Source organism: Terrabacter sp. Ter38 (genome assembly GCF_024519435.1).
Classification (GTDB): Bacteria; Actinomycetota; Actinomycetes; order Actinomycetales; family Dermatophilaceae; genus Terrabacter.
The window spans coordinates 1-112,213 of record NZ_JALJRZ010000010.1; the positions used below are offsets into that span (position 1 = coordinate 1).

Below are 112,213 nucleotides of genomic sequence, written 5' to 3' on the forward strand. Positions count from 1 at the left end.
TCTCAGGACATAGGAAACCCTCGAACCTACGGGTTCGGGGGTTTCCTGCTGTTCAGGGGCTGGTAGTGGCGTGTGGGATCGATGCTCAGCTCGGTCAGGAGCTCGCCGGTGGTGGCGTCGATGATGGTGACGTCCAGGTCGTGGACGAGGAGCTTGATGCGGGTTCGGGCGTGGGTTCGCCCGACGGCGATGTGGAACATGGTTCCGTTGACGCGGAGGGTGACCTTGCCGGCTTTGTCGACGCGGTCGGTGCGGACCCGGGTCTGAGCTGCGGTGTCGGTGCCGGTGGGGCCGGCCTTGGGGGTGGCGCGGTAGGCCGCGAGCGGGGTGCGGCGCTGCAGGGAGCGGTGTGGGCGCTGCACGTTGTACTCGGTGACGAACGCGTCGAGCAGCTGTTGTAGGTCGTTGAGGCTGACGGGTCGAGGGCGGGCTGCGAGCCATCGTTTGAGGGTCTGGTGGAGGCGCTCGACCTTGCCGCAGGTCGTGGGGTGGTTGGGTCGTGAGTTCTTCTGCTGCACGTTGAGCTGGCGCAGCTGGTGTTCGAAGGCGTTTCGACCGCCGCGGTGTCGGGCGGTGTACACCAGGCCGTTGTCGGTCAGCGTGGACTGTGGGATGCCGTGCTTGGCGCAGGCCGCCAGGAAGGTTGCGACGACATCGGTGACGGTGACGGTGCGGTGACAGGTCAGCGACAGCAGGTACCGGGAATGGTCATCGAGCCAGGCGAGGACCTCGACGTCCGCGCCTGCAGGGGTGTCGTTCTCGAGTCGTACGTGGGTGAAGTCGGACTGCCAGCACGCGTTGGGTTGGTCGGCCTGGAACCGGATGTAGGAGCTCTTCGGCCGCTTGCGTGGCGCGGGAGTCACGAGCCCCGCCCGGGTCAGGATCCGGGCGATGGTGGAGCGGGCCAGCCGGATCTGGTGTTCGCGGTGCAGGTGCCAGGCGATGGTCTCTGCGCCGGCGTCGAGCCCGGCCCCGACCAGACGCGCCCTGAGCCCGGTCACCAGGGCCACCGTCGAGTCCGGGACCGCGTTCGGGTGGGTGTGTGGGGCCCGGGATCGTGGTTCGAAGGCTGCTTCGCCCTCGGCGCGGTACCGCGTGACCAGTTTCGACACCCACCCCTTTGACACCCCGTAGCTGCGGGCTACCTCAGCCTGGGACCGGCCCTGCAGGACCACCGCGGTGATTACCAGACGCGCTTTCGACATGCACGCATCCGACAGGCTGACGGGTTTCCTATGTCCTGAGACATGCGTTTCCTATGTGCCTGACCAGAACACCACCGCCACCGCCACGACAACTCAGGACCCCGACATGCTTTTCGTCGGGGTCCTGAGTCATCGTGATAGGAAGCCACGGGATGTGGGAGGAGCGAGCGAGGCGCCGAGGGTTGAGGCGCCTGCCCTCAGCTCGGGTCCGCCGTGTCGGCCTCCGCCTCGGCGATGAGCGCCTGGATCTCCGCTTCCGCCACGGCAACCGCGAAGCCGAGCGCCCGGGTGATGCCCGCTGCGCCGGCCAGCACCCGGGGCGTCCCGACGATGGGGGCGACCGCCACCAGGACTCCTTGCACGTCCTCCACGGTGATGCCGACCTCGGCAGCCGCGGCGGCGTTCATCAGGTAGGACGCGTCTGGGGCACCGACCGAGACGAGGGCCGCAAGCCGGGCGAGCATGTGTTCGCGCGCGCCGAGTCCGCCCTCCACGAGAGAGACCGCGGTCATGTCGGCCAGGCAGTCAAGGACGGGTGTGTTCTCGGACATGTGTGTCTCCTGTACGGATGGCTATGGTGCGGCGGGGTGCCACGGGTGCCACTCTCGTCGTGGCCACCGCAGGCCGCATCACCCGGAACAGGTGAGGAACCCGTCGAATGCGAGGGGTGGCGGACCGGTTGCGGCAACCCGATCTGACTCTGCGCCACCGCCGGGCCGCGGCCGAGGCGGGCCACTGGCAGGATGAGCGCCATGACCACGGACGTCCCGCTCAGCGTGCGCACCCCCTCCCCCCTGGGCGAGTTCCTTCGCGCGCGCCGGCACGAGCTGGCCCCGGAGGAGGTCGGCATCAAGCGGGCCAAGGGTCGTCGCCGGGTGGGTCTGAGCCGGACCGAGGTGGCCGAGCTCGCGAACATCTCCGTCGCGTACTACGACATCATCGAGCGCGGGCGCGATCTGCGCCCGAGCAAGAGCGTCATCGACGGTCTCGCCCGCGCGCTCAAGCTCAACGCCGACGGTCGGTCGCACCTGCACGCGCTCGCAACGGGCACGCCGTCGCGCCGGCCGCAGGCGCCGGAGGAGCTGAGCGAGGAGCTCGAGGAGCTGCTCGACTCGATCGACCCGAACCCGGCCTACGTCGTGGGCGCCCGCTGGGACGTCCTGGGCGCCAACCACACCGCCTGCCAGCTCTTCACCGACTGGGAGAGCAAGCGGAGCAAGCGCGAGCGCAACCTGCTGTGGTTCTACTGCTGCGACCCGGCGGCGCGGAGCCTCTTCGTCGACTGGGAGCAGGAGGCGGCCGACCAGCTCGCGCTCTTCCGTGAGGCGTACGCGCGGCACCCCGACGACCCGTCCTTCAAGCGGATCCTCGACGAGATCTTCAAGACGAACCCGGACACCGTCGAGTGGTGGGAGCGCCACGACAGCGACCCGACCCGGGGACGCACCAAGCGGATCCGTCTCGACACCGGGCAGGTCATCCAGCTGCGCCAGCTCGTCCTGCAGGTGCTCGACGAGCCGGACATCCGCGTCATCAGCTACTTCGCCGACGTCGACGGCGACCTCGACGACATCGAGTTCGACGCCTAGGGCGGGTCGCCGTCGACCGGCGTGGGTCGGCAGGCGTGGTCGGCAGGCGTGGGTCGACCATCGCCTCAGAGTGGCTTCAGTGGACCCGGGAGTCCGGAGGGGCTCGTGACCTCGGGCAGCGCCGCCCACCGGGGAGGGATGAGCACCCGCAGACGAGGCTTCTCCTCGATGCTGCCGCTCAGCTGAGGCAGTGGTGCTCGACGTGCCTGCCACGTCGAGCCCTGGTCGAGGCTGACCACGAGCTGGGCCTGAGTGTCCGCGGTCGACTGGTAGTAGGCGACCTCGCACTCGGCGCCACCTTCTGCGAGCGACGTCGGCGACGAGTCGCCCGGGAGGTCGGCGGACGCGAAGGAGCCGTCGCGCTGCTGGATGACGAGGCGCAGGTCGCCGCCGGCACCGGTGAGGCCCCAGATGCCGCAGCCCTTCGAGGTCGGTGTGGCCCACCGCGTGCCGCTGCCGTCCACCGGCTCGGGCGCCGCCAGACGCTCCAGCGTCCGGGCGTTGACGTCGAGCGTGCACAGACCGACACCGTCCGCGCACTCGACCGTGGACGTCCCGAAGGGCGGGCGTACCGGGTGGTCCATGACGGTCAGGGCCAGCGGTTGACGCATCGTCGCCGAGAGCAGGTAGGGACCGGGTCCGCGGTGCGCCCAGTACCAGACACCCTCGCCGACCTCGCGGTACAGGCCCGGGCCGCCCATCGAGGGCTGCCCGCTCGACCCGGTGACGGCCCCTAGCACGAGGAGCCGGTCGTCGGTCCCGTCGACGACGGCGATGGCCTCCCGGCCGAGGCAGTCGTGGTCGGGGCGAGGGACGACGCAGCGCTTCCAGACCGTGAGCACGATCCGCCGGTCCGTGCGGGACTCGAGCTGGGCGGCGACGAAGGCGTCCGGGTGCCCTACGACCTCGTCGGCGGTCCAGTCGGGGACGCTCACCGACGTCTGGGTCGGAGCGGCCGGGAGGCGCTGAGCACCGAGGCGACCGAGCCCTGACACGGCGAACGCGAGCGCGAGGACGGCGGCGACGGCTGCGGCCGAGACCCACGCCACGCGACGGCGACGCGCCCGGCGCTGCCGCTCGAGCAGGGTGTCGAAGGGAGGCTGGGCCACGCGGCGTTCGGTGTCGCGGGCGAAGGTGGTCAGGTCAGACATGGTCCGCCTCCTCGCGGTCGATGAGGTGGTCGGCCATCTGGACCCGGGCTCGGGCGAGCCGCGCCTTGACCGTCCCTTCCGGCACCCCCAGCTCCGTCGCGACCTGCGCGACGCTGAGGTCGGCGATGTAGTGGAGCACGACGGTGATCCGCACCGGCAGGCTCAGCTGGCTCAACGCGAACACGATGGCGACGTGGTCCTCCGGGGTGCCGGGGCCGAGGTCGATGCTCAGCTCGGCGCGGAACTTCGGCAGGGCGCGGGCCGTGACCCGCGCGCGTCGCCACCGGTTCCGCAGCAGGTTGACGGCCACGGTGCGCAGCCACGCCTCCTTGTTGGAGACCTCGCCGAAGTCGCGCCGGTGCGTCATCGCCGTGACGAACGCCTCCTGCACGATGTCCTCGGCCTCGGGGAGGTTGCCGCACAGCGCCGCCAGCTGCGTCACGAGTCGCCGGTACGAACGGTCGTACACGACCCGGACCGGGTCACCGTCGCTGCTCTCGTCCATGAGCGTCCACCTGCCGTCCTCACGATGCTTCCACTTGGACGAGTCCCGGGTGGCCCGTTCGGTTGCATCGGACCGCTCGGCCGGCAGCTTTCTCATGGCCCGCGGCGGCACGCGAAGAGCGCCCCGACCCACGAACGGTCGAGGCGCTCCGGCTCGGAGACTGGGGATCAGCGTTTGCGGGTGCCGAAGATGCTGCGGGTGATCTCCCTGCCGAGGACCGTGCCGGCCGAGCGGAGCATCGACTTGAACGCCGTGCTGCCGGCGACCTGCGCGATGATGCTCGGCTCCTCCTTGGGGGCGCGCGTCGACGCGGGCGCAGGCGCAGGTCCCTGGGCGGCGGGTGCCGGAGCGGGGGCTGCCGGCGTCGCGGGAGCCGCAGCCTGCAACCGAGCGGTCAGCTTCTCGTAGGCCGACTCGCGGTCGACGACGTCGGCATACTTCGTCTTGAGCTGCGACGCTGCGATGACGGCGTCCATCGTCGCGGGCGACGAGGGGTCCATGAGGGAGTTCGGGGCCTTCATCCGGGTCCACGCGACGGGCGTCGGGACGCCCTTGTCCGACAGCACGGTGACGACGGCCTCGCCGATGCCGAGGCTCGTGAGGAGCTTCTCCATGTCGTAGGCCGTGTGCGGGTAGGTCGCGATCGCCTGCTTGAGCGCCTTGGCGTCGTCGGGGGTGAAGGCGCGCAGGGCGTGCTGGACGCGGTTGCCGAGCTGGGCGAGCACGCCCGACGGGACGTCCTTGGGCGACTGCGTCACGAAGAAGACGCCGATGCCCTTGGAGCGGATGAGCCGGACCGTCTGCTCGATGGCCTGCAGGAACGCCTTGCTCGCGTCGTTGAACAGCAGGTGAGCCTCGTCGAAGAAGAAGACGAGCTTCGGCTTGTCGACGTCGCCCTCCTCGGGCAGGTCGTGGAAGAGGTCGGCGAGCATCCACATGAGGAAGGTCGAGAAGAGCTGCGGTCGGTCCTGCACCTGGGGCAGCTCGAGGCAGGAGATGATCCCCTTGCCGTCGGGTGCGGTGCGCAGCAGGTCGCTCGTCTCGAACTCGGGCTCGCCGAAGAAGGCCCCGGCGCCCTGGTCCTCGAAGGTGATGAGGTTGCGCAGGATGACGCCCGCCGTCGCGCTCGAGAGCCCGCCGAGGTCCTTGAGGTCGGCCTTGCCCTCGTCGGACGTCAGGTGGCTGATGACCGCGCGGAGGTCCTTGAGGTCGAGGAGCGCGAGACCGTTCTTGTCGGCGTAGTGGAAGATCAGCCCGAGGCTGCTCTCCTGCGTGTCGTTGAGCCCGAGGACCTTGCTGAGCAGGGTCGGGCCGAAACCCGTGATCGTGGCGCGGATCGCGATGCCGTCACCCTTGCCGCCGAGCGAGTAGAACTCGGTGGGGTATGCCGTCGCCGTCCACGGCATCCCGACGTCGGCCGCGCGGCTGGTGATCTTGTCGCCGCCCTCGCCGGGTGTCGCGAGACCCGACAGGTCACCCTTCATGTCGGCGAGGAAGACCGGGACGCCCTGGTCGGCCAGCTGTTCGGCCATGAGCTGGAGCGTCTTCGTCTTGCCGGTGCCGGTCGCGCCCGCGACGAGGCCGTGGCGGTTGAGGACGCTGAGCGGGATCTGCACCGGGGCGTCAGCGTGGGCCTGGCCGTCGACGACCGCGGCGCCGAGCTTGAGCACCCCGCCCTCGAACGCGTAGCCGGCCCGGATCTCGTCGATCTGGCTGGTGTCTCCCGTGCCACCCGTCTGAGGGGCTCCTGAGCCTGCAGTCTCGGTCACGGTTCGAACTCTAGTGGCCGGTCGTCCACGTTCGACGCCTATGCTGACCCGGTGATTTTCAAGGCCGTCGGCGACTCGCGCCCGTACCCAGACCATGGACTCGAGACGACCAAGGACTGGTCGAACGTCCCGCCTCGGGTGGTGCAGCTCGGCGAGCTCATCACGACCAAGAGCACGCTCGACCTGCGCGGCCTGCTCGCCGACGACTCGACGTTCTACGGGGACCTCTTCCCGCACTGCGTCGAGTGGGAGGGCGAGCTCTACCTCGAGGACGGGCTGCACCGGGCACTGCGCGCCGCGCTGCAGCAACGTCCTGTCCTTCACGCCCGAGTCCTCGTACTCTCCTGACACGAGCCTGCCCGACCAGGGGCGACGACGGACGAAGGAGCGGTGATGTCGCAGGTCCTTGACAAGGACGACCGCACCTACCGGGTGCGGCGCCAGCGCCGGTCGACGATCGTGATCGCGGTCGTCCTGCTGAGCCTGGCGGGCGCGTTCTACTACGCCTCGACCTACTTCCGCGACACGACCCCCACACCGGGACCGTGCACGACGGAGGTGCCCGTCGCGCCGCTGCGTCCGGCCGACGTCAGCCTCAACGTCTACAACTCGACGACGCGCAAGGGGCTCGCTGCGGCGGTCGCCAAGGTCGCCGACACCCGTGGCTTCAAGGTCAAGGCCGTCGGCAACGACCCGAAGGACGCCGGCGTCAAGCAGGTCGCGCAGATCCGGTTCGGACCCGAGGGTGCGGCGTCGGCCCGTCTCGTGAAGACGCATGTGCCGCAGGCCGTCTACGTCAACGACAAGCGCAAGGGCGACACCGTCGACCTCGTCGTGGGCGCGGCCTGGAAGAACTTCGGGAAGGCGCCGGTCGTCGCGGTGCCCACCCAGACGCTGCGCCAGTGCCCGACGATCACCGTCCAGCCGTGACACGAGCGTGAGTATGCCGTCCGGCGCGGTGTGCGCCGGACGGCATACTCAGGGGCTCGGGGCTTGCCGGCCCCGCGCGGAGCGAGGGGTCAGCTGACCGGGGAGGCCGCCTCGACGAACTCGTTGGTGTAGGTCTTGGCCAGGTCGATGCTCTTGCCCTGGACCTTGGGGTTGAACTCGCCGAGCACGGCCAGACAGGTCTTGGGACCGTCCTGCGGCATGAGGCCGGTCGGGTTGAAGATCCCCTTCTCGCTGTCGAGCGCCTTGACGTAGGCGGCCTTGCCGACGCCCTTGTAGTAGGCGGCCGGCATCTTGTCGGCGATGGCCGCGCCGTCGTGCTGCTGGATCCAGGAGAGCGTCGAGACGTAGGCGTTGACGAGCTTCTGGACGGTCGCCTTGTTCTTGTCGACCCAGTCGGTCTGCATGTAGAGCGAGGTCGCCGGGTAGGTGCCCCCGAGTGCCGCCTTGGACCCGTCGGCCGTGCGCATGTCCATGAGAATGAACGCTGTGCCGTCCGAGACTGCCTGCGACACAGTCGGTTCCGTGGTCATTCCGCAGTCGATGGCCTTCTGCTTCATGGCCGCGATGAAAGTCTGGCCCGCGCCGACGCCACGGCGAGTCTCCTGGGCGGGGTCGACGCCGTTCTTCCTGCTGAGGTACTGCGTCAGGAAGTCGGTCGAGGAGCCGGTGTCGGTGATGCCGAGCGAACGGCCCTTGAAGTCCGCGGGACTCTTGACGACACCCTTGAGGTCACTGCGACACAGCTCGACCTCGCCCGGGATCTGGAGCATCGAGACGACCGCCTCGGACGACTTGCCCTGAGCCTGCAGCGCGATGTTGTGGTCGTAGAAGCCGCCGACGCCCTGGACCTGGCCGGCGAGCATGTTCTGCGTCGCATCGCCGCCCGCGGGCTCGTCGACGAGGTCGACGTTGACGCCGATCTTGTCGTAGTAGCCCAGCTGCTTGGCCAGCATGAAGGGCAGGTAGATCTGCTTGCTCATGCCCCCGACCATGATGGTCACGGTCGGGGCGCTGGCGTCGACGGTGCCGGCGCTCGTCGGCGCGCCGGAGGCGTTGTTGGCGCAGGCCGCCATGGTGGTCGCGGCGAGGATGGCGGCGCCGGCGGCACCGATGCGCTTGGTGTTCATGGAACTCTCCTTTGAGTCTGGGTGCTGCAAGGTCGCGGGATGCGGTGGTCGTGCGGACTACTCGACGGCGGCACCTCCGTGGGTCTGCGGGGGCCGCCAGCGCAGCAGGCGCCGCTCGAGCAGGGTGATGAGCGCCTCGGCCGCCAGGGCGATGACGGCGACGAGGACCATGCCGGCCAGCACGCCGTTCATGTCGAAGTTGTTCTGCGACGAGCGGATGAGCAGGCCGAGGCCCTGGTTGGCGCCGAGGATCTCGCCGACCAGCGCTCCGATGAGCGCGAATCCGAAGCTGATGTGCAGACTCGCGAGGATCCACGTGAACGCCGAGGGCAGCACGACGCCGCGGGTCACCTGCCACCGCGATGCCCCGAGCAGCCGGGCGTTGGCGATGAGGTTGCGGTCGACCTCACGGGCGCCCTGGAAGGCGTTGAAGAAGACGCCGAAGAAGACGAGCACGACCGCGAGGATCACCTTGGACTGGATCCCGAAGCCGAAGGCGACGGTGAAGATCGAGCCGAGGATGATGCGGGGGATCGAGTTCGCTGCCTTGAGGAACGGGGCGAAGAGCTCGGAGAGGAGCCGGACGCGGCCGAGGGCGATGCCGCAGACGACGCCGAGGATCGAGCCGATGATGAAGCCGAGCACGGCCTCCTCGAGCGTGACGAGGATCTGGGCGCCGAGCGAGCCCTGGCTCGTTCCGACGGTGAACCAGTCGCGCAGGTCGGCCCAGACGCCCTCCGGCTCCCCCCAGAAGAAGGGGTCGACGATCTTGGCGTTGACGCAGGCCTGCCAGGTGGCGAGCAGGACGACGACGATGGCGAGCCTGGCCCCGGCAAGCACCGTGCGACGCCGGCGCGCGCGTGTCCGGGCCGACGGGGCCGAGGGGGTGGAGGAGGTGGCGCCATCGACCGGGACGTCGGGACGCGGCGCCGCGACCGTCTGGGGCTGGGTGGGCGTGTCGATCATGACGCCACCTCCGTCGCCCCCGTCGTGCGGGCGTACGCCTCGGCGACCTCGGCGCGCAGCGCCTCCCAGATCTGCTCGTAGAGCTGGGTGAAGCGCGGGTCGAAGCGGATCTCCTGCACGATGCGGGGGCGTGGCAGGTCGATCTCGAACTCGGCCTTGACCGTGCCGGGACCGGCGGTGATGACGACGACCTTGTCGGCGAGGGCGATGGCCTCCTCGAGGTCGTGCGTGACGAAGACGACGGCCGGCTTGGTCTGGTCCCAGAGGTTGAGCAGCTCGGTCGACATGATCGCCCGGGTCTGCACGTCGAGCGCGCTGAACGGCTCGTCCATGAGCAGGACGCGGGGCTGGTTGATGAGCGACTGCGCGAGGGCGACCCGCTTGCGCATGCCTCCCGAGAGCTGGTGGGGGTAGCGGTCCTCGAAGCCGCTGAGGCCGACGCGCCGCAGCCAGTCCCGGGCCAGGGCCGTGGCCTCGGAGCGGCTCGCCCCGCGGTAGACGGGTCCCGCCGCGACGTTGTCGAGGACGGAGCGCCAGGGGAAGACGGCGTCCTGCTGGAAGACGAATCCGGTGCTCGTGTCGATCCCGCGGACCTGCTCGCCGTGGACGAGAGCCTCTCCGCGAGAGGGGCGCTCGAGCCCCGAGATCAAGGTGAGTGTCGTGGACTTGCCGCAGCCGGTGGGTCCGACGACGGCGCAGAACTGACCGTCCTCGACCGTCAGTGACAGGTCCTCGATGGCGGTGTAGGTGCCGCCGTCCGCCGTGGCGAACTTCTTGGTGACGTTGCGTAGCTCGATGGCAGTCATGTGGCCCCGCCCTTTCTCCTCGTTGAGTGGCGTCACCGTAGGAGCGGGGTGGGTCGCGCCGGAATGCTTGTGATCGTTGGTTCCGATAGCCGCGTTACCAGTGGTTTTGTGCAATCTGCTCAGCCATGCTGGGAAGGGCGCCGACGACGGCGTCGCCGGGCCGCCACCGGCCGTCGGGTGGGTGATGACCACGCAGAGCTGAGGAGTCGTATGCCGCCTCTGGGCAGGACGCTTGCCGCGCGGATCCTCCTCGCCGTGCTGGGGATCGTCGTGGTGACCCTCGCCGTGGGCTTCGCCCTCTTCGCCCGGCTGACGTCCCAGACGGCCGACACGCGCGCCATCGAGCAGGCGACCGGGATCGCGGTCACCCTCGGGCGGGTGCCCCAGATCGCAGAGGAGATCGTGAGGGGCGACCCGACCCACGTGCTTCCGGCCCTCGGGGCGCAGGTGAGGAGCGCGACGGGTGCCTCCTATGTCGTCATCATCGACCGCAGGGGCGTGCGCTACTCGCACCCCAACCCGGCGCTCATCGGACAGCGCATCGAGGAGCCCGTCGCCGCACTCGACGGCCAGGTGCACACCGGCATCGACGAGGGCAGCCTCGGGCGGTCGGCGAACGCCCGCGCCCCCATCGTCGACGCCTCGGGGCGGAGCGTCGGCGAGGTGTCGGTCGGCATCCTCGAGTCCGAGGTCGGGGTGCGGCTCAACGCCGAGGTGCTCGACATCGCGCTCTACGCCGGCGTCGCCCTCGCCCTCGGGGTCGCGGCCTCGCTGCTGCTCGCCCGGGCGATCAAACGAGTGACCTTCGGGGTCGAGCCGGCCGAGATCGTCGCGCTGATGCAGGAGCGCGAGGCGATGCTGCACGGCATCCGCGAAGGGGTGCTCGCGGTGGACGCCAAGGGAGTCGTCAACGTGCTCAACGACGAGGCGCGGCGACTGCTCCGGATCGCGGGGACGGGGCTCGGCAGGCGCGTCGAGGACGTCGTCCCGGCCGGGCGACTTCGTCGCATCATCACGGGCGAGCTCGAGGGCACCGACCTCGTCGCCGTCACGGACGACAACCTCCTCGTGCTCAACCGGATGCCCGTGCTCGTCGCGGGTCGCAACACCGGGTGGGTCGTCACGATCCGCGACCGCACCGAGCTCGAGGCGCTCGTGCGCCAGCTCGACTCGATGGAGAGCCTGTCGACCGCCCTTCGGGCGCAGGAGCACGAGTTCTCCAACCGGCTGCACGTGCTGTCGGTCCTGCTCGAGCTGGGCGAGGTGGAGGAGGCGACCCGCTACAGCCGCGAGCTGCAGGCAGAGACGGCCCTGGCCAGCGAGGAGATCCGGGCGCACGTCGGCTCACCGGTCATCGCCGCGCTGCTGCTCGCCAAGATGACCGTCGCGGCCGAGCGCGATGTCGTCGTGCGGCTCGACCCCACCAGCCGGCTCGCAGCCGGAGCCGACGGCGACCTGCCCGTCGTCACGGTCCTGGGCAACCTCATCGACAACGCCGTCGACGCGGTCGCCGACGACCCTGCCTCGGTCGGCCGTCACCCCCGCGGCGAGGTCGTCGTGCGGCTCGAGCGCACCGACGACGCCCTCCAGCTGACCGTCACCGACAGCGGGCCCGGCATCCCCGACGAACGCCTCGACGACGTCTTCCTCGACGGCTACTCGACCAAGGAACCGCGGGGCGCCATGCGCCGCGGAGTCGGGCTCGCTCTCGTGCACCGGCTCGTGACGCGCGCCGGTGGCACGATCGGGGCGAGCTCGCCGGGCGGCGCGAGGTTCGAGGTCCGTCTGCCGGTCCGGGTCCACGAAGGAGTCACATGATCCGCGTCCTCGTCGTCGACGACGACTACCACGTCGCGCACGCGCACGCGCTGAGCGTCGCGCGCGTGCCCGGCTTCGAGGTGGTGGGCGAGGCGCACACGGGGACCGAGGCGCGCTCGCTCGTCTCGTCGGTGGCGCCCGACCTGCTGCTCCTCGACATGTACCTGCCGGACTTCAGCGGGCTCGACCTCGTGCGCCAGGTCGCCGCGTCGGGCGAGCGGGTGCCGGACTTCCTGCTCGTCACCGCGGCGCGCGACATCGAGTCGGTGCGCACGGCCATGCAGCTCGGGGCGTTCTACTACCTCGTCAAGCCGTTCAGCTTCGCCGCCCTGCGCGAGCAGCTCGAGGGATACCGGGCGTGGGCCGAGCGCATCGACCGCGCCCCCGAGGCCGACCAGCACGTCGTCGACGCCCTCTACAGCCTGCGCGGCGCGCCACCGCGCCGGGCGGTCGCGACCCGGAGCCTGCAGCCGACGATGGCCCGCGTGCTCGAGATCGTCGTCGGCGCCCCAGCGCCGATCGGAGCAGCGGAGGTCGCCGAGATCCTCGGGGCCAGCCGCCCGACGGCGCAGCGCTACCTCGCCGGGCTGGTCGAGAAGCAGCTGCTCGAGCTGGATCTCACCTACGGCACCACCGGCCGGCCCGAACACCGCTACCTCCCGCGCCGCCGGTGAGCAGCGAACCAGGCGTGAGTATGCCGTCCGGCGCGGTGTGCGCCGGACGGCATACTCACGCTGTGCTGCCCGTCCGGACGGCTCAGGGGGTGTAGGGCACGCGCTGCCACGACAGCACGTGCTCGGCGCCGGGACGGTTCACGGTGACCTCGAGGAAGTCCGTGTTGTTGCTCGACCCGTCGACCGTGACCCGGGTGAGGTTGTCGGCCGACCCCCGTACGCCGTAGAAGTCGAGCCACCTCGATCCTGTCGCGAGCGGACGGTCGGAGTTGTAGACGTGGCTGTCGCCATTGAAGAGGTAGACCTCGCCGTCGAAGGTGTTCGACTGCTCGACGAGCTCGCGCACGAGGGGCTGGAAAGCAGAGTTGTCGGCCCACGTCACGGCATACGTGGGATCGAACATGTCGGCCTGGAGGAAGAGCGCGACGGCGCGGTCGTGGCGCTGCCGGGCTCCGGCGAAGGCCGAACGGACCTGTGCCACGGCGTTGTCCGTGCGAGCCTGCTCCTCGGCGACCTGCCGGGCCGTGGGTGAGGTGAAGCCCAGCTCGGGCCAGGGGAGCAGGCCGTTGTTGCTGCCGACGACGTGGAGGGTGGCGATGTCGACGCCCTGGCGTCGGAAGGAGACGTTCTCGGGGAAGCCGGCGGCCGCCTGCGACGCGACGGTCATGTCGGCCCCGAGTGTGTGGCCGGCTCGCGGGAAGAAGGTCGACCGGACAGCGGCGAGGCGCTCGAGCGGGTCGTAGGTGCCGTTGTTGGTGCGGTGGCAGTCGGTCCACTCGTTGTCGCCGGGCGTGTAGACGAGCGGCGTCGTGAAGCGGTCGAACTGCGTGCGGATCATGGAGAAGTACTCGTTCGTGCACGTCGACGAGCCGTTCTTGATGTCGCCGACGTGGATGGTGAAGGAGAGGTCGGGGGTCGCGTTGATCTGGCCGACCCACCTCGGGAAGGCCGCGACCTGCGCGTCTCCGTACGGCACGTCGCCGATGACGGCGAAGTGGTAGTGGCCGTCCTTGTCCTGGCCGGGGACATCGGCGGCGGAGGCCGCCGTGGCAGCAGGCAGGACGACGAGTGCGGCTGCGACGGCCGCCAGGGCTGGGGTGCGAGAGAGGTGCATGACTGCAGTTCTCCCGCACCGCCGTCGAACGGCGCCACCACCAGAACGTGAACGTCAGGCGTCGCGAGGCTGGGAGGTCGCTGGGACCCCGCCGTCAGAGCTGGACGAGCGTGGCCACCATGAGCGCCTTGATGGTGTGCATCCGGTTCTCGGCCTGGTCGAAGACGACCGAAGCCTCGGACTCGAAGACGTCGTCGGTGACCTCGAGCTCCTTGAGGCCGAACTGCTCGTGCACGTCCGTGCCGACCTGCGTCTCGAGGTCGTGGAAGGCCGGGAGGCAGTGCATGAACTTGACCCGCGGATTGCCCGTCAGCGCAAGGAGGTCCGCATTGACCTGGTAGGGGCCGAGGAGCTCGATGCGCTCGGCCCACACCTCCTTGGGCTCGCCCATCGACACCCAGACGTCGGTGTGGACGAAGTCGACGCCGCGCACGCCCTCGGCCACGTCCTCGGTCAGCGTGACGCGCGCCCCGGTCTCGGCGGCATACCTCCTCGCGACGGCGACGACGGCGTCAGACGGCCACAGGGAGCGGGGCGCGACGATGCGCACGTCCATCCCGAGCAGGGCGCCCGTGACGAGCAGCGAGTTGCCCATGTTGAAACGGGCGTCACCGACGTAGGCGTAGGCGATCTCGTCGTCGGGCTTGTCCGCGTGCTCGCGCATCGTCAGCGCGTCGCAGAGGGACTGGGTCGGGTGCCAGTCGTCGGTGAGGCCGTTCCACACCGGCACTCCCGCGAAGGCGCCGAGCGTCTCGATGACGTCGTGGCGGGCACCGCGGTACTCGATGCCGTCGTAGAAGCGTCCGAGCACGCGTGCCGTGTCCTTGGCCGACTCCTTGTGGCCCATCTGCGAGCCGACCGGGTCGAGGTAGGTCGTGCTCGCGCCCTGGTCGGCGGCGGCCACCTCGAAGGCGCAACGGGTGCGGGTCGAGGTCTTCGCGAAGAGCAGCGCGACGTTCTTGCCGGTGAGACGTCGCTGCTCGCGGCCCTCGCGCTTGGCGGCCTTGAGCTCGGCGGCGAGGTCGAGCAGCGCCCGGAACTCGTCGGGCGTCAGGTCGATCTCCTTGAGCAGGTTGCGGCGGTGGAGTGCGGCGAGCGACATGCACGTGATGGTTTCAGGCGCGGTCGCCGCGCGGCAATCCAGTCTCAGGGAGCCGGTCGGCGGCGCAGCATGCCGAGCCGCCAGCGGACCTGCTCGACGAGCGCGCGCAGCTGGAGCGGGACGAGGACGCGGGGGCCCTCGCCGACGCAGAAGACGACGTCGTCGAAGCGGTGGATGCCGGGACGGTGCGCGACGGCGCGGAAGGCGTCGCGGACGCCGTGCAGCTGGGCCACGGTCATGAACGGTGACGGCTCGTCCGGCTGGTAGCGCGAGCCGAGCGGGTAGTCACGACCGGGGCGCCGGGTCATCTCGACGTGGCAGCCGAGGACGTGTGAGACGGTGCGCTCGTCGGCGAAGGTGACGAGACGATCGAGGGTGTCGAGGAGGGCGTTCGGGTCGTTGACGTAGATGCGGCCGGGATAGACCGTGTCGCCCGTGTGGAGCAGGCCGGTCGTCCGGTCGTGGATCGCGATCGAGGCCGCGTGGTGACCCGGGATGCCGAAGACCTCGAGGGGGCGGCCACCGAGGTCGAGCGTCACGACCTCGGTCGGCCACTCGCTGATGCCGAAGAAGGCGCACACGCTCGCGACGCCGTGGCCCACGACGGTCGTGCGGGGCCGGTCGGCGAAGGCGGCGTCGCCGGCGACATGGTCGCCGTGGCCGTGCGTGTGGGCGACGACGAGCTCGTACACAGCGGGGTCGTACGCGTGCGGCGGCGTCTGCGCGTCCCGCGGGGTCTGCGTGGCGGGGGTGTGCGCTGCCGGCGTCTGCGCGGCCAGGTGGTCCGAGATGAGGCGGTCCACCGTCTGTCGCAGGGTGGCGCCGTCCACCGCCCCGCTGTCGAGGAGCAGGGCTCGACGCTCGCCGAGGAGCAGCAGGATGAACGGCGCCTCGTAGGTGAGGTCCTTGCTCTGCCGGATCAGGACGGTGCCGGGGGCGAGGCGGTGCACCTGGAGTGGCGGGTCGTGTCGTCGTCGCGGGGACGGTGCGCCGTGGATCCAGGTGACGTCGGTATCGAGGGCGACCGGCGTGGGAGGGGCCATGCGGTGATTGTCCACCGGGGTCGCGCGGGGTGCCCGGGGAGGCCGATTTCTTGTGCGGGGTCCGCCTCCGGTAACCTGCGCGACGGAGGATTCGCATAGTGGCCTAGTGCGCACGATTGGAAATCGTGTTGGGATAAAACCCTCGGGGGTTCAAATCCCCCATCCTCCGCCCTTGTCCTATCTCAGGACATAGGAAACCCTCGAACCTACGGGTTCGGGGGTTTCCTGCTGTTCAGGGGCTGGTAGCGGCGTGTGGGATCGATGCTCAGCTCGGTCAGGAGCTCGCCGGTGGTGGCGTCGATGATGGTGACGTCCAGGTCGCGGACGAGGAGCTTGATGCGGGTTCGGGCGTGGGTTCGCCCGACGGCGATGTGGAACCTGGTTCCGTTGACGCGAAGGGTGACCTTGCCGGCCTTGTCGACGCGGTCGGTGCGGACCCGGGTCCGAGCTGCGGTGTCGGTGCCGGTGGGCCGGCCCTGGGGGTGGCGCGGTAGGCCGCGAGCCGGGTGCGGCGCTGCAGGGAGCGGTGTGGGCGCTGCTCGATCTACTCGGTGACGAACGCGTCGAGCAGCTGTTGCAGGTCGGCGGGTGGTCCTGCTCGCCGTCATCTCGCTCGTCGCCGAGCGTCGGTTGTCCCCGCACGTCAACGGAGTCCGAGAGGTCGAGCACCGCCGACCGCCAGCCCGGCCGGGAGCCCGGCCACGGCTGGAGGGGCGATTTCCGGCTGACGTCGGGGGCGGCATACACTTGCCGTCGGCACCCCGCGTGGTGGTACCTCTCCGAACTCCCCCAGGGCAGGAATGCAGCAAGGGTAGGAGAGCTCTTCCAGGTACGCGGGGTGTCCCTTTTTCCTTCGCGCTCGGTGGCGGCCTCCGGTCAGGCCGGGGGAGCGGTGGTCGTGCCGACCCGCAGCTGCACCGGCTGGGTCACGCTCCGAGGCCGTGTGCCGTCGAGGCGCTTGCGCACGAGCGTGCCGAGGATCCGGCCCTTCTCGCGGCCCTGCTGGTCCATCGTCGTGATCCGGTGCGGCAGCCATGGGAGGTCGACGCCGTCGAAGCCGGTGACGCTGAGGTCGTCGGGCACGCGCAGGCCGAGCTCCTCGGCGGCGACGATGACCCCGGCCGCGATGACGTCTGACTGGGTGACGATGGCTGTCGGGCGCTCGCGCTCCGGGACGTCGAGCAGCGACCGGCCTGCGATCCGCCCGCCCTCGAACGACGACCCGTCCCCGGTCTGGACCGCGGCGGCATCCGCGCCGAAGACGTCACGGAAGCCCAGCAGACGGCCCACGCTCGGCACGTTGGCCTCGCCCGGCCGCACCTCCGCGTCCGGGACCGGACCGGCCGTGCTCGTCGGCAGCATCGGCATGGCCACGTGGGCGACCCGGCGGTGCCCGAGCGAGCGCACGTGCTCGGCGATGGCGATGCCTGCGGCGCGCTCGTCGATGCGCACCTGGGTGATGCGTCGATCGCCCGGCACTCCGGTGCTGAACATCGGGACACCGCGGGCCGCGAGGTGCTCGACGGCCGGGTTCTCACCGGGCCCGCAGAGCGAGAAGACGACCGCGTCCAGCGCGAGAGGTGCGAGCTGTGGGACGACGGATTCGCCTGATCCAGAAGGTTGCCCGATCAGCAGCATACCGGTGGGTACGGTCTCGAGCACCTCGGCGAGGCCGTCGAGGACGGCGATGGCGAAGGGGTCGCGGAAGGCCATCCGCAGACGTCCTTCGACGAGGACGCCGATGGCCCCCGAGCGGCCCTGGCGCAGGGACGACGCGAGCGGGTTGGGCCCGGTGAAGCCGAGCTCGGTCGCGGCGGCACGGACGCGGTCGCCCGTGGCCACCGCGACCGGACCCTTGCCGCTGAAGACGAGGGAGGCCGTCGACACCGAGACGCCCGCGCGCTCGGCGACGTCACGCAGCGTCGGACGGGCTTGACCTCGGGTGACCATGGGAGGCATGCTATCGAAACGTTTCGAGTCGAATCGATTCGAAACCCTCGAGGGCTCGGTCTCACCACCCGAGCCTCGTCCCGAAAACCATCGCAGACCGCCGTCGAGGCGGTCGGCCGCACGGACGGCCGGCCCGCTTCAGCCGCCCCGCGTCGGTCGTCCCCTGAGAGGCTTGCTCCATGTCCGCCGTCAGTGCCCCGCCGGCCGCCGTCGTCCGCACGGCCCGCACCGCCGTCTTCACGGCCTTCGCGATCAACGGAGCCGCCTTCGCGGCCTTCGCCTCCCGCGTGCCGGACATCAAGCACGAGCTCGGGCTCTCGGCGGGACAGCTGGGCCTCACCCTGCTCGCCGCCTCGCTCGGCTCGGTCATCGGCCTCCCGCTGTCGGGCTGGATCGTGCATCGCCTCGGCGCCGCCCGCACCCTCATGGGTGCCGCGGTCGTCCAGAGCGTCGGGTTGCTCGGCGTCGGCCTCGGTGTCGACGTCGCCCACAACCGGGCCGTCGTCATGGCGGGCCTCGTGCTCGTCGGTATCGGCACCGGGGTCTTCGACGTGGCGATGAACCTCGAGGGTGCCGAGGTCGAGCGCTTCCTCGGCCGCGCGATCATGCCGCACTTCCACGCGGCCTTCAGCGGTGGCACGGTCGTGAGCGCCCTCATCGGTGCGGGGCTGTCGTTCCTCCACGTCCCGGTCGCCGTGCACCTCGCCGGCGTCGTCGTGCTGCTGCTCGCCGTGACCCCGTGGTTCCTGCGTGCCTTCCTGCCCCGCTCGGTCGAGACGGACGAGACCGGAGCCGAGGTGCGCTCGGAGGCGGGGATCGGTGCGGCCTGGCGCGAGCCGCGCACCCTGCTCATCGGCGTCGTCGTCCTCGCCGCCGCGTTCACCGAGGGGACGGCCAACGACTGGGTCGCGGTGGCGCTCTCGGACGGCTACGGCCTCGAGCGCTGGGTGGGCGTCGTCGGCTTCGCGGTCTTCCTCACGGCGATGACCGCCGGCCGGCTGCTCGGCACGCGCGTGCTCGACGAGCGTGGCCGTGTGCCCGTGCTCCGCGTCCTCTTCGTGTCGGCCGTCGTCGGCTGCCTTCTCGTCGTCTACGGCGGTCCGGTGCTCGCCTTCGTCGGCGCCGCGATCTGGGGCGTCGGGGCCAGCCTCGGCTTCCCCGTCGGCATGAGCGCCGCGGCCGACGACCCCAGGCGTGCCGCCGCCCGGATGAGCGTCGTCTCGACGATCGGCTACACCGCGTTCCTCGCCGGACCGCCGCTCCTGGGCTTCCTCGGCGACCACGTCGGCGTGCTGCACTCGCTCCTCGTCGTCGGCGCCATGGCGGTCGTCGCCCTCGTGGCCATCCCCGCCGTCCGCGAGCCCGACCGTGCCACCACTACCACCGCGACCACCTCGGCGACCACATCGGCGACCACCGACTGACACCGGGTCTCGACCACCGACTCTCACCCGGCTTCCACGCTCGAGTGACCGCGTGGCCCGCAGACATCTCACCGTCCCGGTCCCGGGTACGACGGGGCCACTCGACCGGGAGGGCCGCTGTCAGAAGTACTCGGTGATGAAGGGCTGGCAGGCGAAGACGGCATCGAGGGCGGTGTCACCGTCGGGGGTGCCGCCGCTCGCGAGGGCGGCCTGGCGCAGGCGCGACACGGACCAGCCGCACCACAAGGCCGCCAGCCCGCGCGCCTCGACCCGCAGCGCGTTCGAGGTGATCGCGTCAGCCGCGTCGGTGCCGGCATCACCTCGAGCCGGGGCGTCGTCGGTGCGCGTCGCGGTGCCACGCCCGTTGCGGACCGACAGGCTCCACCGACCACTGTTGGCTGGGGCCTCGGCGTCGTCGACGACCAGGTCGGCGGCGACCGAGAGGTGCCCGCCGAAGCCTCGCCCGGCGAAGGCCGCCTCCAGGTCGATCACCCGGGCCATCCACGGGATCTGCTGGACCTCCACCGTCGGCAGCCCGCCCAGCGCTAGCGTCACCGGGTCGCGCGGGTCGAGGAAGGTGTGCACCGTCGGCGCGGCGGACGAGCCCGATCCGACGACGCCCCACAGCGTCACGGCTGCCTCGGGGGTCGTCGCGACGAGATCCTCGACCGTGACGGCCTGCCCGGACAGGTCGTAGACGACGAAGCCGCCGTCGACGACGTAGGCGATGAGCTCGTCGCGCTCGAGCATCCCGGTGAGTGCCGGCACCGACCGCACCATCGGTCCGCTGGCCCCGTGTCGGGCGCTCGAGGCGCGGGCGAGGTCGTGCATCTGTTGCGCGTCACCCGGCACCGCGGGGCGCAGGCCGGTCGACCCAGCCCGCCCGGCACGCGTGGCGCCGAGGTCGCGGAGGTGGTGGGCGGCATACGTCATCCGGGTCTGCACGCCCCCGATCTCGTAGCCGGAGCGGCGGTACAGGGTCGCCGTGGTCGGGAAGAGGCACGACACGACGTCGCCGAGCTCGCCCATCCTCGTGATGAGGGCGCGGGTCAGGGTCGTCGCGACACCCCGGCCGCGGGCGCTCGGCTCGACGTAGACGCCGGCGACGCCGCCCATCCGCAGGTGCTGTCCGCCCCACGCCTGCTCGTAGGGTCGGATGCGGCCGGCGCCGAGGACCTGGTCGGACTCGTCGACGACCGCGATCATCCGGCCACCGAGGGTCTCGGCCGAGACGCGCTGCCACCACACGTCGCCGCCGGTGCCGAGCGGACCGAACGACCGGTTGCGGATCGCCAGGACGGCGGGGAGGTCGGCGTCGACGACGTCACGCGTGCGTAGCTCGCTCATGGCCCCGAACCTAACGAGTGGTCACCGCCGACCGCGAACGGGTTGTCACTCAGGCGCGGTGCAGGTAGGTGAGCCGGCGCACCTTCGAGACCGCCCAGGCGAGCACGGCGTAGATGAGCCAGCTCACGACCGAGAGCCACGTGTAGTTCGAGGCCTTGGTCAGCACCGCGACGAGCGAGCCGAGCACGACGACCGTGAGGGCCGGCACGGCGTACCAGGCGACGACCATCTGGGGACGCAGCATGAAGGTGGGGGAGCCGCGGAAGGCCGCCAGCACGTTGCCGGCGACGACGAGCACGAGGATCAGCCACAGCGACAGGGGCGCACTGGCCGGCAGCGACCCGAAGGCGCCGGCGACGGCGACCCAGCCGCCGAGCACGAGCACCGTCAGCGCGGTCGGGACCGTCACGTGGGCGACGGCCTCGGTCAGCTCGCCGGTGCCGAGCAGGGAGGGAGTGCCGACGTTGTCGGCCTGCAGGCGCAGGCCCTCCGCCCACGCGCCGAAACCGAGGTACAGCGGCAGCAGGCCGATCGTCGCTGCGATGCTCGGCGCCGCCGGCTGCGTGAACGCCCACGTGACGATCGCGCCGCCCAGGACCGTGAGGCCGAGGCCCGAGAGGAACGCGCCCGGTGTGCGCCGCAGGCCGATGACGTCGCGGCGGACGAGCACGCCGAAGGGGCGGCCGGGGCGAAGGCGGGCGGAGCGTCCGTGCCGGACGGGACGGGTCAGGGCGAGCCGCGCCGTGCGGAGGTTGCCCGTGAGGGCGGACCCGGCCATGGTCGAGGTGTTGGCGGAGTGGGCCCGCAGCGACTCGGCGTGCAGCTCCCGCAGGGCGTCGGGGACGCGCCAGAGCAGGCTGAGGCCGCGGTCGGGCCCGGGCCAGGACCGCACCTGCGACCAGAGCCAGAGGCGGGTCGCGAGGACCCCGAGCGCGGTGCCGACGAGCGTGGTGACGATGACCGTCATGACCCCGGCGAGGTGCGCGAAGGCGAGACCGCCGCCGACGGTGAGGCCGCTGAGCGCCCCGACGAAGATCCCGCCGACGGCGGCGTAGCGCCACCACCGGCGGAGTGCGAGAGCGCGGTCGAGCGGCACCGGGAGCACGAGGTCGATCCACGGCATGGGCGGCACGACCGGCCCGCGGAAGCGGCCGGCGAAGACGACGGCGCCGAGCAGAGCCGCCACCGACGCGACGAGCAGAGCGATCGCCTCCGGGGAGCTGAGCTGGTCACCCAGCGACGAGGCGTCGGACGTGCGGAACACCGCCTGGACGATCGGCAGGCCGTAGACGAGGGCACCGAGGAAGAGGACGTAGCCGGCATACAGCCCCTGCTGCCTCGCCTTGCGCGCGGGCTCGCCGCCGATGACCCAGTCGGCCTGGCCGAGGAGCTCGTGGTCGTCGTAGTCGACCTCGGTCGGTGCCGTGAGGTCGCGTGCCGAGCCGTCGTATGCCGTCTCGCCGGGCGTCCGGGTCGCCGGCGGCGCCGGCGTCGGCTCGGGGACCGTGGGCTCGGGGGCCGTGGGTTCGAGGGTCGTGGGTTCGGGGGTCGTCGGTGCGGGAGCGGCCTTTCTGCGGGCCGGCTGCTTGCGCTTGCTCATCGTCGGTGCGCGCTCAGCGCGCCGGGACGATGTCGACGACGCGGGTCGCGAGGGTGGCGGTCAGCTCGGGGTCGTGGCAGGCCATGACGACCGTGCCGCCGGACTCGGTGCGCTCGCGGATCAGCTCGGCGACGACCTGGCGCTTGCCGGTGTCGAGCCGCTGCTCGGGCTCGTCGAGGAGCACGACGCTGGCGGGGCGCGAGAAGGTCAGCGCGAGCCGGAAGAGCTGCTCCTGACCCGACGACAGCTCGTGTGGGAAACGGTCGTCGAGGTGGGCGATGCCGAGGCGGTCGAGGAGGGCGAGGCTCCGGTCGTCGGACGTGGCCGGGTCACCGCCCCACGTCGAGTCGATGAGGACGAGGTGGTCGACGAGAGTCAGGTCGCGGTAGGTCGTCGGCGCGCCGAGCAGGGCCGCAACGGCGGCGCGGACCGTCCGGTCGCGCTCGTCGGCCTCGCGACCTCCGATGGTCGCGGTCCCCGTACTGGGAACGAGCAGACCGCCGATGATCCGCAGCAGGGTCGTCTTGCCCGAGCCGTTGGGACCCCGGAGCACGATGCACTCGCCGGGATCGGCGCTGACGTCGGTCGGCAGCAGCAGGGTCGTCTCGTCGATCGTCTTGCCGACGCCCTCCGCACGGACCTCACCGGTCAGCACTGCGACCGCACCCATCTGCGTCCATCCCTTCGTCGACCCTGTCGAGCTGTCGGAAGCCACCGTATGCCGCCCGGCTCGGAATGCCCTGACCGGGAGGAGATGTCCACGGCCGTGAGGGAGCGACGTCGAGGCGTCGGGTCAGCCCTGGGTGCCGACGGGCGGGCCCAGGAGCAGGGCGACACCGGTCAGCGCGAGCACGGCGACGACGCCGACACCCACGGCGACGAGCGGGCGGGCGAGCAGCGCGGCGACGAGGCGTTCTGCCGGGGTGGACGGGGTGTCGCCGCCGCGGCCGAGGCGCCAGCCGCCGTCGAGGCGCCCGCGACGCTCGAGGCGTCGCTCCCACCACACGGTGAGGAACGGCGGCACCGCGCTGAGCAGGCCGAGCAGCCCCTCGCGGGCGGTCCAGCGCTGGTTGACCCAGAGCAGGAGCGTCACGAGGCAGAACGCGATGAACACGACGCCGTGCACGAGTCCGAAGACCCTGACCCCCACCTCGGTCGTGCGGGTCACGTACTTGAGGAACATCCCGAGCAGCAGCAGCGCCCACGTCACCACCTCCGCGAGGGCGATCCGGCGGTAGAGGGAACGAGGGGTCATGCGGAGATCTCCTACGTCGTGTCGTACTGGAGCGCCCAGTGTGCCAAACGGCCGGAAGGCAGCCGCAGGCACCCCGACGGGTGACCCCCACGCACGCCGGCACAGGGGTATGCCGTCGCGGCGGCGTGCGACGGCATACCTCGGGTGGCGCGTCGTCAGCGCCGCGCCACCTTCGCGGACCGGACGACGCGGACGCTCGTGCCGATGATCCACACGTCGATGAGGGTCTGTGCGGCGAAGAGGTTGGAGACCTGCGGGTTGCCCGTGACGGCCAGCAGCGGGGCGGCGACCGCGAAACCGAGGCCCCCGACGACAGCAAGGACGGCGAGGATCCGGGCGGGCCACGTCGGTGTCGCCCGTGCGACCGCGACGGCGAGCAGAGCCACAGACACGCCGACGAGCGGGGTCGTGAGAGGCGAGAGCGCCAGATGGGTGTCGACCATCGGGGTCGCGCCGCCGGCCTCCAGCGCGTCGTGCTCGCCGCCGGCGAGCAGGTGCGGCACGAACTCCGGTGTGGCGACGGCCCAGGCGACGATGGTCCCGGTGAGCCACGGCCGGACCCGGGCCGGGAAGGTGTCGTGGCGCCGGAGCAGGACGAGGCCGACCAGCGCCGTCAGCATGCCAGCGAGGAGCACGGCGTGCGCGGGCAGCCAGACCGGAGACCCGATGAGGGCGAGGAGGCTCTCGTGCATCGAACCCGACGTCTCGTGCGGGTGCATCGTCCCGCCGACGGCGAGCAGTGCCCCACCGACGCCGAAGACCACGGCGGCCCGACGGGCGAGGCGTGACGGGGCGGACGGGCGTGCCGACCCGGGCGCGGTGATGGTCCCGGCTGCGCGGCCCGCGAGCGCCTCGCCGACCGTCCCGCCCACGAGGGCGCTCATCGCGTGGCCTCGAGGGTGTTGTGGGTGACGGAGATCTGCCAGGTGTCGCCGACGCGGACGACGACCGAGGTCGAGGTGGCGGTGTGCAGGCCGGCCAACGGACCGCTCGGGACGTCCAGCGAGTTGCGCGACGTCGCGACGATGACGTCGTCGGCGAGGTGGCGTGCGTCCACGAGCTCCATCCGGTTCGTGCTGCCGGCGTAGATGGTCGCGAAGATCCCCGCGTGCCCGCCGGCGATGGCGTCGCGTCCTCGGTGGTGCTCGCCGCGGATGTCCACGAAGGTCGCGTCCGCGGCATAGGGCGCGCCGAAGCGCTGGCCGTCACCGGCGTTCCAGGCCGACTCGAGGCGCCGCAGGACGGCGGCGGCCGTGTCGCGTGCGGCCCCGTCCGTGGCGGCGGTGTGCGGCGCGGCTTCGGCGGCCGACGGGTCCAGCTGGGTCGTGCTCATGGTGCTCTCCTTTGAGTGAGTTGCTCATGATTGATTGAGCAATACTCAGTCAATATAGAACCACTCAGTCGACCTGTACAGTGGTTGTCGTGAAAAGCTCCGAGCCCGCCCCGCGCGCCTACCGCTCCGCCCTCCGCGAGGAGCAGGCCGAGCAGACGAAGGAACGCATCGCCCGGGCCGCCCGGCAGCGCTTCATCGAGTCGGGGTGGGCCGGCACGAGCGTGCGCTCGGTCGCGGCGGATGCCGGAGTCTCCGAGGCCACGGTCTACGCGGTCTACGGCACCAAGGCGGGGCTCGCGGCCTCCCTCGTCGAGAGCGGCGAGCTGGATGCCGGGGTCGAGCAGGTGGCCCGCGAGATCGAGGCGGCGCAGGGCGACCCCGCAGGGCAGCTCGCCGCGTTCATCCGGTTCGACCGGCGACTCTTCGAGCGGGGTGGTGACGGCCTCCGGCTCACGGTCGAAGGCGGGCGCAACGAACCCGCGCTCGCCGCGGCGTACGAGCATGGCCGGGCCCGCGGCGACGCGAACCGTCGCCGGATGTTCGCCTCGTGGCCGAGCGGGACGCTGCGCGACGGACTCGCGCTGGACCGGGCGCTGGATGTCTACGCGACGGTGTGCTCGATCCAGACCTTCGACATCGCGACGAGGGAGCGCGGCTGGTCCGTCGACGAGGTCGAGCAGTGGTGGGTCGAGACGCTCACCGAACTGCTGCTCGCATGACCCGCGCCGCTGTCGGGAGCGCCCCGGTCAGCCGTCCCGTCGGGCGAGGGTCAGGGCGAAGTCGCCGTCGTCGTCGGTCCAGGTGCGCTCGACCGTGAAGCCCGCCGCGCCCAGCTCGTCGCGCAGGCTCTCGCGGCGGAACTTCGTCGAGATCTCGACGCGGATCTCCTCGCCGTGCGCCAGCTCGAACGTCAGGTCGGCCCCGGGGATGACCACCCGCTGCGGCATGTCTGCGCGCAGCCGGAGGTCCATCCGCTCCTGACGCGGGTCCCAGAACGGGACGTACGAGAAGGCCTCGATGTCGAAGTCGGCGCCGAGCTCGCGGTTGAGCACGCGCAGGCAGTTCGTGACGAACCGCGCCGTGACTCCGCGGCTGTCGTCGTAGGCGGCGATGAGCCGGTCGGTGCTCTTGACGAGGTCGGTGCCGAGCAGGAACCAGTCACCCGGCTCGAGGCTGTCGTGCAGGGCCCCGAGGAAGGCGGCCCGCTCCTCGACGTAGAAGTTGCCGATGGTCCCGCCGAGGAAGGCGACGAGCCGCCTCCCGCCCCGCGGCAGGTGCCCGAGGTGCAGCGTGAAGTCACCGACGAGGGCCTCGACGCGCAGCGACGGGTAGCGCTCGGAGAGCATCGCCGCCGCGTCGCGCAGCGTCTGCTCGGACACGTCGACCGGGACGAAACGCTCGAGGCTCCCGCGCGCGGCGAACGCGTCGAGGAGGGTGCGGGTCTTGTCGCTCGTGCCGCTGCCGAGCTCGACGACGGTCGTCGCATCGCACGCCGCGACGATGTCGGCTGCATGGCCGCGCAGGATCGCCCGCTCGCACTCGGTCGGGTAGTACTCCGGGAGTCGCGTGATCTCGTCGAAGAGGTCGGAGCCGACGTCGTCGTAGAGCCACTTCGGCGGGAGCGTGCGCGGTTGCGACCCGAGCCCACGGCGTACGTCGTCGACGAGCGCTCCCGACGCCCAGGCGGGGTCGAGCGCGACGGTGACGACCGGCTCGCGGGCGCTCACCGGCGCTCACCCCCGTCGGCGAGGCGGACTCCGGACAGCGCCCAGCGTGAGGCCGCCGGGAAGAAGTTGCGGTAGGTCGCCCGGGCGTGACCGGGCGGGGTCAGGGCGCACCCGCCGCGCAGGACCATCTGGCCCGACATGAACTTGCCGTTGTACTCGCCGATGGCGCCGGCCGGCGGGTGGTATCCCGGGTAGGCGAGGTAGGCCGAGCTCGTCCACTCCCAGCAGTCGCCGTAGACCTGGCGCAGGTGGCCGGTGCTCGGGCCGGCCGGGCGCGGGTGGAACGTCTCGGTGTCGGCGAGGTTGGCGCCGGTGGCCGGCGGCTCGGACTGGCCGTCGGCGACGACGGCGTGCTCCCACTCGCCCTCGGTGGGGAGCCGCTTGCCCGCCCACGTGGCGTACGCGTCGGCCTCGTAGTGGCTGACGTGGCTCACCGGGAGCCCCGGGTCGACGGGGCGGGTGCCGCTCAGCGTGTGCTCGAACCACACCCCGTCGACCTCCGCCCAGTAGAAGGGCGCTCGCCACCCCTCGGCGCGCACCTTCCCCCAGCCGTCGGAGAGCCACAGCTCGTGGCGCTCGTAGCCGCGGTCGGCCATGAAGGCGAGCCACTCGCCATTGGTGACGAGGCGGTCGGCGAGGCGGTAGGGCTCGAGCCACTGCTGGTGCAGCGGCAGCTCGTTGTCGAAGCTGAACCCGCCACCACGGTGACCCACCTCGACGAGGCCGCCCTCGACGTCGACCCAGCCCAACGGGTCTGGAGCCGACGGCGCGAGGGGACTGCCGGCATACGTCGGCTGGAGGGGGTTGACCGACAGCACGTGCTTGATGTCCATGAGGAGCAGCTCCTGGTGCTGCTGCTCGTGGTGGAAGCCGAGCTCGATGGTGGACGTGAGCTTCTCGAGCGAACCGCCGTCGAGGGTCGTGACGAGGTCGCGCATCCGGGAGTCGACGTCGGCGCGGTAGAGGCCGACGTCGTGGGCGCCCGGGCGGGTGATGAACCCTCGCTCGGCGCGGGCATAGCGGGGCCCGACACCTTCGTAGTAGCTGTTGAAGAGGAACCAGTAGCGGTCCTGGTAGGGCTTGAACGACGGCTCGTGGTCGGCGAGCACGAAGGTCTCGAAGAACCACGTGACGTGCGCGCGGTGCCACTTCGTCGGCGACACGTCGGGCATCGTCTGGACGGTCTGGTCCTCGGGGGACAGCGGGGCGGCGAGCGTCTCGGTGTGGGCTCGCACCTCGTCGTAGCGGGCGACGAGCGTGCCGGCGTCCCAGGTCGGGTCGGGCATGGGTGACCTCCTCCGTCGGCCGCTGGTGCACCGTGCGCCGCGGACCGGTGCATCGACCCTAGGCACACCCGGTGACAGTCGCGCGTCCGACCGACGGTCCGTCAGGAGGTGTTCACCCTCTCGACGGCCCGGATCGGCCGGACGGTGCGCCGCCAACGGCTCCTCGGTCGGCGTTCCCGGCGTCGGTCGTGGCCGTTAGGGTTTCGGGCATGGCCACCGCCCTGTACCGCCGCTACCGGCCCGAGAGCTTCGCCGACGTCATCGGCCAGGAGCACGTGACGGAGCCGCTCATGCAGGCGCTGCGCACGGGTCGGGTCAACCACGCCTACCTCTTCAGCGGCCCGCGCGGCTGCGGCAAGACGACGAGCGCGCGCATCCTCGCGCGCTGCCTCAACTGCGAGCAGGGTCCGACGCCGATCCCGTGCGGCACGTGCGACTCGTGCGTGGCGCTCGCGCGCGGTGGCTCCGGCTCGGTCGACGTCATCGAGATCGACGCCGCGAGCCACGGTGGTGTCGACGACGCCCGCGACCTGCGCGAACGGGCCAGCTACGGCCCGGCGCAGAGCCGCTTCAAGATCTACATCATCGACGAGGCGCACATGGTGACGCCGCAGGGCTTCAACGCGCTGCTCAAGATCGTCGAGGAGCCGCCGGAGCACGTGAAGTTCGTCTTCGCGACGACCGAGCCCGAGAAGGTCATCGGCACGATCCGGTCGCGCACGCACCACTACCCCTTCCGCCTCGTCCCGCCGGCCAAGCTGTCGACCTACATGGAGCGGCTCCTCGAGTCCGAGCACGTCGCGGTCCAGCCGGGCGTGCTCAGCTTCGTGACGCGCGCCGGCGGCGGCTCGGTGCGTGACTCGCTGTCCGTCCTCGACCAGCTCATCGCCGGCTCGGGTCCGGAGGGGCTCACCTACGACGGCGCCGTGTCGCTGCTCGGCTTCACCGACGGCGAGCTGCTCGACAGCACCGTCGACGCGATGGCTGCCGGCGACGGTGCGGCGACCTTCCGCCAGATCGACCGGGTCATCGAGTCGGGCCACGACCCGCGACGGTTCGTCGAGGACCTCCTCGAGCGGCTGCGCGACCTCATCATCGTCGCGGCCATCCCCGAGGGCGTCTCGCAGGTGCTGCGCGGCGTCCCCGAGGACCAGCTCGAGCGCATGCGGGTGCAGCAGGCGGCGTTCGGCCCGGGCGCGCTGTCGCGCGCGGCCGACATCGTCAACACCGGCCTCACCGAGATGACCGGTGCCACTGCGCCTCGGCTCCAGCTCGAGCTCATCTGTGCCCGCATCCTCCTGCCGGCCGCCTCCGGGGAGCAGGGGTATGCCGCTCGCCTCGACCGTCTCGAGCGGCGCCTCGACGTGGGTGGGGTCCCGACCGCTGCCCGTGCCGACGTCCCGCCCGTGGGGGCGTCGATGAGCGCGCCGTCCGCGACACCGTCTGCCGCGTCCGCCTCCGCCCCGTCGGCCTCCGGGTCCTCGGCCGTGTCTGCCCCGCCGCGCACCGTCTCCGACTACACACCTCCGTCGAGCGGCGGTGGGTCAGGTCCCTCGCACGCCGCCGGTGGCATGGGTGGGGGCGGTCGCAGCGCCGGCGCCGACACCGGAACGGCTGCGGTCGCGTCAGCTGGTCCGTCGGGTCCGGGTGGTGCGGGCCGCGTCGACGCCGTGCGCGCCGAGGTCGGCTCCCCGCCGGTCATGACGCCGGACGAGTCCGTCGGCGGCCCGTCGTCCGTCGACGAGGCGCACACCGGCGGCCGGCACCTCGCCGGCGCCTCCGACGAGGTCACGACCGAGGTCGGGCCCCCGTCCGCGTCGGTCACGACGCCTGCGCCGGCGGCGCCCACCGACGACGCGGCCGCCGCTGCGCCGAGCGGCTCCGGCGGCGGCATGGACACCGACGCCATCCGGCGGGCCTGGCCCAACGTGCTCGGCCGCATCTTCACGATGCGGCGCATCACCTGGACCTTCGTGTCGCAGAACGCCCAGGTCACCGCCTTCGACGGCAAGAAGCTGACCCTCGGCATCGCGACGGCCGGCCTGACGCAGACCTTCCGCGCGGGCAACCACGCCGACATCGTCCGGCAGGCCCTCATCGACGAGCTCGGCGTCGACGCCATCGTCGACGGCGTCCACGTCGACGCGGTCTCGCAGCAGGCCCCCGTCGCACCGCCCCCCGGAGCGGTCCCTCCCGGCCTGCCGGACCCTCCCAGCAAGGGCGCGCCCGGCGGTCTGGACGCCGGTCAGCCCTCGGGCCAGGGTGATGGCGGCGGAGGCCGTCCGTCGTGGGGTGATGCCGGCGCGGGGCATGAGTCCGCCGGCTCCCGAGACAGCGCTCCGAGCGGGGCCGGCGGATTCGGAGGATCGTCCCCGTCCGGAGGCAGCGCCTCGTCGCCTGCGGGCGCGCGCGGCACGACGGCCCTCGCTGATGCCGGGCTGAGCCCGGTCTCCGGCCGCTCGCTCGAGGACAACGCCGGCTGGGGTTCGGCGACCGGGCCCGCCCCCGACTGGGCCACCGCCCCCGCCGGGGAGTCGCCGGCGTCCGGTGCATCGGGTGGGGCTGCTCAGACGGCAGCCCCCGCCGTCGGGGTCCCGGCAGCAGCGGGCGGGTCCGCCGGGGCAGAGGTGCCCACCGACTCCGCCGTGCGCGGGGCGAGTGCCGTCCGACAGTCGTTCGCCCAGGCCAGGTCGCGTGCCGGAGGCTCTCGCGTGACCGACGACGACCAGCCGCCGCAGCCGGTCACCGACGACTCGGCGGTCAGCGACGACGACGAGGACATCGAGCAGTCCGGGGACGTCGGACGCTCCGTCATCGAGAAGGTGCTCGGCGGTCGGGTCGTCCAGGAGCTCGAGAACTGACGTCGCGCGCTGTGTCGAGCCGCTCCGGTCCCGTCAGCGGCGCCCGGCGAGGCCGCGGGTGCCGACACGTGGGCGACGCCAGGGCGTGGCAGTCGTCGCGACCGGGAACGCCTGCGGCAGCTGCTGACCCACGGTTGGGAGAATGTTCATTCACGGGTGGGCGTACGCCTCTCGGGAGTAGCGTCACAAGGTGACCTTCGAGGTTGCGGCGGACGCCTACAACCGCTTCATGGGGCGTTACTCAGGGCCGCTCGCCACACGATTTGCCGACTGGTCCGGTGTTGCGGGACCGGGTCGGGCCATCGACGTGGGCTGCGGGACGGGCGCCCTGACCCGGGTGCTCATCGACCGGTTGGGGGTCGACGGAGTCTCGGCGGTCGACCCGTCGCAACAGCTGCTCGCGGCGCTGCGCCAGTCGTTCCCGACCTTGGACGTGCAGACGGGAACGGCCGAGGCGCTGCCCTTTCCCGACGACCTCTTCGACCACGCGCTCGCCCAGCTCGTCGTCAGCTTCATGGCCGACCCGGTGCTCGGCCTGCACGAGATGGCTCGGGTCACGCGGCCGGGCGGGACCGTCTCGGCGTGCGTGTGGGACCTCGCCGGTGGGGGAGCTCCGCTCACGGTCTTCTGGCAGGCGGTCCGCGACCTCGACCCAGGCGTCGACGACGAGTCGGGGATGAGCGGGGTCCGCGAGGGCGAGCTGGCGCACCTCGTCGACCGGGCCGGACTCAACCAGATCGAGGACACCGCCCTCACGGTGACGGTGCGGCACCCGACCTTCGAGGACTGGTGGGACCCCTACACCCTCGGAGTCGGCCCGGCGGGGGCACACGTGCAGAGCCTCGACGAGGTCGGACGCGTACGGCTGCGCGAGCACTGCCGCGAGCTGCTGCCCGAGCCGCCCTTCTACATCATGGCCACCGCCTGGGCCGTCCGCGCCCGCGCCTGACGCCTCGTCCACCCGCGTCTGGCGCCTCGTCCACCCGCGTCTGGCGCCTCCGCGCCCGCCGCGCTCCGGCCCGCCACCCGGCATACCAAGGCGTGAACACAGCGCCGCTGCGACGCACACCCCACACCGGACGGCGCGCCAACGGCCCTAGGCTGTGGCCCATGTTCTACAGCCTCGGGCGCAACCTCCTGTACCCGCTGTCCCATGCGCTGTACCGGCCCACCATCGAGGGCAAGGAGAACATCCCGCGCGAGGGTGGCGTGGTCGTGGCGAGCAACCACCGGTCGTTCATCGACTCCTTCGCGATCCCGCTCGCTTCGCCGCGGCAGGTGCGCTTCCTCGCCAAGGAGGAGTACTGGACGGGCACGGGCGTCGGCGGCTTCGTGCGCAAGGGCTTTTTCAGCGCCGTCGGGATGGTGCCGGTGAACCGGCACTCGCCGACCGCCGCGCAGGAGAGCCTCGACGCGGCACTGGAGGTGCTCAAGGCGGGCGACGCGTTCGGCATCTACCCGGAGGGCACCCGCTCGCGGGACGGCCGGCTCTACCGTGGGCGCACGGGCGTGGCGTGGCTCGCGCTCACCGCGCAGGTCCCCGTCGTGCCGGTCGGGCTCATCGGGACCGAGGACATCCAACCCGTCGGGGCGAGGTTCCCTCGGCTCGCCAAGGTCACGGTGCGCTTCGGTGAGCCGATCGGGATCGAGGAGTACGCCGGCATGCCGGCGGGCAAGGCACGGCGCCTGCTGACCGACCGGGTCATGGAGGCCATCGCCGAGCTGAGCGGCCAGGAGCGCGTCGACACCTACAACGAGGTGCCGGGCGGCGAGCCCGCGATCTGAGGCCCGGCGTTGCAGATGCGACCCAGTCGCATCTAGCGTGGAGCCGTGACCCTGACGTCCCCACGCCCGAGCTCGGGCCCCCGCTCGGCGGTGCGTCCGCGGCTCTCCCGGGACGAGCGACGCAGCCTCGTCGGGATGGCGGCGTTCGTGGCCGTGCTGCACGTCGTCGGCTGGGGACTGCTCCTCCTCGTCGTGGCACCGGCGGAGTACCGCGTCGGCGGCCAGGTCTTCGGTGTCGGGCTCGGCGTCACGGCCTACACCCTCGGGATGCGCCACGCCTTCGACGCCGACCACATCGCCGCCATCGACAACACGACCCGCAAGCTGCTCGCCGACGGCCGGCCGGCGATGAGCGTGGGCTTCTGGTTCAGCCTGGGGCACTCGTCGGTCGTCTTCGTCATGGTCATGCTCGTGGCCCTGGGCATCCGGGCCCTCGCCGGCGCCCTCGAGGACGACGGTTCGGCGCTGCAGCAGGCGACCGGCGTCTGGGGCACGACGGTCTCGGGCGTCTTCCTCGTGCTCATCGGCCTCATCAACCTCGCGGCGCTCGTCGGCATCCTCAAGGTCTTCCGCCGGATGCGCTCGGGGCACTACGACGAGGCCGAGCTCGAGCGGCAGCTCGACAAGCGCGGCTTCCTCAACCGCGTCCTCGGACGCGTCACGCGGGCCGTGCGCACGCCGTGGCACATGTACCCGGTGGGGCTGCTCTTCGGCCTCGGTTTCGACACGGTGACGGAGGTGGGCCTGCTCGTCATCGCCGGCGGCGCTGCCGCGGCCGCCCTGCCCTGGTATGCCGTCCTCACCCTCCCCGTGCTCTTCGCCGCAGGCATGTCCCTCCTGGACAGCCTCGACGGGTCGTTCATGAGCGTCGCCTACGGCTGGGCGTTCAACCGGCCGGTCCGCAAGATCTTCTACAACATCACCGTCACGTCGCTGTCGGTGGCCGTCGCCCTCCTCATCGGCGTCATCGAGCTCGTCGGGCTGCTCGCCGAAAAGCTCGACGTCACGACCGGTCCGGTCGCCTGGGTCGCCTCGATCGACCTCGCCGACGTCGGTTTCTGGATCGTCGGGCTCTTCGTCCTCACCTGGGTCGTGGCGCTCGCCGTGTGGCGGCTCGGGCGCATCGAGGAGCGGTGGTCGGCGACGCTCGCCGACTGATCGTGACGCGAGCCGCGCGCGCTGGTCAGGTGCGGACGGCCTCGAACGCGTCGCGGAAGTGCGGCAGGGCAGCCTCGACCGACTGAGCCGTCGCGGTCAGGCAGATCCGGAACCAGCCCGGCGTCTCGAAGAGGGTGCCGGGCATGACGAGGACGCCGCGCCTCGAGAGGTCGTCGACGAACGCCTCGTCGTCGGGGGCGGGCGAGCGCGGCCAGAGGTAGAACGTGCCGTCCGGGGACGTGACCTCGTAGCCGAATCCCCGCAGCGCGTCGACGAGGCGGTCGCGCTTCGTCTCGAGCCCCGTGACGTCGTGCGAGAGTTCCTCGAGCCGGGGCGTCGCGTGCTGCATGACGGCGTTCGGGAAGAGCCATCCGGCCGCGATCTGCATCATCTCGATGGCCTCGAGCAGTGACGAGCGGTCCTCGAGGGCCGGCGGCACGGCGAGGTAGCCGAGGCGCTGGCCGGGAGCGAGCAGCGTCTTGCCGTAGGAGTAACAGATCAGGGTGTGGGGGTAGAACTCGGCCGGGCTGTGGAACTCGCTGCGGGAGAAGACAATCCGGTTGTAGGGCTCGTCCGAGACGATCCAGATCCGTGAGCCGTGGCGCGCCGAGGCCTCGTCGAGCAGCTCGGCAAGGCGGCGCAGCAGGTCGGGTGGGTAGATCCGGCCCGACGGGTTGTTGGGGGTGTTGACGACGACGATGCGCGTGCGCGGCGTGATGGCCGCGGCGATGGCGTCGAGGTCCAGGTCGAAGGCCGGCTGGAGGGCCGGGACCTTGACGGGCACGAGCCCGGCCTCGAGGGCGAGCGGCTCGTAGAGGAACCACGGGGGCAGCGTGTAGACGACCTCCTCGCCGGGGTCGGCGAGGACCTTCATCGCCACGGTGATGGCTCCGAACCCACCGGTCGTCATGCGGACGTCGTCGACGCCCCAGCCGAGGGGCACGACCCGTTCGAGCGAGGCCGCGGCCGCTGCCTGTGCCGCGACCTCGCTCTGCTTGTAGGCGAACCACAGCTCGTCGCGGGGCAGCGCGGCCTCGCGGAGGGCGTCGACGTAGGCCGGCACCTGCAGCTCGTGGGGGTCGCCGAACGTGAAGTCGAGGACTCCCGGCTCGAGACGGCGCTCGGCGTAGCCGGAGTGCATCCGGAAGCCGAACATCGTCCGGAAGGGCACGGCGCCCAGGATGCGTTCGCTGCGCCGGGACACCGTCCGGTCGTCCATCTGGTCACCCACTCCCGACACCCCGCTCGACCCGTCGCCCCCTGACGTTGCTTCGTCACGCTAGTCCGGTGCGGCGGTGCGCAGCAGGTGATTGCGGGGCTTAGTGTTGCGGTGTGTACGAAGGCGCGGTGCAGGACCTGATCGACGAGCTCGGACGACTCCCCGGAGTCGGTCCCAAGAGCGCCCAGCGCATCGCCTTCCACCTGCTCCAGACCGACTCCGACGACGTGACCCGGCTCGTCACGGCGCTCACCGAGGTCAAGGCCCGGGTCCGCTTCTGCGAGCAGTGCGGCAACGTCGCCGAGGCCGAGCGGTGCCGCATCTGCGCCGACCCGCGTCGCGACCAGACGGCGATCTGCGTCGTCGAGGAGCCCAAGGACGTCGTCGCCATCGAGCGCACCCGCGAGTTCCGTGGCACCTACCACGTGCTCGGCGGTGCGATCAGCCCCATCGACGGCATCGGTCCCGACGACCTGCGGGTGCGTGAGCTCATGGTGCGCCTGGCCTCCGGCGAGGTGCAGGAGGTCATCATCGCGACCGACCCCAACCTCGAGGGCGAGGCCACGGCCACCTACCTCAGCCGGCTTCTGCGCGACGTCGGCCTCACCGTGACCCGCCTCGCGTCGGGCCTGCCCGTCGGCGGCGACCTCGAGTACGCCGACGAGGTGACCCTCGGGCGGGCCTTCGAGGGCCGCCGCCGCGTCGACGCCTGACCGACCCGGTCGAACGACCGGACGAGGACGTATGCCGTCCCGCTCACTCGAGTGGACGAGGGTGGGAGCTGGCGGCCCGGGGTCACCGGGGTCCACCGAGCGCGACCGGGGGACACGGCATACGGCATGCTGGGGACCATGACTGACGAGCCGCAGGACGAGGGCCGCCCGGATCAGGTCGACGACCTGTCGGGCCTGGCCGACCTGACCGCCGCGGAGGCGAGCGCCTTCCTCACCTCCGTCACGGAGGTCGCGTCAGGCAGCTCCCCCGAGACCGCGCTCCCGCTGATGACCCTCGCCCTGTCGCAGGTGCTCGTCGCCGGGGCGCGGCTCGGCGCCATCCAAGACGTCGTGCCCGAGGAGCGCTTCGAGCCGGATGCGGCCGACGACGACGCGGACCCGCTGCGCACGGGCCTCGCCAACGTCTTCGTCGGCATCGACGACTACGTCTACGTCATCGACCCGATCACCTCCTCCGACCGCGCCGACGGGTCGATCACCAACGACCTCGTCGACGTGGCGGTGTCGCTGAGCCATGGGCTCAAGCACTACGCCGCCGGTCGGAGGCTCGAGGCGCTGTGGTGGTGGCAGTTCGGCTACCTGTCCAACTGGGGCGACCGGGGGATGACGGCGCTCCGGTCACTCCACTCGATCCTCGCCCACCTGCGGCTCGACGCCGACGAGGAGGCCGTGGGCGAGGCGGAGTTCGACGCGCTGCACCCGTAGCCCGCGCAAGAACGTTCGGGGCACGGGACGAATCGGCGCACATCTCACCATCGCGACGGCCCGCTGGACGTCCTGCGAGCCCGCCTAGACTCGGAGCCGCCGCAGACCACCGAGGAGATCCGGAGCCAGTGTGAGCATCGTCGTCCAGAAGTACGGCGGGTCGTCCGTCGCCGATGCCGAGGCCATCAAGCGTGTGGCCCGGCGCATCGTCGAGACGCAGCGGGCGGGCCACTCCGTCTGCGTCGTCGTCTCCGCGATGGGTGACACGACCGACGAGCTGATGGATCTCGCCGAGCAGGTCACGCCGGCCCCGCCGGCGCGCGAGCTCGACATGCTCCTGACGTCGGGCGAGCGCATCTCGATGGCGCTCGTCGCGATGGCCATCGCCCAGCTCGGGGCCGAGGCGCGCTCCTTCACCGGCAGCCAGGCAGGCGTCATCACCGACGACGCCCACGGCGCCGCCCGGATCATCGACGTGACCCCCGGCCGCATCCAGAGCGCGCTCGACGCCGGTCACATCGCCATCGTCGCCGGCTTCCAGGGCGTCAGCCAGACGACGAAGGACATCACGACCCTGGGCCGCGGCGGCTCCGACACGACGGCCGTGGCGCTCGCCGCCGCCCTCGGGGCCGACGTCTGCGAGATCTACACCGACGTCGACGGCGTCTTCACCGCCGACCCGCGCGTGCTGCCCAACGCCCGCAAGCTCGACGTCCTGTCGATGGAGGAGATGCTCGACCTCGCCGCCAACGGCAGCAAGATCCTGCACCTGCGCTGCGTCGAGTACGCCCGCCGCTACGGCATCCCGATCCACGTCCGCTCGTCGTGGTCGCGGAAGCCCGGCACGTGGATCAAGGACAACCCCTACGAAGGAGAAGGCGCCGTGGAGGCACCGATCATCGCCGGCATCGCCCACGACCGCAGCGAGGCCAAGATCACGATCGTCGGCGTGCCCGACCGGGTCGGCATCGCCGCGAAGATCTTCGGGGCCATCGCCGAGGCCGGCCTCAACATCGACATGATCGTGCAGAACGTGTCGGCCGCCGAGACGGCCAAGACCGACATCTCCTTCACGCTGCCCAAGGCCGACGGGCCCAAGGCGATGTCGGTGCTCCAGTCGATCAAGCACGAGGTCGAGTACGCCGACCTCCGCTTCGACGACGGCGTCGGCAAGATCGCCCTCGTCGGCGCCGGCATGAAGAGCCACCCCGGTGTCTCGGCCCGCTTCTTCGGCGCCCTCGCCGAGGCCGGCATCAACATCGAGATGATCTCGACGTCCGAGATCCGCGTCTCGGCCGTGACCCGCGCCGAGGACCTCGACGACGCGGTCCGCGCCGTGCACACCGCCTTCGGTCTCGACTCGACCGAGGACGCCATCGTCTACGGCGGCACCGGCCGCTGAGCGCGCCGACGGGCCCGATCGCGGCTAGTTTCGGGAGGCATGAGACTCCCGACGCGATCCGTCCTGCTCGCAGCCGCCACCACCGCGCTCGTCGCCTCCGCGACCACTGCGTATGCCGTGTCGCCCGGTGCCGTGGGACGTGACGCTCCCACGAAGGCCGGGGCGACGGCATACGGCTGGACGGTCACGCCCACCGGAACGACCGAGCGCTTGCGCGGCCTGGCGCCCGTCTCACGCGACGTGGCGTGGGTGAGCGGCTCGAACGGCACCGTGCTGCGCACCACCGACGGCGGCAGGACGTGGACCGACGTCAGCCCGCAGGGACTGGGCACCGCGGTGCTGCAGTTCCGCGACATCGAGGCCTTCGACGCGCGGCACGCCGTCATCCTCTCGATCGGGGAGGGTGAGGACTCGCGCATCCTCGTCACCGACGACGGCGGCGCGACCTGGACCGAGAGCTTCCGCAACACCGACCCGGCCGCCTTCTACGACTGCATGGCGTTCAGCTCGCCGCGCCGCGGTCTCGCGATGAGCGACCCGGTCGACGGGAGGTTCCGGCTCGTCGAGACCTCCGACGGCGGCCGTTCGTGGACGCCCGTCGAGGCGGCCGGGATGCTGGCCGCGCAGACGGGCGAGTTCGCCTTCGCGGCGTCGGGGACCTGCCTCGCGGCGGGCGTCGGCGGTCGCACCTACCTCGTGAGCGGCGGGGTCCACCCGGCGCGCGTCTTCACCTCCGCAGACCACGGACACACGTGGACCGTCGCCGACAGCCCGGTGGCCGGTGGCGCGTCGGCCGGCATCTTCTCCGTGAGCTTCCGGGACGCCCGGCGCGGCGTCATCGTCGGCGGCGACTTCGCCGCCCCGACCGGCGCCGTCGACAACGCGGCGTGGACCTCCGACGGCGGCCGCACGTGGACGAAGTCGTCGACCAATCCGTCGGGCTACCGGTCAGGGTCGGCGTGGGTGCCGCACACGGCACGCACCGTGCTGGCGGTGGGCCCGTCGGGCTCCGACGTCTCGACCGACGGTGGCCGCACGTGGTCGACGTTCGACACCGGCAGCTTCGACTCCGTCGAGTGCACGCACGACGGCGCCTGCTGGGCGTCCGGCGAGCAGGGCCGGGTCGGCGTCCTCACCCGCTGACGCAGCGCGCGCCGGGCCATCGCGTGGGTCTGGTCGGTGGTCCGGCGGCCCGGGCGGCGCCGAAAGGCACAGGTTCGCGTCAGGGACCCGTGGGTATGGTCGAAGAGGTAGCGCGACAACCACCTACTCGGGGCGATAGGTAATGACTGACGTGACCCCTCACGAATCACATCTGCAGAGCGACGGCTCGGTCTTCCCGCCCGTCACGCCCGACCCCCCTCCGCCGCCCGGTCACGCGGAGATCAAGGTGCCCGACATCGTGCCGGTCGCCTCCCCGGACGGTCCCGACACCGAGGTGTCGAGCCGCGAGACGACGGACGCGACCTCCGAGGTCGCGGGCGTGCGGCCCGACCCCGCGGACTGAGCAGCACCCGTCCGCCCACCACGCCGAGCCGCGCAGCACTGCGGCGCGGCGTGGTGGGGGTGCGGTTGGGGCTCGACCCGGTGCGGGTATCTCCTCGGTGTGAGACTGCGCCGGAGCACCATGGACAAGCCCGGGATCCGTCGCGTGCGACGGGGCAAGGGCTTCAGCTACGTCGACGCCGACGGCAGGGCCGTCGACCCCGAGACGCGCGAACGGGTCACCGCACTCGTCATCCCACCTGCCTGGCAGGACGTCTGGATCAGCCCGCACCCGAACGGCCACATCCAGGCCGTCGGCACCGACGACGCGGGGCGGCGTCAGTACCTCTACCACGACGCCTGGCACGAGGCGCGCGGCCGCGAGAAGCACGACCGCGTCATCGTGCTCGCCCGCAAGCTGCCGGCAGCCCGCAAGCAGATCGCCGCCGACCTGCGCACCAACGGCCTGACGAGGAAGCGTGTCACCGCTGCCGGCCTGCGGATGCTCGACGCCGGGCTCTTCCGCAGCGGCGGAGAGGAGTACGAGGCCGAGCACGGCTCGCACGGCGTCGCGACGCTGCTCCGCTCCCATGTCACGGTGAGCGGTGAGGACGTCACCTTCGAGTTCCCGGCAAAGTCCGGCGTCACCCGCGAGGCCGTCATGACCGACCAGCTGTTGGCACGGATCGTGTTGTCCCTCAAGCGAAGTGGCTATCCGGGTGAGCGCCTGCTGGCCTACCGCGACACGAACGGCTGGCACGAGCTGCGCTCGAGCGACCTCAACGTCGCGTTCAAGGAGCTCGTCGGTGAGGAGTACACCGTCAAGGACCTCCGCACCTGGGCGGCCACGGTGACGGCCGCCGTCGCACTCGCACGGACCGGCCCCGTCGACTCCGAGCGCGAGCTCAAGCGCGCCGAGAAGGACGCGATGAAGGTCGTCTCCGAACACCTCGGCAACACACCCGCGGTCGCCCGCAGCTCGTATGTCGACCCCCGCGTCCTCGACGAGTACGCCGTCGGCCGCACCATCGCACGCAGCCTCTCGCGCCTGACCAAGGCCGACCGCACGCGCCTCGAGCGCGGCGAGCTCGTGCGGGTGCGCGACCGCGACGCGCTCGAGCGGGCCGTCATGCGGCTCGTCAAGGGCGCTGCCTGAGGCTGCTTGAGGCAGGTCCGAAAGCACGTATGCCGTCGGGTTCCCTTCAATGCGAAGGGAACCCGACGGCATACGACCGTCTCAGGCGGTCAGAGGTCGACGACCTCGTTGTCGCCCTCGATGCGCTCGCCGGTCACCTTCGCCTTGACGAAGTTGGCGATCTGCGTGACCTTGGCGCCGGGGGAGTCCCAGTACTCGGCCGAGTCCGCGCTCACCTTGATGATGATGTTGTTGGGGTTCTCCGGCCCGCCCTCGAGCCAGGCTCCCGTGAAGGAGTTCCACAGCTCGGCGAGCTTGGCGCTGTCGTCGACGATGGTCGCCGTGCCGGACAGCGACACCCACGAGCTGTTCGAGCTGTAGGCGACGTTGACGCGCGCCGGGGACTGCGTGGCGATGTCGCGCGCCTTGTGGCTGTCGCGCTCGGCGACGAAGAGCACGTCACCGTCGAACTCGACCTCCTGCGTCGCCATCGGGTGGCTCACGAGGACCCCGTTGGAGTCCGCGTGCGTCAGCATCGCGATCCGGATGTCCTTGATCAGGTCGGCGACCTTCCGGGTGCCGTCGTCGTGCTCGCTCATCGCGTTCTCCTCGTCGTCGGGGTCTGTGACGCTGTCCCTGGCGACGTACCCGATGCCCTCGAGCCCTACTCGTCCTGTCGAGGGTTGGCCGGACGGTGGCCAGGGCTCAGGCCGTGGAGGGCTCCGTCTGGGCGACGTCGGCGGACTCGGCGTCCGACGAGCCGCCGTGGGCGACGTCCTCGGCCCGTGTGTGGGGCATGAGCAGTCCGGCCGCGACGGTGACGAGAGCGACCACCACGACGGCGAGGAAGACGGCCGTCGAGCCGGCCTGCACCGCCTCGCTCGACGCCTCGCCACCATGGGAGGCGATGACGGCGTTCGCGATGGCGCCGAAGATCGCGACGCCCACGGCGCTGCCGACCGATCGCATGAACATGTTCGTCCCCGTGACGACGGCACGCTCGTTCCACGGCACCGAGGCCTGCGCCGCGATGAGCGTCGGCGTGGCGACGAGACCGAGGCCGAAGCCCACGACGAGGCACGAGGCGGCCGTGGCCCAGACGTTCGGGGTGGCCGAGGTGAGCCACAGGGCGAGGGCGCCCAGGGTCGCGATGACGAGGCCGATGAGGGCCGTCGGGCGGAAGCCGATGCGCATGTAGAGCCGACCCGACTGCGAGGCCGAGATCGGCCAGCCGATGGTGAGGGCGGCGACGGCGAGTCCGGCCACGATGGGGGTGGCCCCGGTCGAGCGCTCGAGGAAGGTCGGCACGTAGGAGGTCAGCCCGACGAGCACTGCGCCGACGCCGATGCCGATGAGGCACGTCGCGACGATGAGCCGACGGGTCAGCACCTCCAGCGGCAGGATCGGCTCCGCCGCCTGCCGCTCGATGAGACCGAAGACGAGGAGGAGCACCGCGCCGAGGGCGAAGGAGCCGACGCTCTGCCACGAGCTCCACGCCCAGGCTTGACCGCCCTCGAGGACGGCGAGGATGAGCAGGGTCAGGGCGACCGTGAGGACGGCGGCCCCGGCGTAGTCGATGCGGTGCCGGCGACGCTCGACGGACTCGTGGTAGGTGCGCCAGATCATGCCGGCGGCGAGCAGGCAGAACGGGATGTTGACGAAGAAGATCCAGCGCCACGAGGCGAACTGGGAGAAGACGCCACCGAGCGTCGGGCCGACGACGGACGACACGGCCCAGACGCTCGCGATGTAGCCCTGCGTCTTGGCCCGCTCGGCCACGGTGTAGATGTCAGCGGCGATCGTCGTCGTCATCGGCAGGACCGCTCCGGCGCCGAGCCCCTGCAGTGCTCGCATGACGATGAGTGAACCCATGTCCCAGGCGAACCCGCAGAGGATGCTGCCGATCAGGAAGAGACCGATGCCGACGAGGATGACCGGCTTGCGCCCGACCGTGTCGGCGAGCTTGGCGTACACCGGGACCGACACCGCCTGCGCCAGCAGGTAGACGGAGAACAGCCACGGGAACTGGGTCAGCCCGCCGAGGTCCGCGACGATGGAGGGGACCGCCGTGGCCAGGATCGTGGAGTCGAGCGCGATGAGCGACGTCGACAGCATGAGGGCGATGAGGACGGGCCCGCGTTCCGAGCGAAATCCGAGGGTGGACGAGGTCGACACGATGCTCCTGCCGGTTGGGGCGACAAAGATGGACAACGCACACGACCTCCGTTCATTCCCCGGGTCCGGCATCCGGGCCCCTCCGCGCGTGCGTCGGGCGACGCTCCGCCACACTGGTGACGCGGAGCAACGGGCGTATGCCGTCCGGTGCGGTCGGCGTCACCCGGCGTCATGAGCGGTTCCGGGCGACACGGCATACGTCCTCGGTCGGGCTTCGGAAGGAGTGCCACGGTGCGGACCCTCGGTGTCGAGGAGGAGATGCTGCTCGTCGACGTCCATGACGGTCGCCCCCGGTCGGTCTCGGGGCAGCTGCTCGTGCATGCCGCGAGACGGCATGCCGAGGAGGCGGTCGACGGTGTGCACGGTGCCGTCGAGGGGGAGTTCCAGCAGCAGCAGATCGAGACGCACACGCCACCCACCGCCGACCTCGACACGCTGCGCCGGGAGGTGCGGCACTGGCGTGCAGAAGCCGGCGCAGCGGCCAACGGGACCGGCTCGAGCGTGGCCGCGCTCGCCACCTCGCCGCTGCCGGTCCGCCCGGTCCCCGTCGTGTCGCGGAGGTATGCGTGGCTCCAGGAGCGCTACCGGCTGACCGCCCGTGAGCACCTGGTCTGCGGCTGCCACGTGCACGTGTCGGTCGCCGGCGACGAGGAGGGTGTGGGCGTCCTCGACCGCATCCGCGTCTGGCTGCCCGCCCTGCTCGCGCTCAGCGCCAACTCGCCCTACTGGAACGGCCAGGACTCGGGCTTCGCGAGCTACCGGAGCCAGGCTCTGGCGCGGTGGCCGTCGTGGGGTCCGACCGGGCGCTTCGGATCGGCGGACGCCTACCACCGGCTCGTGCGCGACATGGTGCTGTCGACCGTGGTCCTCGACGAGGGGATGGTCTACTTCGTCGCCCGTCTCGCCCAGCACTACCCGACGGTGGAGGTCCGGGCCGCCGACGTGTGCTTCACCGTCGAGCAGGCCGTCGTCGTCGCGGCGCTGTGCCGGGGCCTCGTCGAGACGGCGGCGCAGGACTGGGCGCTGGACCGGCCGGCGCCGGACGTGGCGACGCCGATGCTCCGGCTCGCGACGTGGCAGGCTGGGCGTGAGGGCCTCGAGGGACGCCTGCTCGACTGGCGCACCGGTCTGCCCGTGCCGTGCTGGACGGCGCTCGAGTCGCTGCTCGACCACGTCGGCCCAGCGCTGGAGGCAGCGGGCGACCTCGCCGTCGTGCAGGAGGGACTCGCACGAGTGCGGGAGGAGGGCAACGGGGCCGTCCGGCAGCGGGCGACGCTCGCGCGCACGGGTCGGCTCGCCGACGTCGTCGCCGAGGCGGTCCGCGAGACGGCCCTGGACGACGTCCCGTGACGCTCCCGTCGGGCGTCGGTCGGGTGTCGGAGCCGAGGTCAGTCGGGCGTCGGGAAGCGCTCGTCGTCGTCCGGCCCCGCGAAGACCCGACGTTCGATCGCCAGGTGGACGACCACGTAGCCGACGCCGGACAGCGTCCCGACGACGGCGACGACTGCGGTGATGCCACCGACGATGTCGGCGACCAGTGCGCCCAGGGTGCCGGCCACGATTCCGTTGACGACCATGAGGAAGAACGCGGTGCTGCCGATGACGTGCAGCACGAGGTGGCGTCGGTGGCCCCGCGAGTACGTCTGAAGGAGCCCGCGGGTGTCGTCGTGGACCGAGGCCGTCAGGTAGGGCGCGAGCTCGGGGCCAGGACGACGAGGAAGGCCGACACGACAGTGAGGTAGATCGTGATCCGGCTCATGATCTCCGACCACGTCATGGAGCGGGTGCCGAGCAGGCTCCAGTGCTCTGTCGACAGGTAGACGGGGAGGCCGGGTGTCGTCGAGTCGCGCAGGCGGCGTGGGGGTTGGCTGTCAGGATGTCTGGATGACGTGGACCGCCCCTGAGGTGTCGTTGCCGAGGTTCGAGCCGGTGGGCGACGAGCGGACCCTGCTCGAGGCCCGGCTCGCCTGGCGTCGCGCCCTGCTGCTCGACAAGTGCGCCGGTCTGACCGGAGAGCAGCTCGCTCAGCGCTCGGTCCCGCCGTCGAACCTGTCGTTGCTCGGGCTGGTCCGGCACATGGCCAAGGTCGAGCGCGGGTGGTTCCGCGAGTTCATCGGCGGGGAGGACCTCGAGCCGATGTACGACCCCGCGCTCGGGCACGACGCCGACTTCGAGGACCTCGACCCCGCACGGGCGCAGACCGACTACGAGCGGCTGGTGGCGGAGTGCCGGCTCGCAGAGGCGGCGCTCGCGACGGTCTCCCTTGACGACGTCTTCACCGCCGAGGGGGTGACGTGGTCCGTGCGGGCGGTCGTGGGTCACATGATCTCGGAGTACGCCCAGCACAACGGACACGCCGACCTGCTGCGCGAGTGCATCGACGGCCGGACGAACCGGTAGAGGTCGACACCGCTCACGACTCACCCTTGACGCCCCCCTGGATGGCTGGAGGAGGATTCGGGTGAACCGTCCGGTCCCAGGAGGAGAAATGTCCGATCACACGATCGCGTCCGACCACGAGCACGTTCCTGACGACGGCTGCGAGACCGTCGAGCACGGAGACCACCTCGACCACGTCCACGGCACCGAACGTCACGCCGAGCAGGCGGTCCACACCGACCATGGCCACGTCCACGCCGAGGGTGACGGTTGCGAGACGGTCCAGCATGGCAACCACGTGGATCACCTGCACGATGGGCATCGCCACTACCAGCACGGCGCCCACGTCGTCGAACACTGAGACCCCACATCTGCCGCACAGGCGCAGACCGACTACGAGCGGCTGGTGGCGGAGTGCCGGTTCGCAGAGGCGGCGCTCGCGACGGTCTCCCTGGACGACATCATCACCACCGAGGGCGGGACGTGCGGGCCGTGGTGGGCCACATGATCTCGGAGCACGCCCAGCACAGCGGGCACGCTGACCTCCTGCGCGAGTGCCTCGACGGCCGGACGGGCCGGTAAGGGCTCGACGGCGGCCGGAGTGGACCCGGTTCTCCTGGGCCTGTCACAGATCCGGGGGCTGTCCGGTCTTCTCTGTCGGAGGCGCCACCGGGGCGCCCGACAGGAGGACTCCCATGAAGATCGTGGTCATCGGCGGCACCGGACTCATCGGCTCGAAACTCGTGCGCAGGTTCGAGGCACACGGGCACGAGGCCCTGGCGGCCTCGCCAGCGACCGGTGTCAACACCCTCACCGGTGAGGGACTGGCCCAGGCGCTCGCCGGCGCGTCGGTCGTCGTCGACGTGGCGAACTCGCCCTCGTTCGAGCGGGACGCGGTGCTCGACTTCTTCGAGACCTCGACCGGCAACCTGCTCGAGGTGGAGAAGGCGGCAGGCGTCGCCCACCACGTCGGCCTCTCGATCGTCGGCACCGACCGGCTCCCCGGGAACGACTACTTCCGGGCCAAGATCGCCCAGGAACGGCTCATCGAGAGCTCCGGCATCCCGTGGTCGATCCTGCACGCGACCCAGTTCTTCGAGTTCGTGCCCGCCATCGCCGACACGGCTGAGGTCGACGGGCAGGTGCGTATGCCGTCCGCCGCGTTCCAGCCCGTCGCCGGTGACGACGTGGCCGATGCGCTGGCCCGCGTCGCCACGGGTGCCCCGCTGGGTGGTCGCCTCGAGATCGCCGGCCCCGACCGAGCCCCCATGGACGACTTCTTCCGCGCGGCGCTCGCGGCCCTGGGTGACCCTCGCCCGGTCGTCACCGACCCGGACGCTCCCTACTTCGGGTCCGTGCTCGAGGCCGACAGCCTCGTGCCCGTCGGTCCCGCCCAGCTCGGCCGGCTCCACTACGCCGACTGGCACCGCTCGTGACCGGGTGGCTCGGGGTCGGCGGCCGGCGCGACGACGGCCTCGACGGTCTCGACGGTCTGGACGGTCTGGACGGTCTCGACCGGCTCGTGGCGCTCGAGGCGGAGGTCCGGGTCGAGCTGGCCGTGGCGGATGCGAGCCCCGCCATCGGCGCCTTCGCGACGCCCGAGAGCGAGTGGCTCGTCGACCCGGCCGAGGTCCAGATCGAGCAGACTGGGCTGCGCAGCCTGCTCGGTGCCGTCCAGGCCCTCGAGGCGGGCCGGGACCCACGGTGACGAGGCAGGTCGGTGCGGTCCATGACCTGAGGAGACGGCTGTGACGACGGAGGTGCCGGACCCCGGACTCGACGACGCCGTGCGGACCTTCGCCGAGCTGCGTCCCCGTCTCTTCGGCATCGCGTACCGCATGCTCGGCAGTGCGACCGAGGCGGAGGACCTGGTCCAGGACGTCTGGGTGCGCTGGCAGAGCGCGCCCCGCGACCTCGTGGACAACCCGTCCGCCTACCTCGCCACGGCCACGACCCGCCTCGCCATCAACGCGCTCCAGTCCGCGCGGGCCCGGCGGGAGACGTACGTCGGCCCGTGGCTCCCCGAGCCGGTCGACACGAGCGCAGACCCCTACCTCGGAGCCGAGCGTGGGGAAGCCCTGGAGTTCGCCGTCCTGACCCTGCTCGAGCGGCTGACGGCGAACGAGCGGGCTGCCTATGTGCTGCGCGAGGCGTTCGACTACCCCTACGCCCAGATCGCCGACGTGCTCCAGCTCAAGGAGCCCGCCGTCCGGCAGCTCGTCAGCCGGGCGCGCCGGCGCATCGCGGGTCAGCGTCGCATGAGCGTCAGCCGTCGGGACCAGCAGCAGCTGCTCGTCGCCTTCGTCGACGCGGCGAGGTCGGGCGACCTGGCCGCACTCGAGGACCTCTTCGCCGCAGACGTGACGAGCACGTCCGACGGAGGAGGCGTCGTACGGGCCTCGCGCTTCGCCGTGCACGGGTCCACGCGGGTGGCGAGGTACCTCCGCGCCTTCCACGACCGGTTCTGGGTCGGGATGGAGGTCGAGGTCGCCGCGGCGAACGGCCGGCCGGCCGCGTTGCTGCGCCGCGACGGCGTGCTCGAGGTCGTCTTGGTCGTCGACGCGTCGGAGGAGGGGATCGACCAGATCAGCTGGGTGATGAACCCGCACAAGCTCGCAGCGCTGGCGTGAGCACCGACCGTTGGGCCGATGTGCTCGCGGGCGGTGATGTCGACGCGCTGACGGCCACGCTGCACCGAGACGTCGTGCTCGTCAGTGACGGCGGCGGCCGGGTGGTGACGCCGCTCCGGCCGGTTCGAGGCGCAGCATCCGTGGCCCGGGTGGTGTCGACGGCAGTCGGTGGCGCCCAAGGTCGGACCCTCACGGTCGAGCAGGCCAATGGCCGGCGGGCCGTCGTCGTCCGCCGCTCCGGGAGGGCCTGCGCGGTGATCATCACGGACGGCGACGACGCCCTCGTCGCGCGGGTGTGGCTCGTGCTGAACCCGGACAAGCTGGTCCGCTGGCACGCGCCTCGATGAGCCCGGGTGACAGGACGCCGAAGGGCCTGCTGGAACGACGTCGTCGTTTCCAGCAGGCCCTTCGCGGATGGTCGGGGTGACAGGATTTGAACCTGCGACCTCTTCGTCCCGAACGAAGCGCGCTACCAAGCTGCGCCACACCCCGGTGCTGCATCTACCCCTGATCCGTGGACCGGAGGCAGCAAGCAGAGATGCTAGCGCAGCCCCCTGCCCATCTCCGAATCGGGCTCGTCGACCGCCGCTGGGGACCGCGCCGGCTCAGCCCTGTGAGCGGGGGACGAGCGTCAGGAGGGTCGCCTCGGGACGGCAGGCAAGGCGTACTGGGGCCGTGGGCGACGTCCCCAGACCGGCGGACACCTCGAGCCACGCGGCGCCCTCAGGCGCGTGTGACGACGGCGTGGAGCCGGCTCCCGGCCACCAACGCGACAAGCCCTTGGCGCGGCCCGTGTCGAGGTCGCAGTTCGTCACGAGCGCACCGTAGCCGGGCACGCAGACCTGGCCGCCGTGCGTGTGTCCGGCGACGATGAGCTCGGCGCCGTCCGAGGCGTACGCGTCGAGCACCCGCTGGTAGGGCGCGTGCGTCACGCCGAGCGTCAGGCCGGCCTCGGGCGACGCCGGCCCGCGCACGACGTCGAGGCGGTCGTAGCCGAGGTGCGGGTCGTCGACGCCGCGCACGTCGATCCGCAGGCCACGCACGGTGAGCGAGTCCCGACGGTTCGTCAGGTCGACCCAGCCACGGGAACCGAGACCGCGCACGAGGTCGGCAGTGGGCAGCCGCTGGGTCGTGCCCACGCCCTTGGCGAAGTTGCTGGTCAGGTAGCCGAGAGGGTTCTTCAGCTTCGCGGCGAAGTAGTCGTTGGACCCGAGGACGAAGACCCCGGGGACACCCAGGAGCGAGTCGTACGCGTCGAGCAGCGCGGGCACGGCGTCGGGGGCCGCGATGTTGTCGCCCGTCGTGATGACGAGGTCGGGGTCGAGCGAGGCGAGGCTGTGCACCCAGGACCGCTTCGCGCGCTGGCGCGGCAGCAGGTGCAGGTCGGACAGGTGCAGCACCCGCAGCGGCTCCGCGCCCTCGGGCAGCACCGGCACGTCGAATCGACGCAGCACGAAGGCATTGCGCTCGACGAGCGAGGCCCAGCCGAGCACCCCGGTGCCGGCGATCCCCAGGCCCAGGACGGTCTTGGTCACGGCACGCATGGGGCCCATCCTCGCATCCCGGGCACGCGCGCCCCGAGGAACCCGTGGGGACCCGCGTGGCCGACCTGACAGACTGGCGACATGAGCACCCTCAAGGAGCAGCTGAAGTCCGATCTCACCGCCGCGATGCGCGAGCGAGACCAGGTCCGGACCGGCTCGTTGCGGATGGCCCTCACCGCCGTCACCACCGAGGAGGTCGCCGGCACCGAGCAGCGCGAGCTGACGGATGACGACGTCCTCAAGGTCCTCACCAGGGAAGCCAAGAAGCGTCGTGAGGCCGCGACGGCATACGTCGGCGCCGGACGCCCGGAGCTCGCGGCCAAGGAGGAGGCGGAGCTCGCCGTCCTCGAGGCCTACCTCCCGCGGCAGCTCGGCGACGACGAGCTCGAGGTGATCGTCCGCGAGGCGGTCACCGCCTCCGGCGCCACGGGTATGCCGCAGATGGGCCTCGCGATGAAGGCCGCCAACGCTGCCGTGGCCGGGCGCGCCGAGGGTGGTCGGGTCGCCGGCATCGTGCGCCGGGTCCTCGCGGGCTGAGGCCCCACACACGTCGCTCACCGACGACGAAGGCCCGACGCGGATCGCGTCGGGCCTTCGTCATCGCTGGGTCAGCCGCGCCCTGGCGGCTTGGGCGGCTTGGGCGGCTTGGTCGGCTTGGTCGGCTTGGTCGGCTTGCCGCCCCCGTTGCCGTTCCCACCGCCACCACCACCGCCACCGCCGGTGCCGCCGGGGTTGACGAAGGTGGTCTGGGGAGCGGGTGGTGGCTGTCGGAACCCGCCACGCGAGGTGTAGATCGTGATCATGCTGCCGGGCGGCGGCGACTGGTAGGGCGAGATACCGGCGACGAGGCCCTGCGCCACCTGCGAGGACATCGTCCCGCCGACCTGCGTCTGGAAGCCCGCAGCCTGGAGCAGGGACTCGGCCTCGGAGACCGACCGACCAACGACGGCGGGGAGCTGGCCAGGGGTCACGTTCTGGTTGCCGGGGTCGGCGCCGAGGTACTTGGCGGCTGGTTCGCCGAACTTCACCTCGGGCTGGCCGTCGAGGACCCGGTTCATGATCCCCTTCCAGATGGGTGCGGCGATCGCGGCGCCGTGCATCACGGGGTAGAACTGACCGCCGACCGTGACGTCCTTCATGATGCGCTTGTTGCCGTCGTCGGGCGTGCCGACCCAGACCGCGGTGGAGATCTGCGGGGTGTAGCCGGCGAACCACGACTCGTTGTTGCCGTTGGCCGTACCGGTCTTGCCGGCCGACTCGCGCTTGCCGTCGTCGAGCTGGTTCCGGATGCCGGAGCCGTGCGTCATGTTGTACTCGAGGAACTTGTCGGTCGCCCGCGTCACGTCGGGATCGACGACCTGCTGGCACTTCGTGGAAGGAAGCGGGATGGCCTTGCCGCCGCGGGTGATCTTGGTGATCGCGAGGACCGGGCAGCGCTTGCCACCCGACGCGAGTGTCGCGTAGGCGTCGGCGAGAGCCTGGGGCGAGACCTCGTTGGCGCCGAGGATGACCGCGGCCGGGTCGATGGAGATGGCCTTGCCGTTGCCCTGGTGCAGACCGATCCGGTTCATGGTGTCGCGGATCTTGCAGATGCCGATCTGCTGCGCGAGGCCGACGAACGCGGTGTTGGTCGAGAGCGCCGTGGCCTCCATGAGCGTCATCTTGCCGCCCTTGAACGGGGTGTCGTTGAGGACGTTCCAGGTCTCGAAGCTCGAGGAGCAGGCGTCCTTCGGGAAGTCGGACGGGCTGTACTTCGCGCTCGTGTTCCCTCCGGCGGCCTTGGCGTCCACACTGGACTTGGTGGTCAGCCCGGACTCCATGGCGGCGACCAGAGCAAACGCCTTGGCCGTCGAGCCGTACTGGAACCCGCCGGAACCGCCGTACTGCTTGTCCAGGGCCCAGTTGACGCTCGTCTCACCGAGCTTCTTGGCGGAGACCGTGTAGGTCGTGTTCTGGGCGAAGGCGAGCACCCGGCCCGTGCCGGGCTCGGTGACGTACGCGGCCGCGCCCACCTTCGACTTGTCGCCGATGGGCACCTTCTTCGTGATCTCGCGCTGGACGATCTCCTGGACGCGCGGGTCGAGGGTCGTCGTGATCGTGACGCCACCGCGGTAGAGGGTGCGCTTGCGCTCCTCGACGGTCTTGCCGAGCTGCGGCATCGTCAGGGCGTAGTTGACGATGAAGTCGCACCAGTAGGGGTACGGCGACGACAGGCACGTGCTCTTCGGCTGCGTCACGCGCATGTCCTGCTTGAGCGTGCGCTTCTTGGCGGCCTGCCACTGCTTGTCGGTGATGCGGCCGAGTTCGTGCATGCGGTCGAGCACGACGTTCCGGCGGGCCAGGGCCTTCTTCGGGAAGTTCACCGGGTCGGTGGTGCCGGGGTTCTGCGTCAGGCCGGCGAGGAGGGCGGCCTGCGACAGGGAGAGCTTGTCGGCGTGGACGCTGAAGTAGTGCTGGGCGGCGGCCTCGACGCCATACGCGCGGTCGCCGTAGTAGACGAGGTTGAGGTAGCCCTCGAGGATCTCGTCCTTCGTCAGCTTCTTCTCCAGCGTGATGGCGTACTTCAGCTCCTTGAGCTTGCGCAGGTAGTCCTTCTTGACGGCCTCGGCGGCCGCCTCCTCGTTGCCGGAGCTGAGGGCGGAGTACTGGAGCGAGATCTTGACGTACTGCTGGGTGAGCGACGAGGCACCGACCGAGGAGCCGTTGCGCAGGTTGGAGATGACGGCGCGGGCCGTGCCCTGGATGTCGATGCCACCGTGGTCGTAGAAGCGGTGGTCCTCGATCGCGACCTGGGCCTCACGCATGATCGGCGCGATCTTGTTCAGCGGCACGATGGTGCGGTTCTGCTCCTGCGGCGTCGCGATGACGGTGCCGTCAGCGGCCAGGATACGGGAGGTCTGGGCCAGCGGGTCGGTCGTGAACTCGCTCGGGAGCTCGTTGAAGACGTCGACTCCGCTGCGCGCGAGCGCCCCCGTTGCGCCCACCGCGGGCATCACCAGGCCGGCGGCGAGCAGCCCGAGCACGAGCGCGGACGCGAGGAACGCGCCGAGCAGGCTGATGACGCCGCCGATCGACGTAGTGCGTGAAGACATGGGCCCAAGGGTAACCGCTCACCCCATGGCCACCCGATTTGTGCCGTCCCGCGGGTCCGGGGATGTCTCAGAATGCCTTACCGCGCCTCGGAATGACCAGGGGGTCCGAGTCCAGGTGACTAGTCACCCCCTCCACTAAATGGTCCATAGAGGCTATGTCCGAGTCGGCCTCACGCTCGTAATGTCTCGTTTGGGCCTTAGGGGGGTCCATTTGACCAAGACCGGTGGGACGGTCCACGGTCAGTCCGGATGTCATGGGAGGCGCCGGGCGGGGAGGGGTAGGAAATGAGTGCTGTCATCATCGTGGATCCGTGGGTGGAGGAGTGGGCCAGTCAGGCCAGCTGTTCCGGCGCGGACCCGGATGCATTGTTCGTCCGAGGCAAGGCCCAGCACGACGCGAAGGCCGTCTGCAAGACGTGTCCTGTTCTCGCGCAGTGCCTGGCCGAGGCTCTCGACAACCGGACCGAGTTCGGCGTCTGGGGAGGCATGACCGAGCGCGAGCGCCGGGCCCTGCTCCGCAAGCGTCCGGACATCACGTCCTGGAAGTCGGCTCTGCGTGCGGGGATGGCCTCGCAGGTCAAGCACGACTGAGTCGGCGCCACACCGACCGGTCCCCGGTCGGTCCACGTCACACGTGGGCGGGGCCGTGGCCACCCGAGGTGGGTCACGACCCCGCTAACGCATGCCCGATCTCACGCAGGCCGTCGAGGTCGTGGACATCGCGGCCCAGCGCCGGCACCTGCACCACGGGTATGCCGGGGTGTGACCGTGAGAAGCGGTCGGCGAGCTCGCGCTGCCGCTCGGCCGTGCGCACCAGTGATGCGTGCAGCCGCAGCAGCCCCGCGGCGTTCGACGCCGACTTCGGTCCGCCGCTCTCCTCGAGCGACTCCGCGGCGGCCAAGGCGCGGGACGGTGTGACACCCGTCGCCGAGACGCGACCGATGCGGTTGACGACGAGCCCGGCGAGCGGCATACCGTCTGCTTCGAGGCGGTCGACGAAGAAGGACGCCTCGCGGAGGGCGTCGCGCTCGGGGGCGGCGACGACGAGGAAGGCCGTGCCGTCCTCGGAGAGCAGGCGGTAGGTCTCGTCGGCACGCTCGCGGAAGCCGCCGAACATCGTGTCGAGCGCGTTGACGAACGTCTGGACGTCGCTGAGCATCTGGCCACCCAGGACCTTCGTCATCGTGGAGGTCACGATCTGCACCCCGACCCCGAAGACCTTGAGTCCGGCGCGCCCGCCCGCCTTGGCCGGGGCCGTGAGCAGGCGGATGAAGCGCCCGTCGAGAAAGCTGCCGAGGCGGTTCGGTGCGTCGAGGAAGTCGAGGGCCGAGCGGGACGGTGGGGTGTCGACGACGATGAGGTCCCACGGGGCGTCCTCGGTGCCGGCGCCCGCCTTGAGCTGGCCGAGCTTCTCCATCGCCATGTACTCCTGCGTGCCGGCGAAGGAGCTGCTGACGGCCTGGTAGAAGGGGTTGGCGAGGATCTGCTCGGCCTTGCCCGGCTCGGAGTGGGCGATGACGACCTCGTCGAAGGTCCGCTTCATGTCGAGCATCATCGCGTGCAGGCTGCCGCCGGCCGAGGCATCGATGTCGGTGACCGGCCGAGGGGTGTTGTCGAGCTCGGTGAGACCGAGCGACTGCGCCAGGCGGCGGGCGGGGTCGATCGTCAGGACGACGACCTTGCGCCCCGACTCGGCAGCGCGGAGGCCGAGGGCGGCCGCGGTCGTGGTCTTGCCGACGCCGCCGGAGCCGCAGCACACGACGATCTGGGTCGCCGGGTCGTCGATGAGGGCGTCGACGTTGAGCAGGGGCGGCTCGGTCGAGACGGGTCCGGGGCTCATGCGCGGACCCGTCCGGAGCCGGGCCCGACGCCGGCGTGGCGGACGAAGAGCGGCACGAGGAGGTCGGCGAGCTCGCGGACCGACCCCGAGTCGACGCCGCCCGGGAGCGCGGGCAGCTGGACGATGGGCAGGCCGGTGGCCTCGAGGAGGGCGAGCTGCTCGCGCTCGAGGTCGATCCGCTGCGCGTGGTCGCGGGCCTCCTCGAGCAGGCCGTCGACGAGCTCCGGTGTGGCCTTGACGCCGGCCTCGCCGAGCTGGGTGCGGATCGACGGCTTGTGCAGCCGGCCCTCGCGAGCCTGCTCGAGCGCCGTGTCGTCAAGGAGCGGCTCGCGCACCATGTTGACGATGATCGCGCCGGGGTGCAGGCCCTTGGCGCGCAGGTCGTCGATGGCCTCGAGGGTCTCCTGCACGGGCATCTCCTCGAGCAGGGTCACGAGGTGGACGACGGTCTGCTCGGACTCGAGCAGGCGGGTGATCGAGCTCGCCTGCGAGGCGATCGGGCCGACGCGGGCCAGGTCGGCCACCTCGGCGTTGACCGAGAGGAAACGTCCGATGCGTCCGGTCGGCGGCGCGTCGAGGACGATGCCGTCGTAGACGTGGGGTGCGTCGCCCTTGTGCTTGCCGTCCCGGCGGCGGCGGTTGGCCTCGTAGATCTTGCCGATGAGCAGGACGTCCCGGACGCCGGGGGCGATGGTCGTCGCGAAGTCGATGGCGCCGAACTTCTCGAGGAGCTTGCCGGCGCGCCCGAGCTTGTAGAAGAGCTGGAGGTACTCGAGGAGCGCGGCCTTGGGCTCGATGGCCAGGCCGACGACCTCGCCGCCCCCGGGGAGGCGCACGACGCGGGTCTCGTCGGTGCCGAGCGGTGGGACGTCGAAGGTCTGGCTGATGCCCTGCCGACCCTCGACCTCGGTGAGCAGCACGTGGGCGGGGGTCGACGCGAGGGCCAGCGCGATGGCCGATGCGACCGTGGTCTTGCCCGTCCCGCCCTTGCCGGTGACGACGTGCAGCCGCGCTCGCGCCCAAGAGGGGTCGGTGGGGCCGGTCGTCACGCGTCCACTCTAGGACCCGCCCCACCCCACCCTCGTCCGAGGTGACCGACCCGCGGCTCGAGGTGATCCCAGTAGCCCGTCGGTGTCGACATCACCTCGACCCCCGTCAACCGACCCGCCGTTCGAGGTGATCCCGGTGGCCGCGTGGCAGTCGAGATCACCTCGAACCGGAGGGTGACGCTCGCGGGCCGCGTGTCAGGCAGCCGGGTGCTCGAGCTGGGCGTGGCCCTGGGCCACTTGGCTCATGAACTCGTCGGTGAAGACGCGCAGCCCGACGAGGTCGATGCGCAGCGCGCGGTCGCCCTTGAGGACGCGCGCGTGGGTGCGGAGGTTGTCCGCCGAGACGGCCAGAGAGCGCCGGTGCTGCACGCCGTCGATCTCGACCACGAGCCCGTTGCGCCAGCGGACGTCGAGATAGACCCGCCCTCGATCCGTGTGGACGACCACCTGCCGGTCCGGCTCCGGGAGGAGGCGCTCGCGCCGTCGAGGGCTGCGACAGTAGGCCCCACCTCCCACACGGCACGCCATAGGTTCTCCTCACGGCTCAGCGGCCGGGTGTGCACGGCCACCGTGACGTCGCCGTGCACGACCCACCGTTCCGAACGGGCTTCGTATGCCACGTGCCGTCGCTCGATGCCGGCGGACCGCAGCATCGCTCGTGACACGACACCGCCGTGTCGCTCGGCCAACGCGCGGGCGATGCGTCGTCGTTCTGAACCGTTCATGGGTCCGACCGTCGCGGGGTCTAAAGCGGAGGGCGAGCGGCATACGCCCGTCTGTGGACGAGCCGCCAGCGACGGGTGGGGCTGTGGACACCCGACGCGGAGTCGAAGTGATGGCGGCACCGAAGGGGTTGCCGGGGTCACCTCGAACCGGGGAAGGAGGGGGAGGGGAGCGAGGGCTGCGGGTTTACCTCAACCGGATGGGAGGAGGGAGCTCACGGCTGCAAGGACCGGCCTGAAGGCTTCTGACTGGGGGTCGATGACGGCGAAGTGGTCGGCTCCCGGCACGACCTGCTCGGTCACGTCGCCGCCGGCCGCCTTCGCCTTCGAGACGTAGTCGTCGGCGACGCCCAGCGGCACGGTGTCGTCGTCGGCGCCGTTGACGAGCCGCACCGGCACCTTCGGCGGCAGGGTCGACATCGGGTCGGCCGAGGTCCACGCCGCCGTGCCGGGTCCGGACCCGACGAAGTCCCGCGTGGCGTCGGACCCGAGGTGCAGCCGGTCCGCGGCTCCGAGGTCGACGACCCCGGCCAGCGACACGACTCCCGCGATCCCGCGCTCGCGGGCCCAGGTCTGGCCGGCGGCCCACGCGACGAGGTGTCCCCCGGCGGAGTGGCCGACGAGGACGAGCGGCTTGGGCAGGTCGGGCTGCGACGCGATCGACGCGACGAGGTCGCGCATGTCGTCGAGGGTCCCGGGGACGCCACCACCCGGCATACCGACTCGGCGGTACTCCGCGAGCACCACGTGGTAGCCCGCCCCCGCGAAGGCGCGAGCCTCGGGGAGCGCGTGCTCGCGGTCGTACTGCGCCCGCCAGAAGCCGCCGTGGACGACGACGACCGTGCCGTTCGCGGCCGGGGCGCCGGCGGCCGGCGGGATGACGTCGTAGACCTGCGCGGGGTCGCTGCCGTAGGAGCGCGTCGAGGCGCTCGCGGGGGACGTCGTCGAGGGGCTGCTCGTCATGGGCGTCATGGTGCCACCCGCGTCACCGACGCACCCCGAGAGAGCCGTGGTGCCACTGAGTAGGGTGATGGCCATGACCCAGTGGGAATACCTCACCGCACCGCTTCTGATCCACAACACCAAGCAGATCCTCGACAACTTCGGGGCGGACGGGTGGGAGCTCGTCCAGATCGTCAACGGTCCCGACGGCACGAGCCTCGTCGCCTACTTTAAGCGCCCGAAGTCCTGAGGAGTCAGCGCACCATGTCTGCAGTCGAAGACCGCCTGTCCGAGCTCGGCCTCACCGTGCCCGAGGTCGTGCCGCCCGTCGCCGCCTACGTCCCCGTCGTCCGTGAGGGCGACCTCGTCTTCACCTCGGGTCAGCTGCCGATGGTCGACGGTTCCCTCGCCGCGACCGGCAAGGTCGGCGCCGAGGTGGACGCCGAGACCGCCAAGTCCCTCGCCGAGACGTGTGCCCTCAACGCGATCGCGGCCATCAAGTCCGAGATCGGCGACCTCGACACGGTGACCCGTGTCGTCAAGGTCGTCGGTTTCGTCGCCTCCGACCCGGGCTTCACCGGCCAGCCCGGGGTCATCAACGGCGCGAGCGAGCTGCTCGTCAAAGCGTTTGGTGACAAGGGGATCCATGCTCGTTCGGCCGTCGGTGTCGCTGCGCTCCCGTTGGACGCACCCGTCGAGGTCGAGGTCATCGTCTCCGTCGCCCGGTGAGTGCAGGGGACGGCACGATGACGGCAGGTGACCGTCAGGTGCCCGGCACCGCGGGTCGCCGGTTCCCCCTGACCACGACGCCCGGCATCTCCGACACGGCCACCCGCTGGCTCGCCGGGGAGCGCTGGGACGAGGCGGAGCCCCGCCGCGCCAGCACCGTGATGCTCGTGCGCGACGGTGTCGGCGGCGTCGACGGCGTCGACGGACCCGAGGTCTTCATGCTGCGGCGCGTCTCCGAGATGGAGTTCGCGCCGAGCATGATGGTCTTCCCCGGCGGTTCCGTCGACGAGCGCGACGGCGAGATCGGCCTGCCGTGGGCGGGTCCTTCCCCGTCCGAGTGGGCCGACCGGCTCGGCTGCTCGCCCTCGGTGGCGCAGATGTACGTCGCGGCCGCGATCCGCGAGGTCTTCGAGGAGTGCGGAGTGCTCCTCGCGAGCCCGTCGGCGAGCGGACCGCTCGCCATGGTCGAAGGCCCCGAGTGGCTCGACGTCCGCCTCGCGCTCGTCGACCGCCGGCTCTCACTGGCCGACGTGCTCCGGGACGAGGGCCTCGTCCTGCGTTCCGACCTCATCGTCGCCAAGGCCCACTGGCTGACCCCGGTCTTCGAGCCTCGCCGCTACGACACGTGGTTCTTCGCCGCGCTCATGCCGCCCTTCCAGGTGGCCGACGGCGAGACCACCGAGGCCGACGAGGCGACGTGGGTCGTGCCCTCCGAGCTGCTGAGGGCGTATGCCGCCGGGTCGGCCCTCATGCTGCCCCCGACGGTCGTGTGCGTGGAGGAGATCCGCGACGCGCCTTCTGCCGCAGACGTGGTCGTGCACAGTGAGCACCTTCCGCTCATCATGCCGGAGGTCGTCGACGGCCCCGGCGGGCCGGCCATGGAGATCGTCGAACGATGAGCCCGGTGACGCCGTCGGGCCGGCCCCAGGAGGTGGCGCGGTGATCGGGACCGCGGCCGACCCGGGCTGGCACGGCGGTGTCACGAGCGAGCGCGCCGAGTGCGTGCTCTGCCCCAACCCGTCGCCGATGACCCTCGACGGCACGAACACGTGGCTGCTCGCCGAGCCGGGCTCTGACGAGGTCGTCGTCGTCGACCCGGGCCCGCTCGACGAAGGTCATCTGCAGCACGTGCTGGCGCGGGTGGCCGAGACCGGGCGCCGGGTCGCGCTGACCCTGCTCACCCATGGGCACGACGACCACGCCGAGAGCGCCGACCGGTTCCACGAGCTGACCGGTGCGCCGGTGCGCGCCTTCGGGCGCGGCCACGACGACGTCTGGGCCGGCGAGACCATGACGGTCGGGGGGCTCGAGATCCTCGCCGTCGAGACGCCCGGCCACACGAGCGACTCCTTCTCGTTCGTCCTGCCCGCCGACAACACCCTCCTCACCGGCGACACGATCCTCGGGCGCGGCACGACCGTCGTCGCCTGGCCCGACGGAAGCCTCGAGTCCTACCTCGCCTCGCTCGACCGCATCGAGGCCCTGACCCGGGCCGGTGACGTGACGAGTCTGCTCCCGGGCCACGGGCCGTTCGTCCCCGATGCGGCCGCCACGGTGACCTTCTACCTCAGGCACCGCGCCGAACGGCTGGACCAGGTGCGCGACGCGGTCGCCCGGGGTGCGCAGACGGCATACGCCGTCGTCGAGGACGTCTACGCCGACGTGCCGCGGAGCGTGTGGCCTGCGGCGGAGCTGTCCGTGCAGGCGCAGCTCGAGTACCTCCGCACCCACCCGTGAGGGAGTGGGAGGCTCCGACGGTGCACGGCATGGACGAGCTCGCGGCTGCGGCGATCGGCCTCGTCGGTGACCGCAGGCGGGTCGTGCTCGGCATCGCCGGGGCGCCGGGGGCGGGCAAGTCGACTCTCGCGGAGGCGCTGCTCGAGGCCGTCGCGGCCCGCGCGGGTGCGGACTGGGTCGCCCACGTGCCGATGGACGGCTTCCACCTCGCTGACGTCCAGCTCGACCGGCTCGGCTCGCGGTCGCGCAAGGGTGCGCCGGACACCTTCGACGCCGACGGGTATGCCGCCCTGTTGCGTCGTCTCGTGGAGTGGCCCGACGCGTGGGTCTACGCGCCCGGTTTCGAGCGGACGCTCGAGCAGCCGATCGCGGCGGCCGTGGTCGTGCCCCCGGCCGCCCGCCTCGTCGTGACCGAGGGCAACTACCTGCTGCTGCCCGAGGAGCGGTGGGAGCGGGCCAGGGCCCAGATGGCCGAGGTCTGGTTCGTGTCGGGGGACGACGGCCTGCGGCGGTCGCGGCTCGTCGAGCGACACGTCCGGTTCGGCAAGGCGCCGGCCGAGGCCGAGGCCTGGGTGGCCCGCAACGACGACGTCAACGCGGCGCTCGTCCTGGCCACCGGCGGCGCCGACCGCCTCGTGCGCAACGGCCCGGACGGCTGGACCTTCAGCGTTTGAGGTGTTCGGCGGGGGGTTCTGCCCGCGTGTCCACCTCAACCGGGTGGGAGGCGGAGCGGGGTTCAGCGAGCGCGGCGCTTGAGCCGCTCGACGTCCTGCAGGAGCACGGCGCGTGCCTCGAGACGCAGCCAGCCGCGCGTCGCGAAGTCCGCGAGGGCCTTGTTGACCGTCTCGCGGGAGGCGCCGACGAGCTGTGCGAGCTCCTCCTGGGTGAGGTCGTGGGAGACCATGATGCCGCCCTCGACCGGGCGGCCGAAGCGCTCGGACAGGTCGAGCAGCGCCTTGGCGACGCGACCGGGGACGTCGGTGAAGACGAGGTCGGCGAGGTGGGCGTTGGTGCGGCGCAGGCGCTGTGCGAGCGCCGCGAGCAGGGCCTTGGAGACCTCGGGGCGGCCGGTGAGGACCGCCGTGAGCGAGTCGTTGCCGAGGCCGAGGAGCTGCGTCTCGGCGACGGCTGTGGCCGTCATGGTGCGCGGGCCCGGGTCGAAGAGGCTGAGCTCGCCGAACATCTCGCCCGGGCCGAGGATGGCCACGAGGTTCTCGCGGCCGTCGGGGCTCGTGCGGCCGAGCTTGATCTTGCCCTCGGCGATGACGTAGAGCGTGTCGCCCCGGTCACCCTCGTGGAAGAGCACGTCGCCGCGCTCCATGTGCGACCGGCTCATCTCCGACTGCAGCGCGGAGGCCGCCTCGTCGTCCAGAGCCTTGAACAGGGGCGCACGCCTCACCACGTCGAGATCCACGGGGTCAGTGTGCCACGTCGCCTCGGCCGCCGCCCTGCCACCACAGGGGTTTCGGGCGGTGCGTCTCAGTCGTCGACGCGGTAGTCGATCGGCTTGCAGACTCCGTTGTTGGACTTCTCGGCCGAGCAGGCGGTCAGGCCGACGACGAGGTCGGCCTCGGCACGCAGCACGAAGCGGTCACCCGCCTTCGAGGTCGGCGGGTCGATGTGCAGCTCGCCGTCGCGCTCGTTCCACACGTTCATGAAGATGTTGAGCGTCGTCGAGATGCGGTCGGGCTCGACGCCGAAGGCCGCCATGTTCGTCGCGAGGTTCTCGAAGCAGCTCGGGTGGTAGGCGCCGTCGAACTCGGGGTAGAGCAGGTCGAAGGTCTGCTGCGAGCACGGCGTCAGCAGGATGTCGTGGTGTCCGCACGTGTCCTCGACGACGGTCGCCATCGGCCTGCTCCGGTTGCTGTAGAGCACGCTGCCGGTCGTCACGGCGGTCGAGTTGGCGTAGTCGATGGTGCGGCCCGAGCTGAACCACTCGTCGCGGTCGTCGTCCATGACGGCGAAGAAGTCGCTGACCTGCTCGCCGGTCGGGTCGACGACAGTCAGACGCTGCCCTGCGTGGAGCAGGAAGGCGGTGCCGGTCTGTGGGGCGAGCCGCGTCAGGTCCATGCCGTCACGGTAGCCGCCGGTCGGTTGCAGCACGGGGCCTCCGGGGCCGAAGAGGCGGTCGCTCATGAGCCGTGCGTCCTGCGAGATCGTCATCCTTGCTCCCCTGGTGGTCGGTGGTGTGTCGGGTCGTGCGCATCTAGTCGGCGTCGTGGACGTCGAGGGGCGGCTCCCACCCTGTCGGGTGCTGCCGTCCGGAGTACTGCCTGGCCTCGCTGCTGTCGCCGTGGTCGGCGACCATCGGGTTGATGAAGCCCTGGAGGTCCTCGTCGCGCCGTCGGATGGTCGTGCGCATCCCGTCGAAGCGGCCCTCGGTACGCAGCTCCTCGAACTGCGCGTGGGGGTTGAAGACGAGGGTGGGCAGCGGCGCGCGGCGGGCCACCCGGGAGGCGGCCGGGTGCAGCCCGACGATGAAGTACGCCGTGCCGCCGGCGGAAAAGGCGAAGTGGGGGTCGTTGGGGTCGGAGCCCACCCCGTCGGCCCATGAACGGTCGTCGGCGTCGTGGAGTCTCTGTAGCAGGCCGAAGAGAGAGGACTCGAAGTCGGACTCGTCGGTCGGCACGGGCCCGCGGAACGTCGCGATGAAGGAGTGGAAGCCGCTCTCGCCCTCGATGGCCCGGGCGAAGCCCTCGAGGCGCTCCAGCAGCTGTCCCGGGACGTCGGGGTCGGTCATGTCGTCGAGGACGGCGTGCGCCACGCTGCCGCGGCGGAAGACGGACTTGGCCCCGAGGCAGGGGAACTCGGCGTGGGTGACCATCAGCTCGAGGGCCCGGACGACGTCGGCGTCGGATGCGTGGGCCAGGTCCATGTCCGAGAGCATGGCGAGAGTGGTCTCGAGCCCGTGCCGCTCGTCGGGGACCTGCAGACCTGACCCCGTCATGGGCTCAGGGGCTTCGGTGCGCCTATTCGTTGACATGTCGGACTCCTCCCGAGTGCAGGCATGACGTACCCACCTCGGGTTCGCCGTGCGCGCAACCTTGGACACGCCCGGGACGGACCCGCACCGAAACCTGGACGATCCCGACCCGACCGACCGACCCACGGAGGCGGACAGCGGGTGACAGCGCGGCGGCATACAGTGTCGTCCGTGTCCCCCCGAGCCCTCGTGATCGACGACGAGACCCCCGTGGCGCGGACCCGGCGTGCCCGGAAGATGTACCGCTCCCTCCATGAGCGCTACCCGTACGCCCACTGCGAGCTCGACTTCACCACGCCGCTCGAGCTGCTCGTCGCGACGATCCTGTCGGCGCAGACGACCGACGTCGGGGTCAACAAGGTGACGCCGATCGTCTTCGCGAAGTACCCGACGGCTGCCGACTACGCGAACGCCGACCGCGCCGAGCTCGAGACGATCATCCAGCCGACCGGCTTCTACCGCGCCAAGACCGACTCGCTCATCAAGCTCGGGATCGCCCTCGTCGAGCGTTTCGACGGCGAGGTGCCGCCGCGCCTCAAGGACCTCGTGACGCTCCCGGGCGTGGGCCGCAAGACGGCCAACGTCGTGCTCGGCAACGCCTTCGGCGTCCCCGGCATCACCGTCGACACCCACTTCGGCCGCCTGGCCCGCCGCTTCGGTTGGACCGAGGAGGAGGACCCGGTCAAGGTCGAGCACGAGGTCGGCGCGCTCTTCATGCGCAAGGACTGGACGATGCTCAGCCACGTCGTCATCTTCCACGGCCGCCGCACGTGCCACGCGAAGAAGCCGGCCTGCGGGGCGTGCCCGGTCGCGCGCTGGTGCCCCAGCTACGGCGCCGGCGAGACCGACCCCGAGAAGGCGGCGAAGCTCCTGAAGTACGAGCTGGCGCCGAAGTGACCCACACGCTCAGCCGGATCGCGTATGCCGGCCGGTCGGGTTCCATCGACCCCTCCCCGACGCACGGGGCCGGGGCCGTGCCGCGCCCGGCCTGGATGGACGAGCTCGCGGTGCGGCTCGAGGAGGTCGCGCCGGAGTGGTTCTCCCGTTTCCTGCCACCGGAGGAGGGTGGCCGCGAGTCGGCGGTCCTCATCCTCTTCGGCCCCCCGCCCGCCGGCGCCGGCGACGACGGCGAGCACGTCGTGCTCATCGAGCGCTCCCACACCATGCGCACCCAGCCGGCCCAGATCGCGTTCCCGGGCGGCTCCCGCGACCCCGACGACGACGACCTCGTCGCCACCGCGCTGCGCGAGGCCGAGGAGGAGACGGGCGTCGACCCGGCGGGTGTCGACGTCGTCGCCCAGCTGCCCTCGCTCTTCCTCGCGCCGGCCCAGTTCGTCGTCGCGCCGGTGCTCGGCTGGTGGGCGCAGCCGTCGCCGATCGGGGTCCGCGACCCGGCCGAGGTGCACGACGTGCTCTCGGTGCCGGTCTCGCACCTCATCGACCCGGCCACCCGCTTCTCGGTGACCCACCCCTCGGGCTACGTCGGACCGGGCTTCGACCTCGACCATCTACTCCTGTGGGGCTTCACCGCCGGGCTGATCAGCAGCGTCCTGGAGCTCGGCGGACTCTCCCGGCCGTGGGACCCTGAGATCACGCGTGAGCTTCCCGAGCGCTACCTCGGAGGGAGGCGCTCATGACCGGCAGCGTCGTGCTCGACATCGCCCTGGTCCTGCTCCTGCTCGCCTACGCCTACTCCGGCTACCGGCAGGGGCTGATCCAGAGTGTCTTCTCGCTCGTCGGCTTCTTCGCGTTCGCGATGTTCGCGGTGTGGCAGCTGCCCGAGATGCTGGCGAGGTGGCCGGCGGTCACCGACGACGACCGCACCCGGGTGCTCGTGCTCATCCTCGGCGTCGTCGCGTTCGGGTGGCTCGGCCAGTACCTCGGCAGCCTCCTCGGGGCGCGGATCCGGCGTCGCGTCGGCCAGACCCCGCTGCGGCAGGTCGACTCGGTCCTCGGCAGCATCGTCGTCATGCTCGCCGCGAGCCTCATCATCTGGTTCATCGGCGGCGCGCTGCGCACGGCCGGCAACCCGACGCTGTCCAGGGCGATGGCCGAGTCGAAGGTGCTGCAGGTCGTCAACTCGGTGGTCCCCGAACAGACGGGCCAGGTCTTCGCGAGCTTCCGCGGCTTCCTGTCGAGCCAAGGCTTCCCGCAGGTGTTCGGCGACCTCGCGCCCGAGCCGATCACCCCGGTGCAGGACCCCGACCCCGCTGTCGCGCGATCGGCGGCGATCCGCGAGGCCGGCCGGTCCGTCGTCAAGGTGACGACCCAGTCCCAGTCGTGCCAGCGCGGCCAGGAGGGCACCGGCTGGGTGCTCTCCCCGGGTCGCATCGTCACCAACGCCCACGTCGTCGCCGGTGCCGACGAGGTGCGGGTCGAGGGCGCTGACCAGACGCTGCGCGCGCGTGTCATCGTCTTCGACGCGCGTCGGGACCTCGCCGTGCTCAGCGTGCCGGGCCTGACTCTGCCGGCGCTCCCGCTCGGCGGTGAGCTGAAGCGCGGCGACTCGGCTGCGGTGCCGGGCTACCCGCTCGACGGCCCCTACCGGGTCGTGTCCGCCCGTGTCCGGGCCCAGCTCCAGGCCCGCGGGCTCGACATCTACGGCGGCGAGCGCGTCATCCGCGAGATCTACTCGCTCGCCTCGACCGTGCAGCCGGGCAACTCCGGCGGCCCCCTGCTCGACGCTGAGGGCCGGGTCGCCGGTGTCATCTTCGCCAAGTCGCTCGAGGACGACTCGACCGGCTACGCGTTGACGCTCGACGAGGCCAAGCCGGTGCTCGACGAGGCCAGGTCCGCGGGGGCCGAGGTCGACACCGGCGCCTGCGTCGCCGGCTGATCGACGCGTACCTCCTCCCCACGACCGTCGAGAGGCCAGAGTTCGCCGGTGTGACGCCGTCGAGTGGCCACTGTCCGCTGGCGCAGCGCAGTCGAGAGGTCACCGCTCATCCGGAACGTGGCCCCTCGACGGTTGGGGAGGGGCGGAGTTTGGCCCCTCGACGGTTGGGGCTGGGCAGAACGTGGCCTCTCGACGGTTGGGGCTGGGCAGAACTTGGCCTCTCGACGTTTGGGGCTGGGCAGAACTTGGCCCCTCGACGGTGGAAGGATCGGGGGGTGCGCATCGACAGTCCCGGGCTGACCACCGACCTCGACCTGCTCCGCCTCCAGGGATCGACCGTCACCGACCTCGGCGACCACCTCGTCGTGCGCACCGAGGCCAACCCGACCTTCTGGTGGGGCAACTTCCTGCTCGTGCCGTCCGCGGCCCGTTCGGATGAGGTGGAGCGCTGGGTCGCACGTTTCGAGGCCGAGCTCCCGGACGCCCACCACCGGGCCATCGCCTTCACGCACGACGGCGGCGACACTCCGGCCTGGGCCGCCCAGGGCTGGGACGTCGAGGTCGACGTCGACCTCGCCACGACGTCGGTGCCGCCCCCCGGGGACGCACCGGACGGCATACGGCTCAAGCCGCTCGAGTCCGACGACGACTGGGATCAGTCGGCCCAGGTCGGCGGGAGCGACACCCCCGAGGACCGGCGGGACGGGCGTCTCGTCTTCGAGCGGCGGCGGGCGGCGGCGCAGCGCGGGCTCGTCGAGTCGGGCCGGGCGCGGTGGTTCGGGGCGTTCGACGGTGACCGGCTCGTGGCCAACCTCGGCATCGTGCGGCTCGGTGACCTGGCCCGCTACCAGGACGTCGTGACGCTCGAGAGCCATCGGCGACGGGGCATCGCCGGTGCGCTCGTGCGTGCCGCGGGGGAGTGGGCACTGGAGGATCCCGCCGTCGGGCGGCTCGTCATCGTCGCCGAGGACGGCGGGCCCGCGATCGGGCTCTACGAGCGGGCCGGCTTCGTCGAGGTCGCCCGCCACGTCGCCGTCTCCCGGGCGCCTGCTGACGCGTCGTGACGGCCCTGCGCGTCGAGGTGGTACCGGCAGCACCGTGGCTGCCGGTACCACCTCGAACAGGGGCGTATGCCGGGTCGCTCAGTCCGCCTTGACGGCGAGGACCGGGCAGGTGGCGTCGAGCAGGAGGCGCTGCGCGGTCGAGCCGAGGAGCAGCTTGCCGACGGCGCTGCGGTGCCGGATGCCGATGACGAGCATCCGCGGCTGCTCCCGGTCGACGACCTCGAGCAGCTGGTCGGCCGGGTCGGTGCCGTGCTCGATGCGCCGCACCTCGTGCGTGACCCCGGACTCGGCCAGGTCGGCGTCGAGCCGGTCGAGGTCCGAGCCCTCGGCGCGGTGGGCGTCGACGAGCTTGTCGTCGCGGGACATGTTGATGACGAGCACCGACTCGTCGTGCGCCTTCGCCTCGGCGATCGCGGCCGCGAGGGCCGCCTCCCCCTGTGAGGTCGGGATGTAGCCGACCAGGATCGTCATGCCATGACCTCCTTCGTCGCGGGGGCGTCCGCGCCGGGGCCGTCGCCGCCCCGGCCGCGTCCGCGACCCCGCCCGGTCAGCTTGCCGACGAGCGGCCAGACCAGCACGAGGGCGATGATCGCGAAGCAGACCCAGGCGACGGGGCCGCCGACGAGACCGCTGAGGTCGCCGCCCGAGAGCTGGAGCGAGCGCCGCCCCTGCAGCTCGGCGAGCGGTCCGAGGATGACGCCGATGATGAGCGGCAGCACGGGCAGTCCGAAGCGGCGCAGCGCGAAGCCGACCATGCCCAGCGCGAGCAGCAGGAGCAGGTCGAACGGCTGGGCGTTGACGGCATACGCCCCCATGGAGGCGAAGAAGAGGATGCCGGCGTAGAGGTAGGGACGCGGGATCTGGAGCAGCTTGGCCCAGGCCGGGGCGAGCGGCAGGTTGAGCAGGAGCAGCATCGTGTTGCCGACGAAGAGGCTCGCGATGAGCGTCCAGACGAGCACGGGCTGCTTCTCCATGAGCAGGGGGCCCGGCTCGAGGCCCCAACCCTGCAGTGCGGCGAGCATGATCGCGGCCGTCGCGTTGGTCGGCAGGCCGAGCGCGAGCATCGGGACCAGGGTGCCGGCGGCCGAGGCGTTGTTGGCGGCCTCGGGTCCGGCGACGCCCTCGATGGCGCCCTTTCCGAACTCCTCGGGTCGCTTCGAGAGCTTGCGCTCGGTCATGTAGGACAGGAAGGTCGGGATCTCGGCTCCACCGGCGGGGAGGGCGCCGAACGGGAAGCCGAGGGCGGTGCCGCGCAGCCACGGCTTCCACGAGCGGCCCCAGTCGTCCCGGCCCATCCACGGACGGCCGACCGGGATGACGCCGGCGGCCTTGCGCCGCAGGTGGGCCGCGACCCAGAGCGCCTCGCCGACGGCGAAGATGCCGACCGCGACGACGACGACGTCGATGCCGTCGGCGAGCTGGGCAGTCCCGAAGGTCATGCGCTGCTGGCCCGTCACCTTGTCGATGCCGATGAGCCCGATGGCAAGGCCGATCAGCAGGGCCGCGAAGCCGCGGATGCGTGAGCTGCCGAGCACGGCGCTCGCGCCGGCGAAGGCCAGCAGCATGATCGCGAAGTACTCGGGGGCACCCAGGCTGACCGCGAACTTCACGACCTGCGGCATGACGAGCGCGAGCAGCAGCGTGCCGATCGTGCCGGCGACGAACGACCCGATGGCGGCGGTCGCGAGCGCCTGCGCGGCCCGGCCGGCCTTGGCCATCTTGTTGCCCTCGATGGCCGTGACGACCGACGAGGACTCGCCGGGGGTGTTGAGCAGGATCGAGGTCGTCGAGCCGCCGTACATGCCGCCGTAGAAGATGCCGGCGAACATGATGAGGGCCTGGGTCGGCTCGAGGCCGTAGGTGACGGGCAGGAGCAGCGCGACGGTCATGGCCGGACCGATGCCCGGGAGGACGCCGACGGCGGTGCCGATGGTGACGCCGATGAGGGCGAAGAGCAGGTTCATCGGGGTCAGGACGTGCCCGAACCCGTCGATGAGGTTGGCGAAGTTGTCCATCAGAGGATTCCTTGCAGCACGCCGGCGGGCAGGTTGACGTCGAGCCCGATGGCGAAGGCGTAGAAGGTGGCGAGCGCGAGGCCCAGGCCGAAGAGCAGACCGCGCACGTGGTGGCGGTTGCCGAGGGCGAAGGCCGAGCCGGCGAAGAGGATGGTGCCGCTGATGACCCAGCCGAGCGGCTCGATGAGCACGGCGTTGAGGACGAAGAAGGCGGCGAGCAGGCCCAGGGTCTTCCAGTCCGAGCCGGTCGAGAGGTCGACGTCCTCGCCCTCCTCGGCGCTGCCGACCCCGCCGCGGTAGACGTCGACGGCATACAGGACGGCGGTCACGAGCAGCAGGATGCCGAGGATGATCGGTACGGGGCGGGGACCCACGGGGTCGTTGCTGCTCGTCGCGTGGCCGATGCGGGCCGCATCGAAGAGCAGCAGCCCGCCGAGGACCGCGAGGAACGCGCACATGCCGTACTGCGCGCGGTCCCCGCGGCCCTGCGTGGCCACCCCGTCGGACGTGACGGCGGACGGGCCGGCGGTGCTGGTCACAGCACCGGCGGGCGCGTCGCGCGTGGGGTCTGGGGTGTGGTCCGACATGGTCAGCTCGCGAGCCCGAGGGTGGTCAGGATCGAGGCCACAGAGGCGTCCTGCTCCTTGAGGAAGGTGCCGAACGCGTCGCCGGTGACGAAGGCGTCGGTCCAGCCGCGCTTCTCCATCTCGTCCTTCCAGCCCTGCGAGGCGTGCATCTTCGTCAGCGCGTCGATCCACGTGGCCTTGTCGGCGTCGGAGATGCCGGGAGGGGCCACGATGCCGCGCCAGTTGGTGAAGACGAGGTCGATGCCGGACTCCTTGAGGGTCGGCACGTCGGGGAGGGCGTCGATGCGCTTCTCGCTCGTGACCGCCAGGACCTTGACCTGCCCGGCCTTGACCTGGTCGAGGAACTCGCCGAAGCCGCTGGACCCGAAGGAGATCTTGTTGCCGATGAGGGCCGGCAGCAGCTCGCCGCCGCCGTCGAAGCCGATGTAGCTGACGGTCTTGGGGTCGATCCCGACAGCCTTGGCCAGCTGCATCGGGAGCAGGTGGTCGGGTCCGCCCGGGGACGAGCCGCCGCCGACGTTGACCTTCTTGGGGTCGGCCTTCCACGCCGCGACGAGCGCGTTGACGTCCGTGTAGGGCGAGTCCTTCGGCACGACGATCGCGCCGGCCTCCTCGATGAGCTTGGCGATCGGGGTGGTGTCGTTGAGCGTGGCCTGGCTCTTCTGCGTGTAGGCCGCGCCGACGACGCCGAGCCCCATCTGCATGGCGAGCTTGCCGTTGCCCTTCTCGTTGACCGTGCGCTGCAGGCCCACGGTGCCGCCGGCGCCCGGGAGGTTGAAGACCTGGATCGGGCTCGTGATCTTGGCGGCCTCCATGACCTTCGCCGCGGTGCGGGCGGTCGTGTCGTAGCCGCCGCCGGGGGCGTTGGGGACCATGATCTGGAGGTTGCTGGCGGGGGAGCCACCGGCCGCGCCGGTGGCGGCGTCGTCCTTCTTGGCAGTGGCGCCGCAGGCCGAGAGGGCCAGGGCGGTGACGCCGATGGTGACGCCGAGCAGGACGGACCTGCGGGCGGGAGTACGAGTGCTCATCGTTGAGGTCTACTTTCGCGTTCTGTGGCTGGAACGGCATGATCGTGGCTTGCGTCACGACGCCGTGTCGCCCTTGTGTCAGCAATGAAGGTTGAGTTCGTTTTGGTCACGCAGAGACCGGGCCGCTTCGGTCGCCTCTCCCTCGCCGGGCAGCTGCTCGTCGTGCAGATGGTCATCCTGCTCGGTGTGCTCGTCACCGTCGCACTGGTGTCCCTCGCGCAGTCGGAGTCGACGTTCACCCGGACCGAGGGTCGTCGGGTGTCGGCCATCGCCGAGCAGCTCGCCAGCACCCCGATCGTGCGCACCGAGATGGGCCCCGGCGGGGTCGTCAACGTGCTCCCGGCGGTCGTGCAGTCGGTCGTGACCCAGTACACCGTCACGTCGGTGACGATCGCCGACGCCGACGAGATCGCGCGGGTGTCGTCGGACCCGACCATCGACAAGACCCGCATCCCGCTCGGTGCGCCGGCGGTCGGCGAGGGGGCGAGCTGGACGGGAGTCATGGACGTCCAGGGCGAGCGGATGATCGTCGCGCAGAGCCCGCTGCTCTACACGCCGACGTCGTCGTCGGAGTCGGCGCCGCTGCCCGTCGGCGCCCAGCTGGGCACCGTCATGGTCGCCGTGCGCATGCCGTCCGCCCTCGACCGCCTCCAAGGTGCGTCGTCCTACCTGCCGACCTACCTCGGCATCGCCCTCGTGCTCGGAGGCGTGGGCTCGTGGCTGCTCGCCCGCCGCATCAAGCGGCAGACGCTCGGGCTCGAGCCGGCCGAGATCACGGGTCTCGCGGAGAGCCGGGAGGCGATGCTCTTCGGGCTCGCCGAGGGTGTGGTCGCGCTGGACACGAACGAGCGGATCACGTTGGTCAACAACGTCGCCCAGCGGCTGCTCGACCTGCCGGAGCACGCCGTGGGGATGCGTCTCGACGACCTCCCGATCGGTCCACGGCTGCGTGACGTGCTGCGTGGGGTGACGGACGAGACCGACGAGACCGAGACGGAGGGGGAGCGCGGGACGGACGACGTGGCGAGCGCTGCCACGGGTGGTGCGAGCGGCGACGAGGTGCGTCGGGCGCCCCACGACCAGGTGGTGCTGCGGCGTGGACGGGTGCTCGTCATGAACCGCATGGAGGTCAGCAAGGACGGCCGGCCGCTGGGCTCGGTGACGACCCTGCGCGACCGCACCGAGCTCGCCGACCTCGAGCGCGAGATCGGCTCGTTCCGCAGCACGACCGAGCTGCTCCGGGCGCAGGCACACGAGTTCGCCAACCAGCTGCACACGATCTCGGGGCTCATCCAGCTCGGCGAGTACGACGAGGTCGTCGGCTACGTCGACGCCGTGAGCGAGCACCGGGCGCAGCTCGACCTCACCGTGTCGCGCCGCATCCGCGACACCGCCGTGACGGCACTCGTCATGGCCAAGGCCGCGCAGGCGACCGAGCGGCGGGTCGAGCTGCGAGTCTCGGACGACACCTCACTCGGTCGCGTCGGCCCGCGGGACTCGGCCGACGTCGCCGCCGTCGTCGGCAACCTCGTCGACAACGCCATCGACGCCGCCGCGTCGTCGGAAGGGCCGGACAAGTGGGTCGAGCTGACGATCCGCCAGGACGCGAGCTCGCTCGAGGTCAGCGTCGTCGACTCGGGGCCCGGGATCGCACCCGAGGTCGTGACGGAGGTCTTCACCCACGGCTACACGACGAAGGCGGCCCGGGCTGGCGAGCGTGGCATCGGGTTGGCGCTGACGCGTCTGATCTGCCAACGTCGGGGCGGCGAGGTCGAGGTGGAGAACACCCCGACGGGCGCGAAGTTCCTCGCCCGCCTCACCGTCGAGGCCGCCAACGGGCACACGGAGGAGAAGCGATGACGACGGTGCTCATCGTCGATGACGACTTCATGGTGGCCCGCATCCATCGCGGCTTCGTCGAGCGCATCGACGGCTTCGAGGTCGTCGGCACGGCTCAGTCGGGCGAGGAGGCTCTGGCGCTGGTCGAGTCGCTCCGGCCCGACCTCGTGCTGCTCGACCTGTACCTCCCCGACGCGTTCGGGCTCGACGTCGTCACGCGCCTGCGCGCGGCGGGGCACGCGTGCGACGTCCTCGTCATCACCGCCGCGAAGGAGGCCGATGCGGTGCGCGGCGCTGTGCGCCAGGGCGTCGTCGGCTACCTGCTCAAGCCGTTCGCCTTCGCCGACCTCGAGCAGCGACTGCGGGCGTATGCCGCCGAGCGGGCCCGTGGTCTCAGCGACGCCCCGACGCAGGAGGAGATCGACGCGGCGTTCACGTCGCAGCCGGTCGGCCGCGGCCCGGTGGCGGTCCTGCCGAAGGGCCTCAGCGCCGAGACGGCGGAGGCCGTCGAGAAGGCGCTCCGCGAGTCGAGCGAGACGCTGTCGGCGACGGAATGTGCTGAGGCCGTGGGCATCTCGCGGGTCAGTGCCCGACGCTACCTCGAGCACTTCGTGTCGTTCGGCCAGGCCGAGGTGACCCTTCGCTACGGCACGACCGGTCGCCCGGAGCGTCGCTACCGCTGGCTCTGACCGCACCCGCCGACCACGCGCAGGGCCCCGTCCACGCGGACGGGGCCCTGCGGCGTCGGTGCTCGGTGCGGTCGGACGTCCGCTCGTCAGCGGACGGTGACCCGGCGCAGGGCGCTGCTCGAGCCGACGAAGGAGCCCGAACCGCGGTAGACCCACATGTAGTCGACCGATGCCGTGGGGCTGTGTGTGAACGTCACGGCGCCGGTGGAGCTCGACGTGCGCGTCGCCGTGAGGTTCCACGTGGCGGAGCCGACCCGGCGCCAGTAGAGCTGGACCGGGACGCCGGCGATGGCACCTCCGGTGTCGCGACGGGTCAGCTTGCTGCTCACCGTGACCGTGCGACCCTTCGTCAGCGAGGTGACGGTGGACGTCATGGTCTCTGCGGTGCCCACGAGACGCGCTGACGAGGCGGCGCTGTACCTGCCCGAGCGGTCCTTGGCCCAGATGCGGAAGCTGTACGTCGTCCCCTGGCCGAGGTTGACCTTGGCGCTCAGCGTCGTGCCCGCGTAGACGGCGGTGCCGGTCGTCGGGTTGGACGGCGGGGTGGATCCCGTGGCCATCCGGATGACGTAGCGGTCGAGGTCGTTGACCGCCGGTGCCGTCCACGTCAGCGTCGCCGCGCGCAGCGCGCCGGTCACCCGGAACGCCCCGACGCCCTTCGGTGCCACGTCGACGGTGCGGAACGTCGAGGAGTATGCCGTCGTCATCGTGGCGCTCGACGTGTCCTTCACCCCGGAGACGGTGAGGCGGTAGGGCGCGTTGTCGTAGAGCGGCGATGCCGGCCGAACCGTCGCTGTGCGCCGGGCTGCGTCGTAGGTGACCGTGGCGGGGACAGCGGATCCGTTGCGGCCATTGAGGATCCGCACGCTGGACGAGGTGACGCTCGACGGAACGACGTCACGCGCGAAGGTCACCGTCGGGGTGTAGGTCTGCGTCATCCCCGACCCGAAGTCGCTGGGCGTCGTGCTGCGCACCCAGAGCGCGGACCCCGTCGGGACGGTCGACGCCGTCGCGTTGTGCAGCACGGCGATGCCCGAGCCCGTCTTGAGGACCGCGTCGACACGGCCGTCGCCGTCGACGTCGCCGGTCGACAGCTCGCCCTGTCGGGCGGGCCAGACAGAGTCACCGGTCGCCGTCGTGGCCGCCGCACCCACCCCGCCGCTGCTGAGGCCTGGCAGGACGGAGACGGTCGCATTGGTGCCCGTGCCGGACGTCACGAGGTCGGTGACCCCGTCGCCGGTGACGTCGCCGGACGCCAAGGTCTCGCTGAAGGCCGGCAGGCGGTTCGTCGTGACGGCTCCGAGGGTGCCGTCGGCTCCCTGGGCCAGGGTGCCGAGCATGGCCGGTCCGTCGAGGCTACGGATCACCACGACCACGTCTGTGCGCCTGTCGCGCGTGACGTCCACGAGCTGCAGGCCGCTCATGCTCGAGCCGTCCGGGACGGTGACGGGCGTCAGGCTGTCGCTCCATCCCGACGGGGTGTTGTGGATGACGCGTACGGCGTAGCCGCTGAGGCCGACGACGTCGGGCCGGCCGTCGCCGTCGACGTCCGCGATGGCGAGGTCGGACGTGCTGGAGTGGACGCGCAGGACCTCGGTGTAGCGTCCGTCAGCCTGGCGGATCATGATGGCCGGAGAGCCGTAGATGGTGGTCACGAGGTCGGCGTCGCCGTCGTCGTCGAGGTCTCCCGCGACGACGTCGTGGGCCTGGGCCCCCTGCACCCCGGCCAGGTACTGGGCGTCTCCGAGCGAGCCGTCGGCACCCTGGTAGAAGACCTGAAGGCCTTGGAACGTCGCTGCCAGCACGTCGACACGGCCGTCGCCGTCGACGTCCTCGACGTCGAGCTGCTGCACCGGGGTGTCGTCGGCCGTCGGGTGGAAGGTACCGCCGTCGAGCTCGCCAGAGGCCGACTGGGCGTAGACGACGACGCCGCGGGGGACGACCTCGTCACCGTAGGCACCGAGGTTGGCGACGACGTCGTCCCGACCGTCGCCGGTGAGGTCGGCCACGGCTGTCGCCCCGTCCTGCGGGGTCGGCTGCTCGAGCCATGACGGCGCGTTGAGCGCGCGGCCGGTGTGGCGGCCGAGCGTGACGGTGTAGGGGCGGGCGTCCCGAGCACCGTTGTAGTTCTCGACCTTGATGTAGGAGGCGCCGGGGGCAGCGGTCCAGCCTGCGAGTTCCGGGCCGCCGGGGCCGTCATGGTCGCTCGACGCGACTCGCCGGAGGCCCTGGTCGTAGACGGTCACGACGGGGTCGCCGTTCTGCGGCACGCCCTCGTCGTAGGCGGCGGGCTTCACGGCGACGGACAGCGGCTGGGTCGTCGTCGTGTCGACGCGGTACCAGTCCACGTCACCTTCGACTGCGAGGGAGGCGGTGGCCGACCCGGTCAGTGGTGTCGCCCGACTGGGCAGGTCGTTGGGCTCGCCAGACCCGAGCGAGGGCAGCGCGAAGTCGGCGGCCCAGCCGCCGCCCAGCGCGTTGGCAGCATCGACGACGCCGTAGCCCACATAGGGGTCGATGCCGCGCGGACCGGCGTCGCGAGCGCTCGAGCGCAGCCGTGCGACGACCTGAGCCGGCGTGAGGGTGGGGGACTGGGTGCGCACGAGGGCGGCCACCCCGGAGACGATCGGCGCGGAGAACGAGGTGCCGCTCGCCGTGTAGTAGTCGGCGTCGAGCCCCGTCGAGACGATGTCGAAGCCCGGTGCGGCGAGGTCGACCCAGGGGCCGAAGGTGCTGAAGTCGGTCAGTCGGGCCTGGTTGTCCGTCGCTGCGACGGCGAACGCCTCGCTGTAGGCGGCGGGATACATCGGCTCGAGGGCTCCCGAGTTGCCTGCTGCGGCGACGACGACCGCGCCCTTGCCCACGGCATACCTGATGGCCTCGTGCAGTGCGGGGCTGTCGTTCGGGCCGCCGAGCGAGAGGTTGATGACCTTGGCGCCCTTGTTGGCGGCCCACGTCACGCCCTCGATGACGTCGGTGTCGGTGCCGGAGCCGGCGCCGTCGAGCACCCGGACGGGCAGGATGCGCGCGTTCCATGCCACACCGGCGATGCCCAGGCCGTTGTTCGTGGCGGCGCCGATGAGCCCGGCGACCATCGACCCGTGACCGAAGTCGTCGCTCGGTGCGCCGGCGGGGATGGAGGAGTTCGTCGTCGCGTCGTAGCCGGCGAGGACGCGGCCGGCGAGGTCGGGGTGCAGGCCGTTGACGCCGGAGTCGACGACGGCGACCACCATGCTGCTCGACCCCTTCGAGCGGTCCCAGGCGGCCGGCACGCGCACCGTCGAGAGGTACGGCTGGGAAGGGTAGCCGGGGTCGTTGGGCGTCGCGGACGCCGTGCGGACGTAGTCGAGGGTCACCTCGGCGACGGTCGGGTCCTTCTCGAGCCGGCGGGCGAGGTCGTCGGCCCGGTCGGTCGTGCGGACCGAGACGAAACCGGTGCCGGGGACGGCTTCGACGGTGCGCGCTCCACGGCCCGTGACGGCGTGGTCGCGGGTCGCCTTGGATGCGGACGTCTTGAACTTCACGAGCACCGTGTGCGGGTCGTGCGCCTGCATCTGCACGTCAGGTCGGGTCGGCCGCGGCAGGTGCTTCGTGGCGATGCCCTGGTCCGGTCGCGCGGTGGGCGACGGGGCCGCGTCGGCGCCCGCGGAAGTGGCGAGGAGCGTGACGGGCGCGACGAGCGCAAGCGTCAGGGCAGCGGCGAACGGCCGGCGTGTGAACATGGAGGAGCCCCTGTGAGAAGTGGCGGTGCGAGCGCATCATGACAGAGCAGGAGGTACCGCATGTCCCGAATGCACCGACATCTGCACGCACCCGCACCCTCCGCGAACCACGCGTCACACGCGTACTGAGGCGCACGGCATACGCCATCGGTCGGGTGCGTGTGCCGTGTGCTGACGTGGGCGGGTTCGGGGCGGCCCGCCGACCACAGGGGAAGATCGGCGGGCCGCTTCGCGGGCACCCACTTCGGGTGCGGCTGGTGGGGGGCGTCAGCCCAGGTGGGCGGCGTCGATCGCCGACTGGAGGCTCTGCTGGTAGGCCTCGCTCGTGTAGGTGGCACCGCTGACGACGTCGATCTGCGCCGACTGCGCGGCGAGCGCCTCCTGCCGGAGGGTCGGGGCTGCGCCGGCGCTGATCGACACGGACGTGCCGGAGCTGTCGGTCAGCTGGAGGGCGTGGACGTTGGTGATCTTCGTGCCCGTGAAGCTGACTCGCACCTGCACGGAGCCGTACTGCGTCCCGACGACGGCGCCGTCGACGGTGCCCGAGCGCGGGGCCGCGGGGGCTTTCTTGGCCGCGGCGGACGTCGCGGGACTGCTGGACGTCTTGGCGGCGCGGGAGGGCTTCGAGCTGCCGGACGGCTTCGGCGGCGCGGCGGCGACCGGGGTGCCGGCCTTGGCGGACGACAGGACGTGGACGCCCGTGACGGCGGAGTGCTTCGGCGCCAGGCCGGTGGCCCAGGACGCGCTGAGGGTGACGATGCCGGCCAGGCCGACGAGGGCGGTCGTTGCCTTCCTCACCAGGAGAACCTTTCGTCGTGGATGTGGGCCTTGGGGATGCCGCCCTCGAGGAGGCTGCGGTGGACGAGGTTCATCCAGCCGCCGGGGCCGCAGAGGTAGGCCTCGTGCCGGCGCAGCTCCGGGACGAGCTCGGCGAGCCGCTCGGCGTCGGGGACGGGCCTCCCGCCGGAGTGGTCGGGCGGCAGCCACGAGCCACCCACCGGCGGGCCCACGAGGAGGAGCAGCTGGTGGCCGCCGACGGCCGTGAGGTGCTCGAGCTCGTGCCGCAGCGCGAGCTGCGACTCGTCGTTGGCGCGGTAGACGACGGTGACGTCGCCGGGGCCGGCGTGACCGTGGCGCACGAGCTCCTCGAGGATCGAGCGGACCGGTGTGACACCGATGCCGGCGGCGAGGAGCAGGACACGGCGGCGGACGCGCTGGCGGGAGGTGAAGGCGCCGTAGGGGCCCTCGAAGAGGACGCGCGTGCCGGGTCGCAGGTGGGCCAGGCGGCTCGAGTGGTCGCCGAGCTCGCGCACCGTGATGCGCAGGCGGCGGCCGTCGGGCGCGCTCGAGATCGACCACGGGTGGGCGGTCGCGAGCAGGCGCGGGCTGACGAAGCGCCAGTTGAGGTACTGCCCGGCTCGCACCGGGAGGCGGTCGAGGTGACGGCCCTTCATCCACACGGACCAGACGCCGGGGGCCTCCTCGACGACCTCGGTGACGCGCAGGTCGTGGCGCAGGCTGCGGGCGACGGGGACGAGCACACGCCACCAGAGGACGCTGGCCGCGACGATGACGAAGAGGGTCCACCAGTAGGTGCGCACCCACTGCGAGGCGGTGAAGTCCGAGCCGACCGACAGCTCATGTGGCACCGCGAGGACGACGGCGGCATACGCGGTCAGGTGCACGAGGTGCCACCACTCGTAGGACAGGCGCCGGCGGGCGATGCTGACCGACGTCACCGCGATGACGACGAGCAGGGCCGTGGCGATGAAGGCGAAGAGGAGGTCGCTGCCACCGGTGAGGAGCCGGAACGACTCGACGACCGGAGCGAAGGGGCCGTGCAGGTCGTCGCGCGCGGCGTAGCCGAGGACGATGGCGCCGACGTGGACGAGCACGAGCGGCACGGTGATGCGGCCGAGGATGCGGTGCGCCTTGAGGGCCCGGTCCATCCCGTAGACACGGTCGATCCACGGCACGCGCGCGGCGAGGAGGAGCTGGATGAGCAGCAGGTCCATCGCGACGAGGCCGGTGAGGCGCCCGACGGCGATGAGCGTGGTGCCGCCCGTGCCGGCGACCAGGTCATGGCTGCCTCCGCCGAGGAGGAACTGCGCCACGACGGCGAGCAGGCTCGCGATGGCGAGGGTCTCGAGGAGGTCGCCGGTGCGGGCCTGCCAGCGGCGGAAGTCCGCGCCGGCGCGCAGGGCACGACGGACCCGGCTCGGGGTCCCACGGTGTGGTGCGATGGTGGTGCTCACGTAGACGATGGTGGTCACGTGATCTCAGAAAGTTATGAGACGGGAAGGGAAGGCTCGGGCCATGACCGCGTCGCCGATCCGCCCACGACTGCTGCTCGTCGAGGACGACCCCGACCTCTCGCAGATGCTCACCGAGCTGCTCGGCGAGGAGGGGTATGCCGTCACGGCCGTTCGTGACGGACAGGCGGGGCTCCACCGTGGCCTCGTCGACGACTGGGACGTGCTCCTCGTCGACCGCGGGCTGCCGGGCATCGAGGGGGTCGACCTCGTGACGCGCCTGCGCTCGCGGGGCCTGACGGCGCCGGTCCTCTTCCTGACGGCGCGAGGGACCGTGGCCGACCGCGTCGAGGGTCTCGATGCCGGCGCGCAGGACTACGTCGTCAAGCCCTTCGACGTCGACGAGGTGCTGGCGCGCCTGAGGGCCCTGCTGCGCCCGACGGGTGGCGCGGCCGGGGAGCTCGCCGTCGGCGGCCGACGGCTCGTCGTCGCGGAGCAGCGGGTCATCGGGGGTGACGGCGAGGTCATGCTGTCGGGCCGCGAGGCCCGCCTGCTCGAGACGCTGGCGCGCCGGCCCACGCGGGTCTTCACGCGGGACGAGCTGCTCGTCGCGGCCTTCGACAACGCCGACACGCTCGGCGCCGTCGACATGTACGTCTACTACCTGCGCCGCAAGCTCGGGAAGTCCGTCGTCGAGACCGTGCACGGGGTCGGCTACCGGCTCGGGGCCCCGTGATGGGTCGGCGCTCGCGAGCGGCCCTGGGGGAGGATGACCCGCTGCGGCGGGCCTCGCGGTCGGTGGCTCTCCGTGTCGGCGCCACGACGGCGCTCGTCGTGCTGCTCGCCATCATCGGCACGGCCGTGCTCTTCGATCGGCAGCAGCTCGCCGAGATCCGCGGGCGCACCGAGACCACGGCCCGGACGGCCGACGACGTCGTCGACGCGCCACCCGGGACGTGGCTCGTCAAGGTGACCGACTCCGGTCACGAGGCGACGCGGTCGATGCCGGCCGGGCTGGCAGCCGCGGCCTCGGCCGTGGATCCGGACGTGTCGGGGCCGACGAGCATCACCGCCGACGGGCGGTCGTGGCCGGCGTGGGTGGACCAACGCGAAGGGGTGCGCTACGTCGCGGTCTACGACATCCGCCTGCACACCGGCGAGGAGCAGCGACTGCTCGTGTCGACCGCGGCGGCCGGAGTGGTGGGGGTGCTCCTGGCTGCGCTGACCGGACTGTTGGCGGGGCGGCGCGCGGTGCGGCCGCTGGGCGAGGCGATGGAGCTGCAGCGCCAGTTCGTCGCCGATGCCTCACACGAGCTGCGCACGCCCTTGGCCGTCATCAGCACTCGGGCGCAGATGCTGCGCCGTCACGTGGCCGCGGATGCTGCCGCCGCCGGCGGCGGGGACTCCGCGGCGGTGCGCCGGCTGGCCGAGGTCGACCAGCTCGTCCACGACACCGAGGCCATGGCCGACGTCGTGTCCGACCTGCTGCTCTCGGCGCAGCTCGAGCACGTCGACGAGGTCGCGGAGCGGGTCGACCTGGGTTCCCTCGCCGCGGAGGTCGTCACGTCGCTCATGCCCTACGCCGCGGACCACGGGGTGACGCTCGTCGACGAGGCTTCGGAGGCTGGGGTCTGTGTCGTGGAGGGGGTGCGGCCGAGCCTACGTCGCTCGGTGCTGGCGCTCGTCGACAACGCGATCGCCCACTCCGAGAAGGGGACCCAGGTCGAGGTGCGGTCGAGTGTCGAGGACGGTCACGTGCGGGTCGACGTCGTCGACCACGGCGACGGGGTGGACGCCGCCGACGTCGAGCACCTGTCGAGACGCTTTTCCCGCGGTGGCAGCGGCGGCGGGTCAGGCGGTCGCCGCGTCGGTCTCGGGCTGGCGCTCGTGACCCAGATCGTCCGGTCGCACGGTGGCCGAATGGACGTGGCCGAGACCCCCGGTGGCGGAGCGACCTTCACGCTGCTCATCCCCGCTGCTGCCGCCGACTGAGCCGTCCGCCTGCAGGCTCGTCAGAGCTGGGTGAGGACCTGTTCGCCGATGTGGCGCATGCCTCGCAGTACGGCCCAGACCGTGAGGTGGTCGAGCGTCGTGCCGGGGGAGGGGTCCCAGTTGGCGACCGCGGCCCAGGTGATCGTCCGGTCGCCCGACGTCACGGCGCCGACGTCGGCCCGCACCCCGGCGTCCGTCCCGGTCTTGTTCCAGAACGTCGTCGGCAGGTCCAGCGAGGTGTGGTGGGCGATCGGGTCGAGGCCGCCCTGCTCGACGAGCGCCGAGCCGACCATGGACTGGTCGACGTTGGCCGAGAGCCACTGGCGCACGAGGCGATCCGCGTCGGGACCGGCGGCTGTGCCGGAGGCCAGGCGCGCCATGAGCTGGCTCAGCTCCGCCGCGCTGCCGGTCGACAACGTGGCGGGGTGGTCGGCGGCCCGGACGTCTCGGACCCGGTCGTGCAGGGCGGTTGCACGCAGGCCGAGGGACGTGGCGCGGGCCGCGACCTCGGCGAGCCCGACCCGCCTGAGCAGGACGTTGGTCGCGAGGTTGTCGGAGACGGCGCCCACGAGGGCCGCGACGTCGATGAGGGGAAGCGTCTCGACGGACAGGGTGTGCCACAGGCCGGAGTCGCCGACCCAGAGGTCGACCGAACGGGTGAGCGGCTCGTCGGGGGAGAGGTCGCCGGCGGCGATGAGCCGGGCCGTCTCCACGAGGAGCAGCACCTTGCCGACGGATGCCGTGCGCAACGGTGCGTCGGCACCCGCAGCAGCCAACGGCATTCCGGAGTCCAGCGGAGGCGTCGAGCGAGCTCTCCGATTCCCCTGTCCCGGCTCCATCACGCGGCGGACACACACCGACCAGGTGACGCCGCCGGCGTCGGGAAGGTCGAGCTCCATGTCAGCCAAGGGATCCGAGCCACTTGACGAGGGCGGCGTTGACCTGGTCCGGGGCTTCCTCGGTGAGGAAGTGGCCGGCGCCGGGGACCTTGACGTGGCGGTAGTCGCCGGGCACGAAGGCGCCCGACCCGTGGGTGGCGGCGGCGATGACGCAGCCGTCGTCGCTGCCCTGGAGCTGGAGCACCGGCACTCGGATCGCGTGGCGGATGCGGCGCATGAAGAGCGGACCGTCGGGGCGCACCGCCGAGCGGCCGAGCCAGCGGTAGTGCTCGGCGGCGGAGTGGGCCACGAAGGGGATCATCATGGCGTCGCCGTAGCGGGAGACGTCCTCGGGCGTGGGGAAGGTGCCGAAGGGTGAGGACCACGAGCGGAGGAGGTCCTCGACGTAGTCGTGCGACTTCGCCATCTCGCGCTCGGGGACGAAGGGCTTCTGCAGGCCCGCGATCCAGGACGAGGCGCGACGCTGCTTCGCGTTGGACCACATCGCGTGTCGCAGGATCCGGGGGTGCGGCATCGACACAGATGCGATGGCGCGGGTGACGTCGGGACGCAGGATCGGCATGCACCAGGCGATCCAGCCGCCGAGGCCCTGACCCATCACGACGGCGTCCTTCTCCCCGAGGGCACGGATGACGCTGGCTGCGTCGAGGGTTGCCATGTAGGTGTCGTAGCCCCGGGGGGGCTTGTCGGATCCGCCGTAGCCGCGGAGGTCCATGGCGGCGACGCGGTAGCCGGCGTCGGCCAGCGCGACCATCTGGTGGCGCCACGCGTACCAGAACTGCGGGAAGCCGTGCAGCATGAGGACGAGCGGCCCGTCTCCGAGCTCGGCGACGTGGAAGCGGGCGCCGTTGGCGGAGACGTAGCGGTGCTCCCAGGGGCCGTCGATGTTGACGAAGGCAGCGTCGACGGGCATGGGTGCTGTGGGCAGTCTCGGGTCAGGCGTCGCGCGACGAGTCGGGCGCGCCCGGGGTCGTGCCGTTGGTCGAGGGGGAGACGGGGGCGACCGGCGCGGGTGCGTCGGCGGGCGCCGTGGCCGGGAGGCCGGGGCGGTCCCACTCGGGGCGCGGAGCCGGCACGGTCGTGCCCGGGTGCTCGACCGCCGACCTGATCGCGTCGACCGTCTCCTGGGCCTCGGCGATCGTCAGGGCCGGGGTCGGGTCGACCGTCTTCATCTTGCGCACGCCGAAGTAGGCGAGCACGGCGGCGACAGCCAGCATGAAGAGGGTGACGATGAGGAAGCTGACCCATCGCGGCAGACCCAGCGCCTGGAGGCCCTCGGCGATCGTCGTGAAGAGGAAGTAGACGGAGTAGAAGACGATGACGGCTGCTCCGGCGAGCAGACCACCGCCCACTCCGGCCTTCTTGACCTGCACCGAGACCTCAGCCTTGGCCAGGGCGATCTCGCTGCGAACCAGCGTCGAGATGTCCTGTGTCGCGGACGCGACCAGCTGGCCGAGTGTCCGCTCCTGCCGGGGATCCGTGCTCATCGGCTCACTTCCTCGGTGATCGTCGGTGACTGCGCGGTCGCGCCTACCAGTGCAACCCTACTGCGCAGTCCCTACCCGAACGTGCACCGCGGGCACCATCACGCCGGATCGCGTCGTCCCTCGGTCTCGTAGACGTCCGGGACGCCGTCGTGGTCCCGGTCCGCGGTCTCGCGTGCCTCGACGAGCCGGTAGTGCCGGTTGCGCACGCGGAGCACGACGCTGGAGAGCAGCGCGGCGATGAGACTGCCGCAGAGGACGGCGAGCTTGACGTGGTCGTCGCGCTCCGAGCCGTTGCCGAAGGCGAGCTCCCCGACGAGCAGGCTGACGGTGAACCCCACGCCCGACAGCACCGAGAGTCCGAGGACGTCGGTCCAGGCGAGGTCTTCGTCGAGCTCGGCCCGGGTGAAGCGGGCGACGGCCCACGTGCCGCCGAGGACGCCGACGGTCTTGCCCACGACGAGTCCGACGACGACGCCGACGGCGGCGGCGTCGGTGAGTGCCGATCCGAACCCGCCGCCGACGACGGTCACGCCGGCAGCGAAGAACGCGAAGACCGGCACCGCGAAGCCGGCGGAGAAGGGCCGGATCCTGTGCTCGATGCGTTCGGCGAGCGAGTGGCGGTCGGGGTCGTCCTCGACCTCACGGTTGACCGGCACCAGGAGGCCGAGCAGGACGCCCGCCACGGTTGCGTGGACGCCGCTCGAGTGGACGAACACCCAGGCGACCAGGGCGGGGATCGCCAGGACGAGGGGGTGCGTGATCTTGCGCTTGAGGAGCAGGCGCCATGCGGCCAGTGGGACGGCAGCGGCAAGGAGCCAGAGGAAGCTGACCGTGTCGGTGTAGAAGACGGCGATGATCGTGATCGCGATGAGGTCGTCGACGACGGCGAGGGTCAGCAGGAACGAGCGCAGCCCGCTCGGCAGATGGGTGCCGATGACGGCGAGCACCGCCAGGGCGAACGCGATGTCGGTGGCGGTCGGGATGGCCCAGCCACGGAGTATGCCGCTGAGCTCGCTCGCGCTGTCACCCCGGCTCATCAGCGTGGCCGTGACGACGAACAGGATGGCCGGAAGTGCGACCCCGCAGACCGCTGCCGCAATCGGTAGCGCAGCCTTGCGACGGTCGGACAGGTCGCCCGCGACGAACTCGCGCTTCAGCTCGATGCCGGCGACGAGGAAGAACACGGCGAGCAGTCCGTCGGCCGCCCAGGTCCCGAGCGACAGGTCGAGGTGCAGGGCCGCCGGGCCGACGACGGTGTCACGCAAGGCCGCGTAGCCGTCGCGCCAGGGCGAGTTGGCCCAGACGAGGGCGGCGACGGCGGCGGCGAGGAGGATCGCCCCGCCGACGGTCTCGGCGCGCAGGAGGTCGGCGACATAGCGGGCCTCATGCCAGCTTCCGCGCCCCAGGAGCCGGTTGTCGGCGCTGTCCCGAGCCGATGTCGGCGGGTTCGTGGCGGGGTGCGGGTCGCTCACCTGGGGTCCCTTCGGGGGATGGGGCATGGACTGCCGACCAGACTTCCCGGCACACCATGGCCACTCGCGTCGTCGCCGTGAGCCTCCTCGATTCTAGCGAGGCGGCGGCCCCGGCCCGGGACGCGTTCCGGGTTGTCGGCCTTCGCGGCGGGGGACGCGGACAGACCGCGGCCGCGGCGCGGCGCCGCCGCAGCACGAAATGCCCTGCGCCACGGTCAAATCGGACTAATTAGACATCGGTGGATTCGGTCCGTTGGCGGCCGTAGATTGTGGCTCGGGAGGGGGGCTCCCACCTGGGTGAGTGTTATTTGGGGGTAGGGACGATGAACGACAAGCCAGCAGGTTGGTACTACGTCGGCGACGGCACGCTGCGCTACCGCGACGACTACGGGTGGACCGAGTACTACATGGATACCAAGGACCCGCGCGCCATGGACTGGCCGCCGCCGCAGCCGAAGACGCTGCTCCAGCAGCTGCGTGAGGACGAGGCCACGCTGTCCGCGGCAGCCGCGCACCGCGGCGCGCGGCTGCCGACGATCTTCGGCAGGCGGCGAAAGGCCGCCCAGTGACCCGAGGGCGTCATCGTTGGCCAAGGTGCCCGATTTGTCGACTTTTTGCCGCCGGACGGTCGATAATGCCGTGTGCCTGAAAGTCGGACGTGGAGGCGCCCACTGGGGTGCGACTTCTGGACACCCTTGGCGATCTGGAGCGTGTTCACCGCCGTGGGCGCGATCTTTCTCAGCATCGGCGCTTCCCAGCAGATTGCACTGGAGAGGACGTTGCCCGGGTACGAGGTGACGGCCCCGACAGGTGCGGCGCCCGGGTACTTCGGTGTGCTGGGCAACTGGGATGGCAACTGGTATCGATCCATCGTCGACCATGGCTACCCGCGTTCTCTACCCGTGGACGCAGAGGGCGCGGTCCAGCAGAACGAGTGGGCGTTCTACCCGACCTACCCGCTCGTTGTCCGGGCGGTGATGGCCGCAACTGGCCTCCCGTTCACCCAGGGCGCCTGGCTCGTCAGTCTCGTGTTCGGGGCTGCGGCCATGGTGGCGCTCTTCCACCTCGTCAGGGAGCGCATGGGTCGTTTCGGCGCAGGTGCGCTCGTGGCATGTGTGATGGCGTATGTGACGGCCCCGGTGCTTCAGGTCGCCTACACCGAGGGACTTGCGCTTCTCCTGGTCGTTCTGTTTCTGGCAGCCGTCCGACGACGACGACTCTCAGCTGCCGTCATGGTGGCCGTGGTGCTGAGCTTGACCCGGCCCATAGCGCTGCCCCTGGCGGTGGTCCTGGGGACCGTGCTGCTTCAGGACTGGCTCGCCCAGAGACGTGCCGGAGAGGGTGGACGCCCGCCAGTGAGAGCGATTCTGGCCACCGGTGCCGTCGTCGCGACGGTTGGTCTGTGGCCGCTCGTCGCCTGGGCGTTCACCGGTCGACCCAATGCCTTCTTCGAGACCCAGGCAGCGTGGCCCGTCAATCGCAACGGCCTCGGCGGGTGGATCGGCGACATGGTGCACCTGACACCCTGGGGCCAGGTCGGGATTCTCGTGGTCCTGTACGTGGCATGGGTGAGTCTGCGTCCCGGAACGCGGCTTTGGGGACGAGAGCTACAGGTCTGGTCGATCGCCTACCCCCTCTACCTGATCTTGGCCAGCCGTCCGAGCCCGAGCATCCTCCGATACCTCATGCTCACCATCGCTCCCTTGTGGCCGTTCCCCGGCATTGGTGCCGCCTACGCTCGTTGCCACCGCTGGGTGGCTCCGCTGCTCCTGAGCGGCTGCCTCACCATCGGTTTGGTGTCGCAGTACTACTGGGTCACTCGAGTCTTCGCCCTGACCGGTGACCCCGGCCAACAGCTCTTTCCGTGACCTGCACGCGATTGCGTGATTCCCGGACAGAAGTGAGATCTCGGACGTACGGTTCCGTGACGAAGCGCAATCAGGGGAGGGTCTCGTGATCTCTGTTCGGACCGCCGGCCGATTCGTCGTCGCCGGCGGCGGCAACACGATGCTCACGGCTGCCGTCACCAGCTTCTCTCGTCGTACCTCCTGCCGGTGGCGGTTGCATACACCCTGGGTTATGCCGCGGGCCTGATCCTCTCGGTGGTCACCGCCAGCCGCTTCGTCTTCCGGACTCGTCTCACTCCGGGGCGTGCCGCGGGTGTCTGCGTCGTCAACGTGCTGGCATACGGGTGCGGTCTGGCCGTCCTCACGGTGCTGCACCGCGCGGGGCTACCAGACGGACTGTCCGGGCTCACAGTCCTGGTCACCGCACCGATCAGCTTCTTCGGCGCGGCGGCAGTCTTCAACGAGGCCCGAGAGAGTCGCGGATCCTTCCGCGATTTGCCCGAACCGGGCACGCTTCACCCCTAGAGTCGGCGCGGAGGCGACACGCTGGACCTGGTGCTGGCGACGAATCGGTTGGGGGGGTCATGCACACCGATCACGGTGCTTCGCATCTGCGCTCGTTGACAAGCCTTCGCTTCGTCGCGGCACTGCTCGTCGTCATGTTTCACCTGGCGGTGTACGTGCCGAGCCTGCCACTGTTGGGACGGCTCATGGGGGCCGGCTTCGTGGGCGTGAGCTTCTTCTTCGTGCTGAGCGGATTCGTCCTCACGTACTCGTGGGACCTGGGCTCGGGGGCTACCCGGTTCTACCGTCGACGGCTGGCCCGGGTGTATCCGCTGCACCTGCTCTTCATCGTCGTGGCAGTCCTGCCCTTCAGTCCGGCCCCGCTCTGGTCCGCGCTTCCTGCCAACGCACTGCTTCTGCAGTCCTGGTCGCCTGACGATGCAGTCGCCCGGTCATTCACGGGCGTGTCGTGGTCCTTGTCGTGCGAGTTCTTCTTCTACGCCGTCTTCCCACTGCTCATCCCCTGGCTCTGGCGGGTGCGTCGTCCGCTTGCGCTTTCGTCGGTACTCGTGATGTTCGCACTGGCGGTCGGTGTGGCCTTGCAGGCCCTCAGGTCCGACTGGGGGCTGTGGCTCTTCCACCTGCCGGTCTTTCGAATCGTCGAGTTCGTCTGCGGGTCACTCGCTGCAATTGCCGTGCTGCGGGGGCGGGTCCCGAGACTCCGCGGTCGATGGGCCGCACTCTCAGTGCTTCTCTCGTACGTGGGGATCCTGGTGCTTCCTCTCGGCATCGGCTATCGCCTCGAGGACCGCTGGGCACTCACTTTGCTGATGGTTCCGAGCTTCACGTGTCTCATCCTCGCGTGTGCCCAGATGGACCTGTCTGGCGCGTCGTCACCGCTTCGAGGGCGAACGATGGTGGGCCTCGGTCAGTGGTCGTTCTGCATCTACATGGCACATCCGGTGGTCATCGCGTTGACCCTCCCGCTGCTCGCTCCTTCGACGCACGTTGCTTCCGTGCTGGCTTGCGTCCTCGTCCTCCTGACAGTCGTCGGCGTCTCATACCTGCTCCATGCGACCTTCGAGCAACCTCTTGAACGCCGGCTCAGGGGATCCGACCGAGGGCGCGTGTCCAGCGATGCGGGTCTGGCGCCGGACGTCGTGCCCCCGTCGCTCCAACGGCACGGGCCGTCCACCCTCGCACGGTCGCGGGGTCATCGAGACATTCCCCCGCACGGCTCTTCGCAGACGTCGAGTCCGGCTCAGCGAACTGGTTGACAGACGTCAACCGCGACGCAGAAGCACGTAGGGGCCCAGTGCCTCCCGCACGGTGTAGCCGCTGGCACGTGCCGCCCGCGCCGGAGGTGAATCCGCTACAGCCACGACGACGTCGGCCTGCCTGAAAGCGCGCGCGCCTGCCGTCGCATCTCCATCCATGAATGCGAGGTAAGCCGCCTGGTCGGCGTGATCGAACGCGTCGAGAGGATTGCTCACCCAGACCGTGGCGCCTGCTGCAGCCATCGACTCGGCCAGCGGCTCCGCGACGAGGACCACCTCGCCGCGCGTGGCCTGGACGAGCTGCGCCGCCGTCATGTCGTTCAGATGGAAGACCGGAGCCCTCATCGTCAACAGACCCGCGACCACGAGGATGCACGCAGCTGCCGTGGCTGCCGGGAGCACGCGGGACCGGCCGGGCGGCGGCAGGACGCGACGGGACGGACTCGCCAGCCCCACAGCCGCAGGGACGGCCAGGAACAGGACCAGCCAGATCCCGTGCCTGCCCGCGAGTGCGCTTGCTCCAGCAAGACCCAGCGTCGCGGCATATTCCCACAGGGGCCGACGATGACGAAATGCGATGTACGCCAACACGACCGAGGCGGCGATGAGCAACACATCCAAGGGGTTCGAGATGGTGGGCCGACTCCACATCCCCGAGTCGTCACTGGTCGCAGCTCCGCTGAAGACCCCCAGGTAGTAGCGCGGAGCGCGGAGGAGGCCGGGGTTGAGGCAGGTGGCAGCAGCTGAGGCCAGCCCCACTGCGACCGCCGTCCAGGGTTCGAGCGGCAGACGTGAGAACAGCAGGTAGCACCCGAGCACCGCGACGCCCACCAGGACGGCACCGTGCAGGTTGCCCCACAGTGCGACGAGCGGCACGGCCGCCCAGATCATCCTCGAGGGACGCTCGTGCTCTCGCCGAACCAGGACCAGGAGGGCGGCGTAGGGCACCAACGACAGCAGCTGCGCGCGCGCGATGAGCAAAGGCGCGGCCCCGCCGATGAGGACGAGACCCAGCATGATCGCAAGCCCCATCCCCGACGCACCCCGCCGACGCGCGGCTCCGACGAGCAGCCAGAGGCTGCAGGTGGCGGTCGCGACCTGAGCCGCGACGATGCCGACGCTGCCGCCGAGGTGAAGCAGCGAGAAGAGAATCTGGCCGAGAACCGTCGTGTTGACCCACTGCTCGGAGGGCGCCGCAGCGAACGGTACGCCCGTAGGGATCTCATGACCGGCGCGGATCGTGTCACCCAAGGCGGACAGCCACAGTGCATCGGAGCCGATGACGCAGACCCGGGCGACGACACACGCCACGAGGCCGAGGCCGACGACCGCGAGGATGGGAATCGGAGTGGATCTGCCTGCGCTCACGACGTTTCCACGCTCCATGGATCTCATCACGACAGACGGACCTGTGTCGTGGCCAGCCGTCGGCGCTCTGCCAGAACCGTGGCGATCGACGCGACCATCAGGATGACGGCAACCCAGAGGTAGGCGTAGGCCAGGAGCATCTGCGTGGTGGTCAACGGTCCACTGTCCGGAACAGTCCACATCGGAGCGACGTAGAACACGAGCGCGATGGCGACCGCAGAGACGATGTGTCGTCGATGGACGAGGACGACGAGCATCGGCACGACCCACACCCAGTGATGCGTCCACGATATGGGTGAGAGCAACAGCGTTGCACCCGCCAGGGCGAGCGCGACGCCCGCCCGGCTGCCACGCCGCGCTTGGAGGATCGCAGTCGACAGGGCGAGGGCGGCCGCGGCGGCGATGGCGCCCCACAGCACGACGTCAGGTGAGTTCGGTGCGATACGCGACACCAGCGACCTCACCGACTGGTTCACCGGTGAGAAGGCCAGGTCGCCGAAACGATCGAACTTGTCGAAGCCTCCCAACCAGTACCGTTGCGAGGAGCCTGATGCTGCAAGCCAGCCCACGGCCACGGTTGCCGCGCCGGTGGCGGTCGTGAGGCTCGCGCCACGCCAGTCGCGGCGAAGGACGAAGTAGAGGACGAAGATCGCCGGCGTGAGCTTGATCCCCGCCGCCAGCCCGATCAGGACACCCCGGAACCGGGCCGGCATGAGGAAGAGATCCGCCAGGACGAGCCCCATGAGGATGACGCCGATCTGGCCGAGGACCAGAGTGCGGACGACGGGCTCGAGTGCCAGGCCCGCGGCGCCCAGCAGGGCCGTCGTGGCCCAGCGGGCCTGGAGTGCTCTCCGGATGGCGACCAGGCTGACGACGTAGACGATGAGGGTCGCCGCGGTGAAGACCACCTTCGCCGCCGGCAGTCCCAGGAGGCCGAGGGGAACGAAGGCGGCGGCGGCGAATGGGGGGTAGTTGAAGGCGAGGACGCCAGGTCTTGACGCGTAGACGTCGACACCATCGAGAACAGACACCCCGCCGTAGTAGAAGTCAGTGAGATCGACGAAATTCCATGTGGCAGAAGCGTTCCAGCGAACGTAGAGGGCAGCGACGACGACCATCCAGCTGATCACTGCACCGGCGCCGTGCGGTCGTCGAAGGCCGTCCTTGGCTGCGATGAGCCTGCCGGCGGCAACCATCCGCGCCTCATTCCTGGTTGTCGTGGTCCGTCTGGACGTGCCGACGAAACATGGTGAAGAGCCCCAAGTGTGCGCGACGCAGTGCTCCAACGGTGCCATCTGCGCGTGTCCGAAAGGCGCAGATTGGGATGGTGTTGCAAAGTTTCAAGCATTTTCAAGACACGCTGTCGGCGCCCGCCTACTCTTCCGATCAGCGGGGGGCACATCGGGTGGCCCTGCATCACTGGGAGGAACCCTTCATCATGACCAAGATTGCTGCCAAGGTCCAGACGCTGCTCAACCAGGAGCGCGGCGCGACCGCCGTCGAGTACGGCCTGATGGTCGCCCTGATCGCTGTTGTGATCATCGCCGCCGTGTCCCTGCTCGGCAACAACCTGTCCACGACGTTCAACAACGTCGCCGGCAAGGTCTGAGCAATCACCACGGGTGCGAGGCCGGGGGTACGGCCTCGCACCCGTGACACGCTCGTGGGCGGGGGTCGCACGAGCACAACCGTCTTCGGACGTTGTCACACCACATGAAACACACCAGGGAGGAAACCAGAATGACCAAGCTTGCTGCCAGGATCCAGAGCCGACTGTCCTCGGAGCGTGGCGCGACCGCCGTCGAGTACGGCCTGATGGTCGCCCTGATCGCTGTCGTGATCATCGCCGCAGTGTCGCTGCTCGGCAACAACCTGTCCACGACGTTCAACAACGTCGCCAGCCAGGTCTGATTCTTCAGCTCAACGTCCGTGCCGGGGGGCAAGGGACGCAACCGAACAACATTGGGGAGGGCGGTCTGGCATGGCCAGAACTGAGCGCGGCGCATCAGCTGTGGAGTTCGCGATCGTCCTCCCCGTGCTGTTCTTGCTCATCGCGGCGATCGTCGACTTCGGCCGCGCGTACTTCTATCAGATCCAGCTGGCCAACTCGGCGCGTGAAGGCGCGCGGGCCGCTGCGGTCGGCACGCTGACGACGACCGAGATCCAGGACCGGGCGAAGGCGGGGATCGGGGGCATCCCCGTCGCAGACCTCAGCTTCCCGGGCATGGTGACCTGCGGCACCACCAACGCGTCCGTCACGGTGCAGGCGAGTTTCCAGTGGCTGGTCATGGGACCGGCGATCCGGATCGTCGGTGGCACCTGGGGTGCCGGCAACGTCCTCTCGTCGACGGCGGTGATGAAATGCGGCGGCTGAGCACGATGCGTGGCATGCGCCGGGACCGGGGCGCCACGGCCGTGGTCGCAGCGCTGGTCATCACGTTCGTCGCCATGCCCGCCATGGCCCTCAGCGTGGACATCGGCAACATCATGTTCGAGCGACGACAGGTCCAGAACGGGTCGGATTCCACGTCGATGGCACTGGCCCAGATGTGCGCCAACGACGCCACCACGTGCAACGCGACCACGAGCGTCACCGCGTTGAACACGCTCGCCAGTGCCAACGCGATCGACAACGCCTCGCAGCTGAACACCGCGATCGGAACCAACGGCCAGTGCGCCAGGCCTCCGACGGGGGTCACCTACGCCGGCATGCCGGTCTGCGCCTCGTCGTCGGCCACCGCGGCCCAAAAGACCGCTGCACTCAACAATCTCGGTCTGTGTCCTCCGTTGAGCGCCTACTACGTCTCTGGAGCCGGCAAGGACCTGGGCTACGTCGAGACCTACGTCCAGACGAAGTCGACTGCGTCTGACAACACTCTCCTGCCCAGCATCTTCTCGCAGGCGGTCACCGGCGGAACCAAGGACACTGCATGTGCTCGGGCTGCCTGGGGCCCGGGCGGTCCGGCTTCTCTCACAGTTCTGCCACTGGCGATGTCGGAATGCGACTGGGCGACCCAGGTCGGCTACCCCGGCGCAACCAACTATCCACCGGGCCCGTCCGGAGCGTGGCCCGGCTACTCCAACACCGACGCCCGACCGGACTGGCCGACCAGCGAGAACGCCGTCTACTCCAAGGGCAACGACACCACCTGCGACACCTCAAGCCCCGGTGGCACCGCTCCCGGTGGATTCGCCTGGCTCGACGGCCTCGTCGGCTCGTGCACGGGCGTCATCACAGACACCGCGTGGATCCACGGAGACACCGGTGCCGACGGTTGTGACGTATCCGTGTTCAACCCACTACGAGGCACTGTCATCTACGTCCCGGTCTTCGACTGCATGGCGCGCACGAATCTGGGCCGTGAGCCCATATCCACCGACAACTGCAGCGCAGGGTCGGGCAACAACACCTACTACCACATCTCGGGTTTCGCGGCGTTCTACCTCAGCGGGTGGCGCCTCACGAAGGGCAGCCAGGTCAGCGTCCGGCCCCCGAATGTGCTCTGCGGCTCGAGCAACTCCCAGCGGTGCCTTTCCGGCTGGTTCCTCAGGGACCTCATCCCGTCCGGGGATTTCGTCCCGTCCACGCCGACCAACCCGAACTACGGCATCACCATCGTGAAGCCTGCCGGCTGACGCAGCAGCAACACCATGAACATCTTCTCTGGGGGGATCTCAGCATGAACCGTCGCATTCTTGCCATCGTCGTGGCGCTGGCACTCGCCGTCGGAGGCGGCGCGCTCGTCATCATGTACGCCCGCAACGCCGACGCGCGAGCCATCGCCGAAGCCTCTCCCGCAACGGTCTGGGTGTCCCAGCAACCGGTTCCGGCGGGAACAACTCTCAAGGATGCCCAGCGGACTGGTCTCATCACGCAGACGTCGGTGAGCGCCAAGGCCGTCCCGGCAGGCGCGCTTCAGGAGATCAACGCGGACAACAACGCGCTCCTGGCCACGACCGACATCCCGGCCGGAGAGTACCTGCTGGCTGCTCGCTTCGGCACGACGCCGGCTGGCACCAAGGCCATCGAGGTCCCGACCGGGATGATGGCCGTCTCGCTGTCACTCACGGACCCGGCCCGGGTCGGGAAGTTCGTGACGCCGGGGTCGCACATCGCCCTGTACCAGTCCTACAAGATCAAGGACCTTCGGAACACGCCAGAGGCGAAGATCCTCAACGAGAACGACATCCACGGCACGAGCCTGTTGCTCCCGGACGTCCTGGTCATCGGCATGGGTGACGCGCCCCTCGCCGGACAGGCCGCCCAGCCCGCCACCGACGAGCAGCCGGCCACGGCGGCAGGCGCCAGCGGGAACTACCTCGTCACGGTCGCGATCAAGCCGACCGACGCTCCAGTGCTGATCCACGGCATCAACAACCGCCAGCTCTATGGAGCCCTCCGCGGCTCGGACGTGAAGATCGACCCCTCCCTCGAGGTCACCGACCTCCAGCTGCGGGATGCGGTGTCGGGACAATGACGATCCTCTGGGACTACGACCCGGGCGCGGCCGACACCTACCGCTTCGCCCTCGGGGGCGACGCCCTGCACCTCAACTCGGCGCCGCGGGTCAGCCGGGCGCTCGAAGAGGACCGGAGCCAGTCGCTCGTCGTCATCGGGCCCGACATCGATCTCGACTCTGCGTGCGAGCTGGCCGAGCGCGAGCGCATCGACCGGCCCGAGCTCGGCGTCATCCTGCTGCGTCACCGCCTCGACGTGACCGCGCTCGCGCAGGCGCTGCGCAGCGGCGTCCGCGAAGTCGTCCAGGCCGACGACCAGACGGCGCTCGCCGACGCCGTCCGCCGGTCCGTCGCACTGACGCAGCAGCTGAGCGGTCACGGCACCACGGTCGGCGGGCGTGACGGCAAGATCATCACGGTCTTCAGCGCCAAGGGCGGGGTGGGCAAGACGACGATGTCGACCAACCTCGCCGTCTACCTCGCCTCGATCGGAGCCAAGACGCTCCTCGTCGACCTCGACCTCATGTTCGGCGACGTCGCGATCAGCCTCCAGCTCCAGCCGCACGGGTCGGTGCGAGACGTGGTCGCCATGAGCGGCCACCTCGACGACCAGGGTGTGCAGTCCGTCGTCACCCGCCACGAGGAAAGCGGGCTCGACGTCATCGCAGCCCCGCCCGACCCGGCTGACGCCGATCGCGTCCCGTCGCACGTCGTCATCGAGCTGCTCCGGGTCGCCCGGGGACAGTACGACTACGTCCTCGTCGACACGCCGCCGTCCTTCACCGAGCACGTGCTCGCGGCCTTCGACGTCAGTGACCTCACGGTGCTCATCGCGACGCTCGACATCCCGGCCGTCAAGAACCTCCGCATCGCGATCAACACCCTCGACACGCTCGGCGCCTCGAGGGAGGCGCGGACCATCGTGCTCAACCGGTCCGACGCGAAGGTCGGGCTCAAGGCCGACGACGTCGAGGCCGCGCTCAAGGCGCCCATCTCGGCGAACGTGCCGAACAGCCTCACGGTCCCGGCCTCCGTGAACCGCGGTGTGGCGCTCGTCCTCGACGACCCGCGCAACCCCGTGTCACTGGCGATCCGCGACCTGGCCGACCAGGAGATCCGCCGCCGGTTCGGCGAGGACCTGCAGAACGGCGCCAAGCGCAGCTTCGGACTCTTCGGGAGCAAGAGATGAGCAACCTCGCCGACCGCCTCGAACGAGCCCGCCAGTCGACGCAGATCAACGAGCCCGCGCCGAGCACCAACGGCCAGGTCCGCATCACGAACGGCGCTGCGCCCGTGCGCCGCCGGGGAGTCGACCCCTTTGCCGGCGTCAAGGAGCGCGTCCACCAGGCCCTCGTCGCCTCGCTCGGCCCGCGCCTCTACGACCCCAACCTCAGCGAGAACGAACTCGCGTCACAGGTGCGCACCACGCTGCAGGAGGTCATCGACTCCGAGCAGACGCCGCTCTCGCACTCCGACCGCACCCGTATCGCCCAGGACGTCTCCGACGACATTCTCGGCCACGGTCCTCTGGAGCCCTACCTGCGGGATGCAGAGGTCTCCGAGATCATGGTCAACGGCGCGGAGGACATCTACATCGAGCGCGCCGGCAAGATCTTCCCCGTGGACGCGCGCTTCTCGGACGAGGCTCACCTGCGCCGGACCATCGACAAGATCGTCGGTCGCGTCGGTCGTCGTGTCGACGAGTCGAGTCCCATGGTCGATGCCCGTCTGCCTGATGGGTCGCGCGTCAACGCCGTCGTGCCGCCGATCGCTCTCGACGGGTCGATGCTGACGATCCGAAAGTTCTCGGCCGACCCGTTCACGGACCGCGACCTCATCTCGTTCGGCACGTTCACCGAGAACGTCCGCGACTTCCTCAGCGCCTGCGTCAAGGGCCGCCGCAACATCATCATCAGCGGCGGCACCGGATCGGGCAAGACGACGACGCTCAACGTCATCAGCTCCTTCCTGCCGCACGACGAGCGCATCGTCACCATCGAGGACGCTGCCGAGCTGCAGCTCCAGCAGCAGCACGTGCTGCGCCTCGAGGCGCGCCCAGCCAACATCGAAGGCCGAGGACTCGTCTCCATCCGCGAGCTCGTCAAGAACACCCTGCGTATGCGTCCCGACCGCATCATCGTCGGTGAGATCCGTGACGGCGCAGCGCTCGACATGCTCCAGGCCATGAACACCGGTCACGACGGCTCGATCACCACGGTCCACGCCAACACGCCCCGAGACAGCCTCGCTCGTCTCGAGACGATGGTCCTCATGGCCGGCGTCGACCTCCCCGTGCGCGCCATCCGCGAGCAGGTGGCGGGTGCCGTCGACCTCATCGTGCAGCAGTCTCGCCTCAAGGACGGCACGCGCCGGATCGTCGCGATCTCCGAGGTCGTGGGCATGGAGTCCGACGTCATCACCCTCCAGGACATCTTCACCTTCAACTACGGCGCCGGTCGTGACGAGAACGGCCGGTTCCTCGGGGGTCTCATGCCGACCGGCATCCGCCCGAAGTTCACCTCCGACCTCGCCGACGTGGGGGTCGAGCTGCCCGTCAACCTCTTCTCGCGGGCGGCACTGTGAGCTCTTCCGCTCGGCGTCTCCTCACCGGCCTCGCCGCCGTCGCCTTCGGCCTCGTCGTCCTGCCTGCTGGCGCAGCCAGGGCCGACGACGTCTCGGTCGGCCTCAGCAACGTCAAGGCGACCTCGTCCGGTTCGGACTCGACCGTCACCGGCGTCATCACGCTGCGCAGCAAGGAGGACGTGCAGCTCGACCCCAAGACGCTCAAGCTCAAGGTCGACGACGAGCCGTTCCCCGCGACCGTCAAGCAGGCCGCCAAGCTGGACCGCCGCGCGATGCTCGTCATCGACACGAGCGGCTCGATGGGCGCCCAAGGCATGTCGACGGTCCGCAAGGCGTCCGCGACGTACCTCAAGACGGTACCGGCTGACGTGAAGGTCGGCGTCGCCTCCTTCGCCAACACCGCGGGCGTCGACCTCGCGCCGACCGTCGACCGCGCCGCAGCCCAGCGCGTCATCGACGGCCTCGACTCGCGCGGTGACACGAGCCTGTATGCCGCCATGCAGAGCGCCGCTGCCGCGCTGAGCGGGACGGGCGATCGCAGCATCGTGCTCCTCAGCGACGGTGCCGACACCGTGGCCGACAACAAGGCTCTCGCCCTGACCAACGCCGTCGCGAAGCTCAAGGCCGGCGGCATCCGCGTCGACGTCGTGCGTTTCAACACGAACGACCCCGAGGCGACGAAGGCACTTCAGGCGTTTGCCGACACCAACGGTGGGACCGTCGTCGCGGCAGACAACACTGCCGGTGTCAGCGCGGCATTCGCAGCGTCGGCGCAGGCGCTTGACCGTCAGGTCCAGTTCTCCTCTGCGATCCCCAAGCCGCTCAACGGTCCCCACCGGTACGAGATCTCCGGTGTCGCCGGCAGCACCCCGTTCGGTTTTGCCCGGGACGTGACCTTCACGGCGCCGGCTACAGCAGCGAAGCCCGCGGGTGGGTCGACGCCGGCACCGGTCGCGGCGCTGGAGCCCCAGGCCGCGGGCGTCAGCCTGGGCCCGGTGCCCATCACGGACCGCACGCCTCTCATCGCCGGCGGACTGCTCGCACTGGCCCTCTTCGTCGTGCTCTCGACGTCGCTCATGCCGACGCTCCAGACCAAGCGCGAGCGCCGCGTCGCCTCGATCGACTCCTACGTCGTCGGGGACGCCGTGACGCTCTCCCGCCAGGAGATGAAGGCGGCGCAGAGCACCATCACCGCGCAGCTGCTCGACATGGGCGACCGCGTCATGAAGGACCGCAAGGCGACGAGCAAGACGATGGCCCTCATCGAGCGAGCCGACCTGCCCTTCCGGGCGGGGGAGTGGCTCATTCTCCGCCTGGTTGCGGTCATCGTGGGCGCGGCAGTCGGCCTGGTCCTCGGTGGGCAGGCCAAGCTCGTCGGGCTCATCTTCGGCGTCGTCCTGGGCGTCATCATCATGCCCGTGGGCCTGCGCTACGCGGCCTCACGCCGGGCCCGCAAGTTCGAGGCACAGCTGCCCCAGATCCTGCTCCTCATCTCGACGAGCCTCCGCAGTGGTTTCGGACTGCCCCAGGCCCTCGACGCCGTGGCCCGGGATGCCGCCGAACCTGCTGGCAAGGAGTTCAGCCGAGCCTTGGCAGAGACGCGCATCGGTACCGACATCTCGGATGCCCTCGAGCGAGTGGCGGACCGCATGGAAAGCACGTCGATGCACTGGACCGTCATGGCGATCCGCATCCAGCGCGAAGTGGGTGGCAACCTCGCCGACACGCTCCGGACCACGGCCGGCACGCTCCGCGAGCGCGAGTCGCTGCACCGGCAGGTCGCGGCCCTCTCCGCCGAGGGACGGCTCTCGGCCTACATCCTCGTGGCGCTGCCGATCTTCATCTTCATCTACATGACGAAGGTCAACTACGAGTACGTCAGTCTGCTGTGGACGACGACGGTGGGCATGTTCATGTGTGTGGGTGGACTCATCTCGCTCGGTGTCGGCATCGTCTGGATGCGGCAAGTCGTGAAGATCGAGGTGTGATGTGAACCTGAACCCCGTCTACGTCGCCGCAGGCCTCATGGCCATCGGAGTCCTCGTGGCCGTGCTGAGCCTCAGCTTCAGTGGCGGAGAACCCCGTGGCGTGGCCAAGTCCCTCATGCTCATCGACGCCTCGGTCGACCGTCGTGAGGTCGTCACGACCGACCTGGCGGCCAAGGACCGGCTGGTGGCACCCATCCTCGAGCGCACGAAGGGCCTGGCCCGAGCGCTGTCGCCCGGAGGTGCTGACGACCGTTACACGAAGCTTCTCGACCAGGCCGGCAACCCCGCGGGCTGGACCGTAGAGCGCATCCTCGGCCTCAAGGGCGCCGCCCTCCTGATCGGTATCGTCCTCGGGGCCTTCTACGGCAAGTTCCAGCTGCCCAATGCCCTCCTTTTCGCCGTGATCGGCGGTGCCGCTCTCTTCTTCCTCCCCGACCTGCTCATGAAGAATGTCGCCCTGCGCAGGCAGGAGGAGACGAGCAAGAGCCTGGCCGACGCTCTCGACATGCTCAGCGTGTGCGTCGAGGCCGGTCAGGGCTTCGACTCGGCGCTGCTCCAGGTGGCCCGCAACGTCAAGGGCCCCATCTCCGGAGAGTTCGCCCGCGTCCTGTCCGAGATCCAGATCGGCAAGTCGCGCGGCGAGGCCTTCAGCTCCATGGGCGACCGCGTCACGCTGCCCGAGGTGAAGAACTTCATCACCGCCCTGGTCCAGGCCGACCGTCTCGGTCTGCCCATCGCGGGGGTCCTGCGCGAGCAGACCGTCAACATGCGCCTCGTCCGTCGCCAGAAGGCTGAGGAGAAGGCCCAGAAGGTCACCATCAAGATCCTCTTCCCGCTGATGTTCTGCATCCTGCCGGCGCTCTTCATCGTCATCATCGGCCCGGGCGGCATCCGCATGATGCAGGCCTTCAGCGGCGGCTGATCGACACCGTGGCCGTCGTCACGGACTCGAAGGCGGGTGCGGCCCAACACCTCGGGTCGAGCTCGCCGTCGGGACGGCTCGGATGGGTCCTGCCGTCCCTGGTCCTGGCTCTCTTCGCCCTCAAGCCTCTCGGGCCGGTCAAGGACCCTGACGCGTACTGGCACGTCGTTGCGGGCGAGCACCTCGTGCAGACAGGGCAGTTCGTCCTCGACGACCCCTTCGGAGCTGCGGCCGACAAGGTGTGGATCCTCAACCAGTGGGTGCCGGAGGTGCTCATGCACTGGGTGCACGCGGCATACGGCCTCCCTGGTGTGGCGTGGCTGCTCTGCCTCGGCTCGTTGCTCGTCGGCGTCGCTGTGTACGCCGCGTGCGGGCGTCGTTCGTCAGCCCTCGTCTCGGCCGTCGTTCTGGCGGTGACCTTCGTCGCCCTGAGCGGGAGCCTCTCGCCCCGACCCCAGCTCGTCACGTTCGCTCTGGCCGCGGCCACGACGAGCACGTGGATCCTGACCCGCGAGGACGGACGTGCCCGGTGGTGGCTCGTGCCGCTCACGTGGCTCTGGGCGTGCAGCCACGGCATGTGGTTCATCGGCCCCGTCCTCGGTGGAGTTGTCGTGCTCGGGATGTTCCTCGAGCGACGCCTTTCGCTCGGCGAGGCGGCGCGGCTCGCCGTGGTGCCGGCGCTCTCGGTCGGCGTCGCGGCTCTGACGCCCGTGGGGCCGCGACTCTTCACCTCGCCGTTCCAGGTGGGTGGTGTGACCGGGATGATCAGCGAGTGGCAGCCACCACACCTGACTGACCCGGGCCTCGCCGCCGCGCTGCTGCTCGTGGTCGTGGTGGTCGTCGACCAGGTCGTGCGGCGCAGCGAGGAGTGGACGATCGCGCTCCTCACCGTCGTCGCCCTGCTGCTCGCCGTGACGTGGTCGCGCACCACAGGGCTGGCCGCAGTTGTCCTGGCGCCCTTGGCAGCCATGGCGATCCAGCGGGTGACCCGACAGGCGGTCCCCGACGTCCCGCGCCGTGAGCGGGTCGCGGTGCTGGTCTCGGGAGTCGCGAGCCTCGTGCTGGCGGGCCTCGTCGCTCCCGCGGCCGCGGCCTCGCCGGGGATCGGACCGAATGGGCTGGACGCCGCACTCGACCGGCTCCCGGCCGGCACGGTCGTCTGCAACGACCAGACGGACGGCGGGTGGCTCATGCTCCGGCATCCCGGCCTGCGTCCCACCATGGACACGCGGGTCGAGCTCTACACCGTCGAGCGCATCAGGGCCTATCTCGTCTTCGTCGCCGGGGAGCCCGGCTGGCAGGACTACGCCGTGCAGGTCGGCTGCACGTATGCCGCGTTGCCGGCAGATGCTCCCGTCGTGGCCGCGATGCGGGCCGCCGGGCAGTGGACGATGGTGGAGCAGAGCGGTGGCTATCTCGTGCTCGAACTGACGCACTAGCGGGGCCTGCAGGTGGGCGGCAGGCGTGGCGCGCCTACGGCCGCCTACGGCTCGCCTCCTGGGACCTCCGCCCTCATGGGACGCGCTGCAACGGCGTCATCGGGCCTGGCCGCATCGTCCAGCCGTTCTCGAGGTGGCGAGAGGAGTCGAGGTACCGCCGCCAAAATCGTCAGGGATGGGGCACCTACGAACACCGGTGTTGCCACCAGAAGAGCCACGGGCATCGGCCAACGCTGCCCCTTTCGAGCCGCCAGGAGCACGATCGCGACAGCGAGTGCCGTCCGGACGACAAGAGCCGTCGCGCTGCCTCCAGCGTTCATGGCAAGGAACCTGATCCACTCCACCCAGGCCTCCGGGTCCAGCAGTGCCGATACGCCGACCACCAGACCGGTGGATCCGATGGCCACAGCGAACCGGTGCCACTCCCGTCGTGCTGCGAACCAGAGTGTTCCTACGCCGAAGACAGGCTTCGTCAGGAACATGGCGGACCACAGCCATGGTTGTGTGAAGCTCACGACCAGGGCCACTCCGAGGAAGCCCAGCACGTTGCCGATGACGATCTCGGGTGCGCACCACAGAACGAGAGGCAGCGCCCACTTCCAGCCCAAGGGACGCAGAAGCCAGACGAAGGCGGCGGTCTCGGCGGCCATCCACACCGTGAGGAAGCTCGGCCACGGAAGCAAGGTCAGGGGGTGGACGACTTGGGCGAAGACGGGCGAGTAGAGGAACGCGTCATTGCGATTCGGCGCGATCTCATACGGGACGTACCACGACTGGCCTGTGAGCCAATAGGCATGGGCGTCACCGCCGAGTCTGCCGCGAGCCACGTAGTAGGACACGGTCACGTACACCAGATACGCGCCGGCCAACCAGAGCATGGCGATGACCGGCTTCTCGACTGCCTTGGGTAACCCAGCTCGTTGGGCACCTGGGCGGCCTCTCGAGGACGTGACCACCTATCGACTCGGCTCCATGGCGACCATTCTGCGCGAATCCCGGACTCACCGAAGCGGAACGCCATCAGACCTCTGCAACATCGGCCCCGCGCACCGATCGTTCGCGTCCCCCTCAGTAGCGGAGATGGCGAAGGTAGCGCTCCGGCGCTTCGAGGAAGCGGCGGTGGTGGTCGACTACGTCGAGGTCGTCCCAGGCCCGCTCGTGGATGCCGTCCTCGTCGAACTCGAGGATCAGCGCACCGGGCAGGCTCGCCACGACCGGCGAGTGGGTCGCGATGAGCACCTGCACGCCGGGTATGGCCACGAGCTGGATGAGGGCCCCGAGCAGGGCGAGCTGCGCGTGGAAGGACAGTCCGGCCTCGGGCTCGTCCATGACGAAGAAGCCCTCACCGGTGAAGCGGTCGGAGTTGAGCATCGCGAGGAAGGACTCGCCGTGACTCAGTTCGTGGAAGCGCGGCTCTGGGCGACGCGACGGGTTGTCCTCGAGGTAGGTGAACAGGCCGTGCATCGTCTCGGCGCGCAGGAAGTAGCCCCACCGCGACGCTCCCGCGCCCCGCTCCAGCGAGATCGACTGTGACAGAGACGACTCTGTCGGACGCGTGGCATGCAGGGCGCCCGTCGAGCCGCCCTCGGGGGCGAGACCGTACGCCACCGCGACCGCCTCGACGAACGTTGACTTCCCGGTGCCGTTCTCCCCGACGACGATCGTCGCCTGTGCGAGGTCGAGACCTTGGCCGAGGACGTGCGCGACCGGGGCGAGGGTCGCCGGCCACTGGTTGGCGGTGAGCGTGGCGTCGGTCGACCGTCGCACGCGCCGCACCGGCAGTGGTGCGGTCCAGTCGTCCCCCATGGGCCGACCCTACGAGAAGGTCGGGGCGCGCGGGCCGGAGCGGACGGCATACGCCATCGCTCAGCCGTGGTCCTGCTGGGCCGCCCACCATGCTGCCGCGGAGGCCCTGCCGCGCCGACCCGACTGCTCGTAGACGGAGCTGAGGTGCTTGCGCACCGTGCGCTCCGTGATGCCGAGCCGCCGGGCGATGCGCAGGTTGGTCCACCCGGCGGCAGCGAGACTGAGCACCTCTGCCTCGCGCTGGGTGGGGCGGTACGCGGCGCACAGGGCAGCGACCGGCACGAGGTCCTGACTGAGTGAGCCGCAGGACCGCGCCGCCCCGTCGACGCTGAGCACCGCGATGGTCTCGTCGAGCGCGGCCCGGAAGGCCAGGGCCGCCGCCACGGGTCGCTGGATCACCTCGAGCAGGTGGAGGTCCTCCGTGCTGAAGTCGACGGTGCCGCGGTGCGCGCCGAGGAAGACGACGTCGGTCGCCGAGCAGTGGAGCAGGACCGCCACCGGATATCGCCCGCCCACGTGCCCGTGCATTCGCTCGTAGACGTCCGTGTGCCAGAAGTCCCGGATCGTGACGAGGTCGCTGACGCGGACCGCGCCGGAGGTCGACAGGACCGGGATCGCCGGGTGCTGGTCGGCGACCTCAGCGGCCAGACGTCCCATCGCAGGCGTGACGGGGGCCGATCCGGCGACATCGACCGACACGTCGATGCCCCCTCCGGTCCGACGGAGGCGGGTGAGCCCCACGCCGGTGTCGGCTCGGAGCACCTCGACGACGGCGGCCAGCCACGGGAACAGGGGCTCACCGCGCGCCGCGGCCACGGCCAGGTCTCGCGCCACGCTCGCGGCTGCCACCCGTCGACTGAGCACCACGTCTCCTCCTCCAACGAAGGCGGTCGCCGCCGCCGTCGGCCGAAGCCCTGCGAAGAGCCGAGCGCGGTCGCCGTCAAGGTGTCTGAAACGACACTCGACGGGGCGCCGCGTCGGCCTTCAGAATGGCACGACGAGGATGGGGTTGGACGAGTTCGTGACAGGTTCGTCGGCGTCAGGGAGCCGGGGCCTGGCACGAGCTGACGGAACGGCAGGGTGTGCTGCACAGGGGGGAGCGCACCGTGCGCCGTCGGGACCCCCTTCGATGGGGGGTCCGCTGTCGACGGCCGGACGGTGAGACCTGAGGCCACGACGTCGACGAGGCCGCTCGGTGGGGTCAGTCGCGCGGACCCGTCCGGTACGGCTTGGACTGCGCCGGACGGCTGCCGCGCTCCTGCGACTCGCTCAGCTCGATGAGCTGACCCGAGATGCGCGTCGAGCGCAGCTTGTCCCACGTGCCGGGTGGCAGCGTCGCCGGCAGCTCGACGAGGGAGTGGTCGGCGCGGATGTCGATGTGCCCGAAGTCCTGCCGGCCGAGGCCGCCCTCGTTGGCCAAGGCGCCGACGATCTGGCGCGGCTCGACCTTGTGGCGACGCCCGACGGCGATCCGGTACGTCGCCATCGGCCCGGACGTGCCACGTCGCGGACCCCGGTCGCCCCGGTCACCGCGCTCGGCCCGGTCGTTGCGACCTGGCCGGCCTCCGCGGTCACCGCGGTCGTCACGACGGTCACGCGGGCCGCGGTCGTCGAACGTCCGTGCAGGACGGACCGGCTCAGGGTCGAGGAGCATCGGCTCGTCACCCTGGAGCACGACGGCGAGGGCCGCCGCGACGTCGGCCTCGGGCACGTTGTGCTCGTTGACGTAGTGGGCGATGACGTCGCGGAAGAAGTCGACCTTCTCGGTCGAGAGGGCCTCGGTGATGGCGTCGTCGAAGCGGGTGAGGCGCGTCGCGTTGATGTCGTCGACGCTGGGCATCGTCATCGGCACGAGCGACTGGCGGGTCGCCTTCTCGATGGCCTTGAGCAGGTGGCGCTCGCGCGGCGTGACGAACGAGATCGCGTCACCGCTGCGGCCGGCCCGGCCGGTGCGGCCGATGCGGTGCACGTAGGACTCGGTGTCGGTCGGGATGTCGTAGTTGACGACGTGGCTGATGCGCTCGACGTCGAGCCCGCGGGCCGCGACGTCCGTGGCGACGAGGATGTCGAGCTTGCCCGACTTCAGCTGGTCGACGGTGCGCTCGCGCTGGTTCTGGGCGATGTCGCCGTTGATCGCCATCGCCGAGAAGCCTCGGGCCCGCAGCTTCTCCGCGAGCGTCTCGGTCTCGTTCTTCGTGCGGACGAAGACGATCATCCCCTCGAAGTTCTCGACCTCGAGGATGCGGGTCAGGGCGTCGACCTTCTGCGGGTAGCTCACCGTGAGATAGCGCTGCGTGATGTTCGGCGCCGTCGACGTCGTCGTCTTCACGGTGATCTCGACGGGGTCCTGGAGGTACTTCTTGGAGATGCGCCGGATCTGCGCGGGCATCGTCGCCGAGAAGAGCGCGACGTGCTTGTCGTCCGGGGTGTCGGCGAGGATCGTCTCGACGTCGTCGGCGAAGCCCATCTTGAGCATCTCGTCGGCCTCGTCGAGCACGAGGAAGCGCAGCTCGCTCAGGTCGAGCGTGCCCTTCTCAAGGTGGTCCATGATGCGGCCCGGGGTGCCGACGACGATGTGGACGCCGCGGCGCAGCGCGCTCAGCTGGACGCCGTAGGCCTGCCCGCCGTAGACGGGCAGCACGTGCACGCCCCTGAGGTGGGCGGCATACCGCTCGAAGGCCTCGCACACCTGCAGGGCGAGCTCACGCGTCGGCGCGAGGATCAGTGCCTGCGGGCTCTTCTGCTTGAGGTCGAGGCGGCTGAGGATCGGCAGCGCGAACGCGGCCGTCTTGCCCGTGCCGGTCTGGGCGAGCCCGACGACGTGGCGGCCCTCGAGCAGGGCCGGGATCGTCGCCTCCTGGATCGGCGACGGGTACTCGTAGCCGACGTCACGCAGCGCCTTGAGCACCTTGTCGTCGAGACCGAGGTCGGCGAACGAGACGCGTTCGGGCTCCACCGCGCCTGCCTCGCCCTCAGGTGCATCGGTCTCGGGTGCTTCGGACTCCGGGCTGCGCTCGCTCACCCCCCGACGGTAGTGCCTCGGAGGGGGTCTGCGACACGCGGCGCCGCCCGGCCGGTGGTCAGGCGGGCAGGGGAAGACGTCGGAGTTCCGGTCGGCGCCGCCGCCGCCCGTGATCGGGGGCGTCGAGCGGCGACCCACTGGTGGTGCGTCGGGGCACTCCCTGCGGCCCAGGGATCCCGTCGACGGTCACCCCGGTGATCACCGCGACCATGTTGTCGGCACCGCCTGCGCTCGTGGCGGCGAGCTCGGAGACGTGGCCCTTGTACGTGTCCGACGAGCTGGCCGGGAGCTTGCAAGCGGACCCGGTGAAGGTGAGCGGGGCCACGGATGCCGCCACCACCGGTGCCGGTGCGGCGATCAGCACGGCGCGCGCCTCACCGCGGTGCACCTCCCGGCCGAAGAGCCAGCCGACCGCGGTGAACGCGAGGGCCTCGAGGCCGAGCAGGACGTAGACCGACCGGCTCCAGTCCGTCTCGGGCAGCTTGTCGTCGGCGCGGACGAAGGCGAGCAGGACGAACACGACGTAGGCGAACACGATCGCGATGGCGGCCCAGAAGAGCCAGCGCCAGCTCGCACCGCTCGCGGAGGCACTCGTCGGCGGAGTGGGCGCGGGGGTGGGCGCGGGCGCGGGCCCCGGCGCAGGCGCCGTCGCGGGGTCCGGCTTGGCCGGCTCGGGCTTCGGGTCCGGCGGATCGGCCTTCGGCTTCGTGGGCATGACGTCCCCTCTCGCGTGATGCGGTCGCCCGCCAGCGGTCAGCTGTCGGCGTTGTAGTCGAACGACGGACGGTCGGCCTCGCCCTGCCAGTACCGCGTCACCGACTCGCGCAGGTCGAGGTCGTCGGGCAGCGCCTTGACGGCCTCGGCGAGCGCGTGGCCCTGCACCGCCGACGACAGGTCGCCGACGTCGGGAGCGGTCTCGTCCTCGTCGAGGTCCCGGTCGGTCGGCCCGATGGTCGGGTCGCTCTCGATCGTCCTGCGGATGGTGTCCTGGATGACGTTCAGGGTGCTCGCGTCATGGCCCGAGGCGCCGTCGCCGGCCGAGGTCACGCCGACGTGGAGGGAGGCGTCGGCGAGCAGGCTCGGCACGGCGTCCCCGAGCTCGGCGGCGAGCTCGCGCACGAGACCGGGGTGGCTCGCCTTGTCCTGCTCGGTGAGGCCGGCCGCCTCGGCGATGAGCTCGCCTCGGAGACGTCGGGTCGCCGACTCGGACCTGAGCCCGCGCTGCCGCCGGACCATCCGCAGCACCCCGACCCCGGCCGTCAGCGCCGCGGACCGCGCCCCGAAGTCCGTCGCGCTGTCCCGGGCGTCCACGAAGAGCCGATTCGCCCGCTTCAGGTCGCCCGCGTCCTCCGCGACACGGCCGCCGACGAGGCACAGCTCGATGTAGTCGAGGGACAGGGGACGCTCCTCGGCGTCGCGCACGGCCGCGTCGACCTCGGCCATCGCCTCCTCGTGGCGGCCGAGCGTGGCCAGCGCCTCGATGCGCAGCCGGCTGACCTCGACGAGGCGCGGCTGGCGGTCGTCGGCGGCGAGGAGGTCCCAGGCGGATGCCGGGCGACCGGAGTCGAGCAGCGACCTGGCCTGCTTCGTGGCCTGCCGCGCCCAGGCGGTGTAGTCGGCCTCGGCGAGGTCGGCGGCATCGACCTCGAGCCGCAGCTTGCCGGCGAGGTAGACCCGCGACGACGGGGGCAGCTCGCTCATCGTCGGCTCGAGGAACGGTCCGGCGCCACGGTCCCAGTGCGCGTCGAGCGTCGACGACGCCTCGCCGAGCATGAGCCGGTGGTAGAGCCCTTCGATGCGGTCATCGGTGCCGGACCGGGCGGCATAGAAGGCGACGGCTCGGCGGTGGATCTCGGCGACCCGCTCGGGGCTCTCGGCGTCGAGCAGCGGCAGCATCTCCTGGCGGACGTCCGCGCGGTGGACGAGCACCCCGGGCCGCGACTCGGTGACGAGCGAGATCTCCCGGCGCAGCATCTCGAAGAGCTCGGCTGCCCGACCCGGCGTGAGCTCGCCGAGGCCGCACGGCACTGCCAGGACGTCGCTGATGACCTCACGGGTGATCTGCCGGACGACGAGCCCCGGGTTGGCGAGGGGGCGGATCGGGCGGGCCACGTGGTCGAGGATGCGGCGGTAGAGCACGCCCTGCACCTGCTCGGCCCGGAGGTCGAAGAGGAGTCGCCGTCGCCCCCGCTTCGTGGCGAGCACGGTGGGGCCCTCGCGGCGCATCAGGTCGGCGGCGAGCCGCAGGCTGAGCGGGTTGCCCGACACCTGCTCCACGACGGAGTCCACGAGCGCGTCGGTCACGGCGAGGTCCGCCAGCGCCCGGCGCAGGAACTGCCTCGCCTGGGTGTCGTCGAGCCCCTCGAGGGGGCGGTTCTCGACCTGCAGCTCGGTCACCTCTGCCCGACCCGCGACGACGACCCGCAACGACGGCAGCTGGCGCCGCAGGCTCTCCAGCGTGCGGTTGAGGCGGCCCAGGGTCGAGCGGCGTCGCCGCTGCGCGACCTCGAACGTGTCGAGGACGACGAGCACGGGCTTGCTGCCCCACGCACGCCGCAGCCGCTGGCTCAGCTCCATGAGGAACGAGTCCTCGTCGACGTGCCGACGCGCGGCGTCCCTGGTGCCGAGCCCCCTGGAGCTCGACGTCTCGCGCTGCAGCGCCGCCTCCGCCTCGACGACGGCGACGATCTCGCGGCGCAGCTCACCGAGCGGTCCGGCGAGGTCAGCCGACTGGAGAGCGAGCTGACGGCATACCTCGGCGATGAGTCCGATCGGGAACTCCGGGTCGAGCTCGGCCCGCTCGAAGCTGAGGTAGGCGAAGGGCATGGGCGGGCGCCCGTCGGTCCCCTCGATGTGGTTGAGCACGAACGTCGCGAGAAGGGTCGACTTGCCGACGCCCCCGGGGCCGTGGAGGGCGAGCGGGAGGCCTCCCGGTCCACCCATGACGTGAGCCTCGAGACGGGCCAGCTCCTCCTCGCGTCCGACGAAGTCCGGTGTGGACACGGCGCGGAGCGGGGTGAGGACGTCGGCGAGGTCGAGGGCCGACTGGATGTCGGCGGCCGCCGGCAGGTCGAGGCCGAGCCCTTCCAGCCACACGGCCGCCTTGAGTATGCCGGTCAGCTCGGCCGGCGTGAGGGCGCGGAGCGTCGTGTCCCCCTGGATCAGGCGTACGGCCATCCGGTGGGTGATGTCGTCGGGCGCGGGCGCCACAGCCCATCGTCCGCGAGTCAGCTCGACGGCCCGGTCAGGGCCGAGCGACCTCAGGACCTCGACGCGCACCTCGGGACGGAGGCGCCATGCGCCCCCACCTGCCCTCGTGGTGACGAGCTCGCAGTCGCTGCCGATGAATCCGTCGATCTCGTGGTGCCGCGGTGCCTCCCGGGTCGTTCGGCCTTCGAGGGAGTCGACGGTGAAGTAGTCGAGCAGCGCGACCCGCTCGCGCAGGCGCTGACGAGCCGGGTCCACGGCGTCGCCGGCCCGGGTCGTCGGTGCCGGCTCGACGTCCCTCGTCGAGGACGGCGGCGCGGGTTCCGACGACGCGGACGACGCGGGCTTCGACGAGCGCTGGGCCAGGCGGGCGCGGACGTCCGCCGCCGAGACGACGGGAGTCCGCCCGGACGGTAGCCCGCTCACGGGAGTGGTCCGAACACGTCGAGACAGAGGGCGAAGGCACTCGGACCGAGCTCGACGAGCGGGCGCGTCGCGACGGGGCCACCGTCGCTGACCAGCTCGTCGAAGACGGCGTCGACGGCGTCGGCGTCGGGAGGGATGCCCTGCGCCCGCGTCGCGTAGGCGCGGATGAACGACTTGACGTCGTCGTCGCCCGGGTGGCGGAGGGGCTCGACGAGCGCCTGGTCCGGCTCGGAGAGGGGGTCGTCGTAGCCGAGCACGATGACACGGACCCGCCCGAGGTCACGGACGGCGGCCGACTGCGCCAGCTCCATGACGAGCTGGAGCGCCGCGGCCGTGGCCGTCCTCCGCTCGAACCCGTCGAAGACGAGCCAGCAGTCCTGGAGGTCGCCCTTGGCAGCCACCTCCGCCACGAGCCAGTCCTTGAAGAGCCACACGACGGTCTGCGGCTGGGCGGTCGGGTCGAAGTTCGGCGCGGGCTCGCCGACGACGAAACGCGCGACGGTGTCGGCCAGCTCGCGGACGTCGATCGGGCTGCCGGCGCGGCGGGACGCGTCGACGGGGCTGACCCTGGTCGTCGTGCCGTGCGGGGGCACGGCGTTCTCGGAGACGTAGCGGATGAACTGGCGGGTGTAGGTCTTGCCGGCCCCACTGGGGCCGTTGACGAGCAGGGCGCGCCGGCCGCCGGGGCCGAGCATCCGCTGCACGTTGCCCCGCAGGTCGGTGCGGTCGATGAGCGGCACGTCGTCCCAGAGGACCGCGGCGGTGAACATCGCCCCGACGGCGTCGGCGACAGCGACCACGGCTCCGGCCACAGCGGCGGCTCCGGCGGCGGGTTGGTGCGACTGACCCGACTGCGGCGGGATCTCGACGACCTCGTGGTCGGTCGGCTCGGCCGCGAGCTCCTGGAAGATCCGGTCGGCCCCGGCGTCCTGGGAGATGGCGATGAAGAGCAGCCGCAGCCGTTGCTGCTTCCACGCCGTCTCGAGGACGTCGATCCACAGCTGCGACGCCTTCTGGTCCCAGAAGATCTGGTCGCGCTGGACGCCGGCCGCCAGTGCGAGCTCCTGGATCGGCTGCTTCTCGAAGTAGCGGGACCCGAGTCGCTCCACGACGTACTGGCCGGCGGGGGTGCCGGGGTCGAACTGGTGGTCGAGGTAGCCCATGGTCAGCCCGCCCCCTCCAGGACGACGCCCGCGACCGCGAGGCCCTCGACGACGCGCTCCATGCGGACCCCCTGGTTGTAGACGCGTCGTCGTCCGCCCACGACGTCCGTCTCCCACCGGTGGTGCAGGCCCACCAGGCGCCACTGCTCGTCGAAGACCGGTGAGCCGGACGAGCCGCCCTCGGTGTCGGTGAGGTAGCCGATCCGGTCGTCGTCGACCTTGACCACGGTGTTGTGAACCATCCCGATCTGCTTCACCCGCCCGTCCGGGTGCTGGATGATGTAGACCCGGTCCGCGACCGCGGGCTTCGGTGCCCCCGTGAGCGTGATCGGGCGCGCTTGTGCCGGAAGGGGACTCGCGACCCGAACCACGGCCCAGTCGTGGTCCTTGCTGCCCACGACCGTGCTCTGGTCGCACGCGATGACCTGGGGCTCCCGGGTCGCCCCGGCGAACGACCGCTCGTAGCCGTACCACGCCTCCACCGTCCTGGCCGGACCTTGCTCGTCGAAGAGGACGTGGTGGTTGGTCAGGAGCAGGTCGTCGGAGATGCGGAATCCCGTTCCGTTGTAACGCTTGTCGTCGTTCAGCGTGACGACGAGCTTGACGACCGATGGGCTGATCTCGATGCCGCGCTCGAGGAACGACACGTCGAGCAGGGTCGACTGGGCCCCGATCTGACGCTCGAGGCCGTTGGGCGTCGGGTCGCTCTTCCACGCGATCGGCTCGTCGGGAGGCGGGGCCTCGACGCTCGGCGTCGCCGCCAGCGTGTCGGCGAGGAGCGCCTCGAGCGTGGGCCGGATCGCGGCCGAGTTCGGCTCGCGGATGACCACCCCGACGAGGACCCTGAGACGGTCCTGCTTGCGTGCGACGTCGAGCGCCTCCTGCCACGCGGCAGCCGTCGGCTGGAGGAGGTTGACGTAGGCCTCCGAGATGCCGGACTTGCGCAGGACCATGCGCAGGTCGCCCGCCGTCGGGAACGTCTGGATGAGGGCGGTCTCCAGCTGTTGCACCTTCGGGTCGGCGAAGTCGAGCGGGAGCGCGTCGAGGAAATGGGTCATGGCGCGACCGCTTCCGGCCCGCGCAGCTGTGTGCCCATCACAACCGCCTTCCCCTCCTGGCGCCCATCCAGTCAAGCACCGGACACGCCGCACTTCCGGCGAATCGACCGAATGGCGTCCCTGTCGGACGGAGTACGTGACGGTGCGTCTGATACTCCGGCAGACGCCCCGGCGGCTCGGGGGAGCTCGGAGGAGTGACGGCATACGCCATCGGGAGCGACGACGGGGGCCGCCCGTCGTGGGCGGCCCCCGTCGGAGGTGCGGTGTGCTGGTGCGGTCAGGCGGTGGCGCCGACGGGCTCGTCGACCTTGGCGGACAGCGCGTCGAGAAGCGCGCCGAGCTCGGTGCGGCGTTCGTCGGTGACGTCGAGCTCACCGGCGGGGGAGACGTCCTGGGTGAAGACGAGGCCGGTCGAGCCGACGACGTCGGCCTTGACGTGCTCGAGGACCTTCGTGAGGTCGGCGGTGGCGTCGCTCGCGCCGCTCCAGCCGTAGCCGACGAGCGCGATGGGCTTGGCGTCCCACTCGGCGAAGAGGTAGTCGATGGCGTTCTTGATCGGCGCCGGGAAGCTGCGGTTGTACTGCGGCGTCACGACGACGATCGCGTCGGACTCGAAGACCTTGGAGGCCCAGTCCTTCGTGTGCGCCTTGGCGTAGTTGCCGTTGCGCGGCATGTCCTCCTCGTCGAAGAAGGGCAGCGACGACAGGTCGAGCAGCTCGACCTCCCACTCGCTCGCGGGCGCCTGGGCGGCGACCCACTCGGCGACCTTCGGGCCGATGCGGCCGGGACGGGTGGAGGACACGACGATACGAAGTTGCTTCACGATTCAACCAACTATCATGGCCGGCTGGGCATTCCGGGAGGGCCCGTGCTGGGGGTGTGGCCCGGCTCACAACGAGATGGCGTATGCCGTCCGCATCGTGGAGCGCCGGGGGGTTCAGTGCGCCGCCACCCACTTCTCGAGCGCCGCGACGCGGGCCTCGAGGCCGGCCCTGGAGTCGGCGCCGTCCAGTCCCTGGCGCACGAAGGTGCGGGCGAGGGTCGACGGGCCGACTCCGATCTCGGTGGCCCGCGCGGTGAGGGTCTCGAACTCCTCGGCGGTGAAGCGGATGGACAGGACCTTGGCGCGGTCGGTCCCCGTCGTGGGGCTGGGCATCGAACTCCTTGAAAACTTGACGAAGTCATGCATTGTCAGTGGTCGACTCTATCGTGGAG

General features: G+C 70.9%; 111 protein-coding genes, 2 tRNA genes and 1 other RNA gene. 55 read left to right on the forward strand and 59 right to left on the reverse strand.

Translation table 11 applies throughout. The annotated features are described in order from the left end of the window. Positions 1-26: 26 nt before the first annotated feature. Positions 27-1,205, reverse strand: coding sequence for an IS481 family transposase (locus NR112_RS17965; protein ID WP_256795664.1), 1,179 nt, complete (start codon positions 1,203-1,205; stop codon positions 27-29). 197 nt (positions 1,206-1,402) lie between these two features. Then, on the reverse strand, positions 1,403-1,756 hold the full coding sequence (locus tag NR112_RS17970; protein ID WP_256795665.1) for a carboxymuconolactone decarboxylase family protein: 354 nt from the start codon (positions 1,754-1,756) through the stop codon (positions 1,403-1,405). Between the two features lie 201 nt (positions 1,757-1,957). On the opposite strand from NR112_RS17970, the gene NR112_RS17975 reads away from it, so the two are divergent. After that, complete coding sequence (locus NR112_RS17975) at positions 1,958-2,794, forward strand: helix-turn-helix transcriptional regulator (protein ID WP_256795666.1); 837 nt, start codon at positions 1,958-1,960, stop codon at positions 2,792-2,794. Between the two features lie 65 nt (positions 2,795-2,859). Here the strand turns inward: NR112_RS17975 and NR112_RS17980 are convergent, their stop codons facing one another. From NR112_RS17980 to NR112_RS17990, 3 genes are all read right to left on the reverse strand, one after another. Beyond that, positions 2,860-3,945: a hypothetical protein gene (locus NR112_RS17980; RefSeq protein ID WP_256795667.1), complete on the reverse strand. Its 1,086-nt coding sequence runs from the start codon at positions 3,943-3,945 to the stop codon at positions 2,860-2,862. Continuing rightward, positions 3,938-4,450: an RNA polymerase sigma factor gene (locus NR112_RS17985; RefSeq protein ID WP_256795668.1), complete on the reverse strand. Its 513-nt coding sequence runs from the start codon at positions 4,448-4,450 to the stop codon at positions 3,938-3,940. The genes NR112_RS17980 and NR112_RS17985 overlap by 8 nt, the downstream gene beginning before the upstream one ends. 167 nt (positions 4,451-4,617) lie before the next feature. Beyond that, positions 4,618-6,219 carry a helicase HerA-like domain-containing protein gene (locus NR112_RS17990; protein ID WP_256795669.1) on the reverse strand — a complete coding sequence of 534 codons (1,602 nt, stop codon included), beginning with the start codon at positions 6,217-6,219 and terminating at the stop codon, positions 4,618-4,620. A gap of 51 nt (positions 6,220-6,270) precedes the next feature. Here NR112_RS17990 and NR112_RS17995 point away from each other — a divergent pair, with 51 nt between their 5' ends. Next, positions 6,271-6,567 (forward strand): type II toxin-antitoxin system VapB family antitoxin, encoded by a 297-nt coding sequence (locus NR112_RS17995; protein ID WP_020145941.1) that lies wholly within the window; start codon positions 6,271-6,273, stop codon positions 6,565-6,567. Positions 6,568-6,612: 45 nt separating this feature from the next. Continuing rightward, positions 6,613-7,149 (forward strand): LytR C-terminal domain-containing protein, encoded by a 537-nt coding sequence (locus tag NR112_RS18000; protein ID WP_256795670.1) that lies wholly within the window; start codon positions 6,613-6,615, stop codon positions 7,147-7,149. Between the two features lie 89 nt (positions 7,150-7,238). Here NR112_RS18000 and NR112_RS18005 read toward each other — a convergent pair whose 3' ends face one another. Genes NR112_RS18005 through NR112_RS18015 form a run of 3 tightly spaced genes read right to left on the reverse strand, consistent with a single transcriptional unit; the run spans position 7,239 to position 10,069 of the window. After that, a complete protein-coding gene (locus NR112_RS18005; RefSeq protein ID WP_256795671.1) occupies positions 7,239-8,297 on the reverse strand; it encodes an ABC transporter substrate-binding protein in 1,059 nt (352 codons plus the stop codon). Positions 8,298-8,354: 57 nt separating this feature from the next. After that, a complete protein-coding gene (locus tag NR112_RS18010) occupies positions 8,355-9,263 on the reverse strand; it encodes an ABC transporter permease (protein WP_256795672.1) in 909 nt (302 codons plus the stop codon). Next, positions 9,260-10,069, reverse strand: coding sequence for an ABC transporter ATP-binding protein (locus NR112_RS18015; protein ID WP_256795673.1), 810 nt, complete (start codon positions 10,067-10,069; stop codon positions 9,260-9,262). Before NR112_RS18015 ends, NR112_RS18010 begins: the two co-directional genes overlap by 4 nt. A gap of 210 nt (positions 10,070-10,279) precedes the next feature. Here NR112_RS18015 and NR112_RS18020 point away from each other — a divergent pair, with 210 nt between their 5' ends. Both NR112_RS18020 and NR112_RS18025 read left to right on the forward strand, forming a co-directional pair. After that, a complete protein-coding gene (locus NR112_RS18020) occupies positions 10,280-11,887 on the forward strand; it encodes a sensor histidine kinase (protein WP_256795674.1) in 1,608 nt (535 codons plus the stop codon). Continuing rightward, positions 11,884-12,561 (forward strand): response regulator, encoded by a 678-nt coding sequence (locus NR112_RS18025; protein WP_256795675.1) that lies wholly within the window; start codon positions 11,884-11,886, stop codon positions 12,559-12,561. The genes NR112_RS18020 and NR112_RS18025 overlap by 4 nt, the downstream gene beginning before the upstream one ends. An 82-nt stretch (positions 12,562-12,643) precedes the next feature. On the opposite strand, the gene NR112_RS18030 is transcribed toward NR112_RS18025, so the two are convergent. The 3 genes from NR112_RS18030 to NR112_RS18040 form a co-directional block, all read right to left on the reverse strand. Continuing rightward, positions 12,644-13,675: a metallophosphoesterase gene (locus NR112_RS18030; protein WP_256795676.1), complete on the reverse strand. Its 1,032-nt coding sequence runs from the start codon at positions 13,673-13,675 to the stop codon at positions 12,644-12,646. A 94-nt stretch (positions 13,676-13,769) separates the two neighbouring features. Then, positions 13,770-14,777: an ornithine carbamoyltransferase gene (argF, locus tag NR112_RS18035; RefSeq protein WP_256795677.1), complete on the reverse strand. Its 1,008-nt coding sequence runs from the start codon at positions 14,775-14,777 to the stop codon at positions 13,770-13,772. A gap of 44 nt (positions 14,778-14,821) precedes the next feature. Continuing rightward, positions 14,822-15,820 (reverse strand): MBL fold metallo-hydrolase, encoded by a 999-nt coding sequence (locus NR112_RS18040; RefSeq protein WP_256795678.1) that lies wholly within the window; start codon positions 15,818-15,820, stop codon positions 14,822-14,824. Between the two features lie 84 nt (positions 15,821-15,904). On the opposite strand from NR112_RS18040, the gene NR112_RS18045 reads away from it, so the two are divergent. Continuing rightward, a tRNA-Ser gene (locus NR112_RS18045) sits at positions 15,905-15,989 on the forward strand. 37 nt (positions 15,990-16,026) lie between these two features. On the opposite strand, the gene NR112_RS18050 is transcribed toward NR112_RS18045, so the two are convergent. Continuing rightward, positions 16,027-16,428 carry a hypothetical protein gene (locus tag NR112_RS18050; protein WP_256795679.1) on the reverse strand — a complete coding sequence of 134 codons (402 nt, stop codon included), beginning with the start codon at positions 16,426-16,428 and terminating at the stop codon, positions 16,027-16,029. Positions 16,429-16,572: 144 nt separating this feature from the next. On the opposite strand from NR112_RS18050, the gene ffs reads away from it, so the two are divergent. Next, positions 16,573-16,671, forward strand: an RNA gene (ffs, locus tag NR112_RS18055) — signal recognition particle sRNA small type. Between the two features lie 25 nt (positions 16,672-16,696). Here the strand turns inward: ffs and NR112_RS18060 are convergent. Then, positions 16,697-17,770 carry a LacI family DNA-binding transcriptional regulator gene (locus NR112_RS18060; RefSeq protein WP_256795680.1) on the reverse strand — a complete coding sequence of 358 codons (1,074 nt, stop codon included), beginning with the start codon at positions 17,768-17,770 and terminating at the stop codon, positions 16,697-16,699. A gap of 179 nt (positions 17,771-17,949) precedes the next feature. Between NR112_RS18060 and NR112_RS18065 the strand changes: the two genes are divergently transcribed. Then, positions 17,950-19,194: an MFS transporter gene (locus NR112_RS18065; protein ID WP_256795681.1), complete on the forward strand. Its 1,245-nt coding sequence runs from the start codon at positions 17,950-17,952 to the stop codon at positions 19,192-19,194. Between the two features lie 120 nt (positions 19,195-19,314). Here the strand turns inward: NR112_RS18065 and eis are convergent, their stop codons facing one another. From eis to NR112_RS18095, 6 genes are all read right to left on the reverse strand, one after another. After that, positions 19,315-20,541 (reverse strand): enhanced intracellular survival protein Eis, encoded by a 1,227-nt coding sequence (gene eis / locus NR112_RS18070; RefSeq protein WP_256795682.1) that lies wholly within the window; start codon positions 20,539-20,541, stop codon positions 19,315-19,317. A gap of 49 nt (positions 20,542-20,590) precedes the next feature. Further along, entirely contained in the window at positions 20,591-22,141 is a 1,551-nt protein-coding gene (locus tag NR112_RS18075; RefSeq protein WP_256795683.1) for a DUF4175 domain-containing protein, read from the reverse strand. Between the two features lie 13 nt (positions 22,142-22,154). Further along, positions 22,155-22,811 (reverse strand): ABC transporter ATP-binding protein, encoded by a 657-nt coding sequence (locus NR112_RS18080; protein WP_020145753.1) that lies wholly within the window; start codon positions 22,809-22,811, stop codon positions 22,155-22,157. A gap of 123 nt (positions 22,812-22,934) precedes the next feature. Continuing rightward, on the reverse strand, positions 22,935-23,396 hold the full coding sequence (locus NR112_RS18085) for a DUF3817 domain-containing protein (RefSeq protein ID WP_256795684.1): 462 nt from the start codon (positions 23,394-23,396) through the stop codon (positions 22,935-22,937). Between the two features lie 155 nt (positions 23,397-23,551). After that, positions 23,552-24,280 (reverse strand): hypothetical protein, encoded by a 729-nt coding sequence (locus NR112_RS18090; protein ID WP_256795685.1) that lies wholly within the window; start codon positions 24,278-24,280, stop codon positions 23,552-23,554. Then, positions 24,277-24,729 (reverse strand): SgcJ/EcaC family oxidoreductase, encoded by a 453-nt coding sequence (locus NR112_RS18095; protein WP_256795686.1) that lies wholly within the window; start codon positions 24,727-24,729, stop codon positions 24,277-24,279. Before NR112_RS18095 ends, NR112_RS18090 begins: the two co-directional genes overlap by 4 nt. An 89-nt stretch (positions 24,730-24,818) precedes the next feature. Here NR112_RS18095 and NR112_RS18100 point away from each other — a divergent pair, with 89 nt between their 5' ends. Further along, positions 24,819-25,448: a TetR/AcrR family transcriptional regulator gene (locus NR112_RS18100; RefSeq protein ID WP_256795687.1), complete on the forward strand. Its 630-nt coding sequence runs from the start codon at positions 24,819-24,821 to the stop codon at positions 25,446-25,448. A gap of 27 nt (positions 25,449-25,475) precedes the next feature. On the opposite strand, the gene egtD is transcribed toward NR112_RS18100, so the two are convergent. Continuing rightward, a complete protein-coding gene (egtD, locus tag NR112_RS18105; RefSeq protein ID WP_256795688.1) occupies positions 25,476-26,456 on the reverse strand; it encodes an L-histidine N(alpha)-methyltransferase in 981 nt (326 codons plus the stop codon). Next, a complete protein-coding gene (gene egtB / locus NR112_RS18110; protein ID WP_256795689.1) occupies positions 26,453-27,742 on the reverse strand; it encodes an ergothioneine biosynthesis protein EgtB in 1,290 nt (429 codons plus the stop codon). The genes egtD and egtB overlap by 4 nt, the downstream gene beginning before the upstream one ends. A gap of 209 nt (positions 27,743-27,951) precedes the next feature. Here egtB and NR112_RS18115 point away from each other — a divergent pair, with 209 nt between their 5' ends. The 4 genes from NR112_RS18115 (at position 27,952) to NR112_RS18130 (ending at position 33,546) form a co-directional block, all read left to right on the forward strand. After that, positions 27,952-30,603 carry a DNA polymerase III subunit gamma and tau gene (locus tag NR112_RS18115; protein WP_256795690.1) on the forward strand — a complete coding sequence of 884 codons (2,652 nt, stop codon included), beginning with the start codon at positions 27,952-27,954 and terminating at the stop codon, positions 30,601-30,603. A gap of 190 nt (positions 30,604-30,793) precedes the next feature. Then, a complete protein-coding gene (locus NR112_RS18120; RefSeq protein WP_256795691.1) occupies positions 30,794-31,552 on the forward strand; it encodes a class I SAM-dependent methyltransferase in 759 nt (252 codons plus the stop codon). 161 nt (positions 31,553-31,713) lie between these two features. Next, complete coding sequence (locus NR112_RS18125; RefSeq protein ID WP_256795692.1) at positions 31,714-32,388, forward strand: 1-acyl-sn-glycerol-3-phosphate acyltransferase; 675 nt, start codon at positions 31,714-31,716, stop codon at positions 32,386-32,388. A gap of 45 nt (positions 32,389-32,433) precedes the next feature. Next, the gene (locus NR112_RS18130; RefSeq protein ID WP_256795693.1) at positions 32,434-33,546 is read left to right on the forward strand and encodes a HoxN/HupN/NixA family nickel/cobalt transporter; all 1,113 of its coding nucleotides are present in this window, start codon (positions 32,434-32,436) and stop codon (positions 33,544-33,546) included. A 25-nt stretch (positions 33,547-33,571) separates the two neighbouring features. Here the strand turns inward: NR112_RS18130 and NR112_RS18135 are convergent, their stop codons facing one another. Continuing rightward, a complete protein-coding gene (locus NR112_RS18135; RefSeq protein ID WP_256795694.1) occupies positions 33,572-34,765 on the reverse strand; it encodes an aminotransferase class I/II-fold pyridoxal phosphate-dependent enzyme in 1,194 nt (397 codons plus the stop codon). 113 nt (positions 34,766-34,878) lie between these two features. On the opposite strand from NR112_RS18135, the gene recR reads away from it, so the two are divergent. The 6 genes from recR (at position 34,879) to NR112_RS18165 (ending at position 40,247) form a co-directional block, all read left to right on the forward strand. After that, positions 34,879-35,478 (forward strand): recombination mediator RecR, encoded by a 600-nt coding sequence (gene recR / locus NR112_RS18140; protein ID WP_020145767.1) that lies wholly within the window; start codon positions 34,879-34,881, stop codon positions 35,476-35,478. A 138-nt stretch (positions 35,479-35,616) separates the two neighbouring features. Continuing rightward, positions 35,617-36,204, forward strand: a complete 588-nt coding sequence (locus tag NR112_RS18145; protein ID WP_256795695.1) for a DUF5063 domain-containing protein — start codon at positions 35,617-35,619, stop codon at positions 36,202-36,204. A 130-nt stretch (positions 36,205-36,334) separates the two neighbouring features. Then, positions 36,335-37,606 (forward strand): aspartate kinase, encoded by a 1,272-nt coding sequence (locus tag NR112_RS18150; RefSeq protein ID WP_256795696.1) that lies wholly within the window; start codon positions 36,335-36,337, stop codon positions 37,604-37,606. A 39-nt stretch (positions 37,607-37,645) separates the two neighbouring features. Next, complete coding sequence (locus NR112_RS18155; RefSeq protein ID WP_256795697.1) at positions 37,646-38,749, forward strand: oxidoreductase; 1,104 nt, start codon at positions 37,646-37,648, stop codon at positions 38,747-38,749. A gap of 151 nt (positions 38,750-38,900) precedes the next feature. Then, entirely contained in the window at positions 38,901-39,113 is a 213-nt protein-coding gene (locus NR112_RS18160) for a hypothetical protein (RefSeq protein ID WP_256795698.1), read from the forward strand. A 120-nt stretch (positions 39,114-39,233) separates the two neighbouring features. Continuing rightward, a complete protein-coding gene (locus NR112_RS18165; protein ID WP_256795699.1) occupies positions 39,234-40,247 on the forward strand; it encodes a DNA topoisomerase IB in 1,014 nt (337 codons plus the stop codon). Between the two features lie 89 nt (positions 40,248-40,336). Here the strand turns inward: NR112_RS18165 and NR112_RS18170 are convergent, their stop codons facing one another. Then, a complete protein-coding gene (locus NR112_RS18170) occupies positions 40,337-40,825 on the reverse strand; it encodes a pyridoxamine 5'-phosphate oxidase family protein (protein WP_256795700.1) in 489 nt (162 codons plus the stop codon). Between the two features lie 106 nt (positions 40,826-40,931). Then, positions 40,932-42,341, reverse strand: coding sequence for an MDR family MFS transporter (locus NR112_RS18175; protein WP_306217415.1), 1,410 nt, complete (start codon positions 42,339-42,341; stop codon positions 40,932-40,934). A gap of 291 nt (positions 42,342-42,632) precedes the next feature. On the opposite strand from NR112_RS18175, the gene NR112_RS18180 reads away from it, so the two are divergent. Then, entirely contained in the window at positions 42,633-43,751 is a 1,119-nt protein-coding gene (locus NR112_RS18180; protein WP_256795702.1) for a glutamate--cysteine ligase, read from the forward strand. 38 nt (positions 43,752-43,789) lie between these two features. Here the strand turns inward: NR112_RS18180 and NR112_RS18185 are convergent, their stop codons facing one another. Continuing rightward, positions 43,790-44,014 (reverse strand): hypothetical protein, encoded by a 225-nt coding sequence (locus NR112_RS18185; protein ID WP_256795703.1) that lies wholly within the window; start codon positions 44,012-44,014, stop codon positions 43,790-43,792. A 271-nt stretch (positions 44,015-44,285) separates the two neighbouring features. On the opposite strand from NR112_RS18185, the gene NR112_RS18190 reads away from it, so the two are divergent. Then, positions 44,286-44,801 carry a DinB family protein gene (locus NR112_RS18190; RefSeq protein WP_256795704.1) on the forward strand — a complete coding sequence of 172 codons (516 nt, stop codon included), beginning with the start codon at positions 44,286-44,288 and terminating at the stop codon, positions 44,799-44,801. A 13-nt stretch (positions 44,802-44,814) separates the two neighbouring features. Here NR112_RS18190 and NR112_RS18195 read toward each other — a convergent pair whose 3' ends face one another. Continuing rightward, positions 44,815-45,138, reverse strand: a complete 324-nt coding sequence (locus NR112_RS18195; RefSeq protein WP_256795705.1) for a hypothetical protein — start codon at positions 45,136-45,138, stop codon at positions 44,815-44,817. A gap of 146 nt (positions 45,139-45,284) precedes the next feature. Between NR112_RS18195 and NR112_RS18200 the strand changes: the two genes are divergently transcribed. The 5 genes from NR112_RS18200 (at position 45,285) to NR112_RS18220 (ending at position 47,757) form a co-directional block, all read left to right on the forward strand. After that, the gene (locus NR112_RS18200) at positions 45,285-45,362 is read left to right on the forward strand and encodes a DUF664 domain-containing protein (RefSeq protein WP_306217417.1); all 78 of its coding nucleotides are present in this window, start codon (positions 45,285-45,287) and stop codon (positions 45,360-45,362) included. 113 nt (positions 45,363-45,475) lie between these two features. Continuing rightward, entirely contained in the window at positions 45,476-46,216 is a 741-nt protein-coding gene (locus tag NR112_RS18205) for an SDR family oxidoreductase (protein WP_256795706.1), read from the forward strand. Then, positions 46,213-46,488: a hypothetical protein gene (locus tag NR112_RS18210; RefSeq protein ID WP_256795707.1), complete on the forward strand. Its 276-nt coding sequence runs from the start codon at positions 46,213-46,215 to the stop codon at positions 46,486-46,488. Before NR112_RS18205 ends, NR112_RS18210 begins: the two co-directional genes overlap by 4 nt. A gap of 40 nt (positions 46,489-46,528) precedes the next feature. Then, a complete protein-coding gene (locus tag NR112_RS18215; protein ID WP_256795708.1) occupies positions 46,529-47,410 on the forward strand; it encodes an RNA polymerase sigma-70 factor in 882 nt (293 codons plus the stop codon). Then, positions 47,407-47,757, forward strand: a complete 351-nt coding sequence (locus NR112_RS18220) for a hypothetical protein (protein WP_256795709.1) — start codon at positions 47,407-47,409, stop codon at positions 47,755-47,757. Before NR112_RS18215 ends, NR112_RS18220 begins: the two co-directional genes overlap by 4 nt. 68 nt (positions 47,758-47,825) lie before the next feature. Here NR112_RS18220 and NR112_RS18225 read toward each other — a convergent pair. Together NR112_RS18225 and NR112_RS18230 are read right to left on the reverse strand one after the other, a co-directional pair. Next, positions 47,826-47,902: transfer RNA gene (locus NR112_RS18225), tRNA-Pro, on the reverse strand. Positions 47,903-48,015: 113 nt separating this feature from the next. Continuing rightward, positions 48,016-48,954 carry a metallophosphoesterase gene (locus NR112_RS18230; protein WP_256795710.1) on the reverse strand — a complete coding sequence of 313 codons (939 nt, stop codon included), beginning with the start codon at positions 48,952-48,954 and terminating at the stop codon, positions 48,016-48,018. Positions 48,955-49,035: 81 nt separating this feature from the next. Between NR112_RS18230 and NR112_RS18235 the strand changes: the two genes are divergently transcribed. Beyond that, positions 49,036-49,491 (forward strand): GatB/YqeY domain-containing protein, encoded by a 456-nt coding sequence (locus NR112_RS18235; protein WP_256795711.1) that lies wholly within the window; start codon positions 49,036-49,038, stop codon positions 49,489-49,491. Between the two features lie 71 nt (positions 49,492-49,562). Here the strand turns inward: NR112_RS18235 and NR112_RS18240 are convergent, their stop codons facing one another. Next, a complete protein-coding gene (locus NR112_RS18240) occupies positions 49,563-52,046 on the reverse strand; it encodes a penicillin-binding protein (protein WP_256795712.1) in 2,484 nt (827 codons plus the stop codon). A gap of 285 nt (positions 52,047-52,331) precedes the next feature. Here NR112_RS18240 and NR112_RS18245 point away from each other — a divergent pair, with 285 nt between their 5' ends. Further along, complete coding sequence (locus NR112_RS18245) at positions 52,332-52,637, forward strand: WhiB family transcriptional regulator (protein ID WP_256795713.1); 306 nt, start codon at positions 52,332-52,334, stop codon at positions 52,635-52,637. Positions 52,638-52,710: 73 nt separating this feature from the next. On the opposite strand, the gene NR112_RS18250 is transcribed toward NR112_RS18245, so the two are convergent. The 4 genes from NR112_RS18250 to NR112_RS18265 form a co-directional block, all read right to left on the reverse strand. Further along, positions 52,711-53,886, reverse strand: a complete 1,176-nt coding sequence (locus NR112_RS18250) for an ArsA family ATPase (RefSeq protein WP_256795714.1) — start codon at positions 53,884-53,886, stop codon at positions 52,711-52,713. Then, positions 53,883-54,935 (reverse strand): ArsA-related P-loop ATPase, encoded by a 1,053-nt coding sequence (locus NR112_RS18255; protein WP_256795715.1) that lies wholly within the window; start codon positions 54,933-54,935, stop codon positions 53,883-53,885. Before NR112_RS18255 ends, NR112_RS18250 begins: the two co-directional genes overlap by 4 nt. Before the next feature lie 195 nt (positions 54,936-55,130). Continuing rightward, complete coding sequence (locus NR112_RS18260) at positions 55,131-55,463, reverse strand: hypothetical protein (protein ID WP_256795716.1); 333 nt, start codon at positions 55,461-55,463, stop codon at positions 55,131-55,133. A 386-nt stretch (positions 55,464-55,849) separates the two neighbouring features. Beyond that, a complete protein-coding gene (locus NR112_RS18265; RefSeq protein ID WP_256795717.1) occupies positions 55,850-56,620 on the reverse strand; it encodes a S9 family peptidase in 771 nt (256 codons plus the stop codon). A gap of 73 nt (positions 56,621-56,693) precedes the next feature. Here NR112_RS18265 and NR112_RS18270 point away from each other — a divergent pair, with 73 nt between their 5' ends. The 5 genes from NR112_RS18270 to NR112_RS18290 are packed head-to-tail and all read left to right on the forward strand — an operon-like array spanning position 56,694 to position 59,739. After that, entirely contained in the window at positions 56,694-56,849 is a 156-nt protein-coding gene (locus tag NR112_RS18270) for a DUF4177 domain-containing protein (protein WP_142179199.1), read from the forward strand. 14 nt (positions 56,850-56,863) lie between these two features. Beyond that, positions 56,864-57,328 (forward strand): RidA family protein, encoded by a 465-nt coding sequence (locus NR112_RS18275; RefSeq protein WP_020145788.1) that lies wholly within the window; start codon positions 56,864-56,866, stop codon positions 57,326-57,328. Beyond that, a complete protein-coding gene (locus NR112_RS18280) occupies positions 57,325-58,227 on the forward strand; it encodes an NUDIX hydrolase (protein ID WP_256795718.1) in 903 nt (300 codons plus the stop codon). Before NR112_RS18275 ends, NR112_RS18280 begins: the two co-directional genes overlap by 4 nt. A gap of 40 nt (positions 58,228-58,267) precedes the next feature. Further along, on the forward strand, positions 58,268-59,065 hold the full coding sequence (locus NR112_RS18285) for an MBL fold metallo-hydrolase (protein ID WP_256795719.1): 798 nt from the start codon (positions 58,268-58,270) through the stop codon (positions 59,063-59,065). Between the two features lie 29 nt (positions 59,066-59,094). Continuing rightward, on the forward strand, positions 59,095-59,739 hold the full coding sequence (locus NR112_RS18290) for a nucleoside/nucleotide kinase family protein (protein WP_256795720.1): 645 nt from the start codon (positions 59,095-59,097) through the stop codon (positions 59,737-59,739). 62 nt (positions 59,740-59,801) lie between these two features. On the opposite strand, the gene NR112_RS18295 is transcribed toward NR112_RS18290, so the two are convergent. The 3 genes from NR112_RS18295 to gntA all read right to left on the reverse strand — a co-directional run bounded on the left by NR112_RS18295 (position 59,802) and on the right by gntA (position 62,048). Beyond that, positions 59,802-60,479, reverse strand: a complete 678-nt coding sequence (locus NR112_RS18295; RefSeq protein ID WP_256795721.1) for a Crp/Fnr family transcriptional regulator — start codon at positions 60,477-60,479, stop codon at positions 59,802-59,804. Between the two features lie 65 nt (positions 60,480-60,544). Further along, on the reverse strand, positions 60,545-61,228 hold the full coding sequence (locus NR112_RS18300; RefSeq protein ID WP_256795722.1) for a DUF1989 domain-containing protein: 684 nt from the start codon (positions 61,226-61,228) through the stop codon (positions 60,545-60,547). Between the two features lie 43 nt (positions 61,229-61,271). Further along, the gene (gntA, locus tag NR112_RS18305) at positions 61,272-62,048 is read right to left on the reverse strand and encodes a guanitoxin biosynthesis heme-dependent pre-guanitoxin N-hydroxylase GntA (RefSeq protein ID WP_256795723.1); all 777 of its coding nucleotides are present in this window, start codon (positions 62,046-62,048) and stop codon (positions 61,272-61,274) included. Between the two features lie 237 nt (positions 62,049-62,285). Between gntA and nth the strand changes: the two genes are divergently transcribed. From nth to NR112_RS18325, 4 genes are all read left to right on the forward strand, one after another. Beyond that, entirely contained in the window at positions 62,286-62,945 is a 660-nt protein-coding gene (gene nth / locus NR112_RS18310; protein ID WP_256795838.1) for an endonuclease III, read from the forward strand. Further along, positions 62,942-63,685, forward strand: a complete 744-nt coding sequence (locus NR112_RS18315; RefSeq protein ID WP_256795724.1) for a CoA pyrophosphatase — start codon at positions 62,942-62,944, stop codon at positions 63,683-63,685. Before nth ends, NR112_RS18315 begins: the two co-directional genes overlap by 4 nt. Then, positions 63,682-64,884, forward strand: a complete 1,203-nt coding sequence (locus NR112_RS18320) for a MarP family serine protease (protein WP_256795725.1) — start codon at positions 63,682-63,684, stop codon at positions 64,882-64,884. The genes NR112_RS18315 and NR112_RS18320 overlap by 4 nt, the downstream gene beginning before the upstream one ends. 275 nt (positions 64,885-65,159) lie before the next feature. Beyond that, positions 65,160-65,948, forward strand: coding sequence for a GNAT family N-acetyltransferase (locus NR112_RS18325; RefSeq protein WP_256795726.1), 789 nt, complete (start codon positions 65,160-65,162; stop codon positions 65,946-65,948). Positions 65,949-66,026: 78 nt separating this feature from the next. Here NR112_RS18325 and NR112_RS18330 read toward each other — a convergent pair whose 3' ends face one another. The 4 genes from NR112_RS18330 to NR112_RS18345 are packed head-to-tail and all read right to left on the reverse strand — an operon-like array spanning position 66,027 to position 69,578. Continuing rightward, a complete protein-coding gene (locus NR112_RS18330; RefSeq protein ID WP_256795727.1) occupies positions 66,027-66,419 on the reverse strand; it encodes a universal stress protein in 393 nt (130 codons plus the stop codon). Then, positions 66,416-67,963 (reverse strand): tripartite tricarboxylate transporter permease, encoded by a 1,548-nt coding sequence (locus tag NR112_RS18335; protein ID WP_256795728.1) that lies wholly within the window; start codon positions 67,961-67,963, stop codon positions 66,416-66,418. The genes NR112_RS18330 and NR112_RS18335 overlap by 4 nt, the downstream gene beginning before the upstream one ends. Next, positions 67,963-68,550, reverse strand: a complete 588-nt coding sequence (locus NR112_RS18340; protein WP_256795729.1) for a tripartite tricarboxylate transporter TctB family protein — start codon at positions 68,548-68,550, stop codon at positions 67,963-67,965. Before NR112_RS18340 ends, NR112_RS18335 begins: the two co-directional genes overlap by 1 nt. A 2-nt stretch (positions 68,551-68,552) precedes the next feature. Continuing rightward, complete coding sequence (locus tag NR112_RS18345) at positions 68,553-69,578, reverse strand: tripartite tricarboxylate transporter substrate binding protein (protein WP_256795730.1); 1,026 nt, start codon at positions 69,576-69,578, stop codon at positions 68,553-68,555. A gap of 102 nt (positions 69,579-69,680) precedes the next feature. Here NR112_RS18345 and NR112_RS18350 point away from each other — a divergent pair, with 102 nt between their 5' ends. Both NR112_RS18350 and NR112_RS18355 read left to right on the forward strand, forming a co-directional pair. Beyond that, positions 69,681-71,438 carry an ATP-binding protein gene (locus NR112_RS18350; RefSeq protein WP_256795731.1) on the forward strand — a complete coding sequence of 586 codons (1,758 nt, stop codon included), beginning with the start codon at positions 69,681-69,683 and terminating at the stop codon, positions 71,436-71,438. Beyond that, the gene (locus tag NR112_RS18355; RefSeq protein WP_256795732.1) at positions 71,435-72,106 is read left to right on the forward strand and encodes a response regulator; all 672 of its coding nucleotides are present in this window, start codon (positions 71,435-71,437) and stop codon (positions 72,104-72,106) included. The genes NR112_RS18350 and NR112_RS18355 overlap by 4 nt, the downstream gene beginning before the upstream one ends. A gap of 86 nt (positions 72,107-72,192) precedes the next feature. On the opposite strand, the gene NR112_RS18360 is transcribed toward NR112_RS18355, so the two are convergent. The 3 genes from NR112_RS18360 to NR112_RS18370 all read right to left on the reverse strand — a co-directional run bounded on the left by NR112_RS18360 (position 72,193) and on the right by NR112_RS18370 (position 78,083). Continuing rightward, a complete protein-coding gene (locus NR112_RS18360) occupies positions 72,193-75,828 on the reverse strand; it encodes a S8 family serine peptidase (RefSeq protein WP_256795733.1) in 3,636 nt (1,211 codons plus the stop codon). 267 nt (positions 75,829-76,095) lie between these two features. Continuing rightward, positions 76,096-76,626: an FMN-binding protein gene (locus tag NR112_RS18365; RefSeq protein ID WP_256795734.1), complete on the reverse strand. Its 531-nt coding sequence runs from the start codon at positions 76,624-76,626 to the stop codon at positions 76,096-76,098. Further along, positions 76,623-78,083: a ferredoxin reductase family protein gene (locus NR112_RS18370; RefSeq protein ID WP_256795735.1), complete on the reverse strand. Its 1,461-nt coding sequence runs from the start codon at positions 78,081-78,083 to the stop codon at positions 76,623-76,625. Before NR112_RS18370 ends, NR112_RS18365 begins: the two co-directional genes overlap by 4 nt. A 61-nt stretch (positions 78,084-78,144) precedes the next feature. Here NR112_RS18370 and NR112_RS18375 point away from each other — a divergent pair, with 61 nt between their 5' ends. Then, positions 78,145-78,816 carry a response regulator transcription factor gene (locus tag NR112_RS18375; protein WP_256795736.1) on the forward strand — a complete coding sequence of 224 codons (672 nt, stop codon included), beginning with the start codon at positions 78,145-78,147 and terminating at the stop codon, positions 78,814-78,816. 62 nt (positions 78,817-78,878) lie between these two features. Further along, positions 78,879-80,072: a HAMP domain-containing sensor histidine kinase gene (locus NR112_RS18380; RefSeq protein WP_256795737.1), complete on the forward strand. Its 1,194-nt coding sequence runs from the start codon at positions 78,879-78,881 to the stop codon at positions 80,070-80,072. Positions 80,073-80,092: 20 nt separating this feature from the next. Here the strand turns inward: NR112_RS18380 and NR112_RS18385 are convergent, their stop codons facing one another. The 4 genes from NR112_RS18385 to nhaA form a co-directional block, all read right to left on the reverse strand. Then, positions 80,093-80,854, reverse strand: coding sequence for a serine hydrolase (locus NR112_RS18385; RefSeq protein ID WP_256795738.1), 762 nt, complete (start codon positions 80,852-80,854; stop codon positions 80,093-80,095). A gap of 118 nt (positions 80,855-80,972) precedes the next feature. Continuing rightward, complete coding sequence (locus NR112_RS18390) at positions 80,973-81,884, reverse strand: alpha/beta fold hydrolase (protein WP_256795739.1); 912 nt, start codon at positions 81,882-81,884, stop codon at positions 80,973-80,975. Between the two features lie 22 nt (positions 81,885-81,906). Beyond that, positions 81,907-82,458 (reverse strand): phage holin family protein, encoded by a 552-nt coding sequence (locus tag NR112_RS18395; RefSeq protein ID WP_256795740.1) that lies wholly within the window; start codon positions 82,456-82,458, stop codon positions 81,907-81,909. A 98-nt stretch (positions 82,459-82,556) separates the two neighbouring features. After that, entirely contained in the window at positions 82,557-83,930 is a 1,374-nt protein-coding gene (gene nhaA / locus NR112_RS18400; RefSeq protein WP_256795741.1) for a Na+/H+ antiporter NhaA, read from the reverse strand. A gap of 323 nt (positions 83,931-84,253) precedes the next feature. On the opposite strand from nhaA, the gene NR112_RS18405 reads away from it, so the two are divergent. From NR112_RS18405 to NR112_RS18420, 4 genes are all read left to right on the forward strand, one after another. After that, positions 84,254-84,499 carry a hypothetical protein gene (locus NR112_RS18405; protein WP_256795742.1) on the forward strand — a complete coding sequence of 82 codons (246 nt, stop codon included), beginning with the start codon at positions 84,254-84,256 and terminating at the stop codon, positions 84,497-84,499. 141 nt (positions 84,500-84,640) lie between these two features. Next, on the forward strand, positions 84,641-85,798 hold the full coding sequence (locus NR112_RS18410; protein WP_256795743.1) for a hypothetical protein: 1,158 nt from the start codon (positions 84,641-84,643) through the stop codon (positions 85,796-85,798). A 186-nt stretch (positions 85,799-85,984) separates the two neighbouring features. Continuing rightward, on the forward strand, positions 85,985-86,302 hold the full coding sequence (locus NR112_RS18415) for a hypothetical protein (protein WP_256795744.1): 318 nt from the start codon (positions 85,985-85,987) through the stop codon (positions 86,300-86,302). 59 nt (positions 86,303-86,361) lie between these two features. After that, entirely contained in the window at positions 86,362-87,558 is a 1,197-nt protein-coding gene (locus tag NR112_RS18420) for an acyltransferase (RefSeq protein WP_256795745.1), read from the forward strand. A 6-nt stretch (positions 87,559-87,564) separates the two neighbouring features. On the opposite strand, the gene NR112_RS18425 is transcribed toward NR112_RS18420, so the two are convergent. Together NR112_RS18425 and NR112_RS18430 are read right to left on the reverse strand one after the other, a co-directional pair. Then, the gene (locus NR112_RS18425) at positions 87,565-88,944 is read right to left on the reverse strand and encodes a hypothetical protein (RefSeq protein WP_256795746.1); all 1,380 of its coding nucleotides are present in this window, start codon (positions 88,942-88,944) and stop codon (positions 87,565-87,567) included. Between the two features lie 8 nt (positions 88,945-88,952). Beyond that, positions 88,953-90,044 carry a glycosyltransferase 87 family protein gene (locus NR112_RS18430; RefSeq protein WP_256795747.1) on the reverse strand — a complete coding sequence of 364 codons (1,092 nt, stop codon included), beginning with the start codon at positions 90,042-90,044 and terminating at the stop codon, positions 88,953-88,955. A gap of 320 nt (positions 90,045-90,364) precedes the next feature. Between NR112_RS18430 and NR112_RS18435 the strand changes: the two genes are divergently transcribed. From NR112_RS18435 to NR112_RS18480, 10 genes are all read left to right on the forward strand, one after another. Then, positions 90,365-90,535, forward strand: a complete 171-nt coding sequence (locus tag NR112_RS18435) for a Flp family type IVb pilin (protein ID WP_256795748.1) — start codon at positions 90,365-90,367, stop codon at positions 90,533-90,535. Positions 90,536-90,666: 131 nt separating this feature from the next. Continuing rightward, positions 90,667-90,837: a Flp family type IVb pilin gene (locus NR112_RS18440; protein WP_256795749.1), complete on the forward strand. Its 171-nt coding sequence runs from the start codon at positions 90,667-90,669 to the stop codon at positions 90,835-90,837. A 70-nt stretch (positions 90,838-90,907) separates the two neighbouring features. After that, the gene (locus tag NR112_RS18445; protein WP_256795750.1) at positions 90,908-91,300 is read left to right on the forward strand and encodes a TadE/TadG family type IV pilus assembly protein; all 393 of its coding nucleotides are present in this window, start codon (positions 90,908-90,910) and stop codon (positions 91,298-91,300) included. 14 nt (positions 91,301-91,314) lie between these two features. Then, positions 91,315-92,562, forward strand: a complete 1,248-nt coding sequence (locus NR112_RS18450) for a pilus assembly protein TadG-related protein (protein WP_256795751.1) — start codon at positions 91,315-91,317, stop codon at positions 92,560-92,562. 44 nt (positions 92,563-92,606) lie between these two features. Further along, positions 92,607-93,404: a Flp pilus assembly protein CpaB gene (locus tag NR112_RS18455; protein WP_256795752.1), complete on the forward strand. Its 798-nt coding sequence runs from the start codon at positions 92,607-92,609 to the stop codon at positions 93,402-93,404. Beyond that, the gene (locus NR112_RS18460; protein ID WP_256795753.1) at positions 93,401-94,573 is read left to right on the forward strand and encodes an AAA family ATPase; all 1,173 of its coding nucleotides are present in this window, start codon (positions 93,401-93,403) and stop codon (positions 94,571-94,573) included. The genes NR112_RS18455 and NR112_RS18460 overlap by 4 nt, the downstream gene beginning before the upstream one ends. Next, positions 94,570-95,967, forward strand: a complete 1,398-nt coding sequence (locus NR112_RS18465) for a CpaF family protein (RefSeq protein WP_256795754.1) — start codon at positions 94,570-94,572, stop codon at positions 95,965-95,967. Before NR112_RS18460 ends, NR112_RS18465 begins: the two co-directional genes overlap by 4 nt. After that, positions 95,964-97,955, forward strand: a complete 1,992-nt coding sequence (locus tag NR112_RS18470) for a type II secretion system F family protein (protein WP_256795755.1) — start codon at positions 95,964-95,966, stop codon at positions 97,953-97,955. The genes NR112_RS18465 and NR112_RS18470 overlap by 4 nt, the downstream gene beginning before the upstream one ends. A 1-nt stretch (position 97,956) precedes the next feature. Continuing rightward, positions 97,957-98,877 carry a type II secretion system F family protein gene (locus NR112_RS18475; protein ID WP_256795756.1) on the forward strand — a complete coding sequence of 307 codons (921 nt, stop codon included), beginning with the start codon at positions 97,957-97,959 and terminating at the stop codon, positions 98,875-98,877. 8 nt (positions 98,878-98,885) lie between these two features. Further along, the gene (locus NR112_RS18480) at positions 98,886-100,316 is read left to right on the forward strand and encodes a hypothetical protein (RefSeq protein ID WP_256795757.1); all 1,431 of its coding nucleotides are present in this window, start codon (positions 98,886-98,888) and stop codon (positions 100,314-100,316) included. A 44-nt stretch (positions 100,317-100,360) separates the two neighbouring features. On the opposite strand, the gene NR112_RS18485 is transcribed toward NR112_RS18480, so the two are convergent. The 10 genes from NR112_RS18485 to NR112_RS18530 all read right to left on the reverse strand — a co-directional run bounded on the left by NR112_RS18485 (position 100,361) and on the right by NR112_RS18530 (position 112,154). Then, positions 100,361-101,194 (reverse strand): glycosyltransferase family 87 protein, encoded by an 834-nt coding sequence (locus tag NR112_RS18485; protein WP_256795758.1) that lies wholly within the window; start codon positions 101,192-101,194, stop codon positions 100,361-100,363. 190 nt (positions 101,195-101,384) lie between these two features. Next, positions 101,385-102,122, reverse strand: a complete 738-nt coding sequence (locus NR112_RS18490; RefSeq protein ID WP_256795759.1) for an AAA family ATPase — start codon at positions 102,120-102,122, stop codon at positions 101,385-101,387. 60 nt (positions 102,123-102,182) lie between these two features. Then, the gene (locus NR112_RS18495; protein ID WP_256795760.1) at positions 102,183-102,989 is read right to left on the reverse strand and encodes a helix-turn-helix transcriptional regulator; all 807 of its coding nucleotides are present in this window, start codon (positions 102,987-102,989) and stop codon (positions 102,183-102,185) included. Positions 102,990-103,323: 334 nt separating this feature from the next. Continuing rightward, the gene (locus NR112_RS18500; protein WP_374513054.1) at positions 103,324-105,144 is read right to left on the reverse strand and encodes a DEAD/DEAH box helicase; all 1,821 of its coding nucleotides are present in this window, start codon (positions 105,142-105,144) and stop codon (positions 103,324-103,326) included. A 58-nt stretch (positions 105,145-105,202) separates the two neighbouring features. Further along, on the reverse strand, positions 105,203-105,859 hold the full coding sequence (locus NR112_RS18505) for a hypothetical protein (RefSeq protein ID WP_256795761.1): 657 nt from the start codon (positions 105,857-105,859) through the stop codon (positions 105,203-105,205). A gap of 38 nt (positions 105,860-105,897) precedes the next feature. Next, positions 105,898-108,777 (reverse strand): ATP-binding protein, encoded by a 2,880-nt coding sequence (locus NR112_RS18510; protein WP_256795762.1) that lies wholly within the window; start codon positions 108,775-108,777, stop codon positions 105,898-105,900. After that, positions 108,774-109,940, reverse strand: a complete 1,167-nt coding sequence (locus NR112_RS18515; RefSeq protein WP_256795763.1) for a hypothetical protein — start codon at positions 109,938-109,940, stop codon at positions 108,774-108,776. The genes NR112_RS18510 and NR112_RS18515 overlap by 4 nt, the downstream gene beginning before the upstream one ends. A gap of 2 nt (positions 109,941-109,942) precedes the next feature. After that, positions 109,943-110,998, reverse strand: a complete 1,056-nt coding sequence (locus tag NR112_RS18520; RefSeq protein WP_256795764.1) for a trypsin-like peptidase domain-containing protein — start codon at positions 110,996-110,998, stop codon at positions 109,943-109,945. A 277-nt stretch (positions 110,999-111,275) separates the two neighbouring features. After that, entirely contained in the window at positions 111,276-111,821 is a 546-nt protein-coding gene (locus NR112_RS18525; RefSeq protein WP_256795765.1) for an NAD(P)H-dependent oxidoreductase, read from the reverse strand. Positions 111,822-111,935: 114 nt separating this feature from the next. Beyond that, a complete protein-coding gene (locus NR112_RS18530; RefSeq protein ID WP_256795766.1) occupies positions 111,936-112,154 on the reverse strand; it encodes a hypothetical protein in 219 nt (72 codons plus the stop codon). Positions 112,155-112,213: the final 59 nt, after the last annotated feature.

Coding starts and splice junctions, on each gene's coding strand:
- NR112_RS18460 (WP_256795753.1), top strand. CDS start 93,401: ATGACGATCCTCTGGGACTACGACCCGGGCGCGGCCGACACCTACCGC.
- NR112_RS18320 (WP_256795725.1), top strand. CDS start 63,682: ATGACCGGCAGCGTCGTGCTCGACATCGCCCTGGTCCTGCTCCTGCTC.
- NR112_RS18205 (WP_256795706.1), top strand. CDS start 45,476: ATGAAGATCGTGGTCATCGGCGGCACCGGACTCATCGGCTCGAAACTC.
- gntA (WP_256795723.1), bottom strand. CDS start 62,048: ATGTCAACGAATAGGCGCACCGAAGCCCCTGAGCCCATGACGGGGTCA.
- egtB (WP_256795689.1), bottom strand. CDS start 27,742: ATGCCCGACCCGACCTGGGACGCCGGCACGCTCGTCGCCCGCTACGAC.
- NR112_RS18435 (WP_256795748.1), top strand. CDS start 90,365: ATGACCAAGATTGCTGCCAAGGTCCAGACGCTGCTCAACCAGGAGCGC.
- NR112_RS18060 (WP_256795680.1), bottom strand. CDS start 17,770: ATGGTCACCCGAGGTCAAGCCCGTCCGACGCTGCGTGACGTCGCCGAG.
- NR112_RS18340 (WP_256795729.1), bottom strand. CDS start 68,550: ATGTCGGACCACACCCCAGACCCCACGCGCGACGCGCCCGCCGGTGCT.
- NR112_RS18430 (WP_256795747.1), bottom strand. CDS start 90,044: ATGGTCGTCGTCGCTGCCCTCTACGTTCGCTGGAACGCTTCTGCCACA.
- NR112_RS18425 (WP_256795746.1), bottom strand. CDS start 88,944: ATGGAGCGTGGAAACGTCGTGAGCGCAGGCAGATCCACTCCGATTCCC.
- NR112_RS18085 (WP_256795684.1), bottom strand. CDS start 23,396: ATGACCCCTCGTTCCCTCTACCGCCGGATCGCCCTCGCGGAGGTGGTG.
- NR112_RS18300 (WP_256795722.1), bottom strand. CDS start 61,228: ATGACGATCTCGCAGGACGCACGGCTCATGAGCGACCGCCTCTTCGGC.
- NR112_RS18335 (WP_256795728.1), bottom strand. CDS start 67,963: ATGGACAACTTCGCCAACCTCATCGACGGGTTCGGGCACGTCCTGACC.
- NR112_RS18290 (WP_256795720.1), top strand. CDS start 59,095: ATGGACGAGCTCGCGGCTGCGGCGATCGGCCTCGTCGGTGACCGCAGG.
- NR112_RS18490 (WP_256795759.1), bottom strand. CDS start 102,122: ATGGGGGACGACTGGACCGCACCACTGCCGGTGCGGCGCGTGCGACGG.
- NR112_RS18455 (WP_256795752.1), top strand. CDS start 92,607: ATGAACCGTCGCATTCTTGCCATCGTCGTGGCGCTGGCACTCGCCGTC.
- NR112_RS18050 (WP_256795679.1), bottom strand. CDS start 16,428: ATGACGGCGAGCAGGACCACCCGCCGACCTGCAACAGCTGCTCGACGC.
- NR112_RS18115 (WP_256795690.1), top strand. CDS start 27,952: ATGGCCACCGCCCTGTACCGCCGCTACCGGCCCGAGAGCTTCGCCGAC.
- NR112_RS18450 (WP_256795751.1), top strand. CDS start 91,315: ATGCGCCGGGACCGGGGCGCCACGGCCGTGGTCGCAGCGCTGGTCATC.
- NR112_RS18520 (WP_256795764.1), bottom strand. CDS start 110,998: ATGACCCATTTCCTCGACGCGCTCCCGCTCGACTTCGCCGACCCGAAG.
- NR112_RS18175 (WP_306217415.1), bottom strand. CDS start 42,341: ATGCTGTCGACGTCGCTCATCGCGCTCGACTCCACGATCCTGGCCACG.
- NR112_RS18270 (WP_142179199.1), top strand. CDS start 56,694: ATGACCCAGTGGGAATACCTCACCGCACCGCTTCTGATCCACAACACC.
- NR112_RS18530 (WP_256795766.1), bottom strand. CDS start 112,154: ATGCCCAGCCCCACGACGGGGACCGACCGCGCCAAGGTCCTGTCCATC.
- NR112_RS17975 (WP_256795666.1), top strand. CDS start 1,958: ATGACCACGGACGTCCCGCTCAGCGTGCGCACCCCCTCCCCCCTGGGC.
- NR112_RS18330 (WP_256795727.1), bottom strand. CDS start 66,419: ATGACGATCCTGGTCGGCTACATCCCGACCTCACAGGGGGAGGCGGCC.
- NR112_RS18155 (WP_256795697.1), top strand. CDS start 37,646: ATGAGACTCCCGACGCGATCCGTCCTGCTCGCAGCCGCCACCACCGCG.
- NR112_RS17970 (WP_256795665.1), bottom strand. CDS start 1,756: ATGTCCGAGAACACACCCGTCCTTGACTGCCTGGCCGACATGACCGCG.
- NR112_RS18025 (WP_256795675.1), top strand. CDS start 11,884: ATGATCCGCGTCCTCGTCGTCGACGACGACTACCACGTCGCGCACGCG.
- NR112_RS18015 (WP_256795673.1), bottom strand. CDS start 10,069: ATGACTGCCATCGAGCTACGCAACGTCACCAAGAAGTTCGCCACGGCG.
- NR112_RS18440 (WP_256795749.1), top strand. CDS start 90,667: ATGACCAAGCTTGCTGCCAGGATCCAGAGCCGACTGTCCTCGGAGCGT.
- NR112_RS18010 (WP_256795672.1), bottom strand. CDS start 9,263: ATGATCGACACGCCCACCCAGCCCCAGACGGTCGCGGCGCCGCGTCCC.
- NR112_RS18360 (WP_256795733.1), bottom strand. CDS start 75,828: ATGTTCACACGCCGGCCGTTCGCCGCTGCCCTGACGCTTGCGCTCGTC.
- argF (WP_256795677.1), bottom strand. CDS start 14,777: ATGTCGCTCGCCGCACTCCACCGCCGCAACCTGCTCAAGGAGATCGAC.
- NR112_RS18020 (WP_256795674.1), top strand. CDS start 10,280: ATGCCGCCTCTGGGCAGGACGCTTGCCGCGCGGATCCTCCTCGCCGTG.
- NR112_RS18250 (WP_256795714.1), bottom strand. CDS start 53,886: ATGAGCCCCGGACCCGTCTCGACCGAGCCGCCCCTGCTCAACGTCGAC.
- NR112_RS17965 (WP_256795664.1), bottom strand. CDS start 1,205: ATGTCGAAAGCGCGTCTGGTAATCACCGCGGTGGTCCTGCAGGGCCGG.
- NR112_RS18265 (WP_256795717.1), bottom strand. CDS start 56,620: ATGACGAGCAGCCCCTCGACGACGTCCCCCGCGAGCGCCTCGACGCGC.
- NR112_RS18095 (WP_256795686.1), bottom strand. CDS start 24,729: ATGAGCACGACCCAGCTGGACCCGTCGGCCGCCGAAGCCGCGCCGCAC.
- NR112_RS18405 (WP_256795742.1), top strand. CDS start 84,254: ATGAACGACAAGCCAGCAGGTTGGTACTACGTCGGCGACGGCACGCTG.
- NR112_RS18200 (WP_306217417.1), top strand. CDS start 45,285: ATGATCTCGGAGCACGCCCAGCACAGCGGGCACGCTGACCTCCTGCGC.
- NR112_RS17985 (WP_256795668.1), bottom strand. CDS start 4,450: ATGGACGAGAGCAGCGACGGTGACCCGGTCCGGGTCGTGTACGACCGT.
- NR112_RS18135 (WP_256795694.1), bottom strand. CDS start 34,765: ATGGACGACCGGACGGTGTCCCGGCGCAGCGAACGCATCCTGGGCGCC.
- NR112_RS18485 (WP_256795758.1), bottom strand. CDS start 101,194: ATGCTCTGGTTGGCCGGCGCGTATCTGGTGTACGTGACCGTGTCCTAC.
- NR112_RS18065 (WP_256795681.1), top strand. CDS start 17,950: ATGTCCGCCGTCAGTGCCCCGCCGGCCGCCGTCGTCCGCACGGCCCGC.
- NR112_RS18170 (WP_256795700.1), bottom strand. CDS start 40,825: ATGAGCGAGCACGACGACGGCACCCGGAAGGTCGCCGACCTGATCAAG.
- NR112_RS18080 (WP_020145753.1), bottom strand. CDS start 22,811: ATGGGTGCGGTCGCAGTGCTGACCGGTGAGGTCCGTGCGGAGGGCGTC.
- NR112_RS18165 (WP_256795699.1), top strand. CDS start 39,234: ATGGACAAGCCCGGGATCCGTCGCGTGCGACGGGGCAAGGGCTTCAGC.
- NR112_RS18240 (WP_256795712.1), bottom strand. CDS start 52,046: ATGTCTTCACGCACTACGTCGATCGGCGGCGTCATCAGCCTGCTCGGC.
- NR112_RS18190 (WP_256795704.1), top strand. CDS start 44,286: ATGACGTGGACCGCCCCTGAGGTGTCGTTGCCGAGGTTCGAGCCGGTG.
- NR112_RS18005 (WP_256795671.1), bottom strand. CDS start 8,297: ATGAACACCAAGCGCATCGGTGCCGCCGGCGCCGCCATCCTCGCCGCG.
- NR112_RS18040 (WP_256795678.1), bottom strand. CDS start 15,820: ATGGCCCCTCCCACGCCGGTCGCCCTCGATACCGACGTCACCTGGATC.
- NR112_RS18125 (WP_256795692.1), top strand. CDS start 31,714: ATGTTCTACAGCCTCGGGCGCAACCTCCTGTACCCGCTGTCCCATGCG.
- NR112_RS17980 (WP_256795667.1), bottom strand. CDS start 3,945: ATGTCTGACCTGACCACCTTCGCCCGCGACACCGAACGCCGCGTGGCC.
- nth (WP_256795838.1), top strand. CDS start 62,286: ATGTACCGCTCCCTCCATGAGCGCTACCCGTACGCCCACTGCGAGCTC.
- NR112_RS18395 (WP_256795740.1), bottom strand. CDS start 82,458: ATGAGCACGGATCCCCGGCAGGAGCGGACACTCGGCCAGCTGGTCGCG.
- NR112_RS18355 (WP_256795732.1), top strand. CDS start 71,435: ATGACGACGGTGCTCATCGTCGATGACGACTTCATGGTGGCCCGCATC.
- NR112_RS18420 (WP_256795745.1), top strand. CDS start 86,362: ATGCACACCGATCACGGTGCTTCGCATCTGCGCTCGTTGACAAGCCTT.
- NR112_RS18145 (WP_256795695.1), top strand. CDS start 35,617: ATGACTGACGAGCCGCAGGACGAGGGCCGCCCGGATCAGGTCGACGAC.
- NR112_RS18345 (WP_256795730.1), bottom strand. CDS start 69,578: ATGAGCACTCGTACTCCCGCCCGCAGGTCCGTCCTGCTCGGCGTCACC.
- NR112_RS18075 (WP_256795683.1), bottom strand. CDS start 22,141: ATGAGCAAGCGCAAGCAGCCGGCCCGCAGAAAGGCCGCTCCCGCACCG.
- NR112_RS18390 (WP_256795739.1), bottom strand. CDS start 81,884: ATGCCCGTCGACGCTGCCTTCGTCAACATCGACGGCCCCTGGGAGCAC.
- NR112_RS18445 (WP_256795750.1), top strand. CDS start 90,908: ATGGCCAGAACTGAGCGCGGCGCATCAGCTGTGGAGTTCGCGATCGTC.
- NR112_RS18465 (WP_256795754.1), top strand. CDS start 94,570: ATGAGCAACCTCGCCGACCGCCTCGAACGAGCCCGCCAGTCGACGCAG.
- NR112_RS18260 (WP_256795716.1), bottom strand. CDS start 55,463: ATGGCGTGCCGTGTGGGAGGTGGGGCCTACTGTCGCAGCCCTCGACGG.
- NR112_RS18515 (WP_256795763.1), bottom strand. CDS start 109,940: ATGGGCTACCTCGACCACCAGTTCGACCCCGGCACCCCCGCCGGCCAG.
- NR112_RS18275 (WP_020145788.1), top strand. CDS start 56,864: ATGTCTGCAGTCGAAGACCGCCTGTCCGAGCTCGGCCTCACCGTGCCC.
- NR112_RS18235 (WP_256795711.1), top strand. CDS start 49,036: ATGAGCACCCTCAAGGAGCAGCTGAAGTCCGATCTCACCGCCGCGATG.
- NR112_RS18030 (WP_256795676.1), bottom strand. CDS start 13,675: ATGCACCTCTCTCGCACCCCAGCCCTGGCGGCCGTCGCAGCCGCACTC.
- NR112_RS18230 (WP_256795710.1), bottom strand. CDS start 48,954: ATGCGTGCCGTGACCAAGACCGTCCTGGGCCTGGGGATCGCCGGCACC.
- NR112_RS18375 (WP_256795736.1), top strand. CDS start 78,145: ATGACCGCGTCGCCGATCCGCCCACGACTGCTGCTCGTCGAGGACGAC.
- NR112_RS18505 (WP_256795761.1), bottom strand. CDS start 105,859: ATGCCCACGAAGCCGAAGGCCGATCCGCCGGACCCGAAGCCCGAGCCG.
- NR112_RS18000 (WP_256795670.1), top strand. CDS start 6,613: ATGTCGCAGGTCCTTGACAAGGACGACCGCACCTACCGGGTGCGGCGC.
- NR112_RS18385 (WP_256795738.1), bottom strand. CDS start 80,854: ATGCCGTTGGCTGCTGCGGGTGCCGACGCACCGTTGCGCACGGCATCC.
- NR112_RS18245 (WP_256795713.1), top strand. CDS start 52,332: ATGAGTGCTGTCATCATCGTGGATCCGTGGGTGGAGGAGTGGGCCAGT.
- NR112_RS18090 (WP_256795685.1), bottom strand. CDS start 24,280: ATGAGCGCCCTCGTGGGCGGGACGGTCGGCGAGGCGCTCGCGGGCCGC.
- eis (WP_256795682.1), bottom strand. CDS start 20,541: ATGAGCGAGCTACGCACGCGTGACGTCGTCGACGCCGACCTCCCCGCC.